92 protein-coding genes and 4 pseudogenes are annotated in these 115343 nt (G+C 28.4%); 6 read left to right on the top strand and 90 right to left on the bottom strand.

Annotation, left to right across the window (positions count from 1 at the left end; translation table 11 throughout):
* Positions 1-3: 3 nt before the first annotated feature.
* The 4 genes from cysK to CLSA_RS04165 all read right to left on the bottom strand — a co-directional run bounded on the left by cysK (position 4) and on the right by CLSA_RS04165 (position 3368).
* Positions 4-939: a cysteine synthase A gene (cysK, locus tag CLSA_RS04180; RefSeq protein ID WP_022744157.1), complete on the bottom strand. Its 936-nt coding sequence runs from the start codon at positions 937-939 to the stop codon at positions 4-6.
* A 347-nt stretch (positions 940-1286) separates the two neighbouring features.
* Complete coding sequence (locus CLSA_RS04175; protein WP_022744156.1) at positions 1287-1808, bottom strand: nitroreductase family protein; 522 nt, start codon at positions 1806-1808, stop codon at positions 1287-1289.
* A gap of 118 nt (positions 1809-1926) precedes the next feature.
* Positions 1927-2409 (bottom strand): flavodoxin family protein, encoded by a 483-nt coding sequence (locus CLSA_RS04170; RefSeq protein WP_022744155.1) that lies wholly within the window; start codon positions 2407-2409, stop codon positions 1927-1929.
* Between the two features lie 227 nt (positions 2410-2636).
* Complete coding sequence (locus CLSA_RS04165; protein WP_022744154.1) at positions 2637-3368, bottom strand: gamma-glutamyl-gamma-aminobutyrate hydrolase family protein; 732 nt, start codon at positions 3366-3368, stop codon at positions 2637-2639.
* Positions 3369-3888: 520 nt separating this feature from the next.
* Between CLSA_RS04165 and CLSA_RS04160 the strand changes: the two genes are divergently transcribed.
* The 4 genes from CLSA_RS04160 (at position 3889) to CLSA_RS04145 (ending at position 8764) form a co-directional block, all read left to right on the top strand.
* Entirely contained in the window at positions 3889-5058 is a 1170-nt protein-coding gene (locus CLSA_RS04160) for a galactokinase (protein ID WP_022744153.1), read from the top strand.
* Positions 5059-5233: 175 nt separating this feature from the next.
* Entirely contained in the window at positions 5234-6226 is a 993-nt protein-coding gene (gene galE / locus CLSA_RS04155) for a UDP-glucose 4-epimerase GalE (RefSeq protein ID WP_022744152.1), read from the top strand.
* A 15-nt stretch (positions 6227-6241) separates the two neighbouring features.
* Positions 6242-7735: a UDP-glucose--hexose-1-phosphate uridylyltransferase gene (galT, locus tag CLSA_RS04150; RefSeq protein ID WP_022744151.1), complete on the top strand. Its 1494-nt coding sequence runs from the start codon at positions 6242-6244 to the stop codon at positions 7733-7735.
* 15 nt (positions 7736-7750) lie between these two features.
* On the top strand, positions 7751-8764 hold the full coding sequence (locus tag CLSA_RS04145) for a LacI family DNA-binding transcriptional regulator (protein ID WP_022744150.1): 1014 nt from the start codon (positions 7751-7753) through the stop codon (positions 8762-8764).
* A gap of 494 nt (positions 8765-9258) precedes the next feature.
* On the opposite strand, the gene speB is transcribed toward CLSA_RS04145, so the two are convergent.
* The 4 genes from speB to CLSA_RS04125 form a co-directional block, all read right to left on the bottom strand.
* Positions 9259-10110, bottom strand: coding sequence for an agmatinase (gene speB / locus CLSA_RS04140; RefSeq protein ID WP_022744149.1), 852 nt, complete (start codon positions 10108-10110; stop codon positions 9259-9261).
* Between the two features lie 249 nt (positions 10111-10359).
* Positions 10360-10908, bottom strand: coding sequence for an NADAR family protein (locus CLSA_RS04135; protein WP_022744148.1), 549 nt, complete (start codon positions 10906-10908; stop codon positions 10360-10362).
* Positions 10909-10946: 38 nt separating this feature from the next.
* Positions 10947-11777, bottom strand: coding sequence for an AAA family ATPase (locus tag CLSA_RS04130; protein WP_022744147.1), 831 nt, complete (start codon positions 11775-11777; stop codon positions 10947-10949).
* 3 nt (positions 11778-11780) lie between these two features.
* Positions 11781-12584 (bottom strand): RNA ligase family protein, encoded by an 804-nt coding sequence (locus CLSA_RS04125; protein WP_022744146.1) that lies wholly within the window; start codon positions 12582-12584, stop codon positions 11781-11783.
* Positions 12585-13648: 1064 nt separating this feature from the next.
* Here CLSA_RS04125 and CLSA_RS04120 point away from each other — a divergent pair.
* A complete protein-coding gene (locus tag CLSA_RS04120; RefSeq protein ID WP_022744145.1) occupies positions 13649-14866 on the top strand; it encodes a DUF5105 domain-containing protein in 1218 nt (405 codons plus the stop codon).
* Between the two features lie 146 nt (positions 14867-15012).
* Here CLSA_RS04120 and CLSA_RS04115 read toward each other — a convergent pair whose 3' ends face one another.
* The 76 genes and pseudogenes from CLSA_RS04115 to CLSA_RS03750 form a co-directional block, all read right to left on the bottom strand.
* On the bottom strand, positions 15013-15981 hold the full coding sequence (locus CLSA_RS04115; RefSeq protein ID WP_022744144.1) for a DUF2167 domain-containing protein: 969 nt from the start codon (positions 15979-15981) through the stop codon (positions 15013-15015).
* Positions 15982-16115: 134 nt separating this feature from the next.
* Complete coding sequence (locus CLSA_RS04110) at positions 16116-23612, bottom strand: non-ribosomal peptide synthetase (RefSeq protein WP_022744143.1); 7497 nt, start codon at positions 23610-23612, stop codon at positions 16116-16118.
* 612 nt (positions 23613-24224) lie between these two features.
* Entirely contained in the window at positions 24225-25199 is a 975-nt protein-coding gene (locus CLSA_RS04105) for an RHS repeat domain-containing protein (protein WP_022744142.1), read from the bottom strand.
* Positions 25200-25358: 159 nt separating this feature from the next.
* Entirely contained in the window at positions 25359-25703 is a 345-nt protein-coding gene (locus CLSA_RS04100) for a hypothetical protein (RefSeq protein ID WP_022744141.1), read from the bottom strand.
* 267 nt (positions 25704-25970) lie between these two features.
* Entirely contained in the window at positions 25971-26513 is a 543-nt protein-coding gene (locus CLSA_RS04095) for a DUF4303 domain-containing protein (protein ID WP_022744140.1), read from the bottom strand.
* Positions 26514-26527: 14 nt separating this feature from the next.
* Positions 26528-26992, bottom strand: coding sequence for an AHH domain-containing protein (locus CLSA_RS04090; protein ID WP_022744139.1), 465 nt, complete (start codon positions 26990-26992; stop codon positions 26528-26530).
* A 334-nt stretch (positions 26993-27326) separates the two neighbouring features.
* Entirely contained in the window at positions 27327-27623 is a 297-nt protein-coding gene (locus CLSA_RS23760; RefSeq protein WP_022744138.1) for a hypothetical protein, read from the bottom strand.
* 249 nt (positions 27624-27872) lie between these two features.
* A pseudogene (locus CLSA_RS23755) lies at positions 27873-27956 on the bottom strand (RHS repeat-associated core domain-containing protein); the annotation flags it as partial.
* A 467-nt stretch (positions 27957-28423) separates the two neighbouring features.
* Positions 28424-28885, bottom strand: coding sequence for a hypothetical protein (locus CLSA_RS04080; protein ID WP_022744136.1), 462 nt, complete (start codon positions 28883-28885; stop codon positions 28424-28426).
* Between the two features lie 173 nt (positions 28886-29058).
* Positions 29059-29478, bottom strand: coding sequence for a hypothetical protein (locus tag CLSA_RS04075; RefSeq protein WP_022744135.1), 420 nt, complete (start codon positions 29476-29478; stop codon positions 29059-29061).
* Between the two features lie 11 nt (positions 29479-29489).
* The gene (locus CLSA_RS04070; protein WP_022744134.1) at positions 29490-37055 is read right to left on the bottom strand and encodes an RHS repeat-associated core domain-containing protein; all 7566 of its coding nucleotides are present in this window, start codon (positions 37053-37055) and stop codon (positions 29490-29492) included.
* Positions 37056-37135: 80 nt separating this feature from the next.
* Positions 37136-37468 (bottom strand): DUF4280 domain-containing protein, encoded by a 333-nt coding sequence (locus tag CLSA_RS04065; RefSeq protein WP_022744133.1) that lies wholly within the window; start codon positions 37466-37468, stop codon positions 37136-37138.
* 50 nt (positions 37469-37518) lie between these two features.
* Positions 37519-38049 carry an imm11 family protein gene (locus CLSA_RS04060; RefSeq protein WP_022744132.1) on the bottom strand — a complete coding sequence of 177 codons (531 nt, stop codon included), beginning with the start codon at positions 38047-38049 and terminating at the stop codon, positions 37519-37521.
* A gap of 305 nt (positions 38050-38354) precedes the next feature.
* A complete protein-coding gene (locus CLSA_RS04055; RefSeq protein ID WP_022744131.1) occupies positions 38355-39773 on the bottom strand; it encodes a type VI secretion system Vgr family protein in 1419 nt (472 codons plus the stop codon).
* Positions 39774-40373, bottom strand: coding sequence for a hypothetical protein (locus tag CLSA_RS04050; protein WP_022744130.1), 600 nt, complete (start codon positions 40371-40373; stop codon positions 39774-39776).
* A 613-nt stretch (positions 40374-40986) separates the two neighbouring features.
* A complete protein-coding gene (locus CLSA_RS04045; protein ID WP_041716060.1) occupies positions 40987-41556 on the bottom strand; it encodes a DUF6652 family protein in 570 nt (189 codons plus the stop codon).
* Positions 41557-41626: 70 nt separating this feature from the next.
* Entirely contained in the window at positions 41627-42079 is a 453-nt protein-coding gene (locus tag CLSA_RS04040) for a DUF5104 domain-containing protein (protein ID WP_022744128.1), read from the bottom strand.
* Between the two features lie 116 nt (positions 42080-42195).
* A complete protein-coding gene (locus tag CLSA_RS04035; RefSeq protein ID WP_022744127.1) occupies positions 42196-42747 on the bottom strand; it encodes a DUF5104 domain-containing protein in 552 nt (183 codons plus the stop codon).
* A 28-nt stretch (positions 42748-42775) separates the two neighbouring features.
* A complete protein-coding gene (locus CLSA_RS04030; protein WP_022744126.1) occupies positions 42776-43222 on the bottom strand; it encodes a hypothetical protein in 447 nt (148 codons plus the stop codon).
* A gap of 79 nt (positions 43223-43301) precedes the next feature.
* Entirely contained in the window at positions 43302-43619 is a 318-nt protein-coding gene (locus CLSA_RS04025) for a hypothetical protein (protein ID WP_022744125.1), read from the bottom strand.
* Positions 43620-43877: 258 nt separating this feature from the next.
* Positions 43878-44423 (bottom strand): hypothetical protein, encoded by a 546-nt coding sequence (locus CLSA_RS04020; protein ID WP_022744124.1) that lies wholly within the window; start codon positions 44421-44423, stop codon positions 43878-43880.
* 507 nt (positions 44424-44930) lie between these two features.
* Positions 44931-45221, bottom strand: a complete 291-nt coding sequence (locus tag CLSA_RS04015; RefSeq protein WP_022744123.1) for a hypothetical protein — start codon at positions 45219-45221, stop codon at positions 44931-44933.
* A gap of 192 nt (positions 45222-45413) precedes the next feature.
* The gene (locus CLSA_RS04010) at positions 45414-45632 is read right to left on the bottom strand and encodes a hypothetical protein (RefSeq protein WP_155738333.1); all 219 of its coding nucleotides are present in this window, start codon (positions 45630-45632) and stop codon (positions 45414-45416) included.
* Positions 45633-45689: 57 nt separating this feature from the next.
* The gene (locus tag CLSA_RS24195; protein ID WP_257788208.1) at positions 45690-45815 is read right to left on the bottom strand and encodes a hypothetical protein; all 126 of its coding nucleotides are present in this window, start codon (positions 45813-45815) and stop codon (positions 45690-45692) included.
* Positions 45816-46525: 710 nt separating this feature from the next.
* Positions 46526-47023, bottom strand: coding sequence for a hypothetical protein (locus tag CLSA_RS04005; RefSeq protein ID WP_022744120.1), 498 nt, complete (start codon positions 47021-47023; stop codon positions 46526-46528).
* Positions 47024-47412: 389 nt separating this feature from the next.
* Positions 47413-47823 carry a hypothetical protein gene (locus CLSA_RS04000; RefSeq protein WP_022744119.1) on the bottom strand — a complete coding sequence of 137 codons (411 nt, stop codon included), beginning with the start codon at positions 47821-47823 and terminating at the stop codon, positions 47413-47415.
* A 37-nt stretch (positions 47824-47860) separates the two neighbouring features.
* Entirely contained in the window at positions 47861-50632 is a 2772-nt protein-coding gene (locus CLSA_RS23750) for a hypothetical protein (RefSeq protein WP_236903356.1), read from the bottom strand.
* Between the two features lie 54 nt (positions 50633-50686).
* Positions 50687-52168 (bottom strand): annotated as a pseudogene (locus CLSA_RS23340) (late control protein D); the annotation flags it as partial.
* A 22-nt stretch (positions 52169-52190) separates the two neighbouring features.
* On the bottom strand, positions 52191-52550 hold the full coding sequence (locus tag CLSA_RS03990) for a DUF4280 domain-containing protein (protein ID WP_022744117.1): 360 nt from the start codon (positions 52548-52550) through the stop codon (positions 52191-52193).
* A gap of 31 nt (positions 52551-52581) precedes the next feature.
* Complete coding sequence (locus CLSA_RS03985) at positions 52582-53109, bottom strand: imm11 family protein (protein ID WP_022744116.1); 528 nt, start codon at positions 53107-53109, stop codon at positions 52582-52584.
* A 166-nt stretch (positions 53110-53275) separates the two neighbouring features.
* Positions 53276-53929, bottom strand: a complete 654-nt coding sequence (locus tag CLSA_RS03980) for a hypothetical protein (protein ID WP_022744115.1) — start codon at positions 53927-53929, stop codon at positions 53276-53278.
* A 93-nt stretch (positions 53930-54022) separates the two neighbouring features.
* Positions 54023-55447: a phage baseplate assembly protein V gene (locus CLSA_RS03975; RefSeq protein ID WP_022744114.1), complete on the bottom strand. Its 1425-nt coding sequence runs from the start codon at positions 55445-55447 to the stop codon at positions 54023-54025.
* Between the two features lie 222 nt (positions 55448-55669).
* Positions 55670-56263 carry a hypothetical protein gene (locus CLSA_RS03970; protein WP_022744113.1) on the bottom strand — a complete coding sequence of 198 codons (594 nt, stop codon included), beginning with the start codon at positions 56261-56263 and terminating at the stop codon, positions 55670-55672.
* A gap of 93 nt (positions 56264-56356) precedes the next feature.
* Complete coding sequence (locus CLSA_RS03965) at positions 56357-57136, bottom strand: hypothetical protein (protein WP_022744112.1); 780 nt, start codon at positions 57134-57136, stop codon at positions 56357-56359.
* 14 nt (positions 57137-57150) lie between these two features.
* Positions 57151-59778, bottom strand: coding sequence for a hypothetical protein (locus CLSA_RS03960; protein WP_022744111.1), 2628 nt, complete (start codon positions 59776-59778; stop codon positions 57151-57153).
* Between the two features lie 20 nt (positions 59779-59798).
* Positions 59799-60497: a hypothetical protein gene (locus CLSA_RS03955; RefSeq protein WP_022744110.1), complete on the bottom strand. Its 699-nt coding sequence runs from the start codon at positions 60495-60497 to the stop codon at positions 59799-59801.
* On the bottom strand, positions 60494-61768 hold the full coding sequence (locus tag CLSA_RS03950) for a hypothetical protein (protein ID WP_022744109.1): 1275 nt from the start codon (positions 61766-61768) through the stop codon (positions 60494-60496). Before CLSA_RS03950 ends, CLSA_RS03955 begins: the two co-directional genes overlap by 4 nt.
* A gap of 240 nt (positions 61769-62008) precedes the next feature.
* Entirely contained in the window at positions 62009-63871 is a 1863-nt protein-coding gene (locus CLSA_RS03945; RefSeq protein WP_022744108.1) for a PP2C family protein-serine/threonine phosphatase, read from the bottom strand.
* 104 nt (positions 63872-63975) lie between these two features.
* The gene (locus tag CLSA_RS03940) at positions 63976-64827 is read right to left on the bottom strand and encodes a PP2C family protein-serine/threonine phosphatase (RefSeq protein ID WP_022744107.1); all 852 of its coding nucleotides are present in this window, start codon (positions 64825-64827) and stop codon (positions 63976-63978) included.
* Positions 64828-64838: 11 nt separating this feature from the next.
* Positions 64839-65339: an FHA domain-containing protein gene (locus tag CLSA_RS03935; protein WP_022744106.1), complete on the bottom strand. Its 501-nt coding sequence runs from the start codon at positions 65337-65339 to the stop codon at positions 64839-64841.
* Positions 65340-65354: 15 nt separating this feature from the next.
* Complete coding sequence (locus CLSA_RS03930; RefSeq protein WP_022744105.1) at positions 65355-65924, bottom strand: FHA domain-containing protein; 570 nt, start codon at positions 65922-65924, stop codon at positions 65355-65357.
* A gap of 272 nt (positions 65925-66196) precedes the next feature.
* Positions 66197-66379, bottom strand: a pseudogene (locus CLSA_RS24520) (DnaJ domain-containing protein); the annotation flags it as partial.
* Positions 66380-66735: 356 nt separating this feature from the next.
* Entirely contained in the window at positions 66736-67161 is a 426-nt protein-coding gene (locus CLSA_RS03920) for a hypothetical protein (protein ID WP_022744103.1), read from the bottom strand.
* A 24-nt stretch (positions 67162-67185) separates the two neighbouring features.
* A complete protein-coding gene (locus CLSA_RS03915; protein WP_022744102.1) occupies positions 67186-67611 on the bottom strand; it encodes a hypothetical protein in 426 nt (141 codons plus the stop codon).
* A gap of 62 nt (positions 67612-67673) precedes the next feature.
* The gene (locus tag CLSA_RS03910) at positions 67674-69851 is read right to left on the bottom strand and encodes a hypothetical protein (protein WP_022744101.1); all 2178 of its coding nucleotides are present in this window, start codon (positions 69849-69851) and stop codon (positions 67674-67676) included.
* A gap of 621 nt (positions 69852-70472) precedes the next feature.
* A complete protein-coding gene (locus CLSA_RS03905) occupies positions 70473-70709 on the bottom strand; it encodes a DUF6531 domain-containing protein (protein ID WP_022744100.1) in 237 nt (78 codons plus the stop codon).
* A 95-nt stretch (positions 70710-70804) separates the two neighbouring features.
* On the bottom strand, positions 70805-71194 hold the full coding sequence (locus CLSA_RS03900) for a hypothetical protein (RefSeq protein WP_022744099.1): 390 nt from the start codon (positions 71192-71194) through the stop codon (positions 70805-70807).
* A complete protein-coding gene (locus tag CLSA_RS03895; RefSeq protein WP_022744098.1) occupies positions 71191-71757 on the bottom strand; it encodes a hypothetical protein in 567 nt (188 codons plus the stop codon). Before CLSA_RS03895 ends, CLSA_RS03900 begins: the two co-directional genes overlap by 4 nt.
* Positions 71758-71772: 15 nt before the next feature.
* Positions 71773-72681 carry an RHS repeat-associated core domain-containing protein gene (locus tag CLSA_RS23745; protein WP_236903657.1) on the bottom strand — a complete coding sequence of 303 codons (909 nt, stop codon included), beginning with the start codon at positions 72679-72681 and terminating at the stop codon, positions 71773-71775.
* A gap of 419 nt (positions 72682-73100) precedes the next feature.
* Positions 73101-73433, bottom strand: coding sequence for a phage integrase N-terminal SAM-like domain-containing protein (locus tag CLSA_RS03885; protein WP_022744096.1), 333 nt, complete (start codon positions 73431-73433; stop codon positions 73101-73103).
* A gap of 554 nt (positions 73434-73987) precedes the next feature.
* A complete protein-coding gene (locus CLSA_RS03880; RefSeq protein ID WP_022744095.1) occupies positions 73988-74437 on the bottom strand; it encodes an SUKH-3 domain-containing protein in 450 nt (149 codons plus the stop codon).
* 11 nt (positions 74438-74448) lie between these two features.
* Positions 74449-75435, bottom strand: a pseudogene (locus CLSA_RS23740) (RHS repeat-associated core domain-containing protein); the annotation flags it as partial.
* Positions 75436-75590: 155 nt separating this feature from the next.
* Positions 75591-76094 (bottom strand): hypothetical protein, encoded by a 504-nt coding sequence (locus tag CLSA_RS03865; RefSeq protein WP_022744093.1) that lies wholly within the window; start codon positions 76092-76094, stop codon positions 75591-75593.
* Between the two features lie 260 nt (positions 76095-76354).
* Complete coding sequence (locus CLSA_RS23735; RefSeq protein ID WP_472298017.1) at positions 76355-77656, bottom strand: RHS repeat-associated core domain-containing protein; 1302 nt, start codon at positions 77654-77656, stop codon at positions 76355-76357.
* A gap of 334 nt (positions 77657-77990) precedes the next feature.
* A complete protein-coding gene (locus CLSA_RS03850; protein WP_022744091.1) occupies positions 77991-78548 on the bottom strand; it encodes a hypothetical protein in 558 nt (185 codons plus the stop codon).
* Between the two features lie 25 nt (positions 78549-78573).
* Positions 78574-78876, bottom strand: a complete 303-nt coding sequence (locus CLSA_RS03845; protein ID WP_022744090.1) for a hypothetical protein — start codon at positions 78874-78876, stop codon at positions 78574-78576.
* 8 nt (positions 78877-78884) lie between these two features.
* Positions 78885-79160, bottom strand: a complete 276-nt coding sequence (locus CLSA_RS03840; protein ID WP_022744089.1) for an RHS repeat-associated core domain-containing protein — start codon at positions 79158-79160, stop codon at positions 78885-78887.
* A gap of 143 nt (positions 79161-79303) precedes the next feature.
* Positions 79304-79888: a hypothetical protein gene (locus tag CLSA_RS03835; RefSeq protein WP_022744088.1), complete on the bottom strand. Its 585-nt coding sequence runs from the start codon at positions 79886-79888 to the stop codon at positions 79304-79306.
* A 14-nt stretch (positions 79889-79902) separates the two neighbouring features.
* Entirely contained in the window at positions 79903-87705 is a 7803-nt protein-coding gene (locus CLSA_RS03830) for an RHS repeat-associated core domain-containing protein (protein ID WP_052334783.1), read from the bottom strand.
* Between the two features lie 41 nt (positions 87706-87746).
* Positions 87747-88520 carry a DUF4280 domain-containing protein gene (locus CLSA_RS03825; RefSeq protein WP_022744086.1) on the bottom strand — a complete coding sequence of 258 codons (774 nt, stop codon included), beginning with the start codon at positions 88518-88520 and terminating at the stop codon, positions 87747-87749.
* A 1-nt stretch (position 88521) separates the two neighbouring features.
* Positions 88522-89043 (bottom strand): hypothetical protein, encoded by a 522-nt coding sequence (locus CLSA_RS03820; protein WP_022744085.1) that lies wholly within the window; start codon positions 89041-89043, stop codon positions 88522-88524.
* A complete protein-coding gene (locus tag CLSA_RS03815; protein WP_022744084.1) occupies positions 89040-90143 on the bottom strand; it encodes a pentapeptide repeat-containing protein in 1104 nt (367 codons plus the stop codon). The genes CLSA_RS03820 and CLSA_RS03815 overlap by 4 nt, the downstream gene beginning before the upstream one ends.
* Before the next feature lie 65 nt (positions 90144-90208).
* The gene (locus CLSA_RS03810; RefSeq protein ID WP_022744083.1) at positions 90209-91651 is read right to left on the bottom strand and encodes a phage baseplate assembly protein V; all 1443 of its coding nucleotides are present in this window, start codon (positions 91649-91651) and stop codon (positions 90209-90211) included.
* A gap of 138 nt (positions 91652-91789) precedes the next feature.
* Positions 91790-92404, bottom strand: coding sequence for a hypothetical protein (locus tag CLSA_RS03805; RefSeq protein ID WP_022744082.1), 615 nt, complete (start codon positions 92402-92404; stop codon positions 91790-91792).
* Positions 92405-92423: 19 nt separating this feature from the next.
* Entirely contained in the window at positions 92424-93866 is a 1443-nt protein-coding gene (locus CLSA_RS03800; protein ID WP_022744081.1) for a contractile injection system protein, VgrG/Pvc8 family, read from the bottom strand.
* 295 nt (positions 93867-94161) lie between these two features.
* The gene (locus CLSA_RS24190; protein ID WP_022744080.1) at positions 94162-94296 is read right to left on the bottom strand and encodes a hypothetical protein; all 135 of its coding nucleotides are present in this window, start codon (positions 94294-94296) and stop codon (positions 94162-94164) included.
* 266 nt (positions 94297-94562) lie between these two features.
* Positions 94563-95702 carry a carboxynorspermidine decarboxylase gene (gene nspC, locus CLSA_RS03795; protein ID WP_022744079.1) on the bottom strand — a complete coding sequence of 380 codons (1140 nt, stop codon included), beginning with the start codon at positions 95700-95702 and terminating at the stop codon, positions 94563-94565.
* 453 nt (positions 95703-96155) lie between these two features.
* Entirely contained in the window at positions 96156-97358 is a 1203-nt protein-coding gene (locus CLSA_RS03790) for a saccharopine dehydrogenase family protein (protein ID WP_022744077.1), read from the bottom strand.
* Positions 97359-97520: 162 nt separating this feature from the next.
* Positions 97521-98366, bottom strand: coding sequence for a polyamine aminopropyltransferase (gene speE / locus CLSA_RS03785; protein WP_022744076.1), 846 nt, complete (start codon positions 98364-98366; stop codon positions 97521-97523).
* 110 nt (positions 98367-98476) lie between these two features.
* Positions 98477-99940 (bottom strand): aminotransferase class I/II-fold pyridoxal phosphate-dependent enzyme, encoded by a 1464-nt coding sequence (locus CLSA_RS03780; protein WP_022744075.1) that lies wholly within the window; start codon positions 99938-99940, stop codon positions 98477-98479.
* Between the two features lie 18 nt (positions 99941-99958).
* Positions 99959-100777 carry an adenosylmethionine decarboxylase gene (gene speD, locus CLSA_RS03775; RefSeq protein WP_171770610.1) on the bottom strand — a complete coding sequence of 273 codons (819 nt, stop codon included), beginning with the start codon at positions 100775-100777 and terminating at the stop codon, positions 99959-99961.
* Positions 100778-101378: 601 nt separating this feature from the next.
* Positions 101379-102074 (bottom strand): hypothetical protein, encoded by a 696-nt coding sequence (locus CLSA_RS03770; protein WP_022744073.1) that lies wholly within the window; start codon positions 102072-102074, stop codon positions 101379-101381.
* A 271-nt stretch (positions 102075-102345) separates the two neighbouring features.
* Entirely contained in the window at positions 102346-102684 is a 339-nt protein-coding gene (locus tag CLSA_RS03765; RefSeq protein ID WP_022744072.1) for a DUF3892 domain-containing protein, read from the bottom strand.
* 159 nt (positions 102685-102843) lie between these two features.
* Positions 102844-103656, bottom strand: coding sequence for a hypothetical protein (locus CLSA_RS03760; protein ID WP_022744071.1), 813 nt, complete (start codon positions 103654-103656; stop codon positions 102844-102846).
* A 365-nt stretch (positions 103657-104021) separates the two neighbouring features.
* Positions 104022-105014 (bottom strand): methyl-accepting chemotaxis protein, encoded by a 993-nt coding sequence (locus CLSA_RS03755; RefSeq protein ID WP_022744069.1) that lies wholly within the window; start codon positions 105012-105014, stop codon positions 104022-104024.
* A 19-nt stretch (positions 105015-105033) separates the two neighbouring features.
* On the bottom strand, positions 105034-106122 hold the full coding sequence (locus CLSA_RS03750) for an FIST signal transduction protein (RefSeq protein WP_022744068.1): 1089 nt from the start codon (positions 106120-106122) through the stop codon (positions 105034-105036).
* Positions 106123-106455: 333 nt separating this feature from the next.
* Here CLSA_RS03750 and CLSA_RS03745 point away from each other — a divergent pair, with 333 nt between their 5' ends.
* On the top strand, positions 106456-106869 hold the full coding sequence (locus CLSA_RS03745; RefSeq protein ID WP_022744067.1) for a hypothetical protein: 414 nt from the start codon (positions 106456-106458) through the stop codon (positions 106867-106869).
* A gap of 180 nt (positions 106870-107049) precedes the next feature.
* Here CLSA_RS03745 and CLSA_RS03740 read toward each other — a convergent pair whose 3' ends face one another.
* The 6 genes from CLSA_RS03740 to CLSA_RS03715 form a co-directional block, all read right to left on the bottom strand.
* Positions 107050-107616: a beta-class carbonic anhydrase gene (locus CLSA_RS03740; RefSeq protein WP_022744066.1), complete on the bottom strand. Its 567-nt coding sequence runs from the start codon at positions 107614-107616 to the stop codon at positions 107050-107052.
* A gap of 116 nt (positions 107617-107732) precedes the next feature.
* Complete coding sequence (locus CLSA_RS03735) at positions 107733-108794, bottom strand: galactose ABC transporter substrate-binding protein (RefSeq protein WP_022744065.1); 1062 nt, start codon at positions 108792-108794, stop codon at positions 107733-107735.
* A 246-nt stretch (positions 108795-109040) separates the two neighbouring features.
* On the bottom strand, positions 109041-110459 hold the full coding sequence (gene hydG / locus CLSA_RS03730) for a [FeFe] hydrogenase H-cluster radical SAM maturase HydG (protein ID WP_022744064.1): 1419 nt from the start codon (positions 110457-110459) through the stop codon (positions 109041-109043).
* A 78-nt stretch (positions 110460-110537) separates the two neighbouring features.
* On the bottom strand, positions 110538-110789 hold the full coding sequence (locus tag CLSA_RS03725) for a TM1266 family iron-only hydrogenase system putative regulator (RefSeq protein WP_022744063.1): 252 nt from the start codon (positions 110787-110789) through the stop codon (positions 110538-110540).
* Between the two features lie 684 nt (positions 110790-111473).
* Entirely contained in the window at positions 111474-112838 is a 1365-nt protein-coding gene (locus tag CLSA_RS03720) for a sugar porter family MFS transporter (RefSeq protein WP_022744062.1), read from the bottom strand.
* A 358-nt stretch (positions 112839-113196) separates the two neighbouring features.
* Entirely contained in the window at positions 113197-114801 is a 1605-nt protein-coding gene (locus tag CLSA_RS03715) for a xylulokinase (protein ID WP_022744061.1), read from the bottom strand.
* Positions 114802-115343: the final 542 nt, after the last annotated feature.

Genomic DNA, 115343 nt, shown 5'->3' with positions numbered 1-115343 from the left:
TGACTATTTATCTTCAAATAATGCAGTTGATAAATAACGTTCTCCTGTATCAGGTAATAAAGCAACTATTGTTTTACCTGCATTTTCTGGTCTCTTTGCAAGTTGAGCTGCTGCAAACAATGCAGCTCCTGATGAAATACCAACAAGTAATCCTTCTGCTTTAGATACTTCTCTAGATGCACTAAATGCATCTTCATTTTCGACTGCAATGATTTCATCATATATCTTTGTATTTAAAGTATCTGGAACGAATCCTGCACCAATTCCTTGTATTTTATGAGCTCCTGATTTTCCTTGTGATAATACTGGTGATCCAGCTGGCTCTACTGCAACTACTTTAACATTAGGATTTTTAGATTTTAAATATTCTCCAACTCCTGTTATTGTACCACCTGTACCAATACCAGCTACAAATATATCAACTTTTCCATCTGTATCTTCCCAAATTTCAGGTCCTGTTGTTTTTTTGTGTATTTCTGGATTAGCAGGATTTTTAAATTGTCCTGGTATAAATGAATTTGGAGTTTCAGCTACTAATTCATCAGCCTTAGCTATTGCTCCCTTCATTCCTTTACTTCCTTCTGTTAAAACTATTTCTGCTCCATAAGCTTTTATTAAGCTACGTCTTTCTACACTCATAGTTTCTGGCATAACAATTATAACCTTATATCCTTTTGCTGACCCAACAGATGCGATTCCAATTCCTGTATTTCCACTAGTTGGTTCAATAATTGTTGCTCCTGGCTTTAATAATCCCTTATTTTCTGCATCTTCGATCATAGCCTTTGCAATTCTATCTTTAACGCTTCCTGCTGGATTAAAATACTCTAATTTTGCTAATACAGTTGCCTTTAATCCATTCTTTTCACTATACTTTGCTACTTCTAATAATGGTGTTTTTCCTATTAAATCTGTTAAATTTTTATATACTTTTGACATATTTAATCCCCCTCAATCCTACTAAACATATATTTCTTATCGATTTACTATGATATAAGTATATGCTTGTTTGAATGAATAGTCAATATATTTTTATATATTTTTTTACAGTTTACACTAAATACTTAATAACAAGAAAATCTTCTTTTCGTACTATGTGTTTCTGATATTTTCAAAATTTATCCACAGATTTGACTGAATTATATTTTTCCCTGTGTATACAACGCCACCTCTAAAACTATATACAATCAAACTTTCATTGCTCGAAAATTCTATAATTTCTTATACAATAAAAAATGAGTAGCTAAAATTCAAGCTACTCTATCTAAATTCTTAAATATCTCTAACTATTTTACAAATTTAATAATACCATCTTTTCTATCATGAGCTTTTGTTTCACCATCAGGATATCCAATCGATGCCATTCCCCATACAATATGGTTTTCTGGTATTCCAAAGCTTGTTAATAATTCTCTTACTTCCTTTTCATCACAAATAGTTTTCAATTGATTAATCCAACATGAACCTATACCCAATGAATTAGCCATTAAGAATATATTTTCTAATGCACAAGAACAATCTGCCAATCCATTAGTATTTTCTTTGTCATTAGATAACATAATTAAAGTAGGAGGTGCATAAAAATTATATCCTGCATCTCTACCTAATGCTTCCCTGACTACTTTAGCAAGAGATTCTATTTTTTCTTTATTTTGAACAACTGTAAACTGCCAACTTTGCTTGTTCATACCACTTGGTGCATATACTCCAGCTTTTAATATTAAATCTAGTTCCTCATCTTTTATTTGTTCTTGTTTAAATTTTCTTACACTTCTTCTTGTTAAAATATTTTGTAATACTTCATTCATAATAACATCTTCCTTCCATCTATTTTTATTAATTTATAACATATTATAAACTTCGCTCTCAATATTATAATATTGTATATTTTTAAATTATTAATCAATTTATATATACATTTTTACATTAAAATATTTGTTTGACTTTGTTTGCAATTCTTTCACCAAATATTCTCGCATTTTCATCTTCATTTTCTTGTATTTCATTTATATGCACATATCCTAAATGAGTCTTTGGTTTTCCAAAAGCAACTCCACCTGAATATACTAACATTCCTTTTACCATAAGATGATTTAAAATTGTAAGTAATGCTATATCTGAACCACCAGCAATAGAGTTAGCTGTTGAAAATGCTGCTCCAAGTTTTCCTTCTAAATTAAATTCTGATGATTCATCTATCCATTTTTTCATTTCCCATGATATGTTGGCATAATAAGTTGGTGTTCCAAAAATAATTCCTTCTGATTCTTGTAAGAACTTTTTATCAACTGCATCTAAATTCATAGTTTTTACTTCAATATTTCCAGACCTCTTCACACCTTCTTCAATTAACTTGGCAACTCTTTCGGTTTTTCCTGTCTTGCTACTGTATAGTATTGATATTTTCATTGATAAAATCCTCCTAATTAAAAACTATATTGTTTAAAATAATTAAATTGTATATTTTAGACTTATTGTATCATCTTGGAATTAATAATTCCACATCATGCACAATGCTTTTGTTAATACCAAAATAATTTATAGTAACATTTTAGTTTTTGCTATCATTTTTTTTATCATGAATATTAATACTCAGTAACTATATAATTTAAAATTCAAATTTATTTTTACTCATTCTATAATCTACTATTCTTACATTTAGATATAAATAATTTAAATATTTTCAGCATATTTTCATCACTGCTTGCCATCATTTCTGGATGCCATTGTGTTCCAAGTGCAAAAGAACCATCTACCTTCTCTATTGCTTCAATAATTTCATCATTAGCTATAGCTACTACCTTAAATCCATCCGCAACATCTTTTATAGACATATGATGAAATGAATTTGCAAGAGCTTTTTCTCCTAAAATAGTATATAATTCAGAATTTTTTTCAATCTGTATCGTATGAGAAGGTTGTGCTGGTGTATGCCCTTGACAATGTTTTATATACGAATCCTTTGCCAAGGAACAATCTTGATATAATGTTCCACCACATACAACATTTAAAATTTGGCATCCCCTACAAATACCTAAGATAGGCTTTTCCATTTCAAATGCATATTTTATTAACATAGAATCAAATGTGTCTCTTTCATTCATTGTATTTCCCAAAAGCTTATGTGGTTCTTCATTAAATAATAATGGGTTAACATCATGACCACCTGATAAAATAAGTCCATCTACATTTTCTAATTGAGCTTTAATTATTTCTGGCTCTGTATTGACTGGAATAATAAAAGGAATTCCACCTGCCAAAATAACAGATTTAATATAGTCATTGTTTACATATGCTCTTTTATATCCTGGGACCATTCCACCTTCGTCAATTAGTATACTACCTGATATTCCAATTATTTTTTTCATAATATCCCACCTATCCATTTAACCAAATATAAATTTGAATCTTCTTATTTCTCTCCATAATCGTTCCTTTTTCATCACAAAATTTTAAATTAATTACTTACAATAAATAATAGCTTATATTTCAACAATAACCTCTTTAAATTTTAATATCTTCAATAATTCTTCTTATTATATGTTTCTTCATAATAACATGTCAATTTACTTATGTCATCAAATATAAATTGGATATAATCATTCACTTTTAATAAAAAACAAAATTACTTTTGTAGTAATCCTTTTCTGAAATTTTCTTAACAAACTTATATGTTTTTTCTAATAGTTTTTTTATATATTTATAATAGAAAACTTCTAGTACAAATATTTACTTTATCACTTTAATGCTGATTAATACTGATTTTCATCATATTCAAATGTAGAATTAAATGTTTTTTTGTTATAAAAAGCATTTAAATTTTTTCTTAATCAGCTCTTTACTTTTTTATAGTAATCGGTTACTATATAGAAAAAGGGAGGAATGGAAATGGATAATATTAATATGTTAAAAGAAAAATTCAATCAACTTTTTAAATGCGTTTGTGAAAATGTTTACTTCTCACCTGGGAGAGTTAATTTAATTGGAGAACATACTGATTATAACGGAGGTAATGTTTTTCCTTGTGCACTTACTATCGGTACTTACGCTGTAGTTTCTAAAAGAAATGATAGAAAAATCTCAGTTCATTCTTTAAACTTTGAAGATTTAGGAATTATAGAATTTGATTTAGATGATATGATTTATGATAAAAAACATGATTGGGCTAATTATCCTAAGGGAGTAATAAAAACTTTTGAAAATCATTCTTTCAAAATCCCAACTGGATTTAATATTCTTTTCTTTGGTAATATTCCAAATGGATCTGGTCTATCATCTTCAGCATCTCTAGAAGTTTTAATGGGTATTATACTAAATGACTCATTTAATTTAAATATTGATATGGTAGAAATAGTTAAAATGTGTCAAGAAGCAGAAAATAAATTTATAGGTGTTAACTGTGGTATAATGGATCAATTTGCAGTTGGAATGGGAAAAAAAGATTGTGCTATTCTATTAGATTGTAGTACATTAAAATATTCTTACAGTAAATTAGATATGGACGGCTACAAAATAGTAATCGCAAATACAAATAAAAAACGTGGTTTAGCTGATTCAAAATACAATGAACGCCGTAGTGAATGTGATACTGCTTTAGCAGAAATACAAAAAGTTAAAAATATAAAAGCTCTTGGTGAACTTACTGAATCAGAATTCGAAGAAATAAAAAATTGTATTTCAGATCCTATCAAACAAAAAAGAGCTAAACATGCTGTATACGAAAATCAAAGAACTTTAAAAGCTGTAAAAGCATTAAACGAAAACAACTTAACTTTATTTGGTCGATTAATGAATGATTCTCATGTTTCTTTAAGAGATGATTATGAAGTAACTGGAATAGAATTAGACACATTAGTTTCTCTAGCTTGGGAAATAGATGGTGTTGTTGGATCTCGTATGACTGGTGCTGGTTTTGGCGGATGTACAGTTAGTATCGTAAGAGAAGATGCTGTAGATAATTTTACTACAACTATAAAAAGTAAATACAAAGATAAAATCGGATATGAGCCAAGCTTTTATATAGTTAATATATCTGACGGAGCAAGAAAACTTCAGTAAAATCTTAAATTTTAAATATTTTTAATTATAATGATAAATATAAGGCGCAATCAAAAAATAATAAACCAATATGCACATTAAAGATGAGTCGCCATGCTGCATATAAGAACAATTCTGGCAGATGGACTTGTTATTTTTTTGAATGTGCCTTATATAAATAAAGGGAGATGTTAATATGTCAATTTTAGTTTGTGGTGGAGCTGGATATATTGGTTCTCATACAGTACATCAGCTTATAAATGAAAATAAAGATGTAATTATAGTAGATAATTTACAAACAGGTCATATGAAAGCAGTAAACAAAAAAGCTAAATTCTATAAAGGTGATATTAGAGATTCATCTTTTTTGGATAAGGTTTTTGAAGAAAATGATATAGAAGCTGTAATACACTTTGCTGCTAATTCTTTAGTTGGTGAAAGTATGACAAAACCGCTTCTTTACTTTAATAATAATGTTTATGGAATGCAAGTTCTACTTGAATCTATGGTGAAACATAATATTAAAAATATAGTATTTTCTTCAACTGCTGCTGTATACGGTGAACCTAAAAAAATACCTATACTTGAAAGCGACGAAACTAACCCAACTAACCCTTATGGTGAAACAAAATTAGCAATGGAAAAGATGATGAAATGGGTTAATAAAGCTTATGGTATAAATTATGTTTCTTTAAGATACTTTAATGTTGCTGGTGCTTTAGAAGACGGTAGTATTGGTGAAGACCATTCTCCTGAAACTCATTTAATACCACTTATACTTCAAGTTCCACTAAAAAAACGTGAATTTATAACTGTTTTTGGTGATGACTATGATACTGAAGATGGTACATGCATCCGTGATTATATTCATGTAATTGATTTAGCAAACGCTCATATAAAAGCTGTTGAATATTTACAAAATGGTAATGAAAGCAACATCTTCAATTTGGGTAATGGATTAGGCTTTAGTGTAAAAGATATGATCAATGCTGCAACAGAGGCTACCGATGAAGATATTAAAGTTGTGCTTGGTGAAAGAAGAGCTGGAGACCCTGCAAAATTAGTTGCTTCAAGTGAAAAAGCAAAAAAAGTTTTAGGATGGACACCTAAATATACTAATATAAAAGATATTATAAGCACTGCATGGTGTTGGCATAAAAACAATCCAAACGGATATAATGATCGCTAAAAAGGAGTTTTTACTATGATAAATTATGAGATAAACAGACTTATAAACTTTGCTCTTCAAAAAAATCTTATATGTGAAGAAGATAAAATTTATACTACAAATATGATACTTGGAGTACTAAATTTAAATGAATTCGAAAATATTGAAATTGATGAAACTTTAGAAACTCCAACTCCAATTTTAGAAAATATATTGGATTATGCGTGTGATAATAATATTATAGAAAACACCACTACTGAAAGAGATTTATTTGATACTAAAATTATGAATTGTCTAATGCCTAGACCTTCAGAAGTTATAAATAAATTTAAATCTTTATATGAAATCTCTCCAATCAAAGCAACTGAATATTATTTTAATTTAAGTATAGCTTCAAATTATATTAGAAAAGATAGAACTAATAAAAATATAGTATGGAAATCTTCTACTGAATATGGAGATTTAGATATAACTATAAACTTATCAAAACCTGAAAAAGATCCAAGAGATATAGCAAAAGCTAAATTAATGAAATCTAGTTCTTATCCAAAATGTTTATTATGTAAGGAAAATGAAGGATTTTACGGTCATTTAAATCATCCTGCTAGACAAACTCATAGAATCATTCCTCTTGATTTAAGTGGTCAAAAATATTTTCTACAATATTCTCCTTATACCTATTATAATGAACATTGCATAATATTAAATTCAGAACATATTCCTATGAAAATAAATAGACAAACATTTGAAAACTTATTAAGTTTCATAGATGTATTACCTCATTACTTTGCTGGATCTAATGCAGATTTACCTATAGTTGGTGGTTCAATACTTTCTCATGATCACTATCAAGGTGGCCATTATACTTTTGCTATGGAAAATGCTCCTATAGAAAAGACTTACCTTATAAAAGGTTACGAAAATGTTGAAGCTGGTAGAGTTAAATGGCCTATGTCTGTTATAAGACTTTCAAGTAATGATAAGATTGAACTGCTAGACTTAGCTGAACATATATTAAATACTTGGAGAAATTATTCTGATCCATCAGTTGATATACTTAGCCATAGCAATGATGAACCTCATAATACAATAACACCTATTGCAAGAAAACGAAACAATAAATATGAACTTGATCTAGTATTTAGAAATAACAGAACAAGTACTGAACATCCACTTGGAATATTCCATCCTCATAGTGAAGTTCATCATATTAAAAAAGAAAATATAGGACTTATAGAAGTTATGGGACTTGCTGTACTTCCTGCAAGGTTAAAAGAAGAATTAAATATTTTAAAAACATATTTAATTAATAAAGCTACAGATATTTCAGACAATGAAATTGTAAGTAAACACACTCAATGGTATAATTACCTTATCGAAAAATATCAAAATATCTCTAAAGAAAATGTTAATACTATTCTTAGAGATGAAGTAGGCCTTAAATTCTTAGAAGTATTACTTCACGCAGGAGTATTTAAGAGAAATACAGAAGGCCTTAATGCTTTTGATAAATTTATAAATGTATTGTAAGGTGGATTAATAATTATGAAAACAACTATAGTAGAAGTAGCTAAAAAAGCAAATGTGTCTGTTGCAACAGTTTCAAGGGTAATGAACGGAAATTATCCTGTAAAAGCTGAGACTAAAAAACGAGTATTAGAAGTAATAGATGAACTCCAATATATACCTAATATTCAAGCACGTGAACTTATTAAGCAAAAATCAACTACTATAGGTGTTGTCGTACCTAGTCTTACTAATATGTTTTTCCCTGAAGTAGTAAATGGTATTGAAAATAGTTTAAAACTTAACTCTTTCTCTTTACTTCTTGCTTGTACTAATAATGATAAAGATGAAGAAAAGTTATGTGTAAATAATCTACTAGCTAGAAATGTTTCTGGAATAATAGTTATTGATCCTAACACAAATAATGTTAAATCTAAATTTTATAATCATGTTTCAAAGCAAATGCCATTGGTATTTGTAAATGGATATTCAATAACTCCTAATATTTCTTCTGTTTCCAATGATGAATCCATGGGAGCTGCCTTATCTTTAAATTATCTTTTAGAAAATAATCATACTGATATTTTATTTATAAGAGGAAAAGATAGTTATTCATATGATGTAAAAGAGAAAGTATATATAGAAATAATGACAGATTTAAATATTTATAATCCTGAAAATATTATAAATATAGGTGAAGGAAATAGTAATGAAACTGTTGAAAATACCGCTAATATATTGATTGATATTTTACAAACTAAATCATCAACTGCTATTTTTGCTTGTAATGACCTTATGGCTGTAGGTGCACTTAATGCTTGCAAAAAATTAAACTTAGATGTTCCAAAGGACTTATCGATAATAGGCTATGATAATATTGATCTAAGCAAATTTGTAGAGCCAAAATTGACTACTATAGATCAAAACATGTTCCTTCTTGGAACGAATGCAGCGACTCTATTATTAGAAAAAATTGAATCTGACAATAAATATAGCAAACGAATATTACTAAATAACTCTCTAGTAGAACGTGATACTGTTAGACGCATTTAACATAATTTTATGGTTATTAGATAACCAACCGAAAGAAAGGAAACTCTTTTGCTCGGTTGCTAGAGAATGTAGCTGTGCATTTCTAACATTAGAAGTTGTTCTATTTCTGCATGTTCCCTCAGGTAAACTGAAGGACAAGCAAAAACAGAACAACTTCTAATGAACAAATGCTACATCTACATTCTCAATGCAACACTCCGCAAAAGAGTTTCCTTTCTTTCTGATATATATAATTAAATTCAATGAATGTTATATCTATAATAATATTATGTTTGTTTAATATTATATAAATACTTACTTCAAAACAAGTTTGAACAAGCACATTTGGAACAACTTATGCTTTAAGAATCACAAACATAAAACTTCCTAATGAAACACTCCACAAAAGTATGTTCCTTTTTTCTAGTAACTAAAACAACAGCGCACCATTTCTTTCGGTTGGCTACCACATATTTATAAATCCAAAGTTGTTTATGTATAATATTTGAATTTATTTATGCTTTATAAGTGCTAAGTAAAAGTTCTCTTAAAACTTTGCAAGCTAATGCTGTTGAGCTTCCACTTTGATCGTATATTGGTGATAATTCATTTACATCCATACCAACAATATTTAATTTTGAAACTTTTAAAATTGCACCTAATAATTGCATAAATGTTACTCCGCCTGCTTCTGGAGTTCCTGTGCCTGGAAATACTGATGGATCTAGTACATCTAAATCTATTGTAAAATAAACTGGTTTTCCTTTTAATTTTTCAATAACTTCTTCAAGTCCTGTAAAATTAAATTTACTAGTATAAACATGATCTTTTCCCCAGTAAATTTCTTCTCTGTCTCCCGATCTTATCCCAAATTGAAATATTTTATTATCTCCAACAATATCCCATACTCTATGCATAACTGAAGCATGTGATAATGTCTCTCCTAAATAACTATCTCTTAAATCAGCATGAGCATCAAAATGAATTATATGTAAATCAGGATATTTTTTAGCTACAGCTCTAACTGAGCCTAGTGTTACTAAATGCTCTCCACCTATCATACAAGGAACCTTATCATCATTAATTATTTCACTTGCAAATTCTTCAATTTGATCTAATGCCTTCTGTGGATTTCCAAATGGAAGTTCTAAATCTCCTCCATCAAAAATAGACATATCTTCTAAATCTTTATTTTGATATATACTATATGTTTCAATTCCAAAAGATTCACTTCTCATTGCCTTACTTGCAAATCTTGTACCTGGTCTAAACGAAGTTGTTGAATCAAAAGGTGCTCCAAATATAACCATCTTTGCTTCATCATATTCATTATCACAACCTATAAAAGTTTCAATATTTCTATTCATTCATATCCTCCTTAGTATCTCTAATTTAAAATTTTATTTCTATTACTTAGGAATTACTTTAAATAAGCAACCTATAACTTAGGCTTATTTAGTAACTTACCCAAATCAGAAATGTTTTTTAATCTATATATGTGAAAGTCACTTTAAATTCAATTGTCTTTCCAGCACTTATTATATCAGTTCCATACAACATTGCAAGTATATAAAGTATGTCATATTCTTATGATCTTTACCAATTATTATTTTCTTTTATCCAAGCAATTCATCTCTAACTTCCATTAATGCAAAACCTAATAAATTTTTTCCTTTCCAAATGAATGGATTCTCTATATTATCTGTATCTTTTACTAAACCAATTCCCCAAATCTTATCTATTGGACTTGCTTCCACTAATACACGTTGCTTTGTATTAATTAAGAATTCAAGTAGTTCTTTATTCTGAGAAAACTTAGCTATATTTCCTCTTTTAACAATCTGAAAACAATTTTTAGCCCACACATCTTCTTTAAAACCTTTTACCATTCTTCCTAATGATTTTACCTGCTTCGGATGTTTACATTCTAAAATTTGTTTTCTTATTTCATCGTCATCAAATAACTTTGCTTTTTCAGCCATCATATATTGTTCTGCACTGTTATAATGCTCTCCATCTACTTCAAAGTTGCAAATCCACCATTGACTAAAACAACTCTTTGTAATACTGCCATCTTTTGAAGGCTGATGTCCCCAAAAGAACATATATTTTAAGCTCTTTCCTTTATTAAATTCTTTTTGAATGAGTTCTACTGTATATTTCATTTCTATACCTCTTTCATCTTTTACCAATTAAGTTCTTATCATTTTTCATTTTCCATGATACAATATTCAATTTTATAACCTTCAAAATTCTCAATCATATCAAATTTATGAATCATGTTATTTAATACTTTTAAGGGAATGCTTCTATCTCTAATTTTATTTCTAGAAATCAATTCATTATATGGAGCTTCAATATAAATAAACTTTACTCTTGCTCCATAAGATGAAAATAAATTACATAATTTCTTTCTAGTATCACTTATGATATTCGTTGCATTCCATATAAATGGCTGTTTAAGTCTTAAATACTCTTTTGCTCTATCCTTTGCAATCATAACAATTTTACTCGAATTATCCATTGGTGATACATTAAACTCTTCTCTAATATCATCTAGTGAAACTACATTCATATAATTCAAATTTTCTTTTATATAAGTATCTTTTCCAGCCAGTGGCAAACCATGATATCTTATTAGTGCTGCAATCTGCTCTCTAGTTTTAAAATCAATTATATATTTTTGTACATATTCTTTATAAACTAATTCTCTAAATAACTTTGCACCTTTAACTGCATGCTTTGAAGATTTTATTTCCCCATCTTCAATTTTAGTACAGATTATTTTGCCTATATCATGAAACAAAGCTCCTAAATATAAAATTACCTTTTGCTCATTAGACAGTTCACTCCATTCTTTTAAATTCAAAAGTTCATTACATACATATTTAGTATGAATATATACATTTCCTTCTCCGTGATATTTAGGATTTTGAGGTATCTGCTTAAGAGTATTTATAACTTGAAATTCCTCTACTATCTTATTAAAATCAAACTGTTTATTAAGTATGTTTTCAAATAAATTAATCTTCATAATTTATACCTCTTCTCCTGATGAAAATAACTCCACACCAGATTTGAGTTTATTGGGAATAATAGGTCTGTTAACCCAATGAGTTTCGGAATCTAAGATAGTATTTAAAAATGAACTTCTTACATATTTAAATCTGTCTATAACTTCATCTTTATTTTCAACCTTAATATATAATCCTTCCATTAAATCTGAAATATCAGTTTGCTTTACAGCTATGTCATAAGATAATTTTAATTCATCACATTGCTTTCTTAAAACTTCTTTACAATTTTCAGACTTAAAATTAGATTTACCTAAAAATGATGTTAACTCTTTTAACTTATTTAATTTTCCTTCATAAAGCACTAAAACTGAAGTAATAAAATCATGCCCATTAAGAATTTCTCTTCTTTTTTTAGTACTTAGAAATTTATTTTCCACCTTATCATAAATGTCAAATTCCATAAAATAATGAGTAAGTTCATCATAGAAAACAGTATGTTTTGCATATAACCATTCTCCATACATTACATATCTATCGCCTAATATCCTCTCTAATTCATATTTATTAGTGTTCGCCCACAATTTAAATAAAGAAAACTGCTTTTCTCCATAACCTCCATTTAGAAAATGACCTCTACTTTGCAAAAGTAACTTTCCATTCTCATCAAAGCTTATTCCAGCATTTGCTCCATCAACTTTTTCCTCTATAACTATATATTTATCTTTAATAAATTCAAATTTAACACTTTTTAAATCTTCATCACCAGCTTGAAGTCTTGATCCTTCAATATGATTAGTTCTTGGATATTTAAATATTCCGTCCATACACTCTCTTCTTTCTTAATTTATTTATACTCGTTTCAAAAACACTCATATATCTAAAAGAAAATAAATATTTTTGTGATTCTATATTTCTACGTTATTTAATAAAAACCAGCACTCATTGAAATCAAATATTTTGACAAAATAAAAAGTGCTGCAAATATAAATTTTCACAACACAAATAAACTAAAAAAGATATTGCTTTTTTAGAAAGATAGACATTTTTTAAAAATAGATATATATAATAAACTATTTCCTAACTATCCTTACTATGTTATTGAAAAATATATTCTAAATTTAAAAATAAGAGCACATAAAAAATAAGTTTTCTTCAATCTATAAAAAAACTTTCATTTATAAATACATTATTAAAGCTCTTAATTTTATACCAAATTATTTTGATATAAACACCTATCTAATAAAATTAGATTTAGTCTATTAGAATATACACATTACATAGTTATCTTCCTTTCAAATAGTACAATTTATTTTAATATAACATTTCGAACTTCATATGTCAAATTAATCCATATTGATAACTAATGGATAGAATAGCTTAAAATTAATCAAAAGCCTCCTAATTCAAGCTATTCCTTATCAATCATTGATTAAGGCACATGAACTAATATAACAAGTCAACTCTGTCATGAAAAATATACTTCTAGATGAACTTGTTATTTTTTTGATTGTTCCTAAAATAGCTGAATTTTACTAAAACATTATTTCTTTATAATCTTAATATTAAATATTTTTTATTTATATATATTTTTTAGGCTGTAATTATGTGAGTAAAAATTATCTTTTGTTGCATTTAATTGGATGATATAATATATTATGTCAATTATTGATGACATAAGGCACGTGAAAATAAATAACAGGTCCAATTTGCCATGGATATTTTTCATCAGGCAAGGAGGTGAATTGCCCTCATAGCGGGCCTATTAGGTCAATTTAACGAATCGCTTACTCAGTGAGCGAATGCGAGTCGAGCTTCCTCTGATGGAAAATAAGCTGGCAAATGGACTTGTTATTTATTTGAATTTGCCTAAATCATAGGGGTGAAAATAATGAAGAAAAAAAGAATACTTAGTTTTTTAACATTAGTAGCATTATTATTTAGTTTTCTATTTAGTGGATGTTTTGATAGTAATGCAGCTAAAAACTCAGCAGAAATTTACTGTTCCTTAATCTTTAAATCTGATGCTCAAAATATTCAACAAATAGGACTATCGGATTCTGATAAAGATAATTTAATAAAGGACTATCAAAGCAAAATAAAGGATCGTCTGAAACAAAATCTGATTTTTATGGGATATCTAGCTTCAGATGATCAATTAAATTCCGTATGTGATGGATATAAAGAAGCACTTTCAAAAATTACATATGAGACAAAACAAATTTCTAAATCAGGTGATGAAGCTCAAGTTGAAATTTCAACAACTAACTTTGATGTAAAAAAAATTGATGAACAAGCTGCAACAGATGCTTTAAACGAAACTGATACTATGGAATTTTCAAGCACTGATGAAGAAAACAATAAATTTAATGAAATTTATTTAAACAAACTTGCAGAAGGATTAAAAAATGCAGAAATAAGTTCTGACAAATCTTCTAATACGTTCAAGTTTAAAAAAGTCAATAAATATTGGGTACCAGATGATTCTGCTAATTTTGGATATAAATTAATTCGATTAGCAACAGATGAAGAAAATACTGATTTAAATATTGATGAAGAAAGTATTTCTCCAGAAGAAAGTGCTAAGCTTTTTTGGAACTTAGTAATTAATCAAGACAGCAGTTCAATAGAAAAAATTGGATACAGCAAAGCATTTGGCGAAAGATTAATTAAAAATAAGAATAAAGAGTATTTTAAATATTTGAAAAATGAGTTTAATAAAGCTGGTATTTCATTGTCAGATGAGCAAATTCAAGGAATAATAAATGCATTACTAAGCTCAATAAAGAAAACTTCAGCTAATTTTGAGGTAGCATCTAAAACAGATAATTTAGCAAAAGTTAAAGTATCATCAACCTCAATAAATTTAAATTCAATAGCTACTAAAACTGAAAATAATATTAAGAATCAAATATCATCGGGTAAAATTACTAGTAAACAACAAGCTCTAGATTCTTGTATTTCACTTATTACAGATGAAATTAATAATGCACAATTAGGCTCTTCAAACAATGAAAATACATTTAGCTTTACTAAAATAGCAGATATATGGATTCCTTCAAATGTAAATAATTATGTTGAAAATATTACTGATATGAGTATAAAATAATGTAAAAACAAAACTCCAGTAGATTATTAAGCTCTACTGGAGTTTTACTATTTTTAAATTTAAAAATCAAAATAAATACTTGCAAATTGCGTTATTCTTTAATTATCCTTTTTGAAAATTTATACATTAATTTTATAACTTATTTTCTAATTATCATCCCTTAATGAATCAGAAACTGTTGAAGTATTCTCGTTTATAGCATCAACTGTAGTGTTTTCCCCATATGTTGTATCTTCTGAATTATTATTAATCTCATTAGTTGTTTTACGCTTTCTCTTAAAAATACTCATTATTCCTTTAAAAAATGCGCCTATACCAACTATTATTAACATCCATGCCTTTTTTAACATAAGTAATATTTTTGCAAATATACCTATCTTAGCTACTCCAGTACCACCAGCAATTAAAGCAGCCAGTCCACCTACTTCAGCAACCTTATCCCCTTTTATATAATCTGTGTACTTTTTACCTTCTTTATAAGAGTACTTACTAATTATAGTTTCTAAATTAGGTTTAACTTTATCCATTTCATCTTTATCTGCAACTAATGTAACTTCTGTTACTCCACCACGCCCTAGTATTCTTACATTATAATTAACTATTTGAGTTCCTTCACTGTTACACAATACTGACCAAGTTAAGTTATGAGTATTTGCATCATAATGTGGTTTCTCATCCCAGCCAATTATATCAAGTACTGGTTTTCCGCTTTTTCTTCTTTCCTTATTATCTTTCTCTGTTCCTTCTTTTATCTGTGATAATATTTTGTCTGCATCTATTTTGTTGGCATCCTTATCTTCTACATATCCTATATCATCAAATTCAAATAAAACATACCAATTTTCATTATCATCCTTTGGAAATACTATTCCTTGCTCAGCACCACTAACAGTATTGTCCATTTTCTTCATTATTTCCTTAGTATCTTTACCATTAGCAAACATATATTCACTAGGTAAATCTAATTTTGCTAAATCAGTTCCAACATCAACAGTCTTTGGGCCTTCAATCCAATTTACTTTTGATAAATCTACAGAAGCCTCAGCATGTGCAATTCCTGTATTCAGCATAGCTGTTATTAAAACAACTATCAATGTTAATATTCGCTTAAACATATACGTTCTCCTTATTCTTAATAATTACGCCCCCCGTACATTATACATTTCTTCCAAAATATAGCTATTATACAAAAGTATAATATTATGAGTAGGAAAAGTACATTTCAACAGCCTTATTCTAAGCTAAATAATTATAAGAAATTAACTTTCTCACAATAATCGAGCATTCTTTTTAGAGCACTTTCATCTAGTTTACTCCATTCAAAACCAAATTCTTTTAAAATAGCATTTGTTCTATCACTAACAGTTACAAAAGTTGTTGTATTATTATTTTCAAGTAAACCTAAATGAACCATAACATCATCAACATATTCCCTTAATTTTTCATCTTCGCTCTTTACTGAAATATAAGATAGAAAATCATCCATATTTTTAAGTTCTATGTCTTTATATTTTCTTCTTAATGCTTGCATTAAATCCATTGCATTTAATTTTTTAGGATTTTCTATATGGAATACTCTATTCCTGTAATTAGTCTTGTTAAAAATAAGAATAATTGCTTTAGCTAATTGATCTACATAGGAAAAATCAAAAATATTTTCTTTTATTTCTGGTACACATTTAAGTTTAATAAATGCTTTGATATTCTTATAAAATGCATTTTCTGTTATATTTTCTTGAAATAGTCCTGTTTCATAATTAAACGTTACATTTCCAAGTCTAAATATCTTAGTATTTAATGATTTCTTACCAGCTTCTTCAACTAACTTTTCAGCTTCTAATTTTGAGCGTACATATACATTATCACACTCTTGACCAATATCAATATCTAATTCTGAAAACATAACAAATTCTTTATTAGGAACCTTTCCACTTCCAACACTTATGGTAGATATTTGATTAAAGTCCTTCCTTACGCCCTTTTCAGCAAAATCTAATAAATGCTTTGTACCTAAAACATTTATATTATAGAAGTCTTCATATTTACCATAGTGTTTTACATTAGCTGCAGAATTAATTATGCAATCTATTATTAAAGATAATTTTTTGTAGGAATTAGTATCCATACCTAAATAATCCTCTGATATATTTCCTATTAAAATATTTATTCTATTTTTATACTCAAAATAAAATCTTTTTCCAAAATAGAAATCAGCTTTTTTAATTACTCTATCTTCAGCTTCTCTAATATCTTTTCCTCTTAATAACAAATATACTTTACTATTTGTGTTTATTAAAAGCTCTTTTAAAATATTTATACCAACATATCCAGTACTACCTGTAAGCAAAATATTCTTGTAATTAATCTCATCATTCACTTTCTTATTTATATATTTTTGAGTATCATTCATATATAGACCATAAGCTGATTTTATAGCTTTAGGAGTTTTATTTTCTTCCCTAAACACTGTAGCACTTACTTCTTCCTTAGCTATTCTAACTTTTAATTTAGATACTTCCTTTTTAAGATTGATGTTAAATGCCAATTCTTGTATGGTCGGATATTTAAATATATCATTTATAGAGATACTAAATTCCTTTGTTAGTCTTGAAACTACTGAAATTGCCTTTAATGAATTGCCTCCTATTTCAAAAAAATTCAAATCAGTACTTATATTTTTTATCCCCAATATTTTACTCCATACCTTAGAAATTTTTTCTTCAATATTATTTTTAGGCGCTATATATTCATAATTTAAATCAGATACATTAGGACTTGGAAGTGCTTTTCTGTCAACTTTTCCATTGGAATTAACAGGCATACTTTCAAGCTGCATTATATGAGAAGGAATCATATAACTTGGAAATTCTTTTTTCAAGAACTCCTTTATTTCCTTTTGAGAAACTTTTTCTTTGCTTACAACATATGCACATAAATATTTATTTCCACTGTCATCCTTCTTGTCCACTACTATTGCTTCTTTTACTTTTGAATATTTTAATAATTCTTCTTCAATTTCCTGCATCTCTATTCTAAAGCCATTAATTTTTACCTGATAATCAATTCTGCCCATAAATTGTATATTTCCATCTGGCATCCATTTTGCAAGATCACCAGTTTTATATATTTTTTCGCCCCTAACGTATGGATTTTCTATAAATTTTTCTTTTGTAAGCTCTTCTCTATTTAAATACCCTCTCGCAATTCCATCTCCACCTACACATAGTTCTCCAGGAACCCCTACTGGAAGAAGATTCTTATTTTTATCCATTATATAAGCAGTTGAATTAGATATCGGCATTCCTATAGGTACTGTCATATTTTCATCCCAATTATCCTTAACTTCATATACTGTAGAAATCACTGCATTTTCTGTTGGTCCATATGCATTTAGAATTTTTAAATTTTTATATATTTGAGTTATTTTGCTTACCTGTTTACTTGATATGACATCTCCTCCTACAACTAAATACTTTAATCCTTTAAATATTGCTACATTGCTTTCACTGTATTCATTAAATAATGGAGTAGGCATAAGCATTATTGTTATTTTGTTATGATCAATGTAAGTTTCTAATGCTGTATCATTAATTATTAAGGCTTTATCTTCTAAGTGTAATGCAGCTCCATTAAGCAGTGCAATCCAAATTTGAAATACAGATGCATCAAAAGACAAGGATCCAGATTGAAGAATTTTATCATTATCCTTAATTTTAATATAATCAGGATTATTTACGAGTTTTACTAAATTTCTATTTTCTAAGCATACTCCTTTAGGATTTCCAGTTGAACCTGATGTATAAATCACATATACCAAATCTGTAACTGAATTTACGCTCAGAAGATTTTCTTTACTTTCTTTAAATATTTCTTTACTATTTAAATCTATTAATTGTATATTTATTTTTTCTAAGTTAACTTTATCTAATTGATGTTTTTTAATTAATATTATCTTGCTTCTACTGTCCCCAAGCATATATCTTATTCTTGCCTCAGGATAATCTTCATCTATTGGCAGATATGCAGCTCCACTTTTTATTATAGCGAGCATGCCAATTATTGTATCTATACTTCTATCACATAATATTGGGATAATGTCTTCTTTATTTACTCCTTTTTTCAGTAATATATTACCAAGCTGATTTGCTCTTTCATTTAATTCTTTATAAGTCAAATATTGTCCATTTGATACAAGTGCAATTTTACCTTGTGAATTTTCTACTTGTTCTTCAAATAGCTCCTTTATTGTTTTATTATCAGCATAAGCTCTTTTTGTACTGTTAAATGTATTTAATATTAAATTTTTCTCCCCATTAGATAACATATCAAAATTATCAATAGGCTTATCTAAATCTTCGAGAACTCTTTCAATGATATTAATATAATTTCGTATAAAACTTTCTATTGTTTCTTTTTTATATAATTCTGTTTTATATTCTAATTCACCTGATATTTTGTCCTTATTCTCTTTTAGTATCATAGAAATAGGAAACTTTGCCACGTTACTTTTCAACTTATATTCTGATATTTCTGTATCCTCTAACCTTAAATTCTCAATATTTATATTTTGAAAAGATAAAACTACATCAAAGAGCGATACTTTTTTTATATTTAATTTTTCAATTATATTCTTAAGATCATAGTTTTGATTTTCAAATGCTTTTAAGGAATTTTCCTTAACTTCCTTTAAGAAATCCCTAAAACTACTATTCTTATTTATTTTATTTCTTAATGGTAATGTATTAACAAACATTCCTACTGTATCTTTTAACTCTTCGGAAGTTCTTCCTGCTGCTGGAGTTCCTATTATTAAATCATCTTGGCCAGTATACTTATATAAAAGTACATTGTATGCTGCCATATAAAACATGAACTTTGTTACCCCAAAACTAGCTATAACTTTGTTTATTTTTAAAGTTAATGCTCCATCTATTTCAAAGGTTAACAGGTCTCCTTTAGAACTTTCATTTGATATCTTCTTATAATCTAAAGGCATATTTAATTTAGGAATCTCTCCTTTAAACATATTAAGCCAATATTTTTCCTGAACATCTAATAACCCATTTTTATATAAATTATTTTGCCAATTTGAAAAATCTTTATATTGAACTTTAGGCATGCAGAGATTTTCTCCATTATATAATGAAGATAATTCTTTTGTTATTATACTCATTGAAACTCCATCTGAAACTATGTGATGTATATCTATGAGTAATATCGCTACATCATTAAATTTAATAAGGTTAACATGGATAAGTGGTGCTTTACCCAAATCAAATGGCTTTATAAAATTTTCGATTTTAATTTTATCATCATTGAAATTACTATTTATTTTTATATGCTCAACTTTAAAGTCCACTTTTTTATGAACTTTTTGATATATATTTTCATCGAACACATGAAAACTTGTCCTTAACGATTCATGCCTATTTATTAATTCATAAATTGCTTTGTCTAAGCGTCCATTATCAAAATCACCTTTTATTAAATATGCAATAGGTATATTATAGTTTGTGCTATTTAAATTTGTTTGATTTATTGCATATATTCTCTTTTGCACTGCTGATGCTTCATAATACTCTTTTTCCTCTACTTTCTCAATTTCATTAAAATTAAAAGTTTCCTCTACTGACATAACATTTAAATATTCTGCTAATTCTTCTATTGTAGGCTTATTAAATACATCTGTAACAACAATTCTCCTCTTGAATTCTTTATAAATTCTAGAAACTAAATTTACGGCCGTTAATGAATTTCCTCCTATATCAAAGAAATTATCTTTTATGGATATCTCTTTCATAGTAAATATTTGGCGCCAAATATTGTTAAGTTTTAGTTCGACTTCATTTCTAGGCTTTATAAATTCAACATCACTTTGTGATAAATCAGGGATTGGCAGTGCTCTTCTTTCAACTTTTCCATTAGAATTAACAGGCATACTTTTAAGCTGCATTATGTGTGAAGGAATCATGTAATTTGGAATTTCCTTTTTTAAAAAATCCTTTATTTCTTTTGAACAAACTTTTTCTTTACTTACAACATATGCACATAAATACTTATTCCCACCTTCATCCTTTTTATCCACTACAACTGCTTCTTTTATTTTTGAATATTTTAATAATTGTGCTTCAATTTCTTGTAGTTCTATTCTAAAGCCATTAATCTTTACTTGATAATCTATTCTTCCTATAAACTGTATATTCCCATCTGGCAGCCATTTTGCAAGATCACCAGTTCTATATATTCTTTCTCCTTTTACATAGGGATTTTCTATAAATTTTTCCTTTGTAAGCTCTTCTCTATTTAAATATCCCCTTGCAATTCCATCTCCACCTACACATAATTCTCCTGGAACCCCTATTGGAAGAAGATTCATATTTTTATCCATTATATAAGCGGTTGAATTTGATATTGGCATTCCTATAGGTACTGCCATGTTTTCATCCCAATTATCCTTGACTTCATATACTGTAGAAATTACTGCATTTTCTGTTGGTCCATATGCATTAAGAATTTTTAAATTTTTATATACTTGAGTTATTTTGCTTATCTGTTTACTTGATATGACATCTCCGCCTACAACTAAATACTTTAATCCTTTAAATATTGCTACATTGCTCTCACTATATTGATTAAATAATGGAGTAGGCATAAGCATTATTGTTATTTTGTTATGAGCAATGTAAGTTTCTAATGCTGTATCATTAATTATTAAGGCTTTATCTTCTAAGTGTAATGCAGCTCCATTAAGCAGTGCAATCCAAATTTGAAATACAGATGCATCAAAAGACAAAGATCCAGATTGAAGAATTTTATCATTGTCCTTAATTTCAATATAATCAGGATTATTTACGAGCTTTACTAAATTTCTATTTTCTAAGCATACACCTTTAGGATTTCCAGTTGAGCCGGATGTATAAATTACATATACTAAATCTTTAACTGAATTTATATTATGAATATTTTCTTTACTTTCGCTAAATATTTCTTTGCTATTCAAATCTATTAATTGTATATTTATTTTCTCTAAATTCACTTTTTCTATCTGATGTTTTTTTACTAAAAGCATCTTGCTATTACTATCTTTAAGCATATACTCTATTCTTGCTTCTGGATACTCTTCATCTATTGGCAAATAGGCAGCTCCACTTTTTATAATAGCCAGCATACCAATTATTGTATCTATACTTCTATCGCATAATATTGGGATAATATCTTCTTTGTTTACTCCCTTTTTTATCAGTAAATTACCAAGCTGATTAGCTCTTTCATTTAATTCTTCATAAGTTAGATACTGTCCATTTGATACAATCGCTATCTTATTTTGTGAATTTCCAGCTATTTCTTCAAATAATTCTTTTATTGTTTTATTCTCAGCATATTTTCTTTTTGTATTATTAAATTCATTTAATATAAGATTTTTCTCTTCTTCAGAGATTATCTGTATTTCTGCAATTTTTATATTAGAATTCTTAATAATCTGCTTTGCAATGGACTCCATACCATTAAACATTTGTATAATTTGCTGTTCAGTATAATCTTCTATTTTGTACTGAATTTCTAATTCAATATTTCCATTTTTTTTAAATTCTTTAATAAAAATATGCAATTGGGTATTTGTATATTCTTGAGGAAAAATTTTATTATCAATACTAATCTCATAAGGATTTTTTAAGGAATAACTTTCAATCTGATAATAATTCACACAAAATTTAAATAAAGAGTCAACTCCCTTTTTCTTTAATTCTAAGTCCTGTACTAATAAATCATACGGATATTTTTGATTATCATAGCAGCTTTTAAGCTCATAATTTAAATAATTTAAAAATTCATTAAATGTAATATTATCTTCTAAATTTATTCTTAAAGGCATAATTCCTGTAAGCATACCTATAGTTTTCCTATTACGTTCATTTCTCGTATTAAAACAGGCTACAGCAAGTGTTATATCATTATCATTCAATATTCTGCTCATATATATACTGGAAATAGAAATGAAAAATTTATTTAAGGAAATATTGTACTCCTTCAAAAATTTTTTAAGCTTATCACTTATCTTACTATTCAACAAATATGACTTTGTTTTTGATTTAATACTTTTGGGATTTATATATATAGAATTTACATTTAAATTTGAGAATTTTTTATTCCAGAATTGCTTATTCTTTTTGAACTCTTCTGAATTTAGATATTCTTTTTCATCATATATAAGATCTATATATGAATTTTCAAGATTAGAGTCAGCAATTTTATTATTGCATAATTGCTGATATATATTAGAAAGTTGTTTAATTAATAGATTGCAAGACATTCCATCAAAAACAAGATTATGTATAAAAAAACACACTCCCATTCCTTCATTATTAGTCTTATAAAGATAGAACTTGAATAATAATTCATTTTGTTTATATAAAGTTTTCTTTCCTTCATTTATACAAAATTCATCAAGTTTTCTTTCAGCCTTATCATTGTATAATGAAAAATCTAAGAAAGGTATATTAATGTATTTATATTCATCCACATATTCATATAGTTTCCCCTCCTCTTCACAAAATTTTAATCTTAATGAATCATTTTTTTTGATAATTATATTTATTGTTTTCTCTAATAATTTAACATCTAAATTACTACCTATATTAATTTTGGATACAATATTATTCATTGACGTATTAGGAAACAATACCTCATTATACCAAATTCTCTTTTGTAGATGAGTTATTTCAAACTTTTCATTAACATTGTTCATAAAGAAACACCTCCCAATATATTATTTTTCTAAATACATTATAATTCGGAACCAATTTTATTCTCAATTCCCATATTTTAAGAGTATATTGATATACTAGCACTCCATCAAAACATTTCACATATATCTATAACAATTTTTAACAAACTAGAAATCTATACAAATTATGTTAAACATTTTGAATAATTTATTAAAATTACTATTTTCTTTCAAGGTGCTGATTTCTACAGAATTGCAGGTATTCTTCTAATTAAAATTTCATACAAAAATATATTAAAAAATCTATTTTTTAAGGACTCATATAAGCCTTTCCCATTGCTCCATTTTTTCCTTGCCCTTGTACATAAACGCACAAAAGCCAGGACTTCTAATCATTTTCTGATTAAAAATTCCTGACTTTTTTATGAGTAACTTTTTCTCAATTATAAAACCTCATTTCCATTAATAGTTTAACAAAAATGAAGTTTCATTTACAGTGAAAATTTTCTGAATTCGGTACACTTTTTAAATTACTAAAAATGCTACTGATCTTGATACCAAGTGGTCATGTTCAAGCATATTGAGCAGACCAATATGCTCTTGCTCAATTCTGAGTTATATCTAGATTAAATTTTAATGATTCTCCTTTTTCTTATAATGAATTTCTAAATCAATCTCAAAGTTTAATCTATCGCCTCTATAAGTATCTTCCTGAGTAAATCTAGCTATAACTGGATTATAAAATCTAGCTCTCAAATAATACTGTCCAGTAGCACCATCAAACTGCTGTCCAGTATAAGTTATCCTATTATGAACTTCTTCTTTTGACTCAAGCATACTACCAAAAGCATCATAATAATACTCGTTTTTAATTTGCTGATTTTTATCAGTAATAAATATCGTGCTACCTTGCTCATCAACAGTGTAATAGTGCCTACTTAATTTAAAGCCTACTTCTGAATTTAAATCTCCATCTGAATCTACAATATCAGCAGCAACAACCTCATATCCTCTAGTAAACCTAGAAACAACATTATAATCTTTATCAGTCTCAACTAAAACATTATCCTTATGGAAAATAAATTTAGTTAAATTTTCATTCTCTTCAATCTCAGCTCTTAGTCCTTCAGTATCATATCTACTTACTAAAGTATTTCCCTCTTTAGTTATAGCCTTTACTTGTTGATTTAAAGTATTATACTCAAAGATATTATTTCCAGTTGAAGTCTCTTCTTTTATTGTATTTCCTTGCTTATCATAAGTAAAATAATTTATGCCAAGATTATTGTGTAATTCCTTTAATTGGTTTTTTGCATTATAAATATACTTTTCAGTAATATCATTTGTAGTCTTAGTTAATCTACTTCCTACTTTATCATAAGTAAAACTCTCATGCCTATCATCATAACTTGAATCAACAATGCGGTTCATTGAATCATAACTATAGAAATTCTTATGATTCGAACTTGCTTTTTGAAGCCTGTTGCCCTTTAGGTCATAAGCGTAATTATAGTAAAACTTCACCACTTGAAGATATGTAACTAAGCTTCGTACATTGCCATCACCATCATAATGTAATTCGTGTACCTCAGACCAAGGCTTTGCCACTGACTTCCTTCAGATCCCACCTTGCGCTGGACACACTAAAAAGACTAACACTAAAATAATCGTTCAATGTTAGCCAGTCTTATTTATAAATTCAACTTAATTAATGTTAACATATTCTAACTAACTCTTTATTTTATATCTATTAATATGTCATATTTCCTATTCCTCAATATCTTCGACATAAGCTAAAAATAAGTCTTGTAACTCACCATCAGTATCAGTATCATCTAAATACAACTTTGGTTCAGCATCACCTCCACTAAGTGTACTACTTCCATCAATTATACCTAGCATATTGGAGATCGTATCTATCATTGTTTGTTGAATTATATTAATCAGAACCTCTCTATTTTCTTCTGATAAACTATTATACAGTTTTAATGATTTTTTCCAATACTCATCACTTGCCTTATCTATACTTGTATTATCGAATAGATTTTTATATAGATGTGTATTTTCTTCTACTATGCTTTTATAAATGCTTTTAATAAAAATTTCATTCATTTTGCTTCCTCACTTCTGGATAAAATTGGTTCACCAAACACTGATTAACCTCAGATGTTCTACGCTTAGCAGGGTAAGAAGAAAGTTCTTAATAAAGAACATATCTCCATTAAGACCTAATTTAATGAATTTCCCCAATCTCAATTCATGTGTAAAACTTATAGCTGTAGTGATATTTTCTGCTTTTGTAGTAATTACAAATTTACAACATTTGCTCACATCTAATTTAATCTTTCTTTAGGCAAATAATTTATTTCAACCAACAAACTATTCCTCTTCTGCAATTTCTTCAAGCCATTCATTAAGAGCTTCTCTAGGATTTAACCTTAATGCTCTTTCTGTATTGCTGTAGTCAGGCGGCATTACCTCAGCATTTATAACAATATTTAATCTTTGATTTCCAACACCAAATAAACCTTCTTTATCTAAATTTGCTATAGCCTTTTCCATAGAATTAAGTCGTATTTCATACTCATTCATATATTCTTCGTCATTAGTCAGTGACATTGGTATTCTGTTAAAGATTTCTTTAACTTCACCAAAATACTCTTCTCCATATGCAAAGTAAGGTGAATCAGCATAAGACCATTTCAAATAATATTTAGCGTCAATTGGATCTTTTTCATTTAAACTCATACGCTCTAAAGCTTCATATGACCAAGCTGATAATATTGGACAGTGAGCTCCTCCATCTGTGATAAGAGAACAATAGTAAAAACTTTCTTTATATTTACTAAATAAAGATTTGTATGCATTTCTAGTTGCATTTTCAATAGCTTTCACCATTTCTAAATCCACTTTTAATTTCATTTCAATTCCTCCAATTATTTCAAAGTTTCTCTACCTATTTTACGAATTTCTTTTCTTAACGCACTTCTAATAGCTTTTCTACCATAGTTTAAAGATGTCATATTATTAACAACTGATGTCAAACGAGTATTAACCATTTCATGGAATCCTGCTCTATGTGTTATATTGTGTGGACGTGGATGAGCTAAAGGTATTCCATTGGCTGCATCATTTATGTTTACCCCATACTTATCCAATATTTTTCTTGAATCAGCAACTTTTGCCCATTGTCTTTTTTCTTCTGTAGAAGCAACAATATGTGCAGCAACTTCGCCATTTCCAACTGGTCTACCTTCTCTTGATAAATTTCTAGAAAGTTCAGCTGAGTTCTGACCTGTTGTCCTTGTTACTTCGTCTGCAACATCACTTACTCCCGTTTTACCTTCAGCTCTCCTTTTATTAAACTTCTCTCTTAAATATTTCCCCCTTCCACTTCCCATTTTCTTTGCTTCATCATTATTAGGATGTCTCTAGGACACAATTATGATGTATTTGACTTGTTCAAAACTGTTGGTATTACTGAGTTTGATCACAAGGGCGTAGTTTTAGTCAAATTGCTTTATTACTATAATAGAAAAATCCAATAGACACTATTTCAGCATATATTGGATTCGTCCTTTATTTTTCTTGTATACAGTCTCACTGCATAATAATAATTATGCAGTGAGTATTTACTTATATTTATATATTAATACCATAGTTTAATTTTATATTAACTATAATAATATTATTTTGCATCTAGTTTTACCTTTATTTTTCAGTAAGATTATGCTATTACTCTTTTGGATAAAATGCCATTAGTTTTCCTTCTGGAAAATTTCCTTTCCATCCACATGACCATCCACTTGACTTATATACATTATACATTTTTTCAAATAACAAATCATTATCTCCATACATACCTCTACATATTAAGCAATCTGCTAAATCTGAATATACATCATAATATGATTCCTCATATTCTTTTCGTATATTTATTGTTTTTAACAACATTGATTTATATTTATTCATTACTTTATCAAAGCAACTATAATTTTCATTTTTATACTTCTCACTTTCCAGTCTTCCCATTTCTAGTTGCCTTAAATCTACCCAACTGTACCCAGCTTCATTTTCTATTTCATAATTTAAATTTTCATAAGCAAGATATTCTGCTTCTCCCGCGCCCTTATTAAACTTATTTCTTAAATATTCTCCTCTATTACCTTTAAATTCTCTAACTTCTTTATTATATTGATTTATTTTCGTGCTACATAAATATCCAGAAGGATCATAATACCTAACAGGATTATTCCCACAATAAGCATAAAGATTTAACCCATCGCCCCTATAAGTATCTTCCTGAATAAATCTACCTATAACTGGATTATAAAATCTAGCTCTTAAATAATATTGACCTGTAATTCCATCAAACTGTTGGTCAGTATAAGTTATTCTATTATGAACTTCTTTGACTCAAGCACACTACCAAAAGCATCAAAATAATAGTCATTTCTAATATTACAATATCCATCTGTAATTAAAGTAGTACTGCCCTGTTAATATAAAGTATAATACTACCTGTTTAATCTTGAGCTTAAGCTTATTTCATCACTTGACTCTGCAACATCAGCTACAACAACTTCATATCCTCTAGTAACCCTAGATATTACCTTAAAATCCTTATCCACCTCAACCAAAACATTGTTCTTTAAATTAATGGTTAGCCCTATTCAGATTTTCACCGATTATCATGTGCCCATACTGAGCACACTTAAAAAATAAACCCAGCAAATACTGGGTTTATTTAAGATTAAATTTATTCTCAATTGTATGCGTGTTTTTAACATAATGCTGACTACTTTAAAAACTTTATCTTATTAAATTGTATTTTATGTTGTTTCATCACTAATAATTTCAAATACTTTTTTACTCTTTATTCCATATCCATATACAGTACACCATGAAATATCATTTTTATCAAATTCAACATCATCTTCATATTCAAATTCATCAGAATATTCATATACTACACAGATATTGAACAATTCATCTCCATTTCTACTTACATATTCTTTTAACGGAAACTCTTTTTTAATCTTTGTAGCTGCTGGATAATACTTCAAATCATACACTATTATCTTTTTTCCACAACGACTACATTCAGCCACTACTGATGGATGTTCATCTGTATAAATCTTGAATATTTTATTTGTACATGAGCACTTAATCTCGTACGGGAATGTGTATTTGTCAAATTCATTAAAATCATCTATTTTATATTTGTCTCCATTGTCAATTGTCTCAATAAATCCTTCTACATGTTTTGGACATATTTTTTCTATAAAACTCACCTCTATATTTTAATACTTAAATACTAAATTTATAGCATTAGGATCAGCTTCACACATTGCTCTAACATGATGTACCTTAACGTTTTTCCTCTTAACTATATAATAATAATATTTTGTAGTTAACTTATTTCGAATTTTACGGTAAGTGTTATCTAATAAAACTAACACATATTCTATTGATGTAAAGATTTAAAATGATTAGCAAGTGATAATACCTCGCTGTCTAGGTTAGGAAATGCTATGACGTCATCCAACACTTTTATAAAATACATTTTTCTATCCCCTTGACAACCATTAATAATCCGGTTTAACATCCAAACAGTGTGTTGAGTTGGAAATCTTTTAAGAGAATCAACAAGCTTTTCTTCATATCCATTTTTATAAAATTTCTCTACAAAATGTACTAGTGGTCCTGGCTTCCCAAAATCAACACTTTTATTTTTTTCCATAATGATAAGAATCGATTGAATAGCTTCAAATGCATCTTCTCTTTCTTCTATTTCTTCTATAACATCATAAGCAATATCACTAAAATTATCACTTGAAACAGATTTTTCTAGCTTACTTATTAATTCATTTAATCCTTTTTCCATTTATTTCACTCCTATTTTAATGTATTTTTCATATGATCTAATGCCCTGTCAGTAATATCATTGACAATATCTTCTGGAATACCTGAATCACGTAGAATTTTAGAGTTATCCATAATATTATCTAATGGCTTTTGATTTGCAGCATCAAGACTTCTTTGTGCTGCATTTATAATTTTATGTTGCTCCCTATCTAATGCAATAACAGGATTATTCTTTGATGCTTCAGTAGATAATCTATTAGTAGCAAGGTCGTTAGCTTTTAAATTTGCATGCTGCCAGATTTCATGTCCTTCTAAATTATCTCCAACAACTGACCTATCAACAAAGTTTTTATAAGTAGTAATTTCATTTTGTTTAATAGGTACTTTAAACTTATTTCTTAAATATTCTCCTCTATTACCTTTAAATTCTCTAACTTCTTTATTATACTGATTTATTTTCGTACTACATAAATAACCACTAGGATCCCAATACCCAACAGGATTATTCCCACAATAAGCATAAAGATTTAGTCCATCGCCTCTATAAGTATCTTCCTGAGTAAATCTACCTATAACTGGATTATAAAATCTAGCTCTTAAATAATACTGTCCAGTAACACCATCAAACTGCTGCCCAGTATAAGTAATCCTATTATGAACCTGTTCTTTGCTGTTGAGAATATTTCCGAATGCATCGTACCAATACTCGTTTTTAACTTGTTGATCCTTGTCAGTAATAAATATAGTACTTCCTTGTTCATCTGTAGTATAAAAATACCTATTTAATTTAGATTCTATTTCTGGATTTGATTCTCCATCTAAATCTACAATATCAGCAGCAACAACCTCATGCCCTCTACTAAACCTAGAAATAACATTCCAATCTTTATCAGCTTCAACTAAAACATTATCCTTATGGAAAATAAATTTAGTTAACTTTTCATTTTCTTCAATCTCAGCTCTTAAACCTTCAGTATCATACCTACTAACTAAAGTACTTCCATCCTTAGTTATAGCCTTTACTTGTTGATTCAAAGTATTGTACTCAAAGATATTATTTCCATTTTGTGTTTCTTCTTTTATTGTATTTCCTTGCTTATCATAAGTAAAGTAATTTACACCAAAATTATCGTGTAATCCCTTTAATTGGTTTCTTACATTATAAGTATATTTTTCCACGACATTTACTGTCATGCCGTTTGCCATGTCACTTGTCGTTTTAGTTAATCTGTTTCCTACTTTATCATATGTGAAACTTTCGCATCGACCATCATATCTTGAATCAACAAGGCGATTCATTGAGTCATAACTATAGAAATTCTTATGTTTTGAACTTACCTTTTGAAGCCTGTTTCCATTCAAGTCATAGACATAGTTATAATCTACTAAAACTTCACCATTTGAAGATATTGTAACTAAGCTTTGTACATTGCCATCGCCATCATAAGTATAATCTGTCTTTAAGCCATTTCCAACAATAACAGATTTTATACTATCATTTTTATAATAATCATATGTTGCCAAAGTAACATTTTTATCATCTTGAATTAACTTAACTCTATCAGCTTCATCATAACTATAAATACTACTCTTTCCAGTTATATCTTTTATAGTTTTTATATTGTTATTCTTATCATAAGTATATCTTAAAAGTGTTCTTCCAGAAGCACTCTTAGTTTCAAGCATTCCTTCAATATTATAAGCATATTCATAATGCATATTTCCTGTATATGCATTCTTTAAAGTACCATCTGAATTATAGTTGAATCTTTGATCTACTACTTCTAGTTTATTTTTATTTGGATCTTCTGTTAGTTCTGTTTTTGAATTATTTTCGTTTAATTTAGTATTTTCTTGCTTTTCTTTTTTCTCTTTCTGTCTTTCTGTGAAGCTTCTTCTTCTATGTTTCTGGCTTAATGGAGTTGTTATAAAGCCTTCTTCATTGTTTATCTTTGCTTTCTCTAGTGCTTTTGTTCTAGCTTCTTCAGCTTTTTTTACTTCTAGTGATATTGATTCTTCATCAACTTGATAAGCTTTTACTGAAACTATATTTCTATCTAAATTATAAATTCTATCCACATGATTTTGATTTCTATCAACATGTTTTGTTAGATTTCCTTCATTATCATAATAGAAATATTCACTATTTCCTGCTTGATCTTTTATTTCACATACTTGACCTAAGCTGTTATAAATATATTCTATAGTTCCACCATTAGCATCCGTTGTACTTGTTATATTTCCTGCAAAGTCATAGGTATATTTTTCAACTCCGCCTTCTGGTGTTGTTATTTGAATTATTCTTCCCCAGTCATCTAAAATATAACTTGTTTCATTTCCATTACCATCTGTTATTCCTGTAATGTTTCCTCGTGCATCATATTTATAGCTTTGAGCTGGTTTATTTTCTTTTCTTGAGTTTGGAGTCACAATGTCTTTTATTTGCCCAAGCATTGTATAAGTGTATTCTACTTTATTATTTTCTCCATCTATTGAAGTTTTAAGATTTCCTTTTGGGTCATAAGTATTTTTAGTTATTGTTTCTCCTAAAGCATTTTTAACTTCAATAACTTGTCCCTTAATATTGTAATCATAAGTTGTTCCTAATCCATTATCCTTAGCTTCATCATATTGTTCTGGAAGTACTTGTTTTATGATTCTATCATTCTTATCATAAAATAGCCTTGTTGTATTTCCTGAGAAATTTATAAAATGGGTAAGTCTGTTTTGAGCATCGTAAGTATAGGTCTTTTGTTTTTCATCTTCCTTAAATCCAATTTTCTCAAATAACCTTTCATTTTCTTTTTTATTTTCATATCTCTCAGACCAATGTACCCTATAATCATTTTCACTTATATATTTACTTCTTATAAGCTTTGCTTCTTCTCCAGAATATTCGCTTATACTTGTTATATTATTAGATTTATCATACTTATAAACATAACTTCTAAAAATTCCATTAGCTTCATCTTTTTCATGTTGCTCTATAAGTCTATCCGCTTTATCATAAACTCTTCCAATTTCAAAGCCTTTTGGAGTTATTATTTTTGTTATATTTCCATTCTTATCATACTCATAGTTTGTTATAGCCCAAACATTTCTGCCCTTTGTTTCTGGTGCTACAAAACTTCCATTTATTTCTTCCTTATTTTGAATTAAATTTCCTACTTTATCATAAATATAATGAATTGCTTTTGTTGTTGAGTCATTAATCTTAAAGCTTTCAAAAGTCTTTTTATTTAAGCAGTCATATTTGTACCTTGCTTTCGCTCCATATTTATCTTTAACTTCTATAAGCCTGTTTTCTTTATCATATTTAAAATAAATTTCATGATAATTACCACAGATTCCTTTTTCAGATACTACTGCTGTTCCATGCTTTTCTAAAATTTTATTACTATTTTTATCATAATCATAGCAAGTTAAATTGTATCTAATATTTCCATAAATATCTTTTTCAACTGGAACTCTCTTTTCAATTAAATTACCAAGCAAATCATATTTAAATAAAATACCATTTCCTTCATTATCTATTTCTTTTATGATATTTCCATGAAGATCGTATCCAAAAGTCTTTTCTATAATTCCTTCTTCATTTATTATAGAACTTAATCTATTCATTGAATCATAGGTATAACTATAACCTAAACCATCATCAGTTTCTTGATTATAATATTCTGGACTTATATGCTTTATTACATTTCCATTAGCATCATAGAAGAATCTTTCTATTCCCCCATCAGGATATATAGTTTTTATCTTTTGATTATTTTGATCATAAACATATTCAATTCCAGGTCCATCATGAGTTTCATAACTATAATAATTTGGATTTATATCCTTTATTATATTTCCTTGAGTATCTCTTACGCTTTTCTCTACAATTCCAAGTGGATTTTTTATGCTTATAAGCCTATCCATATGATCATAGGTATATCTGTAACCTTCTTCTGACATACCTCCATTAAAACATGTATTTGGTGTATAAAGACTTATCAAATTACCCATGTTATCATAATTTTTTATTGTTACATTTCCATTTGCATCTTTAATTTTTGCCTCATAATTTAAATTGTTATATGAAAATTCTATTACTCCATAATCAGTTTTTATTTCTGTATTTCTGCCTACTTCATCATATTCATATTCATAAATATATCCACCATTAGTTATTACCCTTACTGGATCTTTTCCTTTTTTTGATTCTAAATTCCATGTATTAGAATATTCATATTTTGAATTATTTCCATTGCCATCTATTTTACTTAAAATTCTTCCATACGAATCATATTTATAACTTTCAGTTGTCCAATTTCCAACTGAAATCTTTGTTTTCTTCTCTAGTAAATTGCCCTCTCTATCATAGCTGCATAGAATTTCTTTTCCTTTATTATCAGCTTCTTTTATTAGGTTGTGATTTTCATCATAAGTGTATTCTGTTTTTAATCCATTTGGTAAAGACTCACTTAATAAATTACCAAATTCATCAAAAACCTTATGGACTTCAAATCCATTTCTATCTTTTATATAAGTCTTGTTTTGATAATCATCATATTTATATTCTTCTGTAGTTCCATCTTCATAAAATAAATGTGTTATTAACTTATCTTTATTGTGTCTATATACTTTTTTTATTTTACTTTGTCTAAAATAAAATGTACTTTCTTTTTCCCCATCATCATAATCTACTGTTAAAACATCACCATTTGGATATTCTTGTCTTATAACTCTTCCTTTTTTATCAAAGAAATTTTTAGTATAAGTATTTCCATTTTGATCTTTTATGCTGCTTATATAACCTTTATTATCATAGGTATATGTTGTAACTCCTTGATCTACATGGATAACGTCTGTTAAATAATGTCCATCATATTTATATTTAACCGTTCTACCCAATTCATCTTTTATTTCAATTACTTTTCCATCTTTATATGTGAAAAATAATTTATAATTTGAGAAAGTTGTTAAAGTTTCTATGTTTTCTCCAATATAAGTTAACGAAAGTTTATTATTATGATTATCAGTTATATCAATAAGTTTTCCTGAATTATTATACCTATATATTTTCTTTTCTTTAAAGCATTTAAATTTCCAATAGTCTCCCTCTCTCATTAATGAATAACTTTTTCTTCCACCTTTATCATTTATCCATTCATCATCAATTGGGTAAAAAGTTTCAATATGACCATCACTACAAAGTACATTAATTTTTCCATCTGCTATCTTAAGATAAGTTTCAAAATTATTTGTCCATCCTTTTCCAAGTAATCCTACTCTTTTATTGGTTGATTCATATTTTCTTTTTATCTCAAATTCTTCGTGTATATCAGGCAATACTATATCAGTAGCTGGAATATATAAACTTCCTGTTGCTGTATCAATTGGGTCTCCATCTGTACATTTGTTTTCATTATCAGTTTTAGTAGTAGATTTTTCTTCTTTTGTGTCCTTTTCGGCTGCCTTTTTACGTTCTTTTTCTGCTGAATCATTTGCTTTTTTCTCTCTTGTTTCTTTTGCTTCTTTCTCTGATTTTTTACTTACTTCTTTTGATTCCTCTTCTGCTACATCTTTTGTTTCTTTCTCTCCAGCTTCTTTTACGTCTTTTTTTGCTGCCCCTGCTACTTCTTTCTCTGCCTTCTGTGCTACCTCTTTTTCTCCTTTTTCAACAGCTTCTTTTGCTGCCTTCTCTGTTGCTTCTTTTGTTGTCTCCTCAATTACATCTTTGCCTTCTTTTTTCGCGACTCTTTTGGTTACCCGCTTCAGCCCAGTAAGCATTTTACTTACTTCTTTTTCACTTTTACTTGCTACCTTCGCTGCTTTACTAGCTATCTTCCCTACTTTACTGCCAGCTTTAAGTGCTTTACTTCCTACCTTCATTAATTTGCTTCCTACTTTGCTGGCCAATTTTCCAACTTTACATACTTTACCAAGAGGTCCTGCAACCATCCCTACTAACAATGCACCTCTACTAACTTGTTCTCCTGTAATTAAATCTTTTCCTGTTAATAATTCAATTCCACTTTTCACATTTCCAACAAACGGTATCATATCTAAGGCACATGATAATGCAGTAGGTCCTATTCCTGCACCTTCATCACTTTCACTGCTTTCTTCACTTTGTGCATTTTCATCGCTTGCTTCAGGTTCTTCTTCCTCATAAGGTGCAAAAGTTTCTGTGCAAGTTCCATTTTCATTAACTTTTCCTCCATGGTATTCCATTTCATTATGTAGAGAAATTCCGCCTTCTCCACCTTTTTTTTGAACAGTTAACTTTTGTTTTGCATTTATCTTAATATCGTTTTCTTCACTTTTTATTGAAACTTCATTTGGGCTAGTTATATTTATATTTTTATCGCTTTTTAATGTTACTCCTTCAGCATCATCAAAAGAAACTTTTAAACCTTCATTTCCACTACATGTAAAACTAAGCTTTCCTGGTAGTAGCGCTATCTGATTATTACTTTCGGTTGTATAGTACCTATTGTTTACATCTGAAAACTTTTCACAGCCACCTCCATTTTTTCTTACACATGCTGTAGCTATAGGCTCTCCTTTGCTATCATTTGGGAAATATAACACTGCATTTGTTCCAACTATAGGCATAGAATACATTACATTTCCTGTTGGTGGTGCAAACGTAAACCAATAAGCTTTATCTTCATTTTGTCCTTCATCTATGTCTAAGTGTATTTTTAGTCGCTGCTCTTTTACTGCAAGAACTTTTCCCTCAAGAGATATCCCCTGCATTTTAGGATTATAAATCTTCTCTTGCCAAATTCCTTTTTCTTTGCATAATCTATAATTATATATTAATTCACCTTTATCTAAACTTGCTGTATACTGATTAACATATAATTCTTTTTGCTTAAAATTAATTTTATCTCCTATATTTAATTTTTCACATTTCTTTATTTCATAATAAAAATAATCTGTATGGTTAAAATCCAATCCTAAAGTTTTTGCTTTGTGGTATTTTTTTAAATCTTTGCATACCCTATAATTAGTATTATCTTCAAATGTATAATTTTCTCCCAAAGTCCTGCCAAAATAAAACATATTACTAAAATTCATTGTGTCACAAATAAGTTCTATTCCTAACTCACTTGCTATTCTTTTTAAAAATTCATAATCTGTTTCTTTATATTGAAATAATGGCTTTCCTATTTTCTTTTGCTTGTCCATGCATTGTGTATAGCCTAAACGTAAACTTTCATATTCTTTAAGTATTTCTTTTATTAACTCATCATATGTCATTTCAACATCTTGAAATGATCTGCTTTTCTCTTCAATATCTAAAGTAAAGCTTGATGTTGCTGCTTCTATTTCTAAATAATAAATTCCATTTATATTAGTTGTTCTTATATCTTGTATTAATCCATTAAATATTATTGATTTTTCATCATTTTCTATTTCTTCATAAATACATATTTTATCTTCTGTGGAAGCTTCAATAGAATATTTAACATTTATACTATCATCTATGAGACATTTAATATATAAATAACCATGTTCATTAGGTCTGCATTTAATTTCAATGTCTTCTATCGTAAGTATTTCATAGGGACAGTCTACTTTTAATTTGTGAATTGCTTCCATTATCTTCTCCTCTCTGCCATAAAAATATTATAGTTAGGCACAATCAAATAAATAACAAGTCCATGTGCCTTAATTATTTTTTATTCATTCTGTCCATCTGTTACAAATGTAATTCTCCCACCCTTTGCACAAATAAGCTCTGAATCTGTTGTTAAAGCTGGTACTCCATTAATTAACGTATCATATTCACATTTTGTCCATTTTCCTAATATAATTGGGCAACATTTTTCTCCTTCACATAAACCAAAGGACGTAATGTTTGCCTCAACTACATTATCTGTTTCAACCATTAATGCCTTTCCCTGTGCATATGCGCCATGACTTGCAGGCAAATTTATTTTAAGCTCCTTATTACTTCCTTTACTGCATTGCATTTTTGCTCCTCTTGCTACATAAGAAACATCACTACTCAAATTATCCTCTCCTTACTTAGGCACAATCAAAAATTGAATGTAGCTTAATTCTACTTTTCTTTTACCTCTACTCTTTTTATTGCAATTCCTTTAAACTCTCTTCTTAATAAACTTTCAGCTACATCTAATCTAATTATGATTAAATCTTTTTTACTTTCTTTAATTTTAAATATCTTCTTACCTTGAATTTTTTCTTTATTTAATACTAATTTTTTTATCACTGTTTTATCCAAATTTAGCTCAGCCTCTTCACTTAATGCTTCTATTTCTTCAAATATTGGTAAGTAATAAATTTCTTGTTTTAAGTTATCAAAATCAATTAAAGGCAACATTTTAAATATAATATTTGCATTATACTTTTCTAATATATTTTTCATATCCTCTGATACTAAAAATAACTGCTTGTTTAAAACATCTAAAAATTCAGTATTAGGATTTGACTTTATATAAAATATTATTGTGTCATCTATTTTATCTGCACTACTTAAATTTATGTCTCTTTTATCAATACTTTTATAGAGATTTAAAAGCTCTGGAATACAAGTACATCTCTCATCTTGATCAAGTAAAAAATAATCCATGTTTATACTCCTTATCTTTTTTCAACATATTTTAATTTAAATTCAGAACAAAGTGGCTGCGCCACACTCTCTCTTAATCACGTTTTTGCACGCTAAATTTGTCTTAGCCATTGATATGGCTGGCTTTCAAATTTCAAAAATTTTATACTTTCCTAGACATCAAGAAAATCTGCTTCGCAGACTATGCTTTTCTGTGTTAACATTTTATTCATATTAAAATTGGCTCTACTAGCCTTATATTTACACTGCTTCCAAAAGTTATCCACAGATTTAACTGCATTATAATTTTCTAAAGAATAAAAAAATTATTGTGTATTAATCTTTGCTCCGCTTGCAGTTACATCCTCATTTATAGTAACAGTTGCTCCAGCGCCAGATACCAAATCAACAGCAGTCTTTCCTTCAATTTTTATATTTTCACCATTTATTTCTATGTCTTTTTTAGCATCCAATGTTATTTTATTGTCACTCTTTATTTCTATACCACCAGAATCAGTTAATTTCATAAACAAGCTGCCATTAGCCATTACCTCTACTGCACCAGGTTTCATTATTATTTCTTTTCCATATTTTGTTCCAATACTTTTTACTGATGGATCACTACGTTTTGCTGGATTACTTGCTTTTAAGTTTACTGAACTTATAGCATAAGTATTTTTTTCATCATTATCTGGGAAATACATTCTTATGGCATCTCCTATTTCTGGCATGCAGTACCAACCTGTACCATCTTGTGATGAAAATACTGTAGAATATGGCAACCATGCTGCATTCTCTTCGCTGCCCGGATAACCATCTATCTTAAGTGATATTTTTACTACATCAGCCTTCGTGTTTAATATTTTTCCATCTAATGATGCACCAACAAGTTTATCATTATAAATCCTTCTCACCTTCATACCTTTTTCATCTCTTAAAGTATATTTAGTTGAAATTACTCTATTAACTATGCTTGTTTCACTTTTATATACATTTAAATTCCTATTTTTAAAGTTAACTGAATTATATAAATCTAAAATTTTGTTAGTTACAATTTGATAACTTATTAAATCTGTATCAATCAATCCTAAATTACTGTTCTTTGATTTTATCTTATATTCTTTTAATCCTTTATTAATGGAATAATTAAATTCCTCTAAGTTACATGCTTCACTTTCTCCTTTTCCAATTGAAAATTTAATTCCTGATAATCTGCATTCAGGAACAACTCCTACATTAAAATGTGAAGCAAGTCTCTTTATAAATTCCCAATCTGTTTCATTATATTGAACTATTATCTTATCAATAGTTTGTCCAATCGGAATGTACTCTCTCATTTGAAGATTGCTGTAATCTTTATTTACTTTGTTAAAAATATCTGCATAAGTTAAATTTTCACCTTGAAAGCTACGATATTTCTTTTCTATATCCATCTCAAAAGTATAACTTAATGCTTCAATTTCTAATGTTTTTACATCATTTGTAGAATTTATAGCTATATTAGTTACCATTCCTTGAAATAAATCTATAATATTATTGTTGTCATCTTTTACTGATACCTTAATACTTTCATCATCATCTGCTACTTCAACATACTTATCTGCATTTTCATCACTTATAATTCCACTTATATAAATTTTTGCATGTTCATTAATTTTTCTATCTATTTTTAAATCTAAAATTTTAATAAATGCATATGGTTCTACTAAAATATCCCCTTGAGTATACGTATATCCACTTCTCATTTATTTCTCATCCTCCTTCTCCTCTTCTCTAACTTTTATAGTTTTTATAATTTCAAAAGCTATATCTTTCCATTCATCAGAATCCTTATAACAACAAGTAAATGCCCCCATCATTGTCTTGCCTTCAAATTCAAATAAAAATACTAAATTATATAATGAATCATCTATAGCAAAACTTTTAAAATCATAAAATCCAATTTTCTTATTATCTACTTCTAAAATTCCTTCATCAAAAAATATAAAAGCAGGATTCAGTCTTTTATTAATTAACTTTAATGTACTTATTAATTTTTTAATATTGTTTTCCTTCAATGGATCATCTATAAGTTTTAATGTTATAGCTATATCCCCATCTCCATTACTCTTTATTATCTCTGGACGGTTCTCTGATGGATATTTAAACTTTCTCGCTTCAATAGTCATATCCTCAAAATCTTTTGGAATATACATTTTTAACTTTTTATCAAAGAATTCCATCTCTATGAACTCATAAAAAATATCTCTTATTTTAACTGGTCCATTAAAAATATCCTTTCTTGATTTTATATTTTCTTCTTGAGTTATATACTCTAATATTTTTTCATCAATTTTTTTATCCATTTTTCTATCCTCCTATGTCTTTGTAATTTAGGCACATGAAAAAAAATAATAGACCAAAGATTCGTAGAATATTTCGTGTCAGACAAGGAGGCGAATTCTGCTCATAGCGGGTCTATTAGTAGAATTTGCCGACGCAGTATGACGCGAAATATACACGTATACTGGTCTATTATTTTTTTGATTGTGCCTTATATTGTTAAATACTCTAAAAGGAATATAACATACAAAGTTAATAATTTTCTACATAAAAGCTAAAATATTGAAATTAAAATTAAAATAAAATTGCTATTTCACTTATGTTTTCTATATGAATTTATAAATTTCTCTCTTTTATTTTCCTTATAATATAGGAATCAGCTTGACTTATAAAAAAGGTTAACAAAGAATTTTTTTCCCTGTTAACTCATAAATTAAAAACATAATATATATATGAATCTTCTACTCACTCAAAAGATTAACTATTTATTCATATTTTCTTGTCTTTTAGTATACATAATGATATTTTCTAATCATTATTCTTCAAGCTTTTGGTCAATATTATATTTTAATAATATTTTACGTTTTCTTCACTTGATAGACAATTACCTCTACATACTCCAAAACAACTTGAATATTAGTTTATCTCATCAATTTTTTTATATTTTATAAGCAAGCTTATTGTACTTATTACATCTAAAATAAAACATAATTGTAATAAAACATGAAATATAAACTTTTTTTTGCTCAACTTTTTATCTCTGCTGATACTCACTACAAAGCCTATGCCATACAATGATGTAAATACAACTGTTGGATATGTAAAACAAATAGGAATAAAAAATAATAATGGAATTGGTGTAAATATCATTGTTCCACGAGATGCTGCAAATAAAAATAGAAATATTAAAAAATGCATAGCAAAATTTAAAATGAAATATGGAATTGCTCCAAATTTTAATATTTTCATACATTTACGCAATGAATTATAGTCTCTATTTTTACATAATTTACATGAATTTATTGTATTCTTCGCTGCAAATATAATATTTGAAATTCCAGAAATAATAACTCCAGCTATTAATAGAATATGAATCCAGTTTCCCATATCATTTTTTATTAATCCTCGTAATAAACTAACAAATAAAAATATAATTATGAATAAATTTATATATAAACTTATTAGCGCATTTTTTACAAATTTCATATATATTCCTCCTAAGGCATATTCAAAAATATTCTTTATCATTTCAATTTAATATATTTACCTAAATCCATTATTTTGCAATGCTTGGACGATAAATACCTGCACACCTTGTCTTATCTCCGCCCCAATCAAACTCTTTTTCTTCATCTGATTCCTTAATTATTTGCAACATGTAAAGACCAACATTATCAGGATTTTTAGTGTCAACTAATTGATCTATAAAAAACACTATATACGTGCCTTCATCCGTTATAACTGTGTAGAAAGCTTTCAATTCTCTTGTATTTTTCCCATTATCTTTATGATCTGAAACTTCAAGTGCAACATCCTTTGACTGTATTTTACCTTTAAAAAATCCACTTATATAATCAATGCTGCCATCAATATCTTTTGCTTCTTTTAATGCATTAGAAGAAAATATTTTTTTCAGTCCTTCTTTATCATTATCTTCTAAGCATTCTACGATTTTCTGAAAACGTGCTTCTGCAATTTCTTTATCACTTTTAACACCTAATGTAGACACAATATAGACCTACACGATATTAAATTTAAAGAAAGTGTGATAATAGTTATAAATATTAGCAATCTCTTAATATTCATGATTTTCTCCTTTTATATTTTGCATATATTCCTAACTAGCTATTTGGTAGCACCTGTGCGATAAATACCTGCACACCTTGTCTTATCTCCGCCCCAGTCAAACTGGTCTTTTCTGTCTGACTTCTTAATTATTTGTAACATGTAAACTCCTACATTATCTGGATTTTTAGTATCAACTCTCTGGTAAACAAAAAACACTATATACGTATCTTCATCTGTAGTAACTTCATATTTACAATCAAGTTCTGTTTTCTTTTCACCATCCTCAACTAAGTCTGTACTTGGTATTGTACATTCATCCCTTGATTTCATCTTTCCTTTATAAAACTTCATTAAATAATCAATACCGCCATCAATATCATTTGCTTCTTTCAATGCATTAGGCGAGAATATCTTTTTCAGTCCTTCCTTGTCCTTATTTTCTAAGGATTGTATGATATTCTGAAATTGTGTATCTGCAATTTTATTATCATTATTTGTATTTAACTCAGACAACCTTTCGTTTAACATAGATTTATAAGAAGTACACGATAATAGACCTAATGAAAGTGTAATTATTATTATAAATAATATTAACCTTTTAACCTTCATGATTTTCTCCTTTTTAATATTATTCTTTTTATTCGATGCTTAGTTTATTATTTTCTTGATATTTTTCACATAAATCTTCAATATCTTTTTCAAAACCACAAGGGATTGTATAATCATCGTTTTCTTTTGGATACACTCTAGCTACATCACCATAAATTGCCATGCCACTTATTGCATGTCCATTTCTGTCAATCAAAGCAATGCCAGCATTTGGAGTTTCATTAGGCACACTATTATCAGAACGTTTAGAAAATTTTAGTGGCTTTAGATAATCAATAATTTCTGCTATCTGACTCTTATCTGTAGTGATAAATGTTCCTCCAACATATGAAATTGAAATCTTTTCAATCTTTGCCGCATCCAAATTTGCAAAAATTTGTATTCTTTTATTATTAAACAAATAGACTCCAAAAAATAATACCACAATAAGAATTGCACCTAGTATAATGTCTAATTTCTTTAAAATAATTATCATTCCTTTCCTTTTGAAACAATCTGCTCTTTTTTCAATGTATAATTTTATACTTGAAATTAAAGCTTAAATTTCTAAAAGCTTATTTATTTCTAAGCTTTTTGCATAACTCTTCAAGATCACTATATATACACCCAGAAACTGTATACGACTTTCCATTATCTGGATATAATATAGCTATATCTCCATAAATTGCAACACTGCTAATAGTTTTCCCCTCTTCATCCTCTAATGCTATCTGAGCATCTGGAGTAGTATTAGGTAGCCTTTTATCCGAATTTTCACAAAGATTCACACTCTTTAAATAATTCATAATTTCCAATATGTCATTTTTACTATTAGTATTAAAAGATGCTCCTGGATTAAAAATGTTAATTTCTACAATTCTATCTGTATCCACTGATTCAAAAAGCTTTACTTTTGTATTATTGGTTGTACAAATTCTCCAAATTAATAAGATAACAAGAATTCCACCTAATATAATACCTGTTTTTTTAAAATAACTCTCATTCCTTTCCTCTTAAGCATATATTAAAAAATAATCGAACTCACTACACATTTAAATTGACTCTGTTATTTTCTAATTTATTAGATAGATAGTTTTTTAATACTTTGACCAATAATACTATTAGAAAAATTAGTGTAAAAATATATAAAATTATTCATTGTCTTTTTCTATTTCGCGAATTGGCATTTCTCCTTCATCTATTATATCTAACAAAGAAAATCCATCCTTAGGACTAAATCCATCAAAAACCCTCTTTATTGGATATTTAATAAACCATTCTTCTGATTCAAATGTTTTACGATTATAAATATGACCATTATCATATATATTTATTTTTTGTTCTCCTAAATATTTTCCTTTAAATACAAAAATACTACGAAATACATCCCTATTCAGTTTCTTTGGCACATTGCCTATAACAACAACTTCTTCCCAAGGGTTTTTATCATGTTCAAATAAAACTCCATCTTTACCTACAACTACCCAATCACCATAACTCTCTCCATCAATATATTCGCAATATATCTCACTTGTAGTGGTACTTAACGGTTCTTTAGTTCCTTCAACTGTTTCTATATTTTTTGTCACATGTTGAATCGTAACTGTATCCATCATTATAGCTGCAATAATAATTGTTACTGTTAGAGTAATTATTATTAATAGTAAAACTAAAATATACTTTTTTATCTTTTTCATTCTCCTAATTCCTCTTTTATTTCTGATTGATCTATATCTTCTGATTGGCTATCTTCTTCATATACATTCTATTGAGAATTTTCACTTCCTGATTTTGTACTCCTAACATTTGATGATGCAAAATCTATAAGCTCTTTTTATCTTCTGAATCATATCCATACTCTGTAACTGTTCATGTTATATCTTTTTTACATTGATTTTTTAAATCATTTATCCTCTTTATTGCAGTTTCTGAAAAACTTATTTTAACATATTTTCCATCTTAAGATATATAATTTTCCTAACCACTTTTCCTGTGTTTCTGCAAAAGCTTCTACTTGTGGTAAGCTATCGGCATTTCCTATTGTTGCTGACAACTATAAAAAGAATATCTTTAAGTAGTTTATTTTTTACCATTTTTGTACTTTTTACATAGTTTTTCAAGATCATTATATATATGTGCATCAACCGTATAACCATCTTCTTCTTTAGGATACGCTCTAGCTACATCTCCATAAATTTGTATACTTATATCATCATCTTTTTTTTGCTTGACACGCTTACCATAGCATCTGCAGTAGTATTAGGGACACTATTATTGGAACGTTTAGAAAATTTTAAAGTCTTTAGATAATTCATAATTTCCGATATTTTACTCTTATCTTCAGTACTAAAAGTTCCACCAATATATGCAATGAAAATTTTATCGACACTCTCTGTATCTACATTTTCAAAAAGTTTTACTGTTGGGCTATTATTGCATATTCCAATTGCTAATATTATAAGAATTATGCTTATTGCTATAAATATTTTTTTCATAATATTCTCCTTACATATATAAATAAAAATTTTATACTTACTTTACAATCACTTTTCCTTCCCTTTATCTTACTGGATTCCCAGACTCATTCTTTTTAACATACTTCCACCAAGTTTGTTGCCCACTAGTTTCAGTTTGAACTGGATACTAACCTCAACCATCAATGAAGTTAATTTTTTTACGCTTATGTTTTAGTCAATTTTATATTTTTTGAATAGCTTATCCAAATCAGAATGCTTAATCTCATAATCATTTTTATCACCAATATGTGCAACTGAGTTACCATAAATTATAACTTTATCAATCACTATTTCATTTTCTTCTTCTAATATTATAATTGCATTAGGAGTATCATCACCTGCATTAATATTAGTACTCTTATAAAATGTTAATTCCTTTAAATCATTCACAATCTCCACTATCTTGCTCTTATCATCAATCTTAAGATATGAAAAAGGAGTACGAATTCAAACTATAGTAACATTATTTACATCTATTCCTTCATATAATTTTACCTTTGTGCAATCTTTCACGCTCGCCCAAATTAATAATATAAAAAATGTTATAACTACTCTACTCATTGTTCTTTTCAAAATAGCTATCTCTCCTTTCACTGTTTCATTTAATTTAAGTGTTGGCGAAACGCCGCCCCCCTTATAAATGCGGGATATTTTTTAACAAAATAAAATAACTCCTCACTGATTTATGGTAAAATTGAATAGACTAATAAACAAAATCACCATATACCTCATAAAGGAGTTATATACATGTGACAACATATAAATAACTTTCTTTAGCAGATGTTTATTCTTACGTTGATCATCATTTCTACCTTCAAGCTTTCTTCTCAATCTATTTTCAGAACGCGTACTTCACTTTTCACCTTTTGCATCAATTCTATCACTATCCAATTGATTATTTCCACTCTCATTATTCGAAGTCATATTATACATTGAGTCACCTGCGCCTATGATAATATTAAATTAACTTTCTTACCACTGTTTTATTTAAATTAAGTTCAGCAGAATCACTTAACACTTCAACTTCTTCTACTATTGGTAGATAATAATTCTCTTGCCTCCTATGAACCTGATCTATAAGTACTAAAGTCTTAAATAAAATACCATTGTCATATTTGATGCTGAGTGGTCATGTTCAAGCATATTGGTTTGCTCAATTCTGAGTTATATCTAGATAAAATCTTACTGATTCTTCTTTTGCTTATAACAAATTTCTAAATCCATTTCAAAGATATCCTATTTGTCTACTTCATAGTTTAATTTGCTAAAAATATATTTAAATCTTATTCCTTAACTGTAAGTTTTTCTATAGTCTTCCTATTAGATTTTCTATTCCAAAACGAATCTGATTCTTTTTTCCAAATAACATATAATTTTTCTGTATCACCTTTTTTCCAACTAACTTTTGCAATAACATCATTAAAATGATCATCAATTATGTCAGAATGCCATTTAGGTCTCCAATCTTTTGGTGTATAGTTAGTCACTTCCAAAAATTCTCTTCTATATTTACTTGGTTTCCTTCCATCTCCTGTTTCTTCTACAATTGGATTATCATTATTATATTTTTTTATAAGTTCCTTTAATTTCATCAAATCATTAGGTCGATTATCTATTATACAATATTCTACATATGCATCCTCATTATATACATATCCTGATGTATCAGGGATTAGCGTAATAGATGTTTCTCTATTGTTTGTATTATTTTTATAATTAAAATTAGTATACACTCCACATGCAATTATAATAATCAACAATATAACTATATATTTCTTCATCAATCAATACTTCCTTCAAATGGATATTTTAACTCTAATAATCAATCCTCTCTCAACGTCTCCCATTTCATCATCAGTTAATAAAGTTGTTCACATATCTTCAAACTTCATAAATAATGAATCAGCATCAATATATTCAATTCTTCAAGTTTGAAATTCATCAAGTAATTTTTTCTGAATTATAAAACCTCATTTCGGTTAATAATTTAACAAAAATGAGGTTTCATTACTATCGAAAATACTCCGAATTTGATACTCTTTTTAAATTACTAAAAATACTGCTAATATTAATAGTTCTATGCTGTAGAAGCTAAAATGCCGTCTTACATCCGCTAACTTGATATAAAATTCATAATTACACAAAAGCGTTATGCTATATTATATGCTAATTACTTACTATTTTTATACTTTTTACACAACCCTTCAAGATCATCATATATATGCATCTCAACAGTATACGCATCTTCTTCTTTAGGTAATACTCTAGCTACATCACCATATATTTTTAGACCTATACCGCCCCCATTTTTATATTTTAATCCCATTACAGCATCTGGGGTAGTATTAGGGACACTATTATTAGAACGTTTAGAAAATTTTAAAGTCTTTAGATAATTCATAATTTCTGATATTTGACTCTTATCTTCAGTACTAAATATTCCACCAATATATGCAATTGAAATTTTATCTACACTCTCTGTATCTACATTTTCAAAAAGTTTTACTGTTGGGCTATTATTGCATATTCCAATTGCTAATACCATAAGAATTATGCTTATTGCTATAAATATTTTTTTCATAATATTATCCTTCCATATATAAATAAAAATTCTATACTTACTTTACAATCACTTTTCCTTCTCTTTCTCTTACCGGATTCCCAAACTCATCCTTTTTAACATACTTCCACCAAGTTGGTTGCCCACTAGTTTCAGTTGGAACTAGGTGCCAACCACAACCATCAGTGAATTTCATTTCAGCTTTGCTATAACCCCCTTCTCCTCCTGCAACCTCCTCTGATTTCTCTGGTTCTTCATCATTATATTTATATACTGTTCCACCGTCCCATCCTGTTATCCTATTGGCTTCAACAATCTTACTAAATTCACTTGCTACATTTCGCGCATCAGGATTAGCAGAATTACAAGAGCTAAAATATAATTCATTCATTTTTTTATTATTTAGATCAGATATCAATATATCCTCTTCCTTTTGATTATCAGGAATAACAGATGTATCAGTTGCAATTCTATACCAAGTATCTGTATTACCATCTTCTGACTCTTCGCCCTCAAAATACATAAACCCTGCGCCATTGCCATCGCTATCATCATTTATACTACCATGTAGAATAATTTGAACAGCATCTATAACCTTAGTCTCATCATCCATCTTATTCCATCTTTGTTCAAAATCATGTGGACTTGTTACAGGAACCAAAATAACCTCCGTACCAGGATATTTTATCTTATATTTTTCTGCCTCAATTTTAGCTTGTGCGTAAAATGAATGTTTTTTATCTCCAGACTTTATATTAGGCTGATAAAATATATAGCACACATGATCAGCATTACCACTCTCGTTATACTTATTAGGTTCCCATTCACCATTAGCATTTACATAATACCCATCAATTGTAGTATCATGTGCCATAATCCCATTGTCATTCAAATAATAAGAGTAACCATTATCTTGTATCCATCCTGTTTGCATTTCACCGTCAGAATTAAAATAGTAATGACTACCATTCAAATATGCCCAGCCTGTTGCTATTTGCCTCTCTGAATATAAATAATACCAGTTATTATTATACTTTATCCAACCTGTTTGACTTTCACCACTAGACTTATCATAGTAGTACCATTTGCCTTCACTATCTTGTATCCATCCTGTTTTCATTTCACCATTAGGCTCGAAATAGTACCATATACCATCTATTTCCTGCCAATTTGTTTTTATTGTATGATCAGAATTTAAATAGTACCATTTTTCTTTATTATCTTTTATCCACTCTATTTGACTTTTACCAGTAGAGTCATCATAATAGTACCATAAATTCCCATATGATACCCAGCCTGTTTTCATTTTACCATTATCCTCGAAATAGTACCATGTGTCGTCTATATCCTTCCACCCTGTTTGCATTTTACCGTCATTATCCAAGTGGTACCACTTTCCATTATCTTTTATCCACCCTGTTTGCATTTTGCCATCAGAACCCAAATAATACCAATCGCCTTTATCTTGTATCCACTGGTTTGATGCCATTTCACCATATGAATAGAAATAATAGTACTGGTTATCATCGAGCTTTTTCCATCCAGTTTCCATCTTACCATCAGGATCTAAATGATACTGTTTTCCACCAGTATCTACCCAACCTGTTTGCATCTTACCATTATTATCTAAATAATACCAATCATCTTTATCCTGTATCCAATAGTTTGATGCCATCTTACCATCTAAATCGAAATAGTACTGGTTACCACCGATATTTTGCCATCCAGTTTGCATCTTACCATAAGGATCTAAATGATACTGTTTTCCACCAGTATCTACCCAACCCGTTTGCATCTTACCATTATTATCTAAATAATACCAATCCCCTTTATCTTGTATCCAATAGTTTGATGCCATCTTACCATCTGGATCGAAATAGTACTCATTACCATCGATTGCTTTCCAACCAGTTTGCATATTACCATTATCATCCAAATGGTACCACTTGCCATCATATTTCTGCCATCCTGTTTGCATTTTACCATCTGAATTAAAATAGTACCATGCATCATTCTGTTTCATCCATCCTGTTGCTATATGACCCTCATAATCAAAATATTGCCATATACTATCAGCATCTTTTATCCATCCTGTTTGTGCTTTAGAATTTGAATTCAAATTACCGCTTGACTTTGCAGATTCTACCTGTGCACCAACCAATATTTTACATTCTTTTACAGAAGAGTCTTTAGCACTATAAACATTTGCAGCTATAGCCATAGCTCCTGAAAGTGCTTCTATTGCATTATGCTCAGAATTTAAATTAGAATCATCAGTGTTCGCCATCTTACCATCTGAACTTAGATAGTACCAATTACCCTTACTATCTTGTTCCCACTTATCTGTCACCATTTTTCCATCCGAACCTAGGTAATACCAATTGCCACTACTATCTTGCTCCCATTTATCTGTTACCATCTTCCCATCTGAACCCAAATAGTACCAGTTACCATTGCTATCCTGCTCCCATTTGTTTGTTACCATTTTTCCATCTGAACCTAAATAGTACCAGCTGCCACTACTATCTTGTTCCCACTTGTCTGTTACCATCTTTCCATCTGAACCTAAATAGTACCAGTTACCACTACTATCCTGCTCCCATTTGTTTGTTACCATTTTTCCGTCTGGTCCTAAATAATACCAATTTCCACTACTATCTTGCTCCCATTTATCTGTTACCATCTTCCCATCTGAACCCAAATAGTACCAGTTACCATTGCTATCCTGCTCCCATTTATTTGTTACCATTTCACCACTGCTAGGATCAAAATAATACCATGAATCACCATCTTGTATCCATCCTGTTTGCTTTGCATGATAACCTGCCAAGAAATTCTTCTGAACATATTCAAAACTTATATTTCTGCCTTTATCATCATTCTCTCCTTCTGCAAAAGGAGCATAAGTTTCTCTACTGCTTCCATTTGTTATTACATTATTTCCTTTTACATGGAATTCACCTTCTATTGAAATTCCATGCGATTTATTTCCTTTTGTCATTAATATTTGACTTTGTGCCTTTATTTTTACTCTCTTATGTGTTTTTATTACTATTTCCCCATCAGCATTTAATCTTAATCCCTTGTGGCTTTTAAGTTTAACTCCACTCTTATCATCAAAACTTATACTCAAAGCTTTATTACTTCCACCTTTTATATTTAAAGCATCTGGAAGCATTGCTATTTCACTTCCATGCTCTGTATGAAAGTATCTATTTCTTGTATCAGCCGTTCCTTCGCAGGTATCACCATTTTTTCTTACACATCCTGTAACAATTGGAGCTTCACTGCTTTCATTCGGAAAATAAAGCCTTGCTATTTCCGAAACTAAAGGCATTGAATACATTATATTTACTGATGGTGGTGCATAAACAAACCAATGTGCTTCAGCTTTATTCTGATTTTCATCTATATCTAAATGAAGTTTTACTAATTCTCCTTTTACTGCAATAACTTTTCCTTCAAGGGTAGCTCCCTTTAAACGCTTATTGTAAATTGTGTTTTGCCATATTCCATATTTTCTGCATAATTTATATTTATAAAGTAGTTCTTCCTTTTCTTTATAGGCTTCATATTCTCTAACATATAAATCCTTTTGCTTATAATGAATTTTAGAACCAACTTCAAAGATATCTCTTGCCTCTATTTCATAATAGAAGAAATCTTTGTCATCATATCCTGCATTATATCCTCCTGCTTCATAAAAGCTTTCAATATCTTTAAAAGCATCATAATCCACATTATCATTCAATTCATAACTCTGATCATGATAAATTCCAAAATTAAACATATAATTAAAATTTATTATATCACAATATAATTCTGCCTTTAATTCACTTGCAATCCTTTTTAAAAAATTCCAATCCGTCTCCTTATATTGAAATAATGGCTTATTGATTTTTTGTCCATTTCCTACATTTTGAGCGAACGTAAAACCTGAGTAATTTCCTAATATCTCACTTATGAGAGCATCATATGTCATTTTGACATTTTGAAATGATCTACTTTTTTCCTTTATATCCAGTTTTGAACTTGAAGTTAAAGCTTGAATTTCTAAATAGTAAACTCCATTTACATTAGTTGTTCTAATATTTTGAACCATTCCATAAAATAATCTTTTACTATTTCTTTCGTTAACTTCATTTATGTTAACTATTTTTTCATCATTTGTATCTTCCATTTCTTCATAAACGCATATTTTATCTTCTGTATGAGCTTTTATAGTAAAATTAAAATTCACACTCTCATCTATTAAACATTTTAAGTATAAATATCCATGCTCATTTGGTCTATTTTCAATTTTTATATCTACTATCTTCATTAACTCATATGGTGACTTTACCCTTAGTTTATGAATTTCTCCCATCTACTTTCCCCCTTTGCACTTTCTAAACTTGTCCATCTGTAATAAATTTTATTACTCCTCCATAAGCACATATTAAAATTGAATCTGTAGTCAATGCTGGTTCTCCTTCTACTAAGGTATCTTCCTTAGTATTCATCCACTCCTTTAATATCTTCACTTGACACTTTTTCCTTTTTTCGTTGCCACCACTTGAAGGACATCCTCCACTGCATATTCCAAAACTACTTATATTTTGTCCTACAATATTATCGCTTTCATTCATTATTGGCTTTTCATTTGAATATGCTCCATGACTTACAGGTAGATTTATTCTTTTTGTATCAGTTCCTTTATCACATTTCATCTTTGCACCTCTAACTACATATGCAATACCACTTGCCAACTTTATCATCTCCTATTTTTTTGATTGTGACCTAAGCTTCAATTTCTAATCTTTTTAAACATAGTCCCTTAAACTCTCTTCTAAGCAGACTCTCAGCAACATCTAATCTTACTACCACCAAAGTTTTTGAACTTTCCTTTATCTTGAAAATTTTCTTTCCTTTAATTTTTTCTTTGTCCAAAATGACTTTTTTTACTACTGTCTTATTTAAATTTAATTCTGCTTTTTCACTCAAACATTCTATCTCTTCGAATATTGGCATATAATAATTTTCCTGTCTCTCATTAGTCAAATCTATAAGCGGAATAATTTTAAATAAAATTCCCGAATCATACTTTTCAATTATTTTCTTCATTTTCTCAGAAATAAGAAATAAATTTCTATCTAGGATATCTAAAAATTCAGTTTCATCAGTACATTTAACATTAAATATAAGAATCTCATCAATCTTATGAGCATTTAATAAATTTATATTTCTAACATCTACCTTATTAAAAACATCCATTAGCACTGGTACATTTTTAGATTCTTCATCCTGCTTTAACAAAAAATAATCCATCTTCTTTCCTTTCAACTAAAATCCAATTTATGATGTTTTTCATTGAGGCACAATCAAAAAAATAACAAGTCCATCTGCCAAGCCTATTTTGCATCATGCTGCGTTAGCGGATTCCTCTAATAGCCCGCTATGAGACAAATCCACTTCCTTGCCTGATACAAAATAATCATGGCATTTTGGACTTGTTATTTTCTTTCATGTGCCTTATCCTAATTGCAGCATCCATATATTCGCCTGCCATAATAGTTATATCTTCTTTCTTTTTCATTTCTTCATATGAAGTACATTCTAAAAAATTTTGCAATGCATCTCTAATTATGTTTAAAGCTAAACCATGATATTTATTTGCTTCTCTTAGTTTTATGTATTCTATATCCTTTTCTTTAATTTGAAAGATCTTAGTTGTGCTTTGCGATTTTTTAATATGAACATATTCTTTTTTCTTCTCTGAAAGTTCTTTCATATGGTTAAAAAGAGGTTCATAAATGAAATCTAAATCTATATTTACTGAACACTCTTCGTTATCTAAAAGCCACTTTTCATCATACAAATCAATTCTCCATTGTCCTTTATTTTCAAGAATGCTGGTTCTAAGTATCGAAAAATAAATATACATTATTTCACCTTTTAATTCTTTTTCCTGAAGTAAAATAGCTTCTTTGCAGACAGAATTAAATTTTGAAACTAAATTTTCTGTGACTATATCGCTAATAGTTTTATATTTTTCTATGATTTTTTCAAATTCAGTTATATGTCTATCTTTTACATATTTTTCTTCAAATTCTTTTAACACTTCATTTTTATCAGCTCTTTTTATCATATATTTAATCCTTGTAAAGTTCTCCATTAATCACATAAAATAAATAATATTTTAAAAATATATCCTACTGGTCCATTATTCTAAGATTGTGCCTTAATTTTGAACGTTCACTTTTCCTCCACTCATTGTTACATCATTTTTTATTGTCATACTTGCATCTGCTTGAGTTAACTTAATTCCTTTATGCCCTTTGATTTGTACCTTAGCTCCGCCATTTATTTCTATATCATCTTTAGCATCTAGTATTATCTTTTTATTACTATTTACTTCTATGCCCCCATCATCAGTCATTTTCATAAGAAGATTTCCATTCCCAATTATTTCAACAGAACCAGGGCTCATAACAATTTCTTTTCCATACTTTGTACTTATACTCTTTACAGATGGATCACTTCGTTTGCTAGAATCGATTCCTTCATAATGCATTGAACTTACTACATATGCATGTTTTTCTTCATTATCTGGGAAATATAGTCTAACTACATCCTCAATTTCAGGCATACAGTACCAACCTGTCCCATTTGGCTGTGAAAATATAGTAGCAAATTCAAACCATCTTGCACCATCACGTTCGGTTGAACTACCATCTATTTCTAATGAAACCTTAACCCTGTCCTTCTGGGTATCAAGAACTCTGCCTTGAAGAGACATTCCTATCATTTTGTCATTATATACTCTTTTCACCTTCATACCATTTTCATCTTTTAATATGTACTTACTTGTGATCATTCCTCCTTCAAGCTCTGTTTCAACTCTATATACTAAAAGCTGTCTTCCTTTAAAATTAACTTTATTATATAGTTTCATTAACTTATTAGTAGTTATTTCATAGCTCACTAAATTTAAATCATTTAATGCATATGCTTCATTGGAATCTCTCAACTTATATTCCTGCAAGTCTTTCTCTATAGAATAGTTAAATTCATCAATATCATAAACTTTGTTTTCTCCAGCTCCACCTATTGAATATTTTATTCCAGTCATTCTACACTCAGGCACTAACGCCACATTAAAATATGATGCTTGTCTTTTTAAAAATTCCCAATCTGTTTCCTTATATTGAACTATAAATTTATTTATTTTAGCTCCATCTGTAACATTATCTAACATTATAATATCTTTATATCCTCTATTTTTCTGTTTAAAAATATCATTGAAAGTAAGATTTTCATCTTGATATGAACCACTAAATTTTCTTATATCCATTAAGAATGTTTTACTTAATGCTTCCACCTCTAGTGTTCTTACATCATTTTTTGCTTTAATTCCAATCTTAGTTACAAACCCATTAAATAAAACAGTTTCATTTCCTTCATCATCTTTTAATGACACATTAATAGTATCCTTTGCTCCTGCTGACTCAACATACTTGTCTACATTTTCATCACTTATGATTCCGCTAATGCAAAGCTTTGAATGTTCATTTAATTCATTAACTACCTTAAGCTTTGTTATTTTCTGAAATTTATAAGGTTCTACTATAATATCTCCTTGAGCATAAACATATTCATCACTCATTCATCTTCATCTCCTTTTACTACTTTTATAGTTTTAAGTCACATTAAAAAAATAACAAGTCCATCTGCCAAGCCTATTTTTCATAAGAGGAAGCTCGATTCGCATACGCTCACTGAGTAAGCGATTCACACCAAATCATAGATTTGGGTTCTCTGCTCATCAGCAGATTCATCTAATAGCCCACTATGAGACAAATCCACTTCCTTGCCTGATGAAAAATAATCATGACATTTTGGACTTGTTATTTTCTTTAATGTTCCTAATAATTTGAAATACAACATCTCTCCATTCTTTGCATTCATTATGAATACAACTAAAGGTTCCCATTAACGCCTTACCTTCAAATTCAAGAAAAAACATAAAATTATATAAAAAATCATCTATTGCAGAACTCTTATAATCAAAGTACCCTATATTTTTATTATTAATCTCTAATACTCCATCTTCAAAAAATACATTAGCTGGGTTCATTCTCTTTACAATTACTTTACTTAAATTTTTAAACTCTTCTACATGTGCTTCATCTAATAGGTTATCAGTAATATTTAATGTTATGGCTATACTTCCATTTTCATTGCACTTTATTATTTCTGGTCTATTCTCTGAAGGATATTTAAATTTTCTAGCTTCTTCTGACATCTCCTCAAAATCATTAGGAATCCATATTTTTAACTTTTCATCAAAAAAATCTTTTTCCTCAAATTCATAATATCTTTCTCCAATCTTCACAGGACCTTTACAAATATCTTTCTTTGCTTCTCTTTTTTCTACTTCGTTTATAAAATCTAAAATCTTTTCGTCAATTCGTTCTGCCATATACCCCTTCCTTCCTCTATTTTCCTATATTAAAAAATAATAATTTACTTCATCAACTTTGTATTAATGATCTATTTCAAAAAATTGCTCAAACTAATCTATAAGTATCTTCTTAAACTTTCCTCCACCTCGTCGTCCATGTCCACTTGCACCATCTTTCATACTATGTAATACATTTAAAAGATAGTAGTATAAATCTTCATTACTATAATCCTTCATTTCAATGTTCAGCTTATATACTAAGTAGCTGACTATTATTTCTTTCTGAATAGCTTCCTTGCTTTGAACACAAGATATTACAAAAGATATGTCCCAAGCTTCGTTTAAATTGCATTCCAATAATTCTTGTCCAAATCTTCTTAAAATCTCAGGATTTAAACTGCTTTTGCCATATGCTGAGTAAGGTGCATATATAGTATTTACCGTGTCATATTCCGTATTTAAATCAGTAAAATCTGTATGATTAATTCTAAGCTTTGCGCCTGTTCTTAATTTAAACCTACAAATTTCAAGTTCATTTGCTTCACTATTTAAATTTTCACTCAAATAAATTTCTGTTGAATTTATTCTGAAATCACTATCCTGCATCTCAGGTAAAAATTTCACCTTTAACACCATAAGTTTGTTATTACATATATACTCAATTTTGCTATCTTCTTTTAAAAGATAAATAACACCTTCATGCTTTATTATTCCTTTTAATATCTTTATATAATTATCCGAAATCTCTATATCACATCCTGAAATTATCCCATCAGAATATCCTTTAAATTGTGCATTAAAAAATTCCCTAGGAAAATTCCTAAGTTCCTCAAGCATATCAATCTTCAAAAGCCTTCCACTATTAAAAAGTGGATATCTATTTTCAAACACCTTAGTAACCTCCTTTACTTAAGTCCGTCAAAGAAATTTCTCTCCCACTTATCATTTTCAAAATAGAAGAATTTTTCTTTTCCTATATATAGTTCTTCATCTCTTCTTAAAATAGCTAGTACATAAAATCCCCATAGCTCTTCTTCTTCCCATATAAAAAATTTTATTTCATTATTTTCTATATTATCAGTTTCATGTTGATTTATATTCGGGTACATCTCACCTATTGCTTTTGCATCTGTCTTTTCTAATTCATCTTCATTAAATTGATAATTATATTCATACTTAACATTATCATTACTGTCTTTTAGGTATAATTTAAGAAGAATTCTATCCATAAACCTAGATATGAAGCCTCTATTTATTTCTCTTCCTTTAATTAATGTTTTTTGCTCTCCTGTATGAGTATATGCTGTTAAAACATATGGAAGGGTTGGGGTTTTGCTTTCTATATTTATGTCTGCATATCCAAAATTTCTAGCATATAAATATTTTAATGAACCCTTAAGGCATGCAAGCTTTAGCTCATATTCTTCCTTCGCTTCTTTTTTACTTTTATTTACTTCAATTATTCTCCCTGGTATAAATTCTTTTAAAGCATCCTTAAATATATCTACTCTACATGACTGCCCTGTTAATTTAATAAAAGAATAATCATATAATTCATCATTATCATATAATTTTTCTAGAAATCTCTTTATTAAGTTATAGACATCACCTTTTATTAATGTTGTTACTTCATATATACTAAGTGAAACGCTTGGTGCCTCTTTAACTACCTGTAATATACCTTTATTTATATATGACAATTTCCATTTATCAAATTTTATTACATTTTCATTAGAAACTTTATCGTCTTTATGTGTTAATCCAATATTTAAAATATCTGGATTTGCAAAAAATAATTTTTTAACTTCCTCTGCTAAATCAAATAAGAAATAATAATTACTTCTAACTTTACAGTAATCTTCTTTACTTCTTGTTTCATATAATTGGAACTTTGTTGGAATTATCGCTTCTGCTCTTTCATACTGTTCATTTAAAGTTTCATATAATTCATTTATTCCGTTCTTATCTATAAATCTAAATACATCTATTTTAAATTCATCTATTATTGATCTTTTTATACTGCTATCGGATTTTATTAAAGCATTTGCCATTAATATCTTTATAAATTGTAATATTCTAAATGTTAGATTATTTCCTCCAAAGTCTGTATCACCATTTTCATATGAAGTTTCTATATCTAATTTGTAAGATACTCTGCTGTTAGATATACTAAAACTACATCCTGAAAGATCTGTAGTTCCCCCTCCACAATCTATAATTAAAGCTTTATACCATTCACCTTGAACATATCTCTTCTTTTCTATTAATTCTGAAATAGTATTATAAAGTACAGCAACACTTTCTTCTAATATATTGGCACTTTCTACAGTATAATCACTTAATATATCTTTAAATAAAGTATGGAATTTATATTTTTGTTTAGATGGACAGGATATATAAATATTTTTAAACTTACATTTAAATCTTTGCTGTGCTAAAGATATAATATAATTTAGATAAGCTTTTATAATATCTTTTCTTTTTATAAAGGTTGTTTTTTCATTAATATCAATTACTTTTTCACTTTTATCAAAATCACTTATCCATCTTTTTATGTCATAGAAAAGACTCATTCCATCATCCACATATCTTCTTCTAGACTCCATCATTGCATCATATCCAAATATATATTCTATTTCATCATCTTTTATATTTTTCACTCCTACAATACTTGGAATAAGAGGAGTTATTTCCATTTCTTTTTTAGTTTCATTGATTATTTTTACAAACTTTACTTTATCATCTTCATAATCTGAATATTCTCTGCTCTCAGTTAAATTTTCATTTAATCCTGGAAATATTTCTTTATCTATATAAATACCAGCTGTTGTATTGGATGTCCCAAAATCAATAGCTAGCGGCATTTTTGTCTCTTTTAATGGCTTTACTTCAAATTGTAATATTGGCAAAGAAATAAATTTCATCGAATAATCCATTTCAATAGTATCGCCTTCATATGTATCATAAAGGAGTTCTGAATCTTTTTCTGAAAAGAATAATAAGCTGTAATGTTTACTTTCTGATTCCTTTGCTTCTACTGATCCACTCTTTGTTAAAAAGTACTTTTCATTGTTGTCTTGTAATATTTTTTTCACATTGAATATAGCGCAGACTTTATAGTAATTATCAACTAAAAGTACATTTCCTTCTTGTAGTTTTTCACTACTTCTTAAAATATAATCATCATAAATATCAAGTGCTAAATTTTCATAAAGTGTAATTTTTCCTGGATAATCTATATTGTTATTTGTAATTGTCTCTTTTTTGCTTCTTTCTAAAAGTCTTTCAATTCTTTCAATTCCACCAACTAAATAGTTCTTTATGAGCTTACTCTCTTTTTCACCTCTATACTTCATTATGAGCCTTATTAATTCTTCTTTATCAAGAGGATTAACTATGCTCTTTACCAACTTTTCTTTATTGCAAATTTCTCTTAATTGAAAAGTTGTCATAAGTCTTAGGTCTTTTTCTTTATACTTGTTCTTCTTTTTCTCTTCGTTTCCCTTATGTAGCTTGTATGAATATAAACTCATCTTCTCCTCCTAAATCTTCTTTACTCAACCATCACCGTTTCATTAATCTTCATTGTATTATCTAATCCTATAATTCCAAAATGTTTATCCCAATATATTAATGGCTTCATGTTTATAGGTAAAAATGTTTCAACTATAACATCAATTTTTCGTTTAAGCTTCTTGTCTTCTTCTTCATCTAAATAGATATAAATATTTTTAGGTCTTTCTTTACTTATGTAGATTACGCTATTTGTGAATATTTTTCTTAAAACTTTTTTAAATAGTTGAAGAGAAATTCCAGCTCTATATAAAGTAATAAAACCATTTAATAAAACATCTAATTCTTCTTTTTCAAAGCAAAGTATATCTTTGGATAAATTTTCTCCAAAAACTGAATTTAATATATCCTTAAGAAGGAATTTCTTATAAAATTCTGTTTTACATAATCCTATTTTTAAATCCAATTCCCCTAAGTAATGTAATAATATATCCAAGAGAACTTCTCTAAGTTCTTCACTTTCTTCTAAGTTAATATTAAATAAATCTTTAAAAATCTCGTAAAATCTATAACATTCATTTACTTCTATGATATTATTTTCTGGAAGTGAATTGAAATTAAGCTCATTAAGAGAAATTTCCATATAAGGACTACAAGTTTTAGCATGTGTAAATTTTATATCACCTCTAGGTATATTTTGCTTATCCGCTTTTAATAGCATCTCCCAAATATAATTCATATTAATCTTCCTTCACATTTATATTCTGGATAAAGCTGTTGAATTTCTGAGACTAAAAAACTTAAAATATCTTTATTTAAATAATTTTCTTTATTTATTGGTTCAAAATATAAAACAAGAGATTTCTTTATCTTTTCCTCTCTTATTTCATCTATTATAAAATCATTTACCTCATAAGTTTGTTTAAATTCTTTTGGATAGTCTTCTATAAGCTTAACTTCATTAAAAATTAAATACTTTGAAACTTTATATGAATTTATTAGTCTTGCAAGCTCTGTTTTAGTTTTTATTGTATATGGCTTTTCAAAAGCTAATTTATTTGTAAAGTTTACTTTTACTTCATTAGTCATAAGCTCATATTCGTATTTTTTATTTTTATGCAAATCTGTAACGCACAATACTTTCCAATCAATTGCTTCATCTATGCTTGTACATATTGTTACTGTTTTCTTTGTAAATGTAACATAATTAAAATCGCTATTTTCTTCATCTACTAAATAACCATTTTTTGTTCCTTCCTTTACAATTTCAATCTCATGTTCATAACTCACTTTATCTATGCATGGTACTGGAAATCCACCGCATTTCAAGCTTAATTCCTTTACATTCCAAAGAGGAACCATGTCATACTCTACATATTCTGCATATTCTCCAAAATCTACGTCAATTGTATTTATATTTTCATTTCTTTCAATATTACCTTCAACATCTGTTAGAACTACATTAGCAAATTTATATATATATGGATTATTTATAGTTGTCCATGGAATATTATTTTTTATAAAGCTTCTATATAATTTACTTACTTTATCAATGTACTGTTTGTTCTCCACTACTTTAAAATTAGCTTCATAAATTTTTTTATCTGTTATTATACGACCTTTTATATTAAAATCTTTATTTATGAATTCTTTAAATTTTAAATAATCACATTTAAGAAAAACCTTGAACATATTTTTCTCTTTTTTATTTTTAATTGATTCTAAAATTTCTAATGTATCATATATTTTTTCTTCTGAATCCTCTTTCAACATAGGATATAAAAAATCATCAGTTATATCTAACCTATCTCTCTTAATTATTGTTGAATAAATATTATATTTTTCTTTTATATAAGGTACCTCATTGAATACTCTTTTTTCTATATCATTAAGTCTATCTTTTGAATATTCTTCTAAAGCTTCAAAAACACCATTCATTATTTTCTTAAGTAACAATCTATCATTTAAATCTTTTATTTCATTTAATTTCTCATAAATTCTATCATCCATTTTCTCACCTACGACAATCATACTAATTTATTATTGTTTGCTTGTGCCAAACCTATTCTGCATCATTACATTTTGGACTTATTGCCTTGTTTGATGTGACTTATATTTCAAAATATGTACTACACTGGAAATAGAGGTAATGCTTTTGTGTAGTGTTACTTCAAAATTTTCAGTAACCGAAACCAAAGCATCACATCTATTTCGGCTAGCTACCACTTAAATCTAAAACTTAGTTGTACCTTATTTGCCTGAAGGCTGAGCTTGTTTATTTGATGCTGAAGCTTGATCTATAGCATTTAATTTTTCAGTTACTTGTGATAAACCATCATTGTCTCCTAAACTGCTGTATGCATCTTTAGCTAAAAGGTATAATACTTTTGCTGAAGTATTATCGCCAGATGCATATTTGCTATCTGCTCCTTCTTTATATCTATCAGCTTCAGTCTTTTTATCTGAAGTTTCACCTATTTTTTTATCCATAATAGCTATTTTATCTACTAATTCATCAGCTAAACTATTATTATTTGCTTCCTCAAATTTTTCTTTAGCTAATTCATAGTACATTTTTGCACTTACATAATCACCTGCTGTATATTTTAGATCCCCATTTTTTCTAAGATCTATAGCTTTATTTACACTTTCATCTGATGCTTTCTTGCTATCCTCTGCTTTTTTTGCTGCATCTTCTTGCTTCTTTTTCTCATCTTCATCTGATTGCTTTTTGTCTGCTGCTGCTTTATCTGCATCATCCTTTTGTTGTTTTGCATCAGCAGCTTTTTGATCATAAATCTTTTGAATTTTATCCATAGCTTCTTTCTTTTCATCTTTTAGATTGCATTCCACTGCTAGATCTTTAGCATCTAAATAATTTTGCAACGCACCATCTAAATCTCCATCATCCATTTGCTTATCTCCTAGTGTTAATGAGTCTGAAACTTTTATGCCTTGTTTAGCTATATCCATTTTCTTTGATATATAATCGCTTCCTACATCTTCTGAATCTCCTGCTTTTTCTAATGCACGATTATATTTATCTAAAGCATCCTGATATTTTTTTCCTTCTAAATCTTTATCAGCATCAATTATTATTCCTGTATATTTATAATCATCATCTAAATTTTTTTCATCATCAGTAAGCTTGTACTTCTTAGCTATATCTAAAGCATTTTTATATTCTTCATTTGCTTTTTCAATATTTCCATTTTGAATATATTCTTCCGCATCTTGTTTATCTTTGTTCATTGTGGCAATATTATCAGCTTTTTTATGTTTATATATTATAAATGCCCCTACCCCTATTAGTGTTATTAAGAGTAAGAGTATTGCAACTATTACAGCTATTTTTATTTTTTTGCTCCTTTTGGGATCTAGATATGCTTTTTCAACAAAAGTCATAGCTAAAGTATAGTTATCTATTTCTTTATGTTGTCTCGATAAAATCATATCTTCAACATTGTCAATTACTTCTTTAGGTTCTTTTGCACCTTCTAATGAATCTTCTATTTCCTTAGCATCACAGTTTTCCCATATTCCTTTTGTTAGAAGCGTAAATACATCTCCATCGAAAAGTTTGATTTTACTTGATATGTATGGTCTTCTAAAATCACTTTGTCCTAAATATGAAGATAGATTATTCCTCTCAGCATGCTTTGCCATTGCATCAATAGGAATCATTTCATCATCTGCTAATTGTTGTGCCAGTGATTGATCTTTACTTTTATGTTTTAAGTATCCATCTTTAAAATAATAAAATCTTGTATTTCCAATTACTGAATAAATTAATTTACTATAGTTGGTTATAACTACTGTCATCGATGCTTTTAATCTTACATTTCTACTACTTGCTATGAGTTCATCATTTACTTTTTTTAAGTATTTCCTCAAAATAAATTTATTCATTGTAGGTCTTGCTGTAAAATCTTTTATGAAAGTTGTTACTGCTATTTTTGCACTCTCTAATTCCTTATCTTTATCTATTCCATCTGCTATTACATAACATGCGTAATTATCCAGTTCAACAAAAGCAAAATAATCTTTATTTTGCAGATAGGTTCCTTCTTCTGATATAAAACTTGTTTCAAATTTTGAGTTTAGCTTCCTCATTATATTCACCCTAACTTAGTTTTATTAGTTAGGTACATTCAAAAAAATAATCAGGGCATTTTGGACTTGTTATTTTCTTTCATGTACCTTATATTTTTTTATCATTAGCAGTTCCTCTTCTTTCCAGAATATTTCATAATTATAATACTGCTATTGCAATTATTTTTATTTTCAATTTTCTCCATTATATTTTCACACATCTCATCAATATTAAATTTTTTCTTCCTTAAAATTTCCTCAAATTCTATCCATCGTAGACCTTCATATACACCTCTAGTCATGAGTAGCACTATATCATTTTTTTTAAGTTGAATTGGATTTTCCGAAATTTCTACATTTTTGAATGATTCTTGTCCAATATAATATAAAAGCTTTTTTTCTTTAATAGCATATAATGCTTCTGGTTTTTGAATCTTACCATTATAGTATTCTTTTTGTGCTACTTCTCCTATTGAATGTCCCTTACTTAATCTAACAAGTTCTTTATTCCTAAAAATAGCAAGCATCACATCTCCAACTAAAGCATAATTTAATAAATTATCAGTTATTATTACAGAGAGTACGCTTGCTCCACCTTTATCTCTTTCAACTCTTTTTATAATTTCACGATTAGCTTTATTAAAAGCCTTTTTTAGAAAATACTGAATCTTTTCTCTATTTCCCTCTTCTTTAAACATCCTTATTATTGTTTTAACTGCTGTCATACTTGAAATTCTTCCAGCCTCATTCTTACCTAATCCATCTGCTAAAACAGCAATAGTCCCATTATATGTGGTTACTACTTCACCATAGTCTTCTTGAATTTCTTCATAGCCAATACTTATATCTTTTGCTATTTTTAAATCTTTTTTATTTAATTTTTTTAATAAATAGCTTCTTATAATAAAAAGAATTATAAGTATACATATGAGTAAAAGTATTAAATTTAAACTTGAATAATTATTAACATATAACATATATTGTGCACCTACTCATTATCTTGCCATTCAAAATGTTCTCCACAGAATGGTACAAATAGAAATCTACTTTTACCAAGTTCAATTACATCATAAGCAGATAATTGTGATGGCATATAAGCAGGCTCCTCATTTAAATAAGCAATTCCTGAAGAATCTCCTGGAAGTAATACATAATTCTTTTTCTTTGGATCATATACAACTATTGCATGATTTCTAGCTGCAATATCGTTATCTCCTATTATTTGTATATCCATATCATCAGCTCTACCTATAAAGTTTTTTCCATTCTTTATTTTATAATCTTTGCCAACTCTTGTACCTTCAATGCATACCAACCATCCACAAACTGGTTCAATTTCTTGATATAAAAGATTAGTTTCTACATCAAATTTTTCTTGAATTGGTTCTGGTCTTTCTTTTTGAGAAGTATCTATATTACAATATGGACATATTGTTCCATAACGCCTTTCACTAAACATGTGTCCATTTGGGCATCTAATAAGTCCCATATACATCGCTCCTTTTTATTTTAGTAAAAGTTTAACTTTAGAAATAAATAAAATGTCACCTTTTTTTATTTCACAAGGGGCATCTTTTACAATTCTATACTTTATATCATCATCATTTTTTTTAATGGTAATTCCACTTTCTTCTGATAGATCTTCTATATACCATTTTCCTGCTGCATAATTTAAAACTGCATGATTATCTTCTATAAAACTTGAATATATAGAACAGTTCAAATCTACAAATACATCATTATCTTTTGAATTTTTACCAATAATAAATGATATTTTATCTCCTACATCCCATGTTTTTATAATTTCATTTTCTTCATTAATCAACTGAATTTTTCTTATATTGCTTTCATCTTGAACTATCTCTTTTTTGTTAAGTCTTTTATATAAGTTAATAAAGCATACTATTCCAAAACTTATTGCAATGATTATAATTAATGCTCTTATATAAATTGACTTTATTGTGATATAAGCAACTACGCATATCAACGCTATTATGACTCCTATACATACATTGATTAACTGCATTGTTAGCAATAATTTATTATTGAACTCTACATTATTTTCTTCATTCAAAGTAACTCACTCCATTACTTTCTTTTTATATTAAAAAAGCTTTCAAACATTTTGCTTGTATCTATTGGATTTTTTTCATTTTTTAATTTATCTTTGTTAATATCATTGTTATTAGCACTAAATCCAAAAAAGTTTTCAAAATATTTATTTAAGTTTTCTATACTTTCACCTTTATCTTGATATTTTTTATTATCATTATTTGATTGACTATTTCTTTTATTTGCTTCTTTATTCTTATTATTTTCTTTAAATATTTCTTGGTCATATTTTTTTCTTGAATCTTCCTTGCTTAAAATCTCATAAGCTTCATTTACCTCTTGGAATTTCCTTAAAGACTCTTTATCATCTTGATTTCTATCTGGATGATATTTTTTTGCTAAACTTCTAAATGCTTTTTTTATTTCATCATTAGTTGCATTTTTAGATATGTTTAATATCTTATAATAATCCTTCACTTTATCCCCCACTTGATTCAATTAACAGTTTACAGTTTGAAATTTACTAGAAGTTAGATAACTATCTACAGTAGAAATAAGTAACATTATATGTAGAGTGTTTCATTAAAATTTTGATTGTAGTGATTCTTAAGTGAAATTCCAAATCTATGATCTGGTAAATTGAACTTACTCAGCGAACGAACGTGAGTCGAGTTTCCTTTAAACTTTCTAAAATAATTTTTCAAAGCTTGTCTTTAAAAAATTATTTTAGGTACAACTTCTTGTAGTAGAATCCCCCATCTAAATTCCAGAGAAAACAGAACACATAATGTTACTTATTTTAGTTACTTATAAACAACAAGTCTAAATTACAATTAAGCGCTATATCCGCCTTCTATTGTAACTGTGCTTAGCTTGTCTTTCTTTTGTCTTACAACAAGTTCAAAAGTACCTATACCTTCAGTATCTCCAAAGTTTTCTTTGTAATCTACTACAAATGCATTTGGATAAGTTATTTTTCTTATAACTTGATCTGCTGAAATTACTTCTAAAGTTACTTTTCTATAACAATCAGCTTTTTCTGCTGGTACTAATGACCATGTACCCATTTTTCTTGTACTATCAAATGGATCTCCATCAACTGCTGTTAAGATCTTACCTGAAATAACCATTGTACTTCCTACATCCTTTGATCTTGCATTTGAATCTTCTGGAGTATCTGTAGTAAGCTTTACAGTTTGAACACTTTCGATACTAAGATCTATTGTTTCTGCGCCTTCAATTTTTACTTTAAATCCCATTTTTAAATCCTCCTTATTTTAATTTTATTGAGCGAAACCGCCTTCAAATTTAACATCGGCAGTTTTATCCTTCTTTTGTTTAACATACAATTTAAATGTACCTACACCTTCTACATCGCCATACTCTTCTTCATAGTTAACTACAAAAGCATTAGGTAATGTAAATTGTCTTACTACTTGAGATGCTGCAATAACATCTACAGTCACTTTTCTGTAACAATCAGCTTTTTCTGCTGGTACTAATGACCATTGAGCTAACTTAATTGTAGTATCTGCTGCCTCTCCATTTACTGGTGTTAAAATTTTACCAGTAACCATTAATGTTGTTCCTAAATCTGTTGAACGTGCATTAGAATCATCTGGAGTATCTGTTTTGAATTCTACAGTTTCGATACTTTCAATGTTTAAATTAATGCTTTCAGCACCCTCAACTTTTACTCTAAATCCCATTTATGGTCCTCCTTTTATTTAATTATTTATAATTAAAATAGATTTTTAATCATCTACTATAATTAACCCACTTCATTGTGTGCATCATTACGCGTAATTTCAACTTCTAAGTTCTTAACATTTCCGTTAAATACTAAGTCGATATTGCATGTTCCATTCTTTTCATTTATTACAAAATTAATATCATCACCATCTCTAATAATGGCATTAGTATATTCTTTATGAGCCATCCATTTACTCTTTACACTTGATGGATTATTGCTAAAGAATTTCACAATATTATCTTCTTTAAAATCATTAGTATAGAATCTTAATATTCTTTCTATATATGTTGTTACTAATGTTTTATATATTGATTCAAAATCATTTTCAGAAGCTTGTAAGCTCCTTGCTTTATATACAGTTATTTGCTTTATATCTTTACCTTGAAGTTGTGCATTTTCAGATGAAAATACAAATCCAAAATTTCTTTTATTTATTAAATTCTTAATTTCATTTGTAAATCCAGATATTTCTTTTGCTAACGTTGTTGTAATTTTTAATGAATTTTCTCCAGATTCTATGTCAAATCTAACGCCTGGATATTCACCATATATATCTTTAAAGTTTTCTCTTAAATACTCTGGACATTGATATGCTGCTACAATTCCTGCTGCTATATATGAACTTCCAATATAGACACCTTCTATCCAAAGTTTTAAAATATCTTCTTTTTCTTTAGATAACTCTGCTGATCCACTTTCTGAAAGTTTCATTCTTTGATCCAATATTACACCTGATTTTTCTTTTGGAATAACAGTAAAATTAGGTATACATGGTATTGCAAATTCACTGTATGAATTATGTAATAATGATTCACATTTATCTATAAATTTATCAACACCAGCTGTTGCTACATGATTAAATGTAGTATCTTCTCTTGTTTCAAAGCTAAAGAATATTTGTATACGATATTTCTTAACAGTATCTAAAAGTAATGCTAAATCTTCCATAGAAGTATTTTCAGTATTTTCAACTTGTTTATTAGATTTAAATCTTTCTCTTCTAACTTTATTTTTAGTTTGAACTTCAAGTTCTACAGATGGTACTATTCCAAACCAAATTGTATTGTCGAAATCATTTTTATCGTTTACTGAACTTAAATAAGTATTTAATCTTGGTATGTTTTGAGAATTAACTAATCTATTAAGTTTTGTATTAGTGACTAACAAACTTGGTTTCATACCTTTGCTTTTTGTTTTGTATTGATCAAAAAACATTTTTACGCCTAGCATCTTTTCTATTAATGGTTTTACGGTTTTTATGAAATCATCTTTAGAACTCTTGTAAAAGTCTAAATAAGTATTGTAATTATTAACTTCTACGTCTAAATCAATAGAACTTTCCATAGTCGATGCTAAAGGACAAAAAGTTCTTACAACTAAGCTTTTTATATAATCTGATTTAACTTCATTAACGTCATCATAATCATCTTCAAATGCTTCAATTAAACCTACATTAGCTTTATCATCTATTGCAATTAAGGAAGTTTCTTCTGTCTTTGGAGCTTCTAATACTTTTAGTTCTCCATTTTCCCCCATGCTCAAAACTCCAAGTTGAAATTGTTCATTTAAATTTTTATTATCTTCTCCACCAAGAAGTAATCTTGTTTTTATATCTTCAATTGCAAGAGGTAACATAGCCATTATGTTATTATAATTTGAACTTGCTTCTTCAAACATAACATTAAGTTTGTCCCCTAAATCAAGTTTACTTGGGTCTTCATCGTCTAAAGCTTCATATTTGCTATAAGCATATTGAATTTCTTTTCTTGTTTGTCTTATATCATCCATCACTTTTTTAGGTGATATCATATCTAATAAATTTTCAAATTTAAAATCTACATTAGCTATTCCTTGAGCTCTTTTTGTATCTATTAAAGTAAATAACATTTTTAAAAAGTCATTAGATTTGTTTATTGGAATTTCTGTTATCAATTCATCTGGAAAATTTTCTGGTTTTTTTAACGTATACATTACTTTTTGATTTGATGCATTATAGAAAGAATATACAACTGGTGCGAATTTATCTAAAAATTCATCAAAACTATTTACTAAGAATAGTTCGTTAATTTCCTTTATTTTGTCATCATTTAAGCTATTAAACCCTCTTGTATCACCTATTACACTTATTAAGTCTAATTTTTCTGGATTTATTTCCTCAAATAATATTGTTCTGTTGGTTTGTTGAATTACATCCACTTTTAATCCTCCTCTTATAAAGATATAAAGTTTTAATTATAATTTTGAAATAAACTTTTTCATAATTATGGTATTTATTACATATTATAAATTATTTTTCTTCGCATTTTATAATTTTCTCATAATTATACATAAATGTTAATGTCTTTTTCTTTAAACGCACAAAATAAGGAATAAAAGGAAATATAGTTACATTTTTTCTTTTTATTTCTTATTTTGGGCGTTTTGCACTAAATTATATTGGCTAAATTTAAAATTTGTGGATATCCAAATCAAAACTTAGACTTATGTAATAACTAACCGAAATAGATGCCATACAATTTGTTTCAGTTACTGAAAACTTTGATAAATGCTACTGTATATGCGTGTTCACAGACACACTATGAACACGCATATACGGAACAACTTACAATATAAGAAGCATAACTGTCAAAATTTTTTAATTATATTATTTGATTTATAATACTTATAAAGATAAATTCTGAAAATTCCAGCAATTGCTACAGATTCCTTTTTCAGATACTGCCGCTGTTCTACTGTTCCATGCTTATCAGTTATATTTATTAGCTTTCCTGACCTATTGTACTTATAAGTTTTCCTATCAAAAGCAGTTTTAAATATCTAATAATTATTTTCTTGCTTTAATGAATAAATCTTTGCTCCAGCTTTATCATTTACCCATTCATCTTCAATTAAATAAAAGCTTTCTACATGACCATCGGTGCAAAGTACATTTATTTTTTCACCTTCAACTTCAACGAAAGTTTCAAAACTTGTTCTCCATCCAATACCAAGAAGTCCTACTCTGTTATTTAGTGATTCATAATTTCTTTCAATGGTGACTTTATTAATTTTCATTTAATTACTTAACTAAAAAAGCCTAAAGCAATTTCAGCTTTAGGCTTTAATTTTAGTATTTCTCAAAAAATTTTAACTTTATACAGCAATAAATTTTAATCATAATTTACCAAATCAAAATAAAATTCTTCTGATGTTTGTACTATTTCATTCCATTCAATTTTTTCTATATGTTCCTTAATTTCTTTTGCTATAGTACGAATTGTATCATATTTATTTGCTTTCTCTTCTCTACCAATTATATATAAAAGACTTTCTTTTATTTCTTGATAATCTAATATTAATGACTTATAAATACTGTATCCCTCATCTTCATCATTATCAAACATAATAATTTTAAAACCTATATCAGCAAATTCACCATCATAAAAATATTGAATTTCTAGCCCCAATAATTCTTGAGAATTTCCTTCTTTTACTTCATCTCTGCAAGCTTTTATTATTTCATCTTCTATTATTTTCAATAATTTAGATTCAATTATCATTCTACTTCATTAACCTCCTGCACACTAGAATCCCATAATACTCTAAAATTAAATCCTTTTAGTATAGAATTTTTAATTAATTCTACAAATTTTTCTGTAATAAATATTGGGTAATATGGTTTACCATTCTTTAAACGAATTCTAAAAAGTCCTTTCTCATTCATATTTTTAGATTGTAGCTCTTTTAAATTTAATATTTTTATAACATTATCTTCTTTATTTCTAACAATTTTAAATTCAATTTCTTGTAAATTTATTACATGAATTATAAAATAAATTTCATCTTCTAAATATATTGGTAATAATTCAAAATCATCATTATTCCAAAACTCTTCCAATTCATCTTTTGCTTTTTCTGATATAACTAAAGCACCTATTGTAGACCAAAAAAATGGTCCATCATTTTTTTTGCCTTTGTGATTTACTTTTATCTCAATTTTAGGCCATTGTTCTTTTAAAGTGTAATCATTTACTAACATTTTAATATATTTAATATCATCATCATGATTTTTTAAGATTATATCTCTATAGCCTTCCTTAAAATCAATCTCGTATAACTTCATTTAAAATTCCTCCTATTATTTTGGTTTATTTAATTTTACAGTTCCATCTAATAATCCTTTTCTAATATCATCTAATGTTTTTGTAATATCTTTAGAAGTTACTGTACCACCATTAGTCTCAATTTCTTCTATTGTTTGTTGCAATTTATTATTTACATACTTATAATAATCACCAGTATGTGAGCCATTATGAGTTGTTTCTGTCGTAATATAACTATTAGTTTCTTTTTTTCCATAAGGTAAAAATACACCATTCGAAGCTGAATTAACATCTACACTATATTCCTTTAATATATCTCTAGCTATTTTGGCATCCTCTTCCTTTGCTGCAACAATATGATGTGCTGCATTACCATATGGTGGTGTCTGCATGTTTCCTGAAGTTTTAAGTTCACCTCTTAAAATATCACTATTTTGAGCCTTACTATCATAAGTCCCTTTTACTTTAATCTGCTCTGTTACATTATCAGTATATTTTTGTTTTTCATTGTTTAAATCAAATGGATTTGTTTTACTCCAACACTTACCTGCATTGCTAGCATAACCACTAGGATCATAATACCTAACAGGATTATTCCCACAATAAGCATAAAGATTTAACCCATCACCCCTATAAACATCCTCTTGAGTGAACCTTCCAATCACAGGATTATAGAATCTAGCTCTCAAATAATATTGTCCCGTAATCCCATCAAACTGCTGTCCAGTATAAGTTATCCTATTATGAACTTCTTCTTTGCTTTCAATAACATGACCAAAAGCATCATAATAATATTCGTTTTTAATTTGCTGATTTTTATCAGTAATAAATGCTGTACTACCTTGTTCATCAACAGTATAGTAATATCTATTTAATTTAGATTCTAATTGTGCATTTGAATTTTTATTTAAATCCTCAGTTGAATTTTCACTTGACTCTAAAATATCAGCTGCAACAACTTCATAACCTCTAGCATATCTAGAAACAACATTATAATCTTTATCAGCCTCAACTAAAACATTATCCTTATGGAAAATGAACTTAGTTAACTTTTCATTTTCTTCAATTTCAGCTCTTAAACCTTCTGCATCATATTTGCTAACTAAAGTATTTCCTTCTTTAGTTATAGCCTTTACTTGTTGATTTAGAGTATTATACTCAAAGATATTATTCCCAGTTGAAGTTTCTTCTTTTATTGTATTTCCTTGTTTATCATATGTAAAGTGGTTTATTCCATAATTATTGTGTAATTCCTTTAATTGGTTCTTTATATTGTAGATGTACTTTTCAGTTATATCATTTGTAGTCTTATTCTATTTCTTTTGCTTACCTTCTCATCATTTTGAATATAGAATAAAACTTTCTACCTGCCTTTCAGACCGTAGGCTAGTTTTACTCTATCCTTTGCAATATCTACCACAACATCTTTTGTGTAGCCATTGTCTATTAGATATTTATTAAATGATTGAATACTATTTACTTTCTTATTTATTGTTGATAGCTCATACTGATTTTCAATTAGGTAATTCCTGTAGCTTATGATATAGAATCTTTTCATCTCTCCAGCAAAATCTACTCCTTTACTTTCAATAAATGCCACAAAAGCAGAAGTATCTCCTACATAGCTTTCTATTGTTTTAGGGCTTTTTCCATCCTCAATTAAATTAGTTTTGAATTCTTCTATTATCATCATCATCTTTGTTCTTCCTTTCATTGTTATTTTTAAGCAAAAGAAAAGACTAACAAAGGAACTTATTATCCAATGTTAATCTTCATTTTTTATTTTTAGGTTGCATCTAGATCTCAAATTGGGTACATTTAGGTCATAGCAAACCGTTGATACTACTAAGTTTGGTCGCAAGGGCGTAATTGTAACCAACTTTATTTTATTATTGGCTATTTTTTTCTATAGCTTGATTACACTCAAACTTAGACCTATACGCCCAAACCATTGATTTTACTGGACTTTCTACGTCCAAAGTATGTCCAGGTTATGTCCTACTTTATCCAAGTTAAACCTAAAAAAGAAAATTTCTAATAGACACCGTTTTAGCATCCATTAAAATTTTGCTATTAGGTTGAATCAGACATCAAAAGAAGTTTTTAGAGTATATTTTTACTCAACTCACTACAGAATTTGAATTATGTAGTAAGTAATTATGATATACATCATTACTTCATAATACACTAATTAAAACTTAGTAATTATGAAGTAAGATTGTACATAATTTTGCATCGAGTAAAATTTTGTTACCCATTAAATTTATCCCAAATTATTGTTCCTTTTTCATTAATAATATTATCAAATGCTTCCCAAACACTATCTCCTACCCAACCTATCGATTTGAATATTCTTCCAGACTCAGATATATATAAATCTATCTCAAAATCATAAAGCGAACCTATAAGCATAACTTTCTCATTTACATATTCCTCCAAACCAAAATTTAAGCTATTTAACACTCCTATTGTTTCCTTAATACAAGTACTATGTTTAGATACCTTTGTGGTCCCGTTTTTTCTAATCTTTTCAACATTTATTTTTAATTCACCAAACTCCTCCATAAACTTTTTTGCACTTTCAAAAACTTCGAATCCTCTTTCTTTAAGAAATTCTAAATTTTCTGTTATATCTATTTTTCTTCCCTCATACCATCCTGAATTCTTTAATACTTCTATTGTTTTATTAGATATTTCCATCTTAATACCTCCTAATTATCAATATTATAAGTTCCTTTAAATGTTATCTTGCAATTTTCACAAGGTTTTGCAAATCCTCCACCTAGATGTTCTGTACGATAAACCAAATCATCATATCTTGCACCTTTTAAGATTGCATCTCTTGAGCTCCAAATTTCTGCACAGTTATCAACATTCCAGTCAGATTCAAAACTTGGTTCACCATACTGATTAAATTCACCTTCATCTGCAGCCTCACTTTTAACTCTTTCAATATCAGCTCTTAATTTAGACATATCTTCCTTAACGAACTCTTTATTTTTTCCAACCCAAAAGCTATCAGGTAAACTTTCTAAATGCTCATCAGATAATAAACTTCTATAATATTTAGTATAATCCTCAGTTGTTTTACAAAATTCTCTAGGGTCAACTCCTGTATAATCTTTTATCGTTGGGTTATACTTCCAGATATCACTTCCGGCTTCACCTTTTAAGTTTAAATCGCCCAAATCCACTGTTGAACAAATTTTACCCATACCCTTTGCATCTTTATCATTTTTTAATATTTCTCTTAATTTACTTAAATCATCTTTCATTTGTCCTCTGCAATTATTTAGATTAAATTGCTTAATTCTATCAGCTTCAGTAATAACATTATCAGCTTTACTTCCCCTCTTAGTACCATCTATAGCTCTTCCTTTACCTTCACATGCATACCCACTCAGATCATAATACCCAATAGGATTATTCAAACAATAAGCATAAAGATTTAATCCATCTCCACGATAAGTATCTTCCTGAGTAAATCTACCGACAACAGGATTATAAAACCTAGCCCTCAAATAATACTGCTGAGTTATGCCATCAAACTGCTGCCCAGTATAAGTTATCCTATTATGAACCTGTTCCTTACTTTCAATAACATTCCCAAACGCATCATAGTAATACTGATTTTTAACTTGGTGATTTCTATCCGTAATAAATAATGTACTGCCTTGTTCATCAACAGTATAATAATATCTATTTAAGTTGTATTTTTAACCTTCACCTAAATCTGCAATGTCAGCTGCAACAACTTCATATCCTCTAGTAAATCTAGAAATTATATTCCATTATAATCTTTAAATGGCTGTATCAAAATTAATTTGATACAGCCACTGTCAAAATTTAAGAATTAAATTTGTTGCAATATTTCATTTATGTTGAATTCATCTTTAAACATGATCATTATTTCTTTTAATAATTCTTTAATTACAGTCTTTTTTTCATACTGTGTATTCTTTAAGGCATCTATATATTTACCCCTTAAATTGCCATCTTTCAGTATCCATATGTGAAGTTTTATTGCCTTTTGGCGTGCTTTTGGCACCATATATAAGGTTCCTTCTATAATTTGATTTATTCCCTGTTCAATATCGTTATTTCTTACAATTTTTAGTATCACTTTTAACAAATACTCTACTGCTGATAATTCTGTTGCTTTATCCTCTGCAATACTACAAAGTTTAGAAATAATTGAAACTTCTTTACTTTCCGATAATTTAAAAAGTATATTTTCATACCTCTCAATTTTCTCTTCTATCTCTTCCTCCATTTCATCATCATCTTCTTTATCACTATCTAAAAATCTTATTTTTCCTAATTCTTCTATCAATTTTAATTCTTCATTCTTGATCATTAACACATTCTCCTTTATTTTGTTAAATTCTAAAATTTATTAAATATTTATTTTATTAACTTTATTAAGATTTGCTCATTGAGTTATATTCATAATAAATATTCATTAATTTTAATTTAACACCAAAATATGTTCTTCACAGTGTAGACTGTAAAGAACTGATTATTACACTCTAACAGAATCGTTCCTTGTAATAAATTTTGCTTTTTTGTAAAATAGTGACTACATTAAAATCACTTATTTTATAATAAATCATATTATCATTTTTTTAAACACTGTTTTGTTATATTATTCAACTCATTATCTTTATCGAATGCACCTTTAGAATTAGGAGATTTTTGATAATCCTTAGAATAATCATATAATTTTCTTGCTGTTTCCTTATTATACAATCCATCTTCTATTAAAATTCTCTGTGAATCGTTTAAATCAAATGCCAAAGCATCTCTTGGTGTTAGTTTACTATATAACTGATGTTTTCTTGATTTTGATGTTAAACCATATGTGAATGTTCTCCTATGCCTTCCTCCACTTCCAGGAAAAATTTGCTCAAGATTCATGGAGAAACTCTCATTCTCGCTTACACCACATTTATTTTGCATAAAATCATTTGATGGCATATGATGACCCGTTATATTATCCCCACTTTCTTCGTTATGTTTTCCATGTGGTCCATAAGTTAATTCATTCTTTAATAACTCATTACTATTTTTTTCTGGTGGATATTTTTTGTTCTTCTTTTTAACAAATTCTTCATAATGTTGGTTAAGCTCAGAAACTATTTCACCATAAGTCATCTCACTTATATCCTTCTTAGTTGCCTTTGCGAATCCACTGAAATCATAATAAACAACAGGATTATTCCCACAATAAGCATAAAGATTTAACCCATCACCCCTATAAACATCCTCTTGAGTGAACCTTCCAATCACAGGATTATAGAATCTAGCTCTCAAATAATATTGTCCCGTAATCCCATCAAACTGCTGTCCAGTATAAGTTATCCTATTATGAACTTCTTCTTTGCTTTCAATAACATGACCAAAAGCATCATAATAATATTCGTTTTTAATTTGCTGATTTTTATCAGTAATAAATGCTGTACTACCTTGTTCATCAACAGTATAGTAATATCTATTTAATTTAGATTCTAATTGTGCATTTGAATTTTTATTTAAATCCTCAGTTGAATTTTCACTTGACTCTAAAATATCAGTAGCAACAACTTCATAACCTCTAGTAAATCTAGAAACAACATTATAATCTTTATCAGTCTCAACTAAAACATTTTCTTTATGGAAAATAAACTTGGTTAATTTTTCATTTTCTTCAATCTCAGCTCTTAAACCTTGCGTATCATACCTGCTAACTAAAGTATTTCCTTCTTTAGTTATAGCCTTTACTTGTTGATTTAAAGTATTATACTCAAAGATATTATTTCGAGTTGAAGTTTCTTCTTTTATCGTATTTCCTTGTTTATCATAAGTAAAGTAGTTTATACCAGAATCTTTGTGTAATTCCTTTAATTGGTTCCTTACGTTATAAAGATATTTTTCTGTAATATCATTTATAGTTTTTGTTATCCTGTTACCTACTTTATCATAGTAAAGCTCTCATAATTATCATCATAGTTTACTTTTTTTAGCCTGTTCATAGAATCTTAGCTTTAGAACTTCTTATTCTTAATACTTAATTCTTAAAGTCTATTTCCATTTAAGTCACAAGTTTAATTATAATCTGATGGCCTCTCATCATAAAATATTTTATCCAATATACAAAAAAACAGATGATTTTTATCTTATCATCTGCTTTCATAATTTCTTTATTCATTATTATTTATTCAGCTATTATAAATATGATAAATAAATTAATAAATATATTAAAATATCCGTTTTTTTAATATATTGTATCTAAATTTCCAATATTATATGAATCATCTTTCCATAAATTTATTCCAAATTCATTATTAATATACCATTTACATTCTCCAATAATCCTAATTCTCTTGTTAAATATAGTTGCTTTTTGCAACGTTATTAAATCAAAAACCTTATCTTTATTATTAGCTATGCATTTATAATTTTCTTCACCTATAATTCTTATCACTTCTTCTTTAGAAGTTTCTTGAATGAAAGTATTATAGTCTTCTATTATAATGTCCCTAACTAATTTTATAGTTTCCGAAAATAATTCAATATATTTTTTATACATAAATTTAACTTGCTTTTTATATTCTTCATGCCTATCCAATTCATCATCATCAAAATCGTCCGCTTCCCAACCTCCTATCCCTAATTCATATTCTGTTGCTTCTCCATTCTGTATATCAATTTCAATTATTATAGATTTCTCTTCATTATTAAGATAATATTTTATTGGATCAATTTTATTCCAATTCTCCTTTTTATATTGTAATTTTCCCATTAAATTATCTTCAATAATTATACTTTCCATTACTTAACACTCCTTCTCTATTCTATTATTTAGGACATTTTGGATTCTTTATTACAGGATTTTGAGCTTTTAACTCTGAAACACCACCCAAATGCCCAAATGTACCATTAATATCTGTCGGTATCCACTGTGTTTTCCTTGCATTATTTAATTCATGAACTGTAAGCTCATTCTCACTTCTTAGTGTATTTAATCTACTAGTAAGTTTTCCTAATTTTTTATCATAACCTAATTCATCATTATTAATTATTTTTTGTAATTTCTTATCACTTAATATTTTATCAGCTATCTTTTGGGATTCTGGGTGTGTTCCTGTTATTCCATCCACATTGTCATTTAATATGAATAGAATGTTACTTCTTTTTCTGAATCATCATATGTTATCTTGCAGGTATCATCATTTGGGAAATCCTGACGGATTACTCTTCCTTTTTTATCAAAGAAGTTTTTCGTATAAGTATTTCCATTTTGGTCTGTTATGCTGCTTATATATCCTTTTTCATCGTAGGTATATCTTGTAATTCCCTGGTCAACATGGATAACAGCTGTTAAATAATTTCCAGTGTATTTATATTGAACTGTTCTTCCAAGCTCATCTTTTATTTCAAACACTTTTCCATCTTTGCAGGTAAAGAATAACTTATAATTTGAGAAGGTAGCTAAAGTATCAACATTTTCTGCTATCTAGAAATAATAAAAAACCATATAAATACCAATAATTCACAAAATTGTGGTATTTATATGGTTATGTTATTTTAAATACTCATCGAGTCAATATCAAACATTTCTACACTACCGTCAGGAAAAATAACAAATCCCCCTCCTAAGAATTCAAACCAGTCACATCTACATGTTATTTCAATTGTATCTACAAGTACTCTTAGTCTTATTAACTCTAGTGAAGCTAACTTTTCTTCTCTTGTTTCAGCTTCAAAAACTCTTTTTGCTTTTTCCTTACCTACCATCTTAGAAAAAGTCTCCTCAGTTTCATCTTTTATTAATTCGTCTCTTTTTTGTAATGCTGCTTCTTCTATGTTATAAGTAGTCTTATCAATATTATCTATTAGATGTTTTTTATATAATTCCTTTTGCTCTTTTTTTCTTTTCTCTGCTTTATCAGCCTCAATAAGATCTGGATTTTCTCTATAATACTGCATTAATTCTTCCATCAATAATCCCATATTAAATTCTTCGTATATTTCATCATAAACATCTATCTCTGTCTTAACAATCATTTCTTTATCTTTTATTTTGAATTTTATTCCATCCTTTAATAGCCAATATCCTTCTTTATAAGTAATTTTTCCATATACATCATCATTAAATGTTTTTTTTGCCATTATACACATCTCCTTTATTTGCTCTTACACATACTCTTTTCTAATTCCTGTCTTTTTGCATCGGATGTTCCACCCAAATGCCCAAATTGGTTATTTATATCAGTGTCAACCCATTGAGTTTTATTTTTTCCCATTCCTGTTACCAAATTTTCTTCATGAATAGTCTGCTTAAACTCTTTTTGTTTTTTCTTTATCTCTTTGTTTACAGCAAATATTCGTGCATTTTCGGATAAAGCTTTATTACCAGCAGTTTTTTGAACTGATTCAATAATACTTTTTGCAGTTTCTTGAGATTTTTGTGAACCACTAGCAATTCCCATTACATTTTCATCATACATCTTGCTATAATCACCATTATACGCCACAATCTGTTTAGCAATTTCCTCATTAGTTCTTGGGTGAGTTATTTTTCTGTCAGAAGAAACTTCTACATCTACTGTAAATACAGCCAAATGATCAAAATCTACTTGCCCATCCCTATATGGAATATAATTCCTATTATGTTGATTCATCAATTTTTCTACTCTATTGTGTAAAGCTTTATTCTCAGTATTTGTAAACACAAAATTAGAATTACCTCTTTCTCCTGTCCAATAACCATATGTTGCTTCTTCACTTGGTGTTATCTTTGTACGTATAGTAATATCTTCTGAGGAATCATACAACAAATTATCTAAAAATACATAACCAGATGGATCATAATATCTAACAGGATTATTCCCACAATAAGCATAAAGATTTAGCCCATCGCCCCTATAAATATCCTCTTGAGTAAATCTACCGACAACAGGATTATAAAACCTAGCCCTCAAATAATACTGCTGAGTTATGCGATCAAACTGCTGCCCAGTATAAGTTATCCTATTATGAACCTGTTCCTTACTTTCAAGAACATTTCCAAAAGCGTCATACCTGTATTCATTTTTTACTTGCTGATTTCTATCACTAATAAATACTGTACTACCTTGTTCATCAGTTGTATAATAGAATCTATTTATATTTGAGCTAAAGTCTAAATCTGAATGATTATTTACTTCTGTAATATCAGCAGCAACAACTTCATATCCTCTAGTAAACCTAGAAACAACATTCCAATCTTTATCAGCCTCAACCAAAACATTATCCTTATGGAAAATAAATTTAGTTAACTTTTCATTTTCCTCAATTTCTGCTCTTAACCCTTGCGCATCATACCTACTAACTAAAGTATTTCCCTCTTTAGTTATAGCCTTTACTTGTTGATTTAAAGTATTGTACTCAAAGATATTATTTCCAGTTGAAGTTTCTTCTTTTATTGTATTTCCTTGTTTATCATAAGTAAAGTGGTTTATTCCATAATTATTGTGTAATTCCTTTAATTGGTTCTTCGCGTTATAAAGATATTTTTCTGTAATATCATTTGTAGTTTTAGTTAATCTGTTGCCTACCTTATCATAAGTGAAACTTTCACATCGACCATCGTAGCTTGAATCAACAAGGCGATTCATCGAGTCATAACTATAGAAATTCTTATGCTTTGAACTTACTTTTTGAAGCCTGTTTCCATTCAAGTCATAGGCATAGTTATAATCTACTAGAACTTCACCTGTTGATGTTATTGTAACTAAGCTTTGTACATTGCCATCACCATCATAAGTATAATCTGTCTTTAATCCATTTCCAACAGTAACAGATTTTATGCTATCATTTTTATAATAATCGTAAGTTGCCAACGTAACATCTTTATCATCTTGAATTAGCTTAACTCTATCAACTTCATCATAACTATAAACACTGCTTTTTCCTGTAATATCTTTGATCATTTTTATATTTTGGTTTTTATCATAAGTATAGCTTAAAAGAGTTCTTCCTGAAGCACTCTTAGATTCTAATAATCCTTCAATATTATAAGCATATTCATACTGCATATTTCCTGTATATGCATTCTTTAAAGTACCATCTGGATTATATTTGAATGTTTGATCTACTACTTCTAGTTTATTTTTATTTGGATTTTCTATTATTTCTATTTTAGAATTATTTTCTTCTAATTCTTCTGTTTTTTGTTTTTCTTGTTTCTCTTTTTGTCTTTCCGTGAAGCTTCTTCTTCTATGTTTCTGGCTTAATGGCGTAGTTATAAAGCCTTCTTCTGATTTTATTTCAGCTTTTTCTAATTCTTTTTGTTTAGCTTCTTCAGCTTTTTTTGCTTCTAAAGCTATTGCTTCTTCATCAACTTGATAAGCTTTTACTGAAACTATATTTCTATCTAAATTATAAATTCTATCCACATGATTTTGATTTCTATCAACATGTTTTGTTAGATTTCCTTCGTTATCATAATAAAAATATTCACTATTTCCTGCTTGATCTTTTATTTCACATACTTGTCCTAAACTGTTATAGATATACTCTATTGTTCCACCATTAGCATCTGTTGTACTTGTTATATTTCCTGCGTAGTCATAGGTATATTTTTCAACTCCGCCTTCTGGTGTTGTTATTTGAATTATTCTTCCCCAGTCATCTAAAATATAACTTGTTTCATTTCCATTACCATCTGTTATTCCTGTAATGTTTCCTCTTGCATCATACTTATAGCTTTGAGCTGCTTTATTTTCTTTTCTTGAGTTTGGAGTCACAATGTCTTTTATTTGCCCAAGCATTGTATAAGTGTATTCTACTTTATTATTTTCCCCATCTATTGAAGTTTTAAGATTTCCTTTAGGGTCATAAGTATTTTTAGTTATTGTTTCTCCCAAAGCATTTTTAACTTCAATAACTTGTCCTTTTAAGTTATAAAAATAAGTTGTTCCTACTCCGTCATCTGCGCCTTCATCATATTGCTCTGGTAATACCTGCTTTATAATTCGGTCGTTTTTGTCATAAAATAGCCTTGTTGTATTTCCTGAGAAATTTATAAAATTAGTAAGTCTGCTTTGTGAATCATAAACATAAGATTTTTTCTTTTTATCTTCCTCAAAATCTAACCTGCTAAATAACCTTTCATTTTCTTTTTTATTTTCATATCTCTCAGACCAATGTACTCTATAATCATTTTCGCTTATATATTTACTTCTTATAAGCTTTGCTTCTTCTCCAGAATATTCACTTAGGCTTGTTATATTATTTGCTTTATCATACTTATAAACATAACTTCTAAAAATTCCATTAGCTTCATCTTTTTCATGTTGCTCAATTAGCCTATCAGCTTTATCATAAACCCTTTCTATTTCAAAGCCTTTTGGAGTTATAATTTTTGTTATATTTCCATTTTTATCATACTCATAGTTTGTTATAGCCCATACATTTCTGCCCTTTGTTTCTGGTGCTACAAAGCTTCCATTTATTTCTTCCTTCTTTTGAATTAAATTTCCTACTTTATCATAAATATAATGAATTGCTTTTGTTGTTGAATCATTAATCTTAAAGCTTTCAAAAGTCTTTTTATTTAAACAGTCATATTTATATCGTGCTTTCGCTCCGTATTTATCTTTAACTTCTATAAGCCTGTTTTCTTTATCATATTTAAAATAAATTTCATGATAACTGCTACAGATTCCTTTTTCAGATACTACTGCTGTTCCATGCTTTTCTAAAATTTTATTACTATTTCTATCATAATCATAGCAAGTTAAATTGTATCTAATCTTTCCATAAATATCTTTTTCAACTGGGACTCTCTTTTCAATTAAATTACCAAGCAAATCATATTTAAATAAAATACTATTTCCTTCACAATCTATCTCTTTTATGATATTTCCATGCAAGTCATATTCAAAAGTCTTTTCTACAATTCCTTTTTCATTTATTATAGAATTAAGTCTATTCATAGAATCATAAGTATAACTATAACCTAAACCATCATCAGTTTCTTCGTTGTAGTATTCTGGACTTATATGCTTTATAACATTTCCATTTGAATCATAGAAGAATCTTTCTATTCCTCCATCTGGATAAATAGTTTTTATTTTTCGATTATCCTTATCATATTCATACTCTATGCCTATACCATCGTAAGTTTCATAATTATAATAATTAGGATTTATTTCTTTTATAATATTTCCTTCGCTGTCTCTTATGTTTTTTTCTATTATTCCAACTGGATTTTTTATGCTTATGAGCCTATCCATATGATCGTAGGTATATCTGTAACTTTCTTCTGACATACCTCCATTAAAACATGCATTTGGTGTATAAATACTTGTTAAATTACCCATGTTATCATAATTTTTTATTGTTACATTTCCATTTGCATCTTTAATTTTTGCTACAAAATTTAAATTGTTATATGCAAATTCTATTGTTCCATAATCTGTTTGTATTTCAGTATTTCTGCCTACTTTATCATATGTATATGAATATACATATCCACTATTTGTTATTACTCTTACTGGATCTTTTTCTTGCTTTCCTTCTAAGTTGCTTGCATTTTGGTATTCATATTTCGAATTATTTCCATTACCATCTGTTTTACTTAAAATTCTTCCATATGAATCATATTTATAACTTTCAGTTGTCCAATTTCCAACTGAAATCTTTGTTTTCTTCTCTAATAAATTACCAATGCTGTCATAAGCAAAACTAATTTCCTTATCCTCATTATCTTTTTCTTGAATTAAATTATTATTTTTATCATATATATATTCTGTTATTAGTCCATTTGCTAAAGTTTCCTTTAATAAATTACCAAATTCATCATAAACTCTATTTGTTTCAAATCCATTTCTATCCTTTATATAAATCTTATTTTGATATTCATCATATTTATATTCTTCTGTACTTCCATCTTCATAAAATAAATGTGTAATTAAACCCTCTTTATTAAATCTTGTTTTTTCTGTTCGTTTACTCTTAGTATAATAGAATGTTACTTCTTTTTCTGAATCATCATAAGTTATTTTACATGTATCATCATTTGGGAAGTCCTGACGGATTACTCTTCCTTTTTTATCAAAGAAATTTTTCGTATAAGTATTTCCATTTTGGTCTGTTATGCTGCTTATATATCCTTTTTCATCGTAGGTATATCTTGTTATTCCTTGATCAACATGGATAACAGCTGTTAAATAATTTCCAGTATATTTATATTGAACTGTTCTTCCAAGCTCATCTTTTATTTCAATTACTTTTCCATCTTTATAAGTAAATGATAATTTATAATTTGAGAATGTTGTTAAAGTTTCAATATTTTCTCCTATATAAGTTAATGAAACTTTATTACTATGCTTATCAGTTATATTTATTAACTTTCCTGATCTATTGTACTTATAAGTTTTCCTATCAAAAGCAGTTTTAAATATCCAATAATCATTTTCTTGTTTTAAATCATAAATCTTAGCTCCGCCTTTATCATTTACCCATTCATCTTCAATTAAATAAAAGCTTTCTACATGACCATCGGTGCAAAGTACATTTATTTTTTCACCTTCAATTTCAACGAAAGTTTCAAAACTTGTTGTCCATCCAATACCAAGAAGTCCTAATCTATTATTTACTGATTCATATTTTCTTTCGATCTTAAATTCTTCATGAATATCTGGTAGTACTATATCTGTTGCTGGAATATACAAACTTCCTGTTGCTCCATCTACTGGGTCAGAAAAACATACTTTATTGCTTATATATTTCCTTAAAAGAGTAGTTGTTAAATTTGCATCACCTGTAGTTGCCAGCTGCCCTGCCATATCTACTGCAACATCTGTTCCAAACCTTATCTTGCCTAATGTTCCGCATTCCAACTTCTTAATTTTTTCCAGCTTATTCAACCCGTTAAATGCAGTTGTACCTCCACCGCTTAATCCACAATTTAAAGCAAACGATTCAGCATAACTTTCCCAACCATTATCAATCTTTCCATCATCTGCGTAATCTGCAAGTAATTCGAATCCTGTATTTATGCCTGAATCAAGTCCTATTTTCCCCATTGTAACTGCCATTTCATGTAAAGATGCTCCACCTGTTAACAATGCAGTACTTATTCCTGCAATCATAACAGATCCATATTTTACAACATTATAAAGACCTTCATTTCCACCACAGACAGTATCCCGCATAAAATTATAGGATTTCGAGTAATCACCACTCTGGGATTTACTATAATTCGACAGCCCCTCACTGGTTTCAGATGCACCTACTGCCATAGCTGTAACACCAGATGCCACTGCAACTCCAGCTATAGCAAGAGTTAACCCTCCCGTTGCAACTGTAGCTGCTGCAAATACGGCAACCCCAACTCCAACTGCAACTGCTCCAATTACTGAAGCAACTACTCCAAAACCAATTTTACTTTTAGCTTCATCAACTTTTGCTTCCATATTTACTTTAGCTTGGTTATTTATTTTTTCTATATTATCTGCATCCTCATCATTCCTATGAGCTATTTCATCTGGTATTTCTACTGGATCCTTAATACTTCCTTCGTATTTAATTACAGATGCCTTTAAAAATGTCTCATCAGCAATTTGAATCCCAATACCACCCTTTGCTATTTCTATTTTACTCTTAGCCGAAATATCTATATTTTGTGGCCTAAAAGCCGGCACATCTCCACTTCCATCTCTCATTCCAAGCTCTAAGTTTTCATTAGCTGTAAGATTTATATTTTGTCCATTTAAAGAGACATCCCCTGATTGAGCTAAGTTTAAACTTACTCCACCACCTCCTGGTGAAAAATTCATATCACTTGGTGTTAGTTTCATTTCACTTCCACCTGTATGAGAAAATGACTTAATATCAGGATTTTGAGTTTTAGCTGAACCTGCTCCAATTCTTACTGCATGAACTGCAATTGCTTCTTTTTCTTCATTAGTTGGAAAGTATATATGAACTTGGCTTCCCTTCTCTGGCATACAGTACCATGCACTACTTTCTATTGCATATGTAAAGTACTTTTGATTTGAGCACTCTTCATCTTCTGAATCTATTTCAAAGTGAACACTCATATTATTTCCTTTTACATCTTTAACTGTTGCAGGAATACTCATTCCAAAAATCTTGTGATTTACTCTATAGGTGGTTCTAAGCCCTCTTTGAATCCCTAAAGTATATATTGTTCTAATTTCTTCCTTATATACTTCAGTATGAATTTTTGCTACTACACATTTAACTTTATTAAATAAAACTTTCTCACCAAGCATTAATTTAATTGGACTTACAATATCCCAAGTTGTATATTCCTGAAGAAAATTTTCTTCAAAGCCCATAGCTTCTAACTTATTAAAGCTATCTATATCCTTTACTACTTCATAATCATCTATGTTTATCTCTTTATTGTTATTTAAATCCGGTATTCCAAAATAAAATCTTCCATAATCTTCAGTAGCTTCTGGAAGTAGTACACCATTAAAATGACTAGCTATTCTCTTTAAAAATTCCCAATCACTTTCTTCATATTGAAGAATAAATTCTCCTATTGCTTGTCCGTTCGTTATGTTGTCTGTAAATGCTTTATTACTATACCTTTCTAAAACCTTTGTTATAACTTCTTGATAAGTCATTGCTAAATTACAAAAAGTTCTGCTATTTTTCTTAATATCAAAATCTTTTGTATATGAAACAGCTTCTAGTTCCATAATTTGAACGCTGCCTTCATATGACATAAAAACTTTATTTATCTTTCCTACAAATAATTTAGTTTCTTCACCGTTATCTTCAATTCTAGATACAGTCACTTTTTCTTCGCTAACATTTTTATTTATATATTCTATTATTTTTCCTTCTTCTATCAAAAGTTTAATCTTTAAATATGCATGATCATTTATAGGTTGTAATATATCTATATCTTCAATTTGAACTGCATCATAAGGTATCTCTATTTTTAGACTTTTATATGTCAGCATTCTATAATACCTCCTTTTCATTTATAATTCTAATTAGATTTTTATTCCCTTTGTCCACTTGTATATAATTTAATTTCTCCGCCATATAAACATGTAAGTTTACATTTTCCAAGTAATGCAGGTTTACCATCAACAAGAACATCTTCTTTTCCATCTATCCACTCTGTAGCTATTATTGGAGTACATTCTCCTACACATTGTTCTAGTAAATCTTTACCCACATCTTCAGCTGGTGGTTTTGAAAAGAAATCCATAACTTTTTCCGTAAAGCCTTTAGGTCTATTTTTAACCTCATCTGCTATTTTTTTAGCATTTTCTTGTACACTTGGATTTTGAGGACTTTTACATATTCCAAAACTTCTTATATTTATTTCTGGCTTACTATCTCCTATATTTAACTGAGGAATTCCATGTATAAATTCCCCATGGCCTTCTGGAACTACAACATAACTTTCATGAAGCGCACAACTACAAGTAATAGCTGCTGTATGAACTATATAGCTTTTTTCAAGATTTTTTATCCTTTCCTTTTCATCATCTTCTGCCTTTGCTTTATCTGCGTCTGCTTTATCTGCTTCTGCTTTTGCCTCCTCTGCTGCTTGCTTTTCTTTTTCTTTCTCAGCTGCTTTTTCTTCTGGTGATAAGTTGAGCCATTTCCATTCATTTGTAGCATCTCTAAGTGCAAAACCTCCGGCTCTCTGAGCCATGGTCCCAATTTGCTTTACTGAGTTAACTGTACCTTTTACGCCTTTTTCAACTTCATTTATTGCTGTTCCAGCTATAACACCATATTTTTCTTCATTTTCACTTGCCATCTTATATCACCTCAACTTCCTCAAATTTAATTCCTACAAATAATCCTCTTTTAAGCATACTTTCCACTACATCAAGAGACACTATAAAGTAATAATCTACTCCTGCTTTGATTTGAAATATATTGTAGTCACCAATTTTCTCATCATCTAATACTATCTTATCTATCCAGCCATTTTTAAAGAAAACAGACTTATCACTTAATGCATCTAATAATTCTGGAAGAACTAATCTATATACTTTCTGCTTCTTCCTTTTTAAATCTGAAAATACTGCTATTTTATAAACTACAGTGTTTTCATATAATTTAAAAAGTTTATGAAGCTCATCTGAAATTATAAGCACTGGTGCTTGTATTAAATCTGGATAAATGCTATTTTCATTTCCATGTACGAGTACATTGGTAGAATCTTTATACTTATCTTCATCTGCCTTAAGTAATGTCATCTTTTGGCTGTTATTAAAGCCTTCTATTTCAATTGCATTTTCTAAATTTCTATCTTGCTTTAAAACAAAGTATTTCATCTTTCTTCGCCTCCATCTATATATATAGTTTGAAGCTGCTCTGAAGTTAAATTAATAAAAGGTATATCTTTAGCACTAAATACTGCATCTTCTAAATCTGCTCCTTCAAAAGATACATTTTTAAACTTTGCATTTATAAAATTAGACTTTTTAAGATTTGAATTTGAAAAATTTACATATCTAAGTTCTGCTTGCCTAAAATCCACACCTGTGCAATTTCCATTGCTAAAATCAGAATCTTCGATTTTAGAATTTTGAAAAGATGACCCTATTAAATTGCATTTCACAAGTGTACATCTTTTTACTTCTGTATCCTTAAACTGACCTCTTACTATGTTACATTCTGAAAAATCTATATCTTTAAGATTGCTGCCTTTAAAATTAATAAATAACATGTTTTGCTTTGCTAAAACTCCATCTTCTAAAATACTGTTTTTCCAGACAGTGTATACAAAAGGTAATTTTTCTTCAGGCTGCTCTTTCAATTCTAAAAGTTCTTTTATATTCTTTTCTCTATTGTCCATAGCAAAGAGAGTTTCACTTCTTCCTTGATATTCACTCCACTTTACTATATAAAAATCTTCTATTACCCTTTCGTTAATCCATTCCTCTTCATCTAAATTCCAAAACCAATTCCTTATTGTCTTTGACATATTCTTATAACATTTCACTACAAGTTCAAATATCATTTTTTGTATGTCATAATTATTAACTTTGCCCATATAAATTCTTTTCTCTTTAATCAATTTTTCCTTAACTTTAATAAAAGGTTCAAATAAAAAACTTAAATCTATTTCTTCATATATAGGCTTAGGATCCAAATACCAAGAGGAATTATATCCATGAATTAATATCTTATAAGATTCGTTTAAAATATTAATTCTAAGAAGTTCAAATTGAAAAACTGCTATTTTATTTTCACTATTGTTCTCTTTAATGTTCTTTGCTCTGTTAATTAAGGTTCTCATTCCGTTTATTAACATTCCTTTAACTTTTTCTTCATTATCTTTAAAATTTTTTTCAAAAGTTTCTATACTTTCTTCACCTAAAGCTTTGACTATTTTTTCTTTAAACTCTTTTAAAGACTCTTCTCTATTCATAAAATCCCTTCTTTCTTATTAGGACTTATACTTTTGGGTTTAGGTACACACAAATAAATAATTTTTTAATTGTTATTAACTTTTGTGCCCTTTTCTTTTATATTTCCTGAATTATCAAATTCTAAGCCTCCACCTTTGTCACAAGCAAAATTTATGCCTTGTTTTGCACTTACTAAAAAACTTTTTTGAGCTTCAATTTTAATGTTTTGTTCTGCATTAATATCTATGTTATTTTGACTTGTAATACTAAGTGTTCCATCACTTGTAAGACTCATGTCTGCCTGTCCACTGTCACAGGAAATAAAAATCCCATCAGGTGTAAGCTTTACCTGCTTATCATGAGTAGTTCTCAAATACTTATTATCTGGATTTCCCATTCTATCTTCTGATTCACCTACTCCTTGTTCATATCCACTTACTGCACTAACTGCAAATGCTTCATCTTCATCTTTAGTAGGAAAATATACTTTCACACTATCCCCCATCTCTGGCATACAATACCATCCACTACCATCGCTTGATGCTGACATAGTAGAAAACTTGAACCAATAAGCTGTTCCTTGATCTTGAACTTCATCTATTTCTAGATGAATTCTCACTAAGTCACTTTGAACTTGTATTATTTTCCCATCAATTGAACTTCCGATAACTTTTGTATTAAATATTCTTTTCTGTCTTAATCCATTTTTAATTCTTAATTTATAGTTATTAATTAAAGTACCATCTTTTATTTCATAACTTCCATGATATACATAAAAATTTTGTCCCTGAAATTGTATATTATCTCCAAGTTTTAATACCACATAGCTTTCCATCTCATAAGTAATGTAATCTACTTCACTTGCATCTGGTAAATAATTTTGATGCATATATTCATAATGTTCTAAATCTTTACGTATTTTATAATTAACATTTTCTGATTTCAATTCTTTAGACTGTTCTGGTACTGCCACTACAAATTGTATTTTCTTACCTTCCATAACTGGAAATAAGCCTTGATTATATTTAGATGCTATCCTTTTTAAAAACTCCCAGTCTGTTTCTTCGTATTGTACAAGCAGTTCTTCTACTTCCTCATCAGGTATATTAATAATATAGTTAGAATCACTATAATTTTGCATTATAGACTTTATAAGAGTATGAGTTGTCATTGATATGTTTTGAAAAGATTTTGATTTTAATTGTATATCCATTAAATATGACATACTTTTTGCTTCAATATTTAACATATATACGTCAAATTTTACGTTTATTTCTATGTTAGTAACAATTCCATAAAATAATGTTGTACTTTCATTTTCTACATAATAAACCTCTATAGTTTTATTATTAGTCGTTGAAGCAATATCACTATCTTTAACTTCGTTTTTTAAAATGCCTGTTAGATTTAAGACAGTATGTTCATTTATATTAGTTTCTAATTTCAAGCTTTTAATTGATTCTAAATTGTAACCATTAACTCGGACTTTCTCATAGTTAATCGCTTCACCAATTTGATTTCCTTCCACTTTTTTACTCCCTCCCTTTAAGGCACCTTCCAAAATCTAATAGTCCGCTATGAGACAAATCTCCTTACTTCCCAATAAAAAATAATCATGACATTTTGGACTAGTTATTTATTTTCATATGCCTTATTTAGCTTATCTTTATCTTACTTTCATAAGCATTATGCTTGCTTTTATTAAAAGCCCCCATGTTTTTATATCTTTTTCAAAACAATTATAATTTCCAATTATTAAAGTTCCTTTATACTCTCTGTAGAATATGAGATTATAAATTTGACCTTTTCCTGTAGGCGTCTTATATGTTCCATAAGATACTTTAGAAGCACCCTCTCCTACTTCCCCTTCTTCCATCCATTCTAAATAAAGATCTATATCTTTAAAGTTTTTTTCCATACCTTTTTTAAACTTAGCAAAGCTTTGCTTTTGAACACCTTTATCTACATAAGCTAAAGTAAAACTTACACCATTATTATCATTAACTAAAGTAGTATTCTTCTCAGTATTTACTCTTTCTTCAAAATATGCTAATGGCATTGGTATTTCTAACTTTCCATTTAAGAACACTTTTTTTACAAATTTAAAGTTAGTATTATTTATCCTTAATGCCCCTTCACTTATTTGTTCAATAACTTCTTTAAGGGTAATCTCTTCTTCTATAGAAGAGATCTCTTCTTTTTGTGACTCTTTTTTTAATTCATTTTCCTTTTCAAGCCTTTGCTGCATTTTTAATTTTGCTATTTTTTCATCTATATTCATAATAATTAATGCCTCCTTCTTATCCGTTGTTCTGAACCCTAGTTCCATTGACTAATATTTCATCTGCTTCTGATAATATAACGTTGCTTCCTGATTCACACAAAATATCCACACTCTTTTGTGCACTAATTGTCATTTCATTTCCTGCTTTTAGTGAAAGATTCTGAGCACAAGCAATATTTATATTCTTTTGCCCTGTAATTTCTATAGTTCCATCTTTATTTAAATTTACGGCCGCTTGTCCTCCGCTACATTCTATCGATACTCCATTGGGTGTGAATTTAACTTCTTGACCTGCATCTGTCTTTAAAGATTTATTATCTGGATTAGACATTCTATCTTCATTGGCCCCCCCTCCAGATTTCGCTTCATGAGTATCTATTGCATTTATAACAAATGCCTTACTTTCATCCTTTGTTGGACAATATAATCTTATCCTTTCTCCAACTTCAGGCATACAATACCATCCTCCACCATCTTTTGATGCTGCAACTGTAGAATATGGGAACCAATATGCTATAGACGCATCAGTATCACTGTTGATTTCTAATTGAACTTTTACTCTATCTCTCTTTACTTCTAATATAGATCCATTAATCGATATTCCTATAACGTTCATATTAAATAAACGTTTTGATCTAAGACCACCTTTTGCTCTTAATTCATATATATTCTCTAAATTACCTTCCTCCATTGTATATACCGCTTTATAAATATAAAATTGTCTACCTTTAAAATCAAAGTTTTCTCCAAGATTCAATATTTCTTGAGTCCTTATTTTATAAGTAATAAAATCTGTTTCCAAAACATCAAACACATCATTATTTTTTACATCATTATATTCATGTACTGTTTTTGAGATTGTATAATTTACTATTTGTGTTTTTAGCTCCACATGTTTTTCTGGAGTTCCAAAATATAAATAAATGTTTTTAAGTTCCATTTCACTTATAAGAGTTTGATTATATCTAGATACTATACGCTTTAAAAATTCATAATCTGTTTCATTATATTGAAGTATAAATTCTCCAATTGGTTCATTAGGAATGTTTATATTATAGTTAGCGTTAGGATATGATTTCATTACCTCATCTATAAGTTCATGAGTACTCATATTTATATTTTGAAAATCTCTTTTTTTCTTTTCAATATCCATTTTATAATCAAAACTTTTAGCTTCTATAAATAATGTATAAACGTAATTAATTACCTTAACCTTTACTTTTGTAACAACACCATTAAATAAAGAGAAATGTGCTTCTTCCTTTTCATAAAACACTTCTATTGGAGTTTCTTGATCTGTATCTTGTACACAATTATCTTTCATTTCGTCATCTAAAATACATATAAGATTCAAAGTAGCATGGTTGTTCAAACAATTTTCTATATGCATTTCTTTTACAAATTTCACTTCATAAGTTGATATTCTTAAATTTTCATATGATATAAAATCATCTTTCATAAATACATCCTTCCCTCCACTTTTACACTAAATTAATTCTAATCTTTGAGCTTATTCTTAATTTAAGCACATTTAAAAAAATAACAAGTTCATTTACTTCACCAAGAAATTTTTTACACTTAAAATAGGCTGTTTCAAAATAGAAATTTGATATCTATTTCAAGACAGCCTCTTTTTTGAATTTTTTATAAATAAAACTAGTTTTTTAATAACTCTTATTTGAGTTGACTTATAAAATCTTGGTCTATTTTAATAAACAATTTATATTCATCATTATTTTTAAATTCCTAGCACACTAATTTTCTATATCAAAGCTAAAATTATCCTTAATTAAAAATACACTTAATCCTTTAATTAATTTCTTTTTCATAAATATTATTTTTCTTTTTAGATAATCTTTATACGTTGCTATTTTCTCATAATTATACATAAATGTTAACCATTTTTCCTTTAAACGTACAAAATAAGGAATAAAAAGAAATAATATAGGTAATTTTCCTTTTACCCCTCATTTTGTACGCTTCATACTAAATTATATTATATAGATTTAAAATATATTGCAGAATATCATTTTAATCAAATCCTTTTTATGATTTTAGCCGCATAAAAAAATAGTAGTCTCAGAAATTATTATTCTCTAAAACTACTACATATATATACTCTAGTTCATGTCTCTAATTATTAATTTATTAAATATTATAATCTAGATTTAAAATCTTCATATCCAAATTGTTTTATTATTTCAATTCCTTTTTCTTCACTATACTTTACAATAGCAGGAAGATTCACTCCATTGAAAGTATTGTTTTTAACCATTGAATAAATAGCCATATCACAGAATACTAATTTGTCCCCTGGCTTTAAAGGTTCTTTAAATGAATAATCACCTATAATATCACCAGCAAGGCAAGTTGGTCCTCCAAATCTATAAGTAAATTCAAATTCATTTGGCTTTCCAGCACCTATTATATTAGGTCTATATGGCATTGCAAGTACATCTGGCATATGACATTCTGCTGATGTATCTAGTATTGCTATATCCATTCCATTTTTCATTGTATCTAAAACTGTTGACACAAGAAATCCTGCATTTAAAGCGATAGCTTCACCTGGTTCAAGATATACTTTTACTCCATACTTATCTTTAATGAAATTAATAGATTTAATTAGTGTTTCTATATCATAATCTTCTCTAGTAATATGATGACCACCACCGAAGTTAATCCATTTCATTTTTTTTATGTACTTTCCAAACTTTTCATCTACCACTTTTATTGTACGCGCAAGTGTATCAGAGTTTTGTTCACACATTGTATGGAAATGTAAACCATCTATACCTTCAAGCTCATCTTCTTCAAAATTATCTAAAGTAACTCCCATTCTTGAATTTTTAAAACATGGATTATATATATCTGTTTCTATTTCAGAATATTCTGGGTTAATACGAATACCGCATTCAATTTTCTTTCCAGTAAAATTTTTAATTTTATCTCTATATTTTTTGAATTGACTGAATGAATTAAATACAATATGATCACTATATTTCATTATATCATCAAACTCATCATCTCTATATGCAGGCGAAAAAATATGTACTTCCTTCCCCATTTCTTCATATCCAAGTCTAGCTTCATGTAAAGAACTTGAAGTAACTCCCTTTAAGTACTTTCCAATCAACGGGAATGTTGAATACATTGAGAATGATTTTGTTGCAAGAATAATATTAGCTCCTGTTTCCTTTTGAACATAATCTAAAACTTCTAAATTCTTCTTAAGAAGTCTTTCATCAACCAAATAACATGGTGATGGTAATTTACTTATATCTATATCTTTCATTGAATCATCAGTCCTTTTTTCAATTATATTTTTTGGTTCATCAAGATATTTTGTGATTGCTGATAGTTAATCTTAATTAGTTATTGAAAATACTTGTTTTAATATATGTAAATTAGTATTTTAAAATTCAACATCACAAAATTCACGGATGAACCTATTTAATTGACACACCAGTTGAAAAGTAAACTAAGAAATGAATCTGACATTTCTTTGAATGTGCCTACTTACAGAGAAATAAGTAATATGATGTGTGGAGTGTTTCATTGGAATTTAGATGGTAGTGATTCTTGACAAAAAGTTGTTCCAAAAAGCTAGTTCAAAGCGTGTCTTTGAGGCTAGCTTTTTGGGTACAACTTCTTATCATAGAATCACCCATCTAAATTCCAGAGAAACCGTAACACATCATATTACTTATTTCGGTTAGTCATCACATAAATTCAAATTACATGTTGCTTATTCAACTAAAGTTGGATCAAAGCTTTCTTTCCATGGTAATCCCCATTTATTTAATTCTTCCATGAATGGATCTGGATCAAACTCTTCTACATTATATACTCCTGGCTTTTTCCACAAACCTTTCATTACTAAACTTGCTCCAATCATAGCTGGAACACCTGTTGTATATGATATTGCTTGAGAACCAACTTCTTTATAACATTCTTCATGGTCACAAACATTGTATACATAGTAAGTTTTATCTTTTCCATCTTTCTTACCTTGGAATATGCATCCTATATTAGTTTTACCCTTTGTTCTTGGACCAAGTGATGCTGGATCTGGTAAAACTGCTTTTAGGAATTGTAGAGGAACTATTTGCTTTCCTTCAAATTCAATTGGTTCAATTGAAGTCATTCCAACATTTTCAAGCACATTCAAATGTGTTATATATTTTTGTGAGAATGTCATCCAGAATCTGATTCTCTTAATTCCTTTAATGTTTAAGCCTAAAGATTCTAACTCTTCATGGTGAAGTAAGTACATATCTTTTGGTCCTATTTCAGGGAAATCATAAACTCTCTTTATTTCAAGAGGTTCTGTTTCTATCCATTTTCCATTTTCCCAATAGCTACCATTAGCTGTGATTTCACGTATATTAATTTCTGGATTGAAATTAGTTGCAAAAGGATATCCATGATCACCTGCATTAGCATCTAATATATCTATATAGTTTATTTCATCAAAATAATGTTTTTGAGCATAAGCACTAAATACTCCTGTAACACCTGGATCAAAACCAGTACCAAGTAATGCAGTTATTCCTGCTTTCTCAAACTTTTCTCTATATGCCCATTGCCATTTATATTCAAATTTAGCTGTATCAAGTGGTTCATAGTTAGCTGTATCTATATAATGAACCTTTGTTTCTAAACAAGCATCCATAATTGTTAAATCTTGATAAGGAAGTGCAAGATTTATTACAACTTCTGGTTTAAATTTATTAATAAGTGCTACTAATTCTGGAACATTATCAGCATCTACTTGAGCTGTTTGTATTTTAGTTTTAGTCTTTCCTTCTAGTGACGATTTTATAGCATCACATTTTGATAAAGTTCTACTAGCTATACAAATCTCCTCAAATACTTCTGAATTTTGACAACACTTGTGAATAGCAACACTAGCAACACCGCCAGCACCAATAATTAAAGCTTTTCCCATTTTTAATTCCTCCAATTCTTTTTTATGAATGATCAAGGATGAAAAATTAATAATTATAACTTAAATATTTTTTAGCTGTTTTATTAATATTATTCTTAAAGTTTCATTGAAACTTAATTATTCATCCTTTATCATTCATTATCTACTGTTAATTTTTAATGTTTAATTTTCTAACATTTCCAATACATAATTAGGTAAAGCAAAACATCCTACATGAAGGTCTGTATTATAGTATTTTGTTTTTATACCTAATTTATTCCATGCATCTGCATCTAAATCTTTTATTGGATCATATTTTTTTGAAGCAAATCCAAATAACCAATGTCCTGATGGATAAGTTGGAATATGCGCTTGATATACCCTAATAACAGGAAAGAAACCTACTATTTTCTTATGCGCATCTTTCATTGCTCTTGCATGAAAATCATAATATGGACTTTCATGTTGATTAACTAAAATTCCATCTTCTTTTAGCGCTTTATAACAATTGCCATAAAACTCCTTAGTAAATAATCCTTCTCCTGGTCCAAATGGATCTGTTGAGTCTACTATTATTAAGTCATATTCATTTTCCTTATTACGCACAAATCTCAAACCATCTTCAAAAAATATATTAACTCTTGGATCATCAAGTTTACATGCTGTTTGTGGGAAATATTCCTTACATACTTCAACAACTCTTTCATCGATTTCAACCATATCGATTTTCTCTATTGTCTTATATCTTGTAAGTTCTCTTATAGTTCCACCATCTCCAGCACCTATAACTAGAACCTTTTTTATATTAGGGTTAGTTGCCATTGGAACATGAACTATCATATCATGATAAATAAATTCATCTTTTTCTGTTACCATCATTAATCCATCTAATGTAAAAAATTTTCCGAACTCTTTTGCTTCCAAAACATCTATTCTTTGAAATTCAGTTTGTTCAGTGTGTATTTCCTTTTCAACTTTAATTGAAAATCGAACATTTTCTGTATGCTGTTCTGTATACCATAATTCCATATTTACCTCACTTCCCCAGTTAATTGTTTGAGATAATAATTAATAGTTAAAGTTAAACTTCTGCCTAAACTTAAGACACATTTTTATCTAAAACTATTAATTATTATCTGTTAACTATTAACTGAATCAACTATATTAATATTTTCAATTTTAATATCCTCTGTTCCAGTTAAAAAACATCCTTTTTCTTTTGCATAATCTATATAATCTAAAATTTCCTTAGTAATTCTTTCTCCTGGAGCTAGAATTGGTATTCCTGGTGGATAGCACATTACAAATTCAGCACATATTTCTTTATCACTTTCATTCATTGGTACAGATTTCTTTGGTGAATAAAATGCTTCTTGAGGCGTAAGTACTACTTCTGGATTTATATATTCATGATCAAACATTCCTGCTTTATCTTTTGAATGTAGTCTCTTAATTTCTGACAATGAAGATATTAATCTTTCAATTGCAAGGTTACGATCACCAACAGAAATAATTGCAAGAATATTTCCTATATCACCAAATTCTATTTGTATTCCATATTCATCTCTTAAAAGATCATACACTTCAATTCCCGCAAGTCCTATATCTCTAGTAAATATAGATAATTTAGTCACATCAAAATCATATATTGCATCACCATCAATAAGTTCTTTTGAAAATGCATAGTATCCGCCTATCTTATTTATTTCACCTCTTGCATACTCTGCAAGCTCTATTACTTTCTTAAATATCTTATCTCCATTAAGAACAAGGTCTCTTCTAGCTAAATCAAGTGATGACATTAAAAGATATGATCCACTTGTTGTTTGTGTTAAATTAATTATTTGTCTTACATATCCTTCATTTAAATCACAATTTAATAATAAGAAAGAACTTTGAGTTAAAGATCCTCCTGTCTTATGCATACTAATTGCTGCCATATCAGCTCCTGCTTCTACAGCTGACATTGGCATATTTTCTCCAAAATAAAAGTGTGTTCCATGAGCTTCATCTACCAACACATACATTCCATTTTCATGTGCTAATTTAGTAATTTCTTTTAAATTAGAACAAATTCCGTAATAAGTTGGATTATTCACAAGTACAGCTTTTGCATCTGGATTTTCTTTAATTGCTTTTTTAACATCGTCAACTGACATTCCAAGCGGTATTCCAAGTTTTTTATTTATGCCTGGGTTTATATAAACTGGTATTGCACCACTAATTACCAATGCATTAATAGCACTTCTATGAACATTACGTGGCATTATAATCTTTTCACCTTTTTTACATACGCTCATAACCATCGCTTGAACTGCTGAACTTGTTCCATTAACCATCAAAAATGCATGCTTAGAACCAAAAGCCTCTGCTGCAAGCTCTTCTGCTTCTTTTATAACTGATACTGGATGGCAAAGGTTATCAAGTGGTTTCATTGAATTTACATCTACTGAAAGACATTGTTCGCCCAAAAATTCTCTAAGCATAGCATTTCCTCGTCCTTGTTTATGACCTGGTACATCAAATGGAACAACTCTGGCTTTTTTATATTCCATTAATGCTTCATAAATAGGTGCCTTTGATTGGGATTCTCTATCTATCATACTGCTTCCTCCCTATCATTAATATATATTTGTTCCACTGAAAATCTCAATCATTTCTTTTCTTAAATTATTTTCGATTTCAAGTCTTTGTTTAGGCTTAATTTCATAAACATCTCTATTGAAAAGATAATTTTGAAGTTCAATTTCTTTTATTAACATTTTAGTATGAAATATGTTTGATTGATATACATTTATATCCATAGCATCATATTTCTTTAATGTACCCTCATCAATATAATCTTGTATTGATGTTATCTTATGATCTATAAATAATTTCTTACCATCAACATCGCGAGTAAATCCCCTAACACGATAGTCTATGGTTATTATATCTGAATCAAAACTTCCTATAAGGTAGTTTAATGCATTTAAAGGAGAGATTTCTCCACAAGTGGATACATCAATATCCACACGAAAAGTAGCAATTGAGTTATCTGGATGATATTCTGGATAAGTATGAACTGTTACATGACTTTTATCTAAATGTGCTACAACAGTATCCCTAGTTTTCAAAATATCAATTTGACCTTTATTACAAGATGGATCTATTTCTTTAACTGCTAAGGTTTCTTCTGATATTAAAATAGTTACACTAGCTCCTTGTGGATCATAATCCTGTTTTGAAATATTTAGTACATGTGCACCAATAATATCCGTTACATCACACAGAATATTTGTAAGTCTTTCTGAATTGTATTGCTCATCAATATAAGCAATATAGTCCTTTTGCTCTCGCTCACTTTTTGCATAGCATACATCATAGATGTTAAAGCTAAGTGTCTTTGTGAGGTTGTTAAAGCCGTATAACTTCAGCTTGTTTTCCAACCCTAACATCACTGCCTTTCTTGTATAAATAGTTTTTTTAGCTGTACTATAAAAATATACTTAATCGGTTAAACATTTATGTTCTTACAAATACTTAACTTTTAGTTTACTATTTGTCATCATACAACATTGTACATTTTACTATATTTTTTCTGAAATTGCTACTATTTATGACGATTTTTTCTTTACGTCTATAAAAGAAAATATTAAGTCCAATCTATCATGAATATTTTTTATAAGGTAATGAGGTAGATTCGCCTCATAGCCAGTCTATTAGGTCAATCTGCGAATGAAGGATTATGGAAAATATTCTATCAAATTGACTTGTTATTTTTTAATTATATCTTAGTCACATTAAATAATATACAAAATCCCCTCTATACTTTTCATCATACAGAGGGGAATATTTCGTATCATAACAGGTTGTTAATTAAACTTATTAAGCAAACACAGTCAGATCAAATAAGCATTTCAATCTATTATTTCTTAAAAAATCTATTATAAAAATAAACTAGCTTTTTAATATCTAAAGCCAGTTTATCCCCCCTGTAAAATTCTTATACTAAAATATCTTTTCTTATTATTTGACTTATTATTAAATTTAATATTATTTTTAATTATTGAGTTTTTTCATAGCCTTTTCTTTTACATATCTATTATATTCTTCTATTGCATAAAGTTCTGGTTCCCTTACTTCTTCCAAGAAATGTGAAGCTTCTGCATCTGAATTACTAAATGCTAAAACTGATTTGTACATTTCTATTGCCTTATTATAATCCCTATACTCATCCTTAGGTACATAAGCTCCCATATGCCATCTTATCATCAAACATTCTTCCAGCGTTAACTTAACAAATTGTTGAAGTAAAATTACACTTTTTTCACCATGGCCTAAAGGAATTTTTTCATCAAATTCATAAGATGCGTATCCTATCCATTTTCCTGTCATTTCATCCTTTTTTAATCTCATAGTCTTTTCATAAAGATTACATTTACAAAGATCATGTAAATATCCTGTTAAATATATTGTGTCATTATTTAATCCTAATTTGTACTGCTGATTTTTTTGCATTAATAGTTCAACAACATTATCTGAATGAAGTGCTAATCCTCCATCAAAATTAGAATGAAATTTTGTAGATGCTGGGGCTGTAAAATAATCTGTTCTTTCTAAAAGATATTTTATTAATTCATCTATTCCATCTCGTTTAATAGAGCTTAATCTTGTTATTATCTTATCTTGTAATTCTTGCATTTCTCTTGCTGCTTTTGCTTTAGTTAATTCCTTTAAATCACTTAAATCACTCATTATTAAATCTCCTAACATTTTTCTATATATCACTTAACATAATTATATTACTTTTTTTAGCTTATTCTCAACTAAAAATGTATTATAATTTAAATATGATTTTAAATATTACACTATTGTTTATCTATGATTTTATCATTTACCTAAAAAAGTGTAAAAGTAATATAAAAAACTATCTAAAGCAAATTATAATTAGACACATAAAAGAATATGATTATACATTATATTATATCCTTAATTTAAGAAGACTTAAAATTGATCAAATTATTTTTTATTCATTTATTATTGGCAATGATTTTAAATTATTATTTTCATCTTGATCTGGTAAACTCCTCAAATACTCTTCACCTTTTCTAGAAATCGCTACAGTCACACCATTTATTCCATCATTTCTAGCTAATTGAACACCTTGTTCTTTAGAAATCTTTTGTCCATTTGATAACTCGTATCCTACTACTTCTCCACCATGTTTAACTAAAGCTGTTATTGATTCTTTTGTATTGTTGTTATTAGTTGCATTTTCTATATTAATGTTATTTGGTAATGTAGTAATATTAGATTTTAAATCTCCAGAACTAATATTTGAATTATTTAAAGTTTGCCCTTCCATAATAACACCTTCCTAATTAATAGTATTTATTTCATCTATATTAATAGTGAAATATTTAAATTTATAATTTCTATTTTTAATCTATAAAATTATTTTGTTCAATATATAATGTTTAATGCATGATATTTATATCTTTCTTCTTTAGCCACATGAAAAATATTATTTTTTTGCTTGTGCCTTATATTCCTTTTCTAAGCGCTTTATTGCTTTTTCTTCATTATATCTACTAAAAGGCCATAATCTAGTTTCTTTTTTACATCTAGACCATTCTGATTTCAAATATATCTGTACTATTTCATCAATTTCTTTATTTATTTTTTCTATTTTATACTCCCATCTCTGTATTACATACTCACTCTCTTTAACTGCACATATTATTAGTTCTGTATTATTATTATATTCTGCTTTAATCTTATATCTTAAATCTAGCAAACTTAAATTTTTTATACTAATAGTGTTTTTTATATTTTTAGTATTCCGAGCTATATTTAAAAGCTCATCTAATACTTTTTTTTCACTTATTACATCTATAGCTTCATTAAATTTATTTTCAATCTCATCATCGCTATTTATAGATTTAATTATATTTCTAAAATAATGCATTAATAAGTAACTATTTATTATGCATTTTAATTCTTCTACCTTTAATATTAATTTATTATCTAATTGACCACAAAAATTTAAATGCATCTTTATCAACGATACAACCTTTTCTAACTCCCTTCTATATGCTACTTTATCAACTCCTTCCCTAGTTATAACATATAAATTTGTTATATTACTTAATTCTTTTAACGTTGAAATTTGAACTCTTAATGTATTTATCCATGTTACCCTATATCGTGTAATGTTATTTATATATAGTCCCTTTTTGTTTTGAATCAAATTTAATATACTTGTAAAAAGAGTAATTGCCATTCCTACAAATGTTATTACATCGAATGTATTCACTTGAATTTTTCCAATTGTCATAAAATACTCCTAAACTTATTAAATATGTACTTTTTATATTAATTATTTGATATAAATAAAATTAAACATACTTTAAAATATGTTTTATATTTTTCTATTTTAATTACAGTAATATTGCATTTTTATTATAAAATAAGAAAATCTGCTTCTCAGTCTATGTTTTTCTACTAATTTCAAAAGTTATACACAAATTTAACTGCCTTATAATTTTCTAAAGAATAAAAAAATTATTTATAATCAATAAATTACATCAACTACAATATATAATACTTCTTCATTTTGATACCAGCAACGTAAAAAAGAACCAAGATTATAATTCTTAGCTCTTATTTTTACCAAACTTAGTTTATTCACTTTTTTATTTTCTATTCATGTTTTTCTACTATGCTATTTATCAATGGATTCATCTGTTCTAGGAAATTATTAATATCCTCAAAAATTATTCCCTTGTGAGTAAGTTGAGTATTTAGATTGTTAATATCAGATGTTACTCTATCATAGTATTTAGTTGAATGTTCTATATTATTACTTATATTTTTTATTTCTAAATTAGAATTATTTATAGCATTCGAAATTTTTTCATTAATATCACTAACGCCATTTACATTTACTTTTATTTCATCAAAAATCTCTTCTGTATCATTTACATTTTCATAACTTTCATTTAATGCACTCTGTGAATTTTGAAGAGATATATTTAGCTGCTTGGTATCATTCTCAACATTATCCATACTTGTATTAACACCATTTACCAGTTCCTTAATTTCACCTGATAAATCCTTCACTTCTTCTGCAACAACTGCAAATCCTTTTCCTTGCTCACCTGCTCTTGCTGCCTCTATAGATGCATTTAAAGCTAATAAATTCGTTTGATCAGCTATATCAATAATGCTTGTTGTATACTCTTTTATTGTTACGTATGATTTTTTAAATTGTTCAAATGTATTTTCAATAATTTTAAAACTTTCCTCTACTGATTTAGAACTATCTTTTAAATTCATAACTTTCTTTTGTGATTCTTCTACACATTTTAATATATTATTCATTCTATTACTGAATTCATCTGAAACAACTTTTATATCATTAAAATGTTCATTAAAACTTGATACAGATATATTTATTTCTTTAGCTTTATTTTTCACTCCTATAAATGATTCTTCTATTTTTTTTATTTCATTTGTTGTACTGCTTTCTTCCTTTATTAAATCATAAGTTCTATTCTTTAAATAGTTAATAGAATATGTAATCGGATAAATTTCTTCGCTTAAATTAGTTTCTTCTTTTACTTTAAATTTATCTTCCAACTTAATATTTTTATTGCTTTCATCTTCATTTTTACTACTAAATAAGAAACGCATTATATTCACACTCTCTCCTCTACTCAAAAACAACACATATCATTGTTTGATTGACATGTTGATTAATATATTGCTCTCCTTCACCAACAATTCCTATATGCTGCCCTATTGATCCCATAATATTACAATATTCCTTTGTAAAATTCATGCTTTCAAATAACAAAAATCTATATATGCAATCTATTGAAAATATGAAAGAAATATTAGCAAAATCTGCTTTTATTCTATCCAATGTATTCTGTATGGCTTTTTTATAATTCTGTAATTCTAATATATTTAAAACATCATTTTGATTTACTCGCTTATAACAATTTAATGAATCTTCATCATCTACTAACTTAATAGCAATTACAAAATCCTCTTTTCCAATCACTCTTGCCAGAGGATTAGTAAGTACACAATCATTTATTTGATTCTTTGTAATTCCTAAAGTTTCGCAGTAAACTTGTCCTGCTTTTTTTCCATTTAACTCTAAAATTCTTCTATTTTGAACATCAACTTTAGTTGCAATAAAATTTCCGCTTTTTTCTTTATAAATATTTTCACTATAAGTTTTTATTTTGCCATTTAGATTCTTTATTAATGCATATACACATGTATCTAAATAAACCTTTCCATTTAATGATACGCATTTGATTCCTTTATCATTAGCGCCTTGTGACGTCCCTCCAATTAAAGGTATATTCTTTTTGCTTATTGCTGAATTAATTGTTGATACTATCTTTTCTTCAGCTCCAGTACAAAATTCTATGCAAACTGTATTATCATTTCCCGCATTGATTTTTCCTATATTTTCTTCCAAAGATTTAATATCCTTTATTGGAAACTTTGAAATATTTTCCAGAACACCCACTTCAACATCTATTCCCTCATTTATTGCCCATATAACAATATTGTTTCTTATTATATTTTTATTCGCAAAACAATAACCTGTTGTCCCTACAATGGGAGTGTTAGGATACTTTTCTTGCATTAAACATATAGCTTCTTCAAATTTACTATACTCTGCAAAAACAAAAATTACTTTAGGATGCATAAGTCCATCTGTAGCTTGTTCTACTGATTCTTTTATATCATCACTAAGTCCTATTCCAATATAATCTCTCACTATAAATCCCCTCCTATAAACCAAATATTGCATTTTTGTGTAAAATTTGATTTTATACTTTTAACATCCATTCTATATAATACTACACTTTCACATATAGTTACAATCTATCGAATTATTCCCATTACTTTATAATTTAACAATGTCCTAAATTTATTATTAATTTTAAGAATATGTTACTAAAAAGTATAACTTGACTTTTAAATTTATTAATTCGAATTATGAACAGACATTATAATTCTCTTAAAATTATAATTACTTTTAATTTTATGTATCGTTTTAGCCTAAAGTATAATAGATTATATTAAGTACAAATAACAATGAGGTGTTAAAATGAATCCTTTATTAAATATGCTACTTGGATCTCTTTTCCCTGGTATGGGTGGAATGAACGGTAATACAATGCCTAATGGTAACGGAATGAACCCTTTATTAAATATGCTTATGGGAAGCCTTGGTGGTGGAATGAATGCAAATATGATGAATAATCCTTTATTCAGTATGTTAATGGGCAATCAAAATAATATGGGCAATATGAATATGTCAAACACACCCAATATGAACAATTCAAATACTAATAGCTCAAATATGAATAACATGAATATGAACCCTAATATGAACATGGGTAATATAAATCCTATTCTAAGCATGTTAATGAACAATCAAAATAATATGGGCAATATGAATATGACAAATAGACCCAATATGAATATGAATTCTAATAGATCTTCTAATTCAAAAAGATAATTGGAATTCCAATAGGCGACTTAAATTTAAGCCGCCTATTAAAATGCATTAATTTTTATTTTAAATTATGTAATGTGTATTCTACTTTTATATTTCTTGAATTTATGTATATTACTGAAATAATTGTACATATTAAAATTATTCTAATTTGATGAATGGAGAAATTTTTATGGCAGAAATTTAATGTACCTCATCTCCATTTATTACTATATCTATTTTTCCTGTTTCTGAATCCATTATTAATCCATGTACTCTTATATCTTTAGGAATTAGCGGATGATTCTTTATTGCTCTCACACTTTCTCTTATTGAATCTTCAACTGATTCAAATCCATGAAGCCATCCTTCAACATCAATACCTGCATTATTTAACATTGATATAGTTTCTTTATCTATACCTCTCTCTATCATTTTGTTCACTATGCTTTTTGTATCTAAATTACTCATTCCGCAACCATGATGTCCTACTACAAATACATCTTCTGCTCCAAATTCGTATATTGCTACTATTATACTTCTTGTAACTCCTCCAAAAGGATGCATAACAGTTGCACCAGCATCTTTTATTATCTTAGCATCACCATTTTTTATATTCATAGCCTTTGGTAATAATTCTGTTAATCTTGCATCCATGCAAGATAATATAGCCATTTTTTTCTTAGGATTTTTGCTTGTAACATATTGCTCATATTCATTTTCACTTACAAACTTTTCATTATATTCTAGTATTTCTTCTAACCTACTCATTTTACGCCCCCCTAGCCAATAGTAGTATAATCTATTTAATATAGCTTATATTAAATAGATTATACTACTAAAATTATTTTTATTAAATATATATTTATTATAATCAATACTTTTGATTATAATAAATTATCTGTATATTCTTTGTAAGGAATTCTAATTGCAACTCCTGTATCATCAACTTTATATACAGTCCCATCAAGTGGAAGTCTATCATGAACTAAGTTCATACCAATTGTATAAACTGCTTTAACCATAGCCGTAGCATCCTGAAGAACTGAACCTGCCATATATCCTTTTTTTATAAATTCTTGTGCTTGTGGTATTGCATCAACTCCAACAACTGGTATAGTTTTCACTTTATCTCCTTCATTATATCCATACTTTTGCAATGCTTTAATTGCTCCTATTGCCATTGAATCATTATTCGAAATTATTGTTTCTATTTTATTTCCTTGTTGCAAAAATATTGTCTTAATAGTATTTTCAGCTAAATTTTCATCCCAATTGCAAACTTTCAACGCAATTTCCTCTGTGTTTATTCCTGCATCATGAATTGCTGATAATGAATATCTAGTTCTTCCAATTGCATCTAAATTATCACGTTCTCCAAATAACATAACATATTGCATTATATTATCACCATTTCTATCTATAATTTCTTTTTCCTTATTCCATGCATCTATAATAATTTTCCCTTCCAATCTGCCAGCTTCCTCTGGATTTCCACCTACATAAAAAGCCTTATTATAGGATTTAACAGATTCAATATTTAATGGTTCCCTATGAAAAATAACTACTGGAATATTGTTTTCTTTAATTTTATTAATAATTTCTTGAACATTTTTTGTATCAACTAAATCTAAGAAGATAATGTCCGCATCTCTGCTTTCAAGTAATTTATCGATACTTCTATTTTGTATAGCTTGATTATCTTCGCCATCATAAAAAGTAAATTTCACTTTATCTTTATTTTCTATTTGAATTTCTTCAAAATTTTGTCTTAATAAGGAAACATACGGTTCATTATTAAATCTATAAAACAAAACGGCTACACTTACAGGTTTTCCTTCAACGACTTGTGAATTAGCATTAGTCAAATTTGAGCTGTAAATTGAAAACATTGTAGTCATTACAATTGAAGCTATAATAATTGTTAGCATTTTATTAAATATTCTCATTATTAATCCTCCATCTAATTTTCTGAATGCTAATACAAAAATCTAATTTACTTATTGTTATATAAATTTAAAAATGATTATATAAATTATTTTTTTATTAGTCTTATGATAATTTCTAAAATTATTATTTGTTTGAATAATAATTTTATACTATTTTTGCAATGTATTCTTAAATTTAAACACAAAAAAAGAGAGCATAAAACTAAAAGCTCATACTCTCTATCCATTAAATATATAATTTTTTTGTTAGAATCTAAAATCACGTTTTCCTTCATTTAAATCTTCAAGGTGCTCTAAAACAACTTTTCTGACTTTTTCATTCGGAATATTTGGAATTTCATTTCTTATAACTTCTTCACCTTTTTTCTTTGTGTCTTCTGAAGCATAATCTTCTAAATATTCTTTCAACGTCATAAGTGCATTTGGTTGACAACAATTAGCTATTTGTCCTGCTTTAACAAGAGTCATAAATCTATCCCCTGTTCTTCCTTCTCTATAACATGCAGTACAGAAACTTGGAATATGCCCCATTTCAAGTAACCAGTTCACAATTTCATCTAATGTTCTATCATCATTAACATCAAATTGAGCTGAATTGTCTTCTTCCTTTTCTTTTTCTGAATATCCACCAACACTTGTACAAGATGCTCCACTAATTTGAGAAACACCAAGTTCTAATACTTTTTCTCTAGTCTTTTGTGATTCTCTTGTAGAAATTATCAATCCTGTGTATGGTACTGTAATTCTAAGTATGGCAACAATTTTTTGGAAAATCTCATCAGAAATTGCATTAGTAAACTCATCTGGATTGATATCATCTGCTGGTCTTATTCTTGGAACACTTATTGTATGTGGTCCAACTCCCTTAGCTGCTTCTAAATGTTCTGCATGCATAAGTAATCCAACAAAATCATATTTATATAAATTTAATCCAAATAATACTCCCATTCCAACATCATCAATTCCTCCATCCATAGCTCTATCCATAGCTTCAGTATGATAAGCATAATCATGCTTTGGTCCTGTTGGGTGAAGTTCTTCGTATGCTTTCTTATTATAAGTTTCTTGGAATAATATATATGTTCCTATTCCTGCTTCTTTAAGCTTTGCGTAATTTTCTACAGTAGTTGCTGCAATATTAACATTAACTCTTCTTATTGCACCATTTTTATGTTTTATGCTATAAATTGTTTTTATACTTTCAAGTACATACTCAATTGGATTATTTACAGGATCTTCACCTGTTTCTAATGCTAATCTCTTATGTCCTAAATCTTGAAGCGCAATTACTTCATTCTTAATTTCTTCTTGTGTAAGTTTTTTTCTTCTTATATGCTTATTTTTGTGATGATATGGACAATATGTGCATCCATTTACACAATAATTTGAAAGGTATAATGGAGCAAACATTACTATTCTGTTACCATAAAATCTTTGCTTAATTTCCTTTGCAAGCTTATACATCTTTTGAGTTTCATCTTCTAAATCACATTCTAGTAATACTGCCGCTTCCTTATGAGATAAACCCTTGCAATCTTTAGCTTTTTCCAAAATTTCATTTATTAATTTTTTATTATTTTTGTTCTTTTGGGCAAATTCAAGAGTTGATAGTATTTCCTCATCGCTAATGAATTCTGTTGCTACATTTGATTTTACGTTATACATTTTTACACACTTCTTTCTTTTAAAATTTTAATTAATTTTAAAGCTATTTATCTAAAATAATTAAAATTCCTAGATTAGTTACTTTCCTGTTTTAGAATATACTGTTTTAACATTTATACCTTTTATCATGCCTAACTTTCCAGATAATGAGCTTATTACATCATTAGTAGCATCTATAACAATACTAATTATTGCTACACTTTTCTCCCTATAAGGTATACCCATTCTTCCAACCATATACTCGGAATATTCATGTAAAATACCATTAATTTTATCTGTTGAGTTCATATCTTCAACTATAATTCCAATCAGTGCAATTCTTGTTTCCATATAACTATTCCTTTCAAATAAGACTTAGCAGCACTAGCTAATTTATTATTTTAGGGATACCCCTAAAAATAAATCTCCACGTCAAAAGACGTAGAGATAGTATGTATAATTCTATCCTATATTACCGCCTTATCATTTGGGCAACCCCTCATGTATTTCAGAACGATTTCTTTTAGTTGAATCTTTCCTCTTGGAATTATCCTTAAAGTCAGACTATGTTATTATTTTAACATAAAATACATTTTTTATCAAAGTGCTTTAGCACCAATCAAAAAATAATATACTAAAATTATTGTCTAACATTTTTTAAATATGATTAAAGTACTCGTCTACTATTTCTCAATATACTTAATTTAATAACAAAGTACTATTCCACCATTATCAACATAAACAGTTCTTAATCCACAACCTTCAAAAATAATAATATCTTTAAAGTTATATCTTTGTTTAATTTGTTCATTGTTTATTCATTCTTAATTGTTTAGCTTTACACTATTTCTAAGCCTACTGCTTATATGTAATTGTATGACACCTTTTCTGATTGTATTCATTCTTAAATATTCCAAAAACACAAATTATTAATCAAAATAAATTTTTAACGCAACTAAAGAGGCTGATATAAATTATCTCAGCCTCTACAATTTCTTATAATAATTCAATTATAGGTAATTATTCATTACTCCATTAATCTAATCCAACAACTTTTCCAGCAGAACGATTGTCCAAATATGTTTCAATTTCTTCCAATGATTTTCCCTTTGTTTCATAAAGAACATATTTTGCAAATAGAAATCCTAAAACGCAAATTGCAGCAAAACCAAAGAATATTACAGATAAACCTACTGTTTGAAGTAATACTGGGAAGAATAAAGCAACTAAAATATTACCAAACCAGTTGACTGTTGATGCAATACCAGTAGCAAGTCCTCTGACATTACTTGGAAACAATTCTCCAACTACAATCCAAGTAACAGCAGCCCAAGAGTATGCATAAAAGATAACATATAAGCAAATGAAGAAGAATACAGCCCAAGTTGCCCATGCATGATTACTTTGAGCAGCAGGATAAATTAATCCAACCAATAATAGACATGCTCCCATTCCAATAGATCCTGACATAAATAGGCTACGACGTTTAAATTTATCTACAATCAATAAAGTTATAATAGTTGCTAACACAAACACAACACCAATACCAACTGTACTAACAACTCCACCAATTGCTGAACCAAAAACTTTCTCTAAAATTTGTGATGAGTAATAAAAGATTGTATTTGCCCCTTGAATTTGTTGTAATAATGTTAATCCACAACCTGCAACTACAGCAGGTAAAGCTCTCTTACCAAATAAATCCTTAAATGTTCCTGAATCAGAATGACTTGAATTAATAATTGACTTATATTCACTTTCTGCTTCTTCAGATGAACGTAATGTTTTTAACACTTGTCGTGCCAATTCGTTTTTCCCAATTCTAACTAAGAATCTTGGAGATTCAGGTAACAAAAATGCTCCAAATAACAATACCATAGCTGGTACAATAGCACCACCAAGCATCCAACGCCATCCTTCAAATACATGTACAAATGCATAATTTACACCATATGCAATAAGCATACCTACAGTTATCATTAACTGATTTAAACCAGATAACTTTCCACGTGTTTCAGCCGGACTAATTTCTCCCATATACATTGGAACCAAAGCAGAAGCACCACCTACGGCTACCCCTAAAATAATACGTGAAACAATCAAAAAGCTTGTACTGCCAGAAATACCTGAGCCTAGTGCACCAATTGCAAATACAATTGCACTCCACATAATCATTTTACGACGGCCAAAACAATCTGCTAATGTAGCCATTAGTGAAGCACCAACCATAGCTCCTGCAAACAGTCCTGAAGTAATTAATCCTTCTAACCATGGATTGATATTCCACGTGGTCTTAATTCCAGGTAAAGCACCATTAATTATTCCGATATCATACCCAAACATGAATCCTCCAAAAGCCCCAAAAAAGTAAATTAATGCTGGTGATATTTTTTTATTCATTGTAATCTTCCTCCTTAACATTTGACTAAATAATATTTGGTCTATTATTTATTTTCATGTGCCTAAAACAGAAATTGCTACAAGTCAAAACAAGTTAAGATTGTATTATTTTCTTCCTGTAGCTATATCAATAAAAACTACTTCTATTACTACTAGTCACTTTCATCAAAAAATGTAATTTTTTGTTGATTACGTTTACTTGCATGGGCTAAAAAATAGCTTGTAATTAACATGCTATTTTTTAGATAAAAATCCATGCTGTAATGGTCTATAATCAACTAATGAGTTTAAATCTAATTACCCACACACTCTGATGAATTCATTCCTAATATTCCTTTAATTATCTCTAGTTATATATTTAAATTAAATTATCCACTGCTGCCTGTTCAATAAGAATTCCCTTTTTATAACGATTCATAAATTGCTCAAAGCCATCAACATCTTTTTGCTCAGGCTTTACTTCTTCAGCTACATAACCTGCAAAAACCTTTTTAGATAAAAATTCTGCTAATGTAGAACTAGCTTCTCTATTCTTCAAATAACTAGCTAATAATGCAATTCCCCATGCGCCGCCTTCACCTGCAGTTTTCATAACTGATACTGGTGTATTTACTGCAGCAGCAACTGCTTCTTGTCCAACAATAGGTGTCTTAAACAATCCACCATGGCCAAGTAACTTATCAAGTTTTACGCCTTCATCCTTTAAGAGAATATCCATCCCAATTTTCAATGCACCTAAAGAAGTAAATAGATGTGCTCTCATAAGGTTTGGTAGATTGAAATTACTTTTTGGCTTTCTTACAACTAAAGGCCTACCTTCCGAAACACCAGTGATATTTTCGCCTGCAAAATAGTTATATGCAAGAACTCCTCCACAATCAGGATCACCTAAAAGTGCTTGACTATAAAGCGCCATATAAAGAAGATTTCTTGGAATATTAACATTTATAGCTTCAGTAAATTGCTGAAAGATATTAACCCATGCTTCTACATCAGAATAACCATTATTTGCATGAGCCATCCCTACTAGGTCTCCACAAGGTGTTGTTACCATATCAATCTCTGTGTGAACTTTATTAAGTGGCTTCTCAAGAACTACCATAGCAAAAACTGATGTACCTGCCGAAATATTACCTGTACGTGGTGCAACTGAATTTGTAGCAACCATCCCTGTGCCTGCATCTCCTTCAGGTGGACATAATGGAATCCCACCTTGAAGATTTCCACTCACATCAAGCTTTTTTGCCCCTTCTTCAGTTAAGATACCAGCATTTTCTCCAGCTAGTAAAACCTTTGGTAGAAGCTTGTTTATATTTAATGAATGTTTCTCTACTTCTGGCAAATTATTAAATGCGTCTATCATTTTCACATCATAATTATGCGTTTTCATATCAATTGGAAACATTCCTGATGCATCCCCAATACCTAAAACCTTTTCACCTGTTAATTGCCAATGAATATAACCAGCTAAAGTAGTTATAAAATCAAGTTTTTCAATGTGAGGTTCATCTTTAAGAATAGCCTGATATAGATGAGCAATACTCCATCTCTCAGGAATATTAAATTGAAATAATTCCGTTAACTTTTTCGCTGCTTCTTCTGTCATGGTATTACGCCAAGTTCTGAAAGGAACAAGAAGGTTTCCTTGTTTATCAAATGCCATATATCCATGCATCATTGCTGAAAATCCAATTGAGCCAATCTTTGAAAGTGTTATTCCGTATCGTTCTTTTACATCAGCCAAAAGTTTTTGATAACAGTATTGTAACCCACTCCAAATTTCTTCTAGTGAATAGGTCCAAATCCCATCTTCCAAGCTTGTCTCCCAGTCAAAGCTACCACTAGCCAGCGGTGAAAAATCGTTTCCAACAAGAACAGCTTTAATACGAGTAGAGCCAAACTCTATTCCTAGTGATGTTTCACCATTTTGAATTTCTTCCACTATTTTCTCTTTTATAATCAATAAAAAGACCTCCTCTCAAAATAACCATAAACAATTTACCTTAAATTACAGTAAACAGTTTACTTAAAATCCCAGTAAACGGTTTCCCTAAGACAAATATATCACTTTTGTACGTACATGTCAATAATAAAGTACGTACTTATTTTTCTTAAAATATGTCTTCTACACTAATTTATAGTTAAATCTAATACAATCTGCTTTTATTATTTGCAAAATTCAACTATAGATAAACAACTTTGGATTAGGAGTATGTAATAACAACCCGAAAGAAATAGTACTCTGTTGTTTCGGTTACTAGAAAATCAGAAATGTTTTTGTTTCGTGGGACTGTGAAAATATCGCTAAAGTTTTAAGTCACTTGTCATATCAAGTTTAGCATGCTCCAAATTTAATAATAAAAACTCTAAAAAGTATATTTCTCACAAACACAATATTATTATAAAATTACGATTCTAACATGTAAAACTCCAAACAACTTGTACGTATAACCAAAAAGATATTTCAATAACTATGAAATCATTCAATACTTTTACTTTCATAAT

It is taken from the genome of Clostridium saccharobutylicum DSM 13864 (assembly GCF_000473995.1).
In the GTDB taxonomy this organism is placed as follows: domain Bacteria; phylum Bacillota; class Clostridia; order Clostridiales; family Clostridiaceae; genus Clostridium; species Clostridium saccharobutylicum.
This window is presented reverse-complemented; position numbering and strand designations above follow the sequence as displayed.

Excerpts from the sequence above, each read along its gene's own strand:
- CLSA_RS03765 (WP_022744072.1), bottom strand. The coding sequence starts at position 102,684 with ATGGAAGGGCAAACTTTAAATAATTCAAATATTAGTTCTGGAGATTTA.
- CLSA_RS03935 (WP_022744106.1), bottom strand. The coding sequence starts at position 65,339 with ATGGGACTTATTAGATGCCCAAATGGACACATGTTTAGTGAAAGGCGT.
- CLSA_RS03725 (WP_022744063.1), bottom strand. The coding sequence starts at position 110,789 with ATGGAAACAAGAATTGCACTGATTGGAATTATAGTTGAAGATATGAAC.
- CLSA_RS03865 (WP_022744093.1), bottom strand. The coding sequence starts at position 76,094 with ATGATCAAGAATGAAGAATTAAAATTGATAGAAGAATTAGGAAAAATA.
- CLSA_RS24190 (WP_022744080.1), bottom strand. The coding sequence starts at position 94,296 with ATGTATAATTATGAGAAAATAGCAACGTATAAAGATTATCTAAAAAGA.
- cysK (WP_022744157.1), bottom strand. The coding sequence starts at position 939 with ATGTCAAAAGTATATAAAAATTTAACAGATTTAATAGGAAAAACACCA.
- CLSA_RS03905 (WP_022744100.1), bottom strand. The coding sequence starts at position 70,709 with ATGAAAATTAATAAAGTCACCATTGAAAGAAATTATGAATCACTAAAT.
- CLSA_RS03940 (WP_022744107.1), bottom strand. The coding sequence starts at position 64,827 with ATGTTATATGTTAATAATTATTCAAGTTTAAATTTAATACTTTTACTC.
- CLSA_RS04000 (WP_022744119.1), bottom strand. The coding sequence starts at position 47,823 with ATGAAAAAAATATTTATAGCAATAAGCATAATTCTTATGGTATTAGCA.
- CLSA_RS03850 (WP_022744091.1), bottom strand. The coding sequence starts at position 78,548 with ATGGAAAGTATAATTATTGAAGATAATTTAATGGGAAAATTACAATAT.
- CLSA_RS04090 (WP_022744139.1), bottom strand. The coding sequence starts at position 26,992 with ATGGGAAGTGGAAGGGGGAAATATTTAAGAGAGAAGTTTAATAAAAGG.
- galE (WP_022744152.1), top strand. The coding sequence starts at position 5,234 with ATGTCAATTTTAGTTTGTGGTGGAGCTGGATATATTGGTTCTCATACA.
- CLSA_RS04095 (WP_022744140.1), bottom strand. The coding sequence starts at position 26,513 with ATGAAATTAAAAGTGGATTTAGAAATGGTGAAAGCTATTGAAAATGCA.
- CLSA_RS03745 (WP_022744067.1), top strand. The coding sequence starts at position 106,456 with ATGAATCCTTTATTAAATATGCTACTTGGATCTCTTTTCCCTGGTATG.
- CLSA_RS03955 (WP_022744110.1), bottom strand. The coding sequence starts at position 60,497 with ATGAATTATATTTGGGAGATGCTATTAAAAGCGGATAAGCAAAATATA.
- CLSA_RS03800 (WP_022744081.1), bottom strand. The coding sequence starts at position 93,866 with ATGAAAGATGATTTTATATCATATGAAAATTTAAGAATATCAACTTAT.
- CLSA_RS23760 (WP_022744138.1), bottom strand. The coding sequence starts at position 27,623 with ATGGGAAGACTGGAAAGTGAGAAGTATAAAAATGAAAATTATAGTTGC.
- nspC (WP_022744079.1), bottom strand. The coding sequence starts at position 95,702 with ATGAAAGATATAGATATAAGTAAATTACCATCACCATGTTATTTGGTT.
- CLSA_RS03885 (WP_022744096.1), bottom strand. The coding sequence starts at position 73,433 with ATGATGATGATAATAGAAGAATTCAAAACTAATTTAATTGAGGATGGA.
- CLSA_RS03820 (WP_022744085.1), bottom strand. The coding sequence starts at position 89,043 with ATGAAATACTTTGTTTTAAAGCAAGATAGAAATTTAGAAAATGCAATT.
- CLSA_RS04125 (WP_022744146.1), bottom strand. The coding sequence starts at position 12,584 with ATGGACGGAATATTTAAATATCCAAGAACTAATCATATTGAAGGATCA.
- CLSA_RS04035 (WP_022744127.1), bottom strand. The coding sequence starts at position 42,747 with ATGAAGGTTAAAAGGTTAATATTATTTATAATAATAATTACACTTTCA.
- CLSA_RS03970 (WP_022744113.1), bottom strand. The coding sequence starts at position 56,263 with ATGGCAGAACGAATTGACGAAAAGATTTTAGATTTTATAAACGAAGTA.
- CLSA_RS03900 (WP_022744099.1), bottom strand. The coding sequence starts at position 71,194 with ATGATAATTGAATCTAAATTATTGAAAATAATAGAAGATGAAATAATA.
- CLSA_RS03760 (WP_022744071.1), bottom strand. The coding sequence starts at position 103,656 with ATGACAATTGGAAAAATTCAAGTGAATACATTCGATGTAATAACATTT.
- CLSA_RS03920 (WP_022744103.1), bottom strand. The coding sequence starts at position 67,161 with ATGGGATTTAAAGTAAAAATTGAAGGCGCAGAAACAATAGATCTTAGT.
- CLSA_RS04130 (WP_022744147.1), bottom strand. The coding sequence starts at position 11,777 with ATGAAGATTAATTTATTTGAAAACATACTTAATAAACAGTTTGATTTT.
- CLSA_RS04015 (WP_022744123.1), bottom strand. The coding sequence starts at position 45,221 with ATGAAAAAAATATTTATAGCAATAAGCATAATTCTTATAATATTAGCA.
- CLSA_RS04075 (WP_022744135.1), bottom strand. The coding sequence starts at position 29,478 with ATGGAAAAAGGATTAAATGAATTAATAAGTAAGCTAGAAAAATCTGTT.
- CLSA_RS03770 (WP_022744073.1), bottom strand. The coding sequence starts at position 102,074 with ATGAGTGATTTAAGTGATTTAAAGGAATTAACTAAAGCAAAAGCAGCA.
- CLSA_RS04020 (WP_022744124.1), bottom strand. The coding sequence starts at position 44,423 with ATGAAAAAGATAAAAAAGTATATTTTAGTTTTACTATTAATAATAATT.
- CLSA_RS04110 (WP_022744143.1), bottom strand. The coding sequence starts at position 23,612 with ATGAACAATGTTAATGAAAAGTTTGAAATAACTCATCTACAAAAGAGA.
- CLSA_RS04030 (WP_022744126.1), bottom strand. The coding sequence starts at position 43,222 with ATGATAATTATTTTAAAGAAATTAGACATTATACTAGGTGCAATTCTT.
- CLSA_RS03880 (WP_022744095.1), bottom strand. The coding sequence starts at position 74,437 with ATGGAAATATCTAATAAAACAATAGAAGTATTAAAGAATTCAGGATGG.
- CLSA_RS03805 (WP_022744082.1), bottom strand. The coding sequence starts at position 92,404 with ATGAATATAGATGAAAAAATAGCAAAATTAAAAATGCAGCAAAGGCTT.
- CLSA_RS03915 (WP_022744102.1), bottom strand. The coding sequence starts at position 67,611 with ATGGGATTTAGAGTAAAAGTTGAGGGTGCTGAAAGCATTAATTTAAAC.
- CLSA_RS03815 (WP_022744084.1), bottom strand. The coding sequence starts at position 90,143 with ATGAATAGAGAAGAGTCTTTAAAAGAGTTTAAAGAAAAAATAGTCAAA.
- CLSA_RS04175 (WP_022744156.1), bottom strand. The coding sequence starts at position 1,808 with ATGAATGAAGTATTACAAAATATTTTAACAAGAAGAAGTGTAAGAAAA.
- CLSA_RS03985 (WP_022744116.1), bottom strand. The coding sequence starts at position 53,109 with ATGGATTATTTTTTGTTAAAGCAGGATGAAGAATCTAAAAATGTACCA.
- CLSA_RS04120 (WP_022744145.1), top strand. The coding sequence starts at position 13,649 with ATGAAGAAAAAAAGAATACTTAGTTTTTTAACATTAGTAGCATTATTA.
- CLSA_RS04165 (WP_022744154.1), bottom strand. The coding sequence starts at position 3,368 with ATGAAAAAAATAATTGGAATATCAGGTAGTATACTAATTGACGAAGGT.
- CLSA_RS03740 (WP_022744066.1), bottom strand. The coding sequence starts at position 107,616 with ATGAGTAGGTTAGAAGAAATACTAGAATATAATGAAAAGTTTGTAAGT.
- CLSA_RS03960 (WP_022744111.1), bottom strand. The coding sequence starts at position 59,778 with ATGAGTTTATATTCATACAAGCTACATAAGGGAAACGAAGAGAAAAAG.
- speE (WP_022744076.1), bottom strand. The coding sequence starts at position 98,366 with ATGGAATTATGGTATACAGAACAGCATACAGAAAATGTTCGATTTTCA.
- CLSA_RS04005 (WP_022744120.1), bottom strand. The coding sequence starts at position 47,023 with ATGAAGAAATATATAGTTATATTGTTGATTATTATAATTGCATGTGGA.
- CLSA_RS04160 (WP_022744153.1), top strand. The coding sequence starts at position 3,889 with ATGGATAATATTAATATGTTAAAAGAAAAATTCAATCAACTTTTTAAA.
- CLSA_RS04145 (WP_022744150.1), top strand. The coding sequence starts at position 7,751 with ATGAAAACAACTATAGTAGAAGTAGCTAAAAAAGCAAATGTGTCTGTT.
- CLSA_RS04070 (WP_022744134.1), bottom strand. The coding sequence starts at position 37,055 with ATGGAAGCAATTCACAAATTAAAAGTAGACTGTCCCTATGAAATACTT.
- hydG (WP_022744064.1), bottom strand. The coding sequence starts at position 110,459 with ATGTATAACGTAAAATCAAATGTAGCAACAGAATTCATTAGCGATGAG.
- galT (WP_022744151.1), top strand. The coding sequence starts at position 6,242 with ATGATAAATTATGAGATAAACAGACTTATAAACTTTGCTCTTCAAAAA.
- CLSA_RS04055 (WP_022744131.1), bottom strand. The coding sequence starts at position 39,773 with ATGAGAAGTGGATATACGTATACTCAAGGGGATATTTTAGTAGAACCA.
- CLSA_RS03975 (WP_022744114.1), bottom strand. The coding sequence starts at position 55,447 with ATGAGTGATGAATATGTTTATGCTCAAGGAGATATTATAGTAGAACCT.
- CLSA_RS03780 (WP_022744075.1), bottom strand. The coding sequence starts at position 99,940 with ATGATAGATAGAGAATCCCAATCAAAGGCACCTATTTATGAAGCATTA.
- CLSA_RS03830 (WP_052334783.1), bottom strand. The coding sequence starts at position 87,705 with ATGCTGACATATAAAAGTCTAAAAATAGAGATACCTTATGATGCAGTT.
- CLSA_RS04115 (WP_022744144.1), bottom strand. The coding sequence starts at position 15,981 with ATGTTTAAGCGAATATTAACATTGATAGTTGTTTTAATAACAGCTATG.
- CLSA_RS03735 (WP_022744065.1), bottom strand. The coding sequence starts at position 108,794 with ATGAGAATATTTAATAAAATGCTAACAATTATTATAGCTTCAATTGTA.
- CLSA_RS04045 (WP_041716060.1), bottom strand. The coding sequence starts at position 41,556 with ATGAAATTTGTAAAAAATGCGCTAATAAGTTTATATATAAATTTATTC.
- CLSA_RS04050 (WP_022744130.1), bottom strand. The coding sequence starts at position 40,373 with ATGGATAAAAAAATTGATGAAAAAATATTAGAGTATATAACTCAAGAA.
- CLSA_RS04135 (WP_022744148.1), bottom strand. The coding sequence starts at position 10,908 with ATGAAATATACAGTAGAACTCATTCAAAAAGAATTTAATAAAGGAAAG.
- CLSA_RS03825 (WP_022744086.1), bottom strand. The coding sequence starts at position 88,520 with ATGGCAAGTGAAAATGAAGAAAAATATGGTGTTATAGCTGGAACAGCA.
- CLSA_RS04060 (WP_022744132.1), bottom strand. The coding sequence starts at position 38,049 with ATGGATTATTTTTTACTTGATCAAGATGAGAGATGTACTTGTATTCCA.
- CLSA_RS04100 (WP_022744141.1), bottom strand. The coding sequence starts at position 25,703 with ATGAATGAAATTTTTATTAAAAGCATTTATAAAAGCATAGTAGAAGAA.
- CLSA_RS03835 (WP_022744088.1), bottom strand. The coding sequence starts at position 79,888 with ATGGCAAAAAAAACATTTAATGATGATGTATATGGAAAAATTACTTAT.
- CLSA_RS04170 (WP_022744155.1), bottom strand. The coding sequence starts at position 2,409 with ATGAAAATATCAATACTATACAGTAGCAAGACAGGAAAAACCGAAAGA.
- CLSA_RS03790 (WP_022744077.1), bottom strand. The coding sequence starts at position 97,358 with ATGGGAAAAGCTTTAATTATTGGTGCTGGCGGTGTTGCTAGTGTTGCT.
- CLSA_RS03755 (WP_022744069.1), bottom strand. The coding sequence starts at position 105,014 with ATGCGTTTCTTATTTAGTAGTAAAAATGAAGATGAAAGCAATAAAAAT.
- speB (WP_022744149.1), bottom strand. The coding sequence starts at position 10,110 with ATGAATAGAAATATTGAAACTTTTATAGGTTGTGATAATGAATATGAT.
- CLSA_RS03720 (WP_022744062.1), bottom strand. The coding sequence starts at position 112,838 with ATGAATAAAAAAATATCACCAGCATTAATTTACTTTTTTGGGGCTTTT.
- CLSA_RS03950 (WP_022744109.1), bottom strand. The coding sequence starts at position 61,768 with ATGGATGATAGAATTTATGAGAAATTAAATGAAATAAAAGATTTAAAT.
- CLSA_RS03945 (WP_022744108.1), bottom strand. The coding sequence starts at position 63,871 with ATGAGGAAGCTAAACTCAAAATTTGAAACAAGTTTTATATCAGAAGAA.
- CLSA_RS03895 (WP_022744098.1), bottom strand. The coding sequence starts at position 71,757 with ATGAAGTTATACGAGATTGATTTTAAGGAAGGCTATAGAGATATAATC.
- CLSA_RS03980 (WP_022744115.1), bottom strand. The coding sequence starts at position 53,929 with ATGATAAAAAGAGCTGATAAAAATGAAGTGTTAAAAGAATTTGAAGAA.